The following is a 114,052-nucleotide window of genomic DNA, read 5'->3' on the forward strand; positions in this document are numbered from 1 at the left end:
CAGCCGGTACGAGTCGAGGGCGTAGGTCTTGCGGGCGACCTGGAGGCTGCAGAGGTACGCCCACGACGGGGGAGTGACCCCGGTCGCCGCGCACGCGCCCTTGATGACGCCCATGTCGAAGCCGGCGTTGTGGGCGACGAAGACGTCGATGCCGGCGAAGTCGGCGATGAGGTCGAACTGCTCGTGCCACTCGAAGGCGTCGACGACGTCGTCGGCCCGGATGCCGTGGATGCGGGTGTTCCACTCGAGGAACGTGTCGTGCCCCGCGGGCGGCTTGATCAGCCAGCCGACCTTGTCGACGACGACGCCGTCGCGGACCTTGACGAGGCCGACGGAGCAGGCGGAGGCGCTGCTCGAGTTCGCGGTCTCGAAGTCGATCGCGGTGAAGTCGATGGGCATCGCACCATGGTGTCACGGGCCTCGGACACTGCCGGGTCGACCCGCGCCTCCTGCGGTCGGGTGCACCCCGGAGGTGTGCCGGGCCGCGCGCCGGTACGATGGCTGACCGTGGCTCTCACTATCGCGATCGTCGGACTGCCCAACGTCGGCAAGTCCACCCTGTTCAACGCCCTGACCAAGAATCAGGTGCTGGCGGCGAACTACCCGTTCGCGACCATCGAGCCGAACGTGGGCATCGTCAACCTGCCCGACCCGCGCCTCGACGTGCTCGCCGGCCTGTTCGGTTCGGAGAAGACCCTGCCGGCGCCGGTGTCGTTCGTCGACATCGCCGGCATCGTCAAGGGCGCGAGCGAGGGCGAGGGGCTCGGCAACAAGTTCCTCGCGAACATCCGCGAGGCCGACGCCATCGCCGAGGTCGTCCGCGGCTTCGTCGACCCCGACGTGGTGCACGTCGACGGCAAGGTCGACCCCGAGGGCGACATGGGCACGATCAACACCGAGCTGATCCTCGCCGACCTCGAGACCGTCGAGAAGGCGCTCGTGCGCTACGAGAAGGAACTCCGCCTCAAGCGCGTCGAGCCGCTCACGCACGAGACGGCCGTGGCCGCCAAGGAGGCGCTGCAGCGCGGCGAGGCCCTCTCGGCCTCCGGCATCGACCTCGAGCCCATCCGTGAGCTCGGGCTGCTCACCGCCAAGCCCTTCATCTACGTCTTCAACGTCGACGAGTCGATCCTCACCGACGACGCCAAGAAGGCCGAGCTGTCGGCCCTCGTCGCCCCGGCCGAGGCGGTCTTCCTCGACGCGAAGATCGAGTCCGAGCTGATCGACCTCGACCCGGAGGACGCCGCCGAGCTGCTCTCGTCGACCGGCCAGGACGAGTCCGGCCTCGACCAGCTCGCCCGCATCGGCTTCGAGACCCTCGGCCTGCAGACCTACCTCACGGCAGGCCCGAAGGAGACCCGCGCCTGGACCATCGGCAGGGGCTGGAAGGCCCCCCAGGCCGCGGGCGTCATCCACACGGACTTCGAGAAGGGCTTCATCAAGGCCGAGGTCATCTCGTACGCCGACCTCGTCGAGACGGGCTCCATCGCGGAGGCGCGCTCGGCCGGCAAGGCCCGCATCGAGGGCAAGGAGTACGTCATGCAGGACGGCGACGTGGTGGAGTTCCGCTTCAACAACTAGTCGGTCCCGCTCGCCCTGGATCTACGCGGATCCGGCCCGACAGTTCGTCACAGATTCTTCAGCATCCCCAAAGACGTCGTCGACGAGCCCTTGGGCGGCCCGCCTGGTGCGGTCCTCCTCGCGCGGCCACAGGTGGGTGTACTCGTTCAGCTTGATCGACGGCGACGAGTGCGCGAGGGCCGTCTGAACCGTGGCGATCGAAAAGTTCGCAGCGATCAGCCCGGACGCGAAGTAGTGGCGCAGGTTGTGCAGGACGAGGCGTGCGCGCGACACCGCCGCGGTACGCGCCTGCGGTGATGCGGTTCCAGCAGCCGGCGGCGCCGGTGGTCACCCGGGAGGGTGACAACTTCTACATCCAGGCGCCGACCGATCCGGTCGCGGTGGCTCAGGCCGTCTCGCGACGACAGCAGGGAAGGGGTATCTGATGGAGCTCGAGCCCGACCAAGACGCGACCCGGTTGCTGTGATTCGAGCATGCCGACGGCTCCACGGCGCTGCTGCCTGCGCATCACGAAGAGCTGATCGCGGTGCTCACTGTTGCGCTCGGCGCTGCTCGAGACGACAAGACCGCGGTGTTGCTCCTCTTGGGAGTCAAGGCCGACGCCGATCTCGATGTGAACTACGGACGCATGGTCATCGTGCAAGGGGTCGAAAAGCTCTTCTAAATGCTGCTGCGCGCAGCGACGCCGTTCGAGGTCGTCCTCATCGGATCACGCCTGCCCGCACTCACTAATGTAGCGAGAGCGCCGCTAGCGCAGGACTCTCTCCCAGGCAGCCGCGACGGTCGCTCACTGCTGGCAGTCCGAGGCCGCGCCTAGCCATCAGAGCAGAGGCGGCCTCGGCAGCCATGCTCGTACCCGTCGGGTGCCGTGGGGGAAGCCGTCCGCGAGCCGGTCCGCGCCGCTCACGCCACCCAACTCTGGGAGACACAGTTGCTTCCCGCTACGGTCGAGCCATGTCCCCCATCGAGCCCCTGCCCGACCTGCCGACCACGGCCGGCGACGCTGTCCAGTGGGTCGGGCAAAACGGAGGGTTCCGCTTTACCCGCAGCGACCCCGATGTGTGGGTGGTCCACCGTCGAGGTGACCAGACCTGGGTCGGTCGGCTCGAGCGACACGGTGGCCTCTACGACTTTTCCACCACTGGCGGGAAGCCCGGCACGATCGCCATCAGCGCTATTGGCATGCATTTGACCGAGGTCGTAACTGACCTGCTCTGAGACGCTCACGACCGCGATCGCGTCGGCCGCCACCATGCAGGGCAGCGTCTCGTCGGCGATGAACAGGGCCACGACGTCACCGGCCTGATGCACGATGACGCGCACGACATCGTCGACGAGGTCGCCGTCGCCGTCGCCGTCGCGGTCCGGGACCGTGATCGTCTTCCCGATCATGTCGCCGGACAGCAGCCCGGCGTACGTCTCACGGCGGTCGGCCATCACGCACGCCCCGCTACGCTCAGGCCCATGATCAGTGAGCAAGGGGCGATCCTGATCGCCACGGTGTACCCGATCGGCCTGCTGCTGTTGCTCGTCGAGGGGGTAGAGGCTTTCGAAGCCTTCATCCACCTGTTCGGCCAGCGGCTGCGTTCGCTGGGCTTCTTCGTCTCAGTCGCCGAAATCACCGCGGTGACCATGTCAATCGCTTTCTGCGTGTACTCGGTGAGCTCTGGAACCGCGCTGGACGGCTTCCAGGCCGTCGTGGTCTCCGTGTCAGGAGGGCTGCTGATGTTCTTGTTCGCCCTGGCAGCTGGATCGTTGCTGGGCAGAGGTGGCATTTCGATTGACCGCTTGCGGTCCTCGAAGAAATCGGACGATGAATAGGTCGTGAGCATGCTGATTGAGCTCTCCTCGGGCACGCGGCACGAAGCTCGCGAATCGTGAGGCCGCGCGGTCGTCCCAACGTCTCTTGAGTATGCATCGCCTAGTCACCATGTGCGATCGTCTGGCCTGCTCTATCGTTTCTGCATGACTAAGCCGCGTGACCATCACGACCACGAAAGCCACGCGTACGGACGGGCCCACGCCATCCGCGATCGTGGCGAGACCCAGTGGCGGGTTTCGTTTGCCGGCGGTTACAAGGGCACCGTGCACGAGGTTGGGGGACTGTTCCATGCGACCTATCTCGGTCACGTCGGCGAGGCCGACCTCGGTGGCTACCCGTCACTCGACGACGCAATCGACGCGCTTATGGACGAGGACTAGTCCAGGGGCTCCGGGGCGCAGCGGCTGATGAGGTCGCGGATCTCGGGCTCGTGCTGCAGCATCCAGGCGACGGCGCTGTTCAAGGTCGCAAACTTCCGCAGCCAGGGCCTGCGGTTCTCTTGGTCCCTGCAGTACGCGTAGCAGTGGTAACTGGGCCCGTTGCGCGTGACCGTGAGATGACCCACCCGAGGGGCGGCCCTGGCTTGACTTGGACTACCCAGAACCCGTTCGCGCCCGGGGCCGGCGGGTGCGCGTGTGGGTGCGTCGGGGACGGCTTCCCCCGTGCTCGTCTGGCTGCGTCTCCTGGCTCGGAGACCTTCACGGGCGGACGCTACGGCCAGCGACCGACAACGGAATACGCGCCCTTGGCGAATCTAGTTGACCGTCTGCAATGGCTGCGGTCGTTGCGGGCCCTCGGGTGAACACTGGTGGTGGGGACGCAGCACGAGTTGCGATCGCGCCGCCTCGAGGCTGTAGCTGTGAAAACAGCAGGTTGGTCGGGCGCCCGAGTCTCTTCTCTGCCGAGGCCGCGGCGACGCTCGTAGTGACCCTCGCCTGAGACGCGTCGCGTTCTGCCGTCGCTGTAGGGTTAGCTGATCATGAGCAGGCAGGGGAAGCAGCGTGCGTTGCAGACGCGCAGGGCAGCCCGTAAGGACCCTCCGGCCGTTTCCCCGGCACAGGAACCGTGGCCCATCCCTGCTGAGGAGGACTGGGACCACTCGTCGGGCAGTTTCGCCTACCACGTGAGTGCAACGGTGCGGATCGTTGAGCGAATCGGTCGCCTGGACGGCCGTCTGGTCTTTTACGCGATCATGCTGGAGTGCGTGTCGGCTGGCGGCGAATGGACGAACGTCTGGCGCATCGATTGCAAGCATGACTCTGTTCACCGACACACGTTCGCCGACGGCATGAAGAGTCGCGAGGTCATCAGGCCGATTTCGGGCCAAGACGATGTAGAAAGTACCTATGAGGCGTCGCTCCAAGAGGTCGAAGAGCGATGGCCAGAGATCGAGAGAGGTTGGCGTGATGGACGTCCGTACCGAGCGTGAGCAGCGGGATCTATTTGCGGGAACGGTCCTCCGGGCCGTGGCACAGGGGGCGGGTCCTCTTCTGCGCGTCACGGCTGATGATGGAACGCGGCCGGTTGTCGTGGCGTTTGACCACGAGCTGGTGTCCGATGTTCTTAACCGGGTCAGCTGGTCGGGCGGGTACGCGAACCTGTTCGTGATCGCCGGCGAAGGAAAGATGATCCGCGCATCCGTCGTGCCTCCAAGTGCGTCTCTTGACGAGGGAGCGGCTGAGTCTCTGGGCCTTGGAGCCGTGCACGACGACTCGACGATCGGAATGCTCATGGCGAACGTCTCGACTGCTCGAGACGGCCTGACCGTCCAGGTGCGCCTACCTCGTAATGCAGCCGATCTGAGCAGCATCAGCGCTCCTGAGCCCGTCCCTGCTTGACGCGCAAGAAGCCCCGCTCCTCTCCTCGAGGGGCGGGGCTTCTTGCCGGTTGCGCTACTTGCCGAGGGACAGCATGGCCGGCTGCTCTCCGCCGGCGACCGCGCGGTAGAATCGAGACAGCGCCTCGATCGCAGAGGCGCTGTGCTTGCCGTCGACAAGCCGCTTCAGTGCAGTGAGAATGCTCAGTTTGGCGTCGAGCTTGGCCTGGTCCAATTCTTCTTTCGACGCCAGGAGGGCGCCCTTTGTTGTCGGTGGTGCAACGGCAGTGGGCTCCTCCGACAACGGTGCCCGCTGCTTCCGGTCACATCGGCGCCGAGGCAGACTCGGTGTGTGCCTATCGAGACCCCCGAAGACAAACCCGATGAGACGCCGGAGCGGCGCAAGCTCACTCAGGAGCAGAAGGCGTCTCTGTTTGAGACACCCGTGTGGGACCGCCTTCAGGACGCAATTACCGCCGGAGTCTTCAGCGGCGTGCTTGATCGATACCCGGGACCAGGTCGTGGCATTGTGCCCGAGCCTCCACCCCTGCCTGTCGTGGCGTACAACGATTCTCCTGACCGGACCGCCCGTGCTACGCAGGAACTGGCAGGGCGTGCAGCGGACACGAATGAGCTCACAAAGCAACTTGCGGCCGCCATGGTGGAGAGCCTGGCTCTGTCGAAGCAGGCCCGTGAGGACGGACGAGTGTCCGCAGAGTCGTCCCGGCGCTACGCCGTTCAGTCGTTGGTGATCGGCTACACGTCCGGAGTACTTGCGTTCGCGTCTGCCGTGATCGCCCTCATCGCATTCCTCCGCTAGACACCCGTCCCGTGCCTCATGGTGCAGGACGGGTGTTGTGGGCGACGATGGCGGCACGACGCGCCGTCAGTACCGTTCGCACGGTTCCAGTCGCGGTAGCGAGCTCTCAGCGCTCGAGCGAGAGATGAAGACTTGGCTGCGCCTCGGCCTTGTCCGCGGCGACAACCCGCCAGGCACGTTCCGACGCTGGCAGGACTTCTACGGCGACTGGTCCGAGTGGTCGCCGCGCGAGGAGGCCGACTTCGTACGCTGGTGCCTGATAGAGGACGGGACATCCTACGACGCCGCCGGCGCCGAGATGCGCGAGATGGTCGACGTCACGCCGCCGCCGGCCCGTCGGGATCCGGCTCCGTGGGTCGCGGCCTTCGCTTCCTCGGCTTCAGGGGCTGCTTCGGGCCCCGCTGCCATCGCTCCACGGCCTCGCGACGCGGATCCGGCGTTCCATTCATCCACGTGTCGACCAACGCTGGCCGGACTCTCCATGTTCCGTACTTCACGCGCTGCGTAGCGAACAACTCGCCGGTCTGACAGGCCTTCCGCACGGTGTCCTCGGGGAGGCCGACCCGGGCCGCTGCTTCGCGCGTGGAGAGCCAGGCCGAGTCCTCGGCGGGAGCCCGTGTCGCCGCGGCCGTCAGGGCGTTGAGTTAGAGCGCGACCTGCTCCTCGAGCTGGTGGGCAATCTCGTCGCGGATGTACGCCTCGAGGGCGGCGGCCAGGTCGGTGCTCGTCGTCATGCAACTACCGTGCCAACGTTCGTCAGCCGTTCGTCACGACACCCGTCTTATGGCACAGACGACCATCGACGGAGACGCGCGCTCGCCCCGGAATCTCGGGCCTACCGTCGGTCACCATCGACAAGACAACAGCCCCGCGGAGTTCCGCTTCAGCAACTAGGTGTGCCCGGCCCCGAGCTAGGCATATCCGACACGGTCGCTCGCGACATTTCTTCTATTTGAGGAAACTTAGTGGCGTATTCGTTCACGTCATAGGCAACGAGCCTGAGCACAACGACATTCGGAAGCACCCGCACGCAAAACTGCTGTATGCCGTGCTACGTTTGTAAATGAGGTAGATACTCCCCATCGACGGCCGAGTAGTCGGGCGCTAGTACGACCTAAGGTCTTGTGGGTAGTGAACGGCCTTGCTAATACCTTGATCAGCGGCAGTCTACGCGTAAATGTGTGGGTATTTCCGACGTCAGCACTTTGGGGGAGTAATGGTTAACATTCTAGAGCATGCCCACGGGCCGTTCTCATTCAGTCTCGCGAGAAGCGAGGAACATGGCAACCGGTACACAGTAGTGATTGGATCAAACGGCTCTGGGAAGAGCAGGCTGCTGAGAAGCTTGGCTGATAAAACATCGCGTAGTGCCGAGGGTCAGAACCTTGCTGAAGTAAAATGGCCCAGCAGAACTTTGGCGGTGTCGAATCTCGTCTCTGACGTCTTCAAGTTTTCAACTGAGGGTGAGGGGGCGTATCTTTATTTAGGGCTGCGGCAAAGCACTAACCTGCTGACAACTGGATCTCTTCGAGATGCGACGGTACAGGCCGTCTTCGGCTGTACAGCAGATAAGTGGCAAGCGGACGCGTTGACTAGAGCAACTGCTCTGATCGGTTTCTCCAGCTACTCGATCATTTCTGAAGGTGTAAGCGGGGAGCCGTCATCTCGCGAGGGTTTCCTCATGGATCTCAACCGATCACGACGCGATTTCGAACTACCCCGGGATATCCAAGAGCAGGTCTACGAATTCCTGTCGTCTGAGCGTGTACAACGAGATGCCGCGGACTACTCAAATATCTACGAAGTCTCTGCCGTTCGAAGCTTCACGCATTTCGCCACAAGTGTGGGTCTTGAGGTGGCCGATTTATTGCGCATGGCAAAACGTTATAAATTTGCCAGCTATAAGCTCAGCTTCAACCGTGGCGACCAGTCTATGGATTCGAGTGAACTCAGTACCGGACAGCTATTATTGTTTTCTATGGTGGCGAGAATTGTGTCATCAATCGCTCGAAATTCTTTGGTACTCATTGACGAACCAGAGACTGGTTTGCATCCCGAGTGGCAAGCAGCTTTTTTGCCTCTACTCAAGGACTGCTTGCCCGGCGAACTCGAGAGTCACATCATTCTCGCGACTCACTCGCCGCACATCGTTTCAGACGCTTCCGACGTCCTCTTGCCTGGCGACACTTGGGGTCAGTTCGTGAGCTTTAACGAACCCCACTTCGGACAGCCGATCGAAAGTCTCTTGTACCGAGTTTTCCATGCTCGCGTAGCGGGAAACTTGTTGGTCGAAGAGGACCTCACGATCATTCTCGAGTTCTTGGCAGGTTTAAAATCCCGTGAGCAGATGCGCGAGGTCGCAGATGCTGTTGAGAGACTTGAAAACGTTGCAGGCTTAGACACTCCCACTGTGATGGAAGCCATCCTGGCTGCAAAACATATGATTGAGACCGGACTGTGAGGTCATTATCCCGACCGCCGTCGTATCTTATATTGCCTCAGTCCGATAGAATATTCGTTCGTAAGTCGGTGCAACACTGGCGTGACTGGGATTCCAGTGCGGGTTCCTGCGTAGAATTCAGGGCTGCATTTCGTGCCTGGGCCATGCGGAACCAAGAATATCGATGTGCGTACTGTTGCTTGACCATCGATGACGGTCACAACCGCTACCCGACAATTGATCACTTCGTCCCGAAGAGTGGTGATCATGGAATTCCGGACTGGACCTTTGAGTCAGCAAATCTATTGGTAGCGTGTGCTTCTTGCAACATGGGCAGCAAAGGGCAAAGCAACACACTTTCGCGTCCGCACACCACCGACTATTCAAGAAACACTTTTACGGTTTTTCATCCCTACTTTGACGATCCTAGCCTTCACATTATTGGTGGCTATCCCGGTGGTACTGTTCGACCCTCACCCATTCGAGGTGTTTCCAGCGCGGGCCTCGAATACATTCGTCTATTCAATCTCTCGCATCCAAGTCTGCAACACGTATGGAAGAACGAATGCTATATCGCGCGTCGAGAGGCAAGACGAAAGCCTTTGCGCTCCATTTTTGGTCCTGCGCTAGGGCAGATGCTGCGCGAATTGGCGCGTGCGCGTAGGTTCTGAGCTCCCAGTTTTTAGTTGTGATCACGACGCGATCGCAGGGGGCTAGGAGCGAACCTGATCACAGTCGCTCGACGAGGGAGAAGATGAACAGGCAACAGGTCGTCGAAGGCAATCCAATACCTTCGGGATACTTAGCTGGGGCCCCGGCCGGACCCCGCACCGCCGTCGTCTTCGGCGGCGGCGGCATCACCGGCATCGCGTGGGAGCTGGGCGTGCTCGCCCGCCTGCTCGAGGTGGGCATACCGCTGGACGACGCCGACCTCGTCGTCGGCACCTCCGCGGGCTCGGTCGTCGGCACCACCCTGCGGCTCGGGGCGAGCGGCATCGCCGATGCGTACGCCGAGCAGCTCGTGCCCGCTGCGGCGACGCCCGAGGCCGCGCTCGACGGCGAGGACTTCATGCAGCGCATCGGCCAGGCGATCCAGGGCGCGACGAACGCTGAGGAGGCGCGGGCCCGCCTGGGCGCGCTCGCCCGGCAGGTGCCCGTCACAGGCGACGAACCCGAGCTCGTCACGGCCATGCGCGGGCGCTTCGGCGCGGACGCAGCCTGGCCCGAGGGGCAGCTCGCGATCTGCACCGTCGACGCGACCGACGGCGAGTTCCGGGTGCTGACCGCCGCCTCCGGCGTGCCCCTGCACGTCGCCGTCGCGGCCAGCTGCTCGGTCCCGCTCGTCTGGCCGACCGTCGAGGTCGACGGGCGGCCGACCATGGACGGCGGCATCCGCTCGGGCACCAACGCCGACGTGGCCGACGCCGCCGAGCGCGTGCTCGTGCTCTCGTGCGGGCCGGAGCTGGCGCAGTCGCCGCTCGGCCCGACCCTGCCCGGCGTCGTCTCGACCCGCATGGGCGCCGACCGACCCGTCTTCGTGATCGAGGCGGACGCCGAGAGCATCGCCTCCTTCGGTGCCAACTCGCTCTCGAGCGCGAACCGCGGCCCGGCTGCCGAGGCCGGCCGTCGTCAGGCCGAGGGCGTCGTCGAGGCCGTCCGTGCGTTCTGGGCCGGCACCGCCGCCTGAGCCGGCGGCACCCGGCCCTGCCCGAAACACCCCCGAGTGGACCCTGCACCCCGAAACGACGGGGTGCATGGTCCACTCCGGGGTTCTTCGGGCTGACTGGGAGACGCCTCCGAGCGGGCTGCTGCCGGGCTGGACCAGTGCCAGGCTGAGCTCGACCCCGCACCCGATCCGAGGAGGCCACGTGGCCAGCACGAAGAAGCTCCAGAAGGCCGCGACCGCGGCACTCGACTCCGCCCTCGACGCGGTCGTCGACGCGCGCAAGGGCGTCAAGGCGCTCGCCAAGGCCGACGGCGCCAAGAAGGCGAAGAAGGCGCGCGGCTCGGCCGAGGACGCCCTCGACACCGCGGCGAAGAAGATCAAGGACGCCGAGAAGGCGACGAAGAAAGCAGTGAAGAGCGCGACGAAGGAGGCGCCGGCCGCCTCCCCGGAGACGCCCGCCACCCCTGCCCCGAAGCCCACGAAGTCGCACGAGCAGGTCGAGGCCGAGGTCGCGCAGAAGTCCGTCGTCCCGACGACGAGCGCGCCGAAGGGCCCCGGCGCGGCCTACACGCCCCCGCTGCCGCACGCCGACGAGACCACGGTCACGGCGCACGACGGCTCGGAGGCGCACGTCGACCTGCACGCCCAGACTCTCGTCTCGCTGCGTCAACTCGCCACCGACAAGGGCGTCACCGGCGTCTCGCGCCTGACCAAGGCCCAGCTGATCGAGAGGCTCCAGGCCTGACCCCGGCCGACCGGGACCCGGCCCCGGTCGCCGGCGCTGAACCGGCGCGAACTGCCGTCGGGGCCTGCCCGGGCAGCCGTTCTCGCCGGTTCACTCGTGAAGGTGCGAGTCAGGCCGCGACGAACTCCTCGATGCCGGCGACGAGACGGTCGACGTCGGCCTGGTCCGTGTACGGCGCGAGGCCGATGCGGAGCCCGGTCGTGTCGTCGTCGAGGCCCATCGCCTGCCACGCCTCGATCGCGTAGAAGTGCCCGGCCGGCGCCAGGACGTCGCGCCCCGCGAGGTGTGCGGCGAGCTCGCGCATGGAGCGCCCCTCGATCGTCACGTAGAGAGTCGGCGTCCGTCGTGCCGCCCGCGAGCGCACCGTGAGGCCAGGCACCTGCGCGAGCCGCTCCTCCAGCGCGACGCGCAGCGCCGTCTCGTGCTGGTGCACGGCAGCGAAGGAGGCGACGAGGGCCTGCCTACGGCCGGTCGCGTCACCGGGCGCGATGCCGGCCAGGAAGTCGACGGCGGCCGTCGCCCCGGCGAGCTGCTCGTAGGGGAGCGTGCCGAACTCGAAGCGCTCGGGCACCACGTCGGTCGACGGCAGCAGCTTCGCCGGCCGGATGCCCTCGAGCAGCTCGGGGTCCGCGCCGAGCACGCCGCAGTGCGGGCCGGCGAACTTGTAGGGCGAGCAGACGACGAAGTCGGCTCCGAGCGCGGCCCTGTCGACGAGCTCGTGGGCGGCGAAGTGGACCGCGTCGACCCAGACCAGGGCGCCGACGGCGTCCGCCCGGTCGGCGATCGCCGCCACCGGCGGCTGGGTGCCGAGCAGGTTGGAGGCGGCGGTCACGGCGACGAGGCGCGTGCGTCTGGTGATCGCTGCGGCGACCGACTCGAGGTCTAGCTCGCCCGTTGTGGGGTCGAGCTCGATCCAGCGCACGGTCGCGCCGACGGCCTCGGCAGCCTGCACCCACGGCCGGATGTTGGCGTCGTGGTCGAGCCGTGAGACGACGACCTCGTCGCCGGGACCCCACGACGCGGACAGGTGCCGCGAGAAGTCGTAGGTGAGCTGGGTGGCGCTGCGTCCGTGCACGACGCCTGCCGCCGGCACGCCGAGGAAGTCGGCGTAGGCGGCACGGAAGGCCTGGACGGTCGCCTCGCTGTTGCGCTCGGACGCGGTGCTCGTCCCGCGGATCGACGTGGGGCCGGTCATCGCGGCGAGGATCGCCTCGCCGACGACGCGCGGCGTCTGGGTGCCGCCCGGTCCGTCGAAGTGGGCGATGCCCGACGAGAGGGACGGGTAGGCAGAACGGAGGGCGGCGACGTCGAGGGGCATGCACCCTGCTTACCAGGTGCCGGTGCCCTCGCCGCCCTCGTCGTCACCGCCCTCGTCGTCACCCCCGAGGAGAGGTGCCGCGCACCGGCGTCCGGTTCGACCGGAGGTCAGCTCGCGACGGACTCCTGCTCGCGCTTCGGCAGGACCCAGCCCGGACGGACGAAGTGGCAGGTATAGCCGTTGGGGAGCTTCTCCAGGTAGTCCTGGTGCTCCTCCTCCGCCTCCCAGAAGTCGCCGACGGCCTCGACCTCGGTGACGACCTTGCCCGGCCACAGGCCAGAGGCGTCGACGTCGGAGATGGTGTCGAGCGCGGTCGCTCGCTGCTCGTCGGACGTGAAGAAGATCGCCGATCGGTAGCTGTCGCCGATGTCGTTGCCCTGGCGGTCCTTCGTCGACGGGTCGTGGATCTGGAAGAAGAACTCGAGCAGCTCGCGGTAGCTGATCACCGAGGGGTCGAAGACGATCTCGACGGCCTCGGCGTGGCCGGCGTGGTTGCGGTAGGTGGCGTTCGGGGTGTGGCCCCCCGAGTAGCCGACGCGGCTCGAGACGATGCCGGGTCGACGACGGAGCAGCTGCTGCGCGCCCCAGAAGCAGCCGCCGGCGAGGACCGCTCGCTCGGTGGTGCCGGTGGAGGGGGAGGCGTCGGGTGCGATGTCGTTCATGCCGGGCAATCTACGCCCGACGTCCGACAGTGCCGTGTGGCCGGGCCGAGTGCTGGCTGTGCACGGCGTGCAGTCTGCGCCCCGGAGCTTGCGCCGCCGCCGCGCCCCGGGGAGGATCGGGACATGGAGTCCTTCATCATCGCCCTGATCGTCCTCGGATCCGTGGTGGTGATCGTCGGGATCGTCATCGCCCTCGTCACGCCGGTCCTGTCGAGCGTGCTCGAGCGTCGAGCCGCCGCGAAGGGACGCCCCGGCCCTGCTTCGGGCTACCGCACCGGCCGCTGAGCCCAGGCGTGCCGCGTCAGTCCGCCGTTCGAGTGGTGCCTCGGGAGCGCAGCCCTGCCGTGAAGCTCATCGACGCTCCGCGAGGCACCTGACCGGGGGTTCACGACGTCCCGGCCTGCCATCACGGTACGACGTCGACCCCGGGTTGGCGAATCACAAAAGCCCCGGTCACAGGGCCGAAAATAGGTAGATCGTCTAGCGTCGCGGCGTCATCGGGACTTTCGGCGCGACGCGCCCGGCCTGCTGCCTGTCCGTTTCGCGCAGTCGTGAGGCAGCCTCGCGGACGCGACCGGCACCTCCTGCGCCCCTCGTCCCTGGGATGATCGTCGGATGAGCCTCATCCGACTGCACGACGTGTCCGTCCGCTTCGAGAACGCCCCCGTGCTGCGCGAGGCGTTCTTCCGGCTCGAGCAGGGCGACCGGGTCGGCCTGATCGGCCGCAACGGCTCGGGCAAGTCGACCCTGCTCAAGCTCGTGCTCGAGCAGGTGCAGCCCGACACGGGCACCGTCACGGTCGAGCCCGGCACCCGCATCGGGTACTTCTCGCAGTTCAGCGAGCTCGACGGCACGTCCACCGTCACCGAGGTGCTGCAGGGCCTCTTCGAGGGTGTGCGTGCCATGGAGGCCGAGCTGGCCGAGATCGACTCCGCCATCGCGGTCGCGGCGGTCGACCCCGACCAGGGCGATGAGCTGACCCGGCTGATCGACCGTCAGGCCGAGCTCTTCGCCGAGATGGACCGCCAGGACGGCTGGGACTACCCGCGCCACATCGACACGGCCCTCACGACTCTCGGCTTCACCGACGAGCACCGCTCGCTGCCCATCGACGACCTGTCCGGCGGCTGGCGCAACCGGGCGGCGCTCGCGAAGATCCTGCTCGAGCAGCCCGACGTCCTCCTGCTCGACGAGCCCACGAACTTCCTCGACGTGGCCGGCGTCGAGTGGCTCGAGCAGTGGTTCCGCGATTTCCGCGGCGCTGCCGTCGTCGTCTCGCACGACCGGCAGTTCCTCGACGCGGTCGTCACGCGCATCGTCGAGGTCGAGGCGTTCCACCTGCACGAGTACCCCGGCGACTTCGGCGAGTACGTCGTGCAGAAGCAGTTCCGACTGAAGACCATCGAGCAGCAGTTCGCGCACGAGTCCGAGCTGCTCGCCTTCGAGTCCGAGGGCATCGCCGACCGGCGCGAGGCGGTCAAGGTCGCCAAGGCCGCGAAGGCAGGAGGCGCGGGCGGCCTCACGAAGGAGCTCGCGAAGATCAAGAAGCAGCGGGCCCCTCGCCCGGTCGACCAGATCATCACGGAGATCTACGGCGGGCTGCACGTCAAGGACGTGCTCTGCCGCGTCGAGGGGCTCGGCAAGTCGTACGGCGACCGCGTGCTCTTCGACGACGTCTCGTTCGAGCTCCGTCGCCGCGACCGGATGGTCGTCTCGGGCTCGAACGGCAGCGGAAAGAGCACGCTCCTCCGCGTCCTGGCGGGGGAGGAGCGGGCCGACCGGGGGCGCGTCGACTGGGCCGGCGGGGCGAGGGTCGTCTCGTACGACCAGGTGCTCGCCGACCTCGACGACCAGGACACGGTGACCCACGCGGTCAACGCCATGCCGGACAGCCTCGCCCTCACGGCGACGCGCAAGTCGGTCGGCCGGTTCCTCACCATGTTCCAGTTCTCCGAGGCCGACGTGAAGCAGCGCATCGGCGCGCTCAGCGGAGGCCAGCGGGCCCGGGTGGCGATGGCCCAGTGCCTGCTGTCGGGCGCCTCCGTCCTGCTGCTCGACGAGCCGACGAACCACCTCGACCTCGCGAGCACACAGGTGATGGAGCGAGCGCTCGTGCACTTCCCGGGCGCGGTCGTCGTGGTCAGCCACGACCGCTTCTTCAGCGAGAAGGTCGGCAACCGCCGGGTCGTCTTCGGGGCTGCGGGCGCGGCGGTCGGCGAGCTCGAGGTCGGCGCGGCCTGAGCCCCGCCCCCGGCTGTCCGCGCCCGCAGCCCCGGGGGTGTTGACTGGGGGAGCTGCGCCAGTCAGGTCTGTCGTGGAGACTCCCCTCCCGCGAGCACCGACACCCAGAAGCGAGGCCGTCATGGCCACCCCCGCACCGCACACCGCCGACACCCTCCCGACCCAGGCCCCGGACCCGCAGGAGGGGCCGGCCGACTCCCAGCCCGCCCTGCGGAACGCCCAGGTGGTCGGCACCGGCATGCCCCTCCTCGAGGAGCGGGCACCGACCGACGCCGCGAGCGAGATCCTGGCCCGGATGCGCCGGGTCCGCGACGCGGACATCGCGTTCGCGCTGCAGCTCCGTCAGCAGCTCGGCCTGAGCGGCAACGACCTGGCCGCGGTGACGCTCATCCAGCACTGCGAGGCGAAGGGCACGAACGCCCACGCCAAGGACATCGCCCACCAGCTGGGCGTCACGAGCGCGGCGGCCACGATCATCGTCGACCGGCTCGTCGCCCTCGGGCACGTCGCGCGCACCGACGACCCGGCCGACGGCCGGCAGCGCATCCTCAGCCTCACCCCGAGCACGTGCGCGCTGCTCGAGCGCGCCACCCAGGAGGCGGACCGAGCGTTGGCCGAGCTGGCCGCGACCCTCTCGACCAGGGAGCGGACGCGGCTGACGACGCTGCTCGACGCCGTCGCGGAGATCCTCGACGCCGGGCCCGCCGCCTCCTAGGGTCGGTCTTCGGGGGTCGGTCGCGACCTATCCGCTTTGCGAATTCCCTCGCACGATTAGCTTCGTGCATTAGGTAGAGCCACCGTCGGGGCATAGCTTCGGGGTACCGGATCTTCCCCTCCGGCGCCCTCCGCCGATACGCCGCCAACATCCTGGTGGTCCTTCGCGGGGCGCTGTGCACCCGGTTGACGCGAGGCCAGCTACGCCTCAGATCACGGCCGTGTCCCATGACGACGATCGATCCTGTCCGAACTGCCGCCCGCCCGCTCCTCCACGTCCGTGAGGTGCCCGCGCCGGCCACCCGCCCCCCGCTCGTACCCCGTGGCGCGAGCAGCTACACCACCGCCCCCGGCGCCGTGCCCGTGCGCATCGGCTCCTACCGGCGCGGCGCCCGTGCGTCCCGCCCCGCAGCCCCGGTCGTCGCGGCCGAGCTGACCTACGGCGACTTCTTCGCCACGCCCGGCGCCTAGCGCCGCGGCGTCGCCCTCCCGCGACGCCTCCTCCTCCGGCACCGCCCGGCAGTCGGCACCCCGACTCGCTCGACCTGTCCCACACCCGGGCACAGGTCGTCCCCACAGCTCCCTCACCCGAGAGGCACCACCGTGACCCAGACCCCGCTCACGTCCGTCCCCGCCGTCGACCACCTGTCCGTCGAGACCCAGGCCATCGACGTCATCTCGCTCATCTCCGCCCAGGACGCCGCGTGACCGCCGCCGAGCTGGCGGCGCTGCCGCCCGAGGCGCTCGTCGACCTCGTCCGTCGCGTGCTGCGCGAGCCCGCCACGCACTAGGACCCCGCTGCGCTCGTGTGGCGTCGAGACCCCCGAGAACCGCCGAGACCCTCCTGCGCGCAGGAGGGTCTCGGCGGTTCCGCAGGGTGTCGAGGCCGACGTCAGTCGGCGAAGAGCGCCCCGACGGGCTCGCGCTTCTCGGCCTGGAACGCGTCCTCGACGCGACCGAGCGCCCAGTAGGCGCTGAGCGACAGCGACGACCGGTCGACGCCCCAGGTGTCGTGCAGGACGACCCGCGCCTCCTTCATGGCCCCTCGCTCGCCGTGGGCGAAGACCCGCAGCGGCGACGTCGGCGGCTCGAGGCCGCGCAGGGCCGCCACCAGCACTCTGCCCGGACGAGCACCGTCGCGGTGCAGCCAGCGGAGCTCGACCCCCTCTGGCCGCGCGAGCTCGAGTTCGTCGTCGGGCCCCTCGACCTCGATCAGCGCCAGCCCACGGGCGTCGGCAGCCATCGACTCGAGCGCAGAGGCGATCGCCGGCACCGCCGAGTCGTCGCCGAGCAGCAGGTCGGGCACGGCGGGGTCGTCGGACGGCGACCAGAGCCCGCCCGGGCTCGACAGCTGCAGCAGGTCGCCGGGCCGTGCCGCGAGCGCCCACGGCCCCGCGACGCCCTCGTCGCCGTGCACGACGAAGTCGACGGCGATCGTCCGCGCGGCGGGGTCCACCGAGCGGATCGTGTACGTCCGTCGCACCGGCAGCTCGTCGGGCTCGAGGCGAGCACGGAGCTCGTCGAGGTCGAAGGGCGGCTGCAGCCCGAGTCCCGGGCGCGGGGGGAGCAGCAGCTTGACGTAGCGGTCGGTGGCCGTCAGCTGGTCGGCCCCGGCCTCGACGAACCCGTCGAACGCCTCGCCGCCGAGGTGCACCCGCACGAGGTGCGGCGAGAGGCGCTCGGTCCGCTCGACCACGAAGACGTGCTGGGCGCGCACCGGCCGGGCGGGCCGGACGCCAGGCGCGACGGGAGCGACAGGCGCGGCGGCGGCGGGTGCCGAGGAGGCGGCGGCGTCGGTCACGCGGGACTCCTCAGGTCAGCTCTGCGTCGCGGTCTCGAGCAGCGGCACGAGCTGGTCGAGGGCGTACTGGCGCGAGAGCGCGCTGCTCAGCGAGTAGGCGGCCGAGACGTCGCCGTCGATGACGAGGTCGTGGCCGGCCTGGACGGCGGGCAACGCCGTCCACTGCGGGTCGTCGGTGATCTCGGTCGTGTCGATGTAGATCGGGAACGCGACGATCACGTCCGCGTCGATCACGTCGAGCTGCTCGGACGAGATCGTCACCGAGAACCCGCCCGAGTTCGGCGTCAGTGCCGCGATCGCCGGGTTCTGCTCGAAGCCGAGCTCCTCGAGCAGGTCGACGCGCTCGCTGCCCTCGACGTAGGCGCCCCAGCCCTCGCTGGTCTTCGTGGCGGCGGTGACGGTCAGGCCGTCCCACTCGGGGTGCGCCTCGGCGATGGCCTCGACGGCCGCCTCGCCCTCGTCGGCCAGTCGGTCGCCCTCGTCCTCGAGGCCGAGGGCGGTCGACACTAGGTCGAGCTGGTCCTCGAAGTCGGTCAGGTAGTTGTCGCCGCCCTCGGGCACGCCCACGGTCGGCGCGATGCTCGAGAGGCGGTCGTACCGGTCCTGGTCGCCGGAGCCCTTGGTGTCGAGGATGAGGTCGGGCTCGAGGGCCGCGATCGCCTCGTAGGAGGGCTCGAGGGTGCCGATGATCTCGGGCGACTGGTCGTACAGGCCCTGGGCCCAGGGGCCGACGCCGTCGGCCTCGTCGCCGAAGGCCAGCCAGTCGGAGGCGCCGACCGGCTGCACGCCGAGGGCGAGCGCGGTCTCGGCGTCGCCCCAGCCGAGGGCGACGACGCGCTGCGGCTGCTCGTCGATCGTGACCTCGCCGAACTTGGTGTCGACGCTCACGGGGAACGTGCCGGCAGCGACGCTCGGGCCGCTGGTGGCCGAGTCGTCGGAGGCGCCGGCAGAGCAGCCGACGAGGGCGAGGGAGGAGGCGGCCAGGACGGCGACGAGGGTGACGGGGGAGCGCATGGGGGTGTCCTCGGGACTCGGGGGCAGGGAGCTGGCTCGCATCGAGGCGAGACCCAGGTGAGGTTAGCCTAAGCTCATCTGCATGGCGACCACCACCCCGCCCGGCGCCGTCCGGGCCCCGAGGGCCGCCGCCCGGACCCGCCGGAGGATCGCGGGGCTCGTCGTCGCGCTGGTCCTGCTCGCGGTCGCCCTCCTCCTCAGCCTCGCCGTCGGGGCCCGGCCCGTCGCGCTCGTCGACGTCGTCCAGGTCCTCCGCAGCCTGCTGCCCGGTGCCGGTGCCGGTGCCGGTGCCGCGGCGCCGGCAGGCGTCGAGCCCGCCGACGTCGCCGCCGTGCTCGACCTCCGACTGCCGCGCACCGCCGCCGCGCTCGTGGCCGGGGCCGGCCTCGGGGTCGCGGGTGCCGTCGTGCAGGCCGTCACCCGCAACCCCCTCGCCGACCCCGGCATCCTCGGCGTCACGGCGGGCAGCGCGTTCGCGGTGTCGATCGCCGTCGGCTTCGCCGGGGTCACGGCCGCGAGCGGCTGGATCTGGTTCTCGTTCGTCGGCGCGGCCCTCGCCGCGGTCACGGTCTCGCTGATCGGGGGAGCCGGCAGGTCCGGCGGCAGCCCCGCGCGGCTCACGCTGTCGGGCATCGCCCTGGGGGCCGTGCTGAGCGGGATCACCTCCTCCGTCGTCCTCGCCGACCCGCGCCGGTTCGACGCCGTCCGCGCCTGGGAGGTCGGCTCGCTGGCCGACCGCGGCTGGGGGCCCGTCGCGACCGTCGCCCCCTTCGTCGTGGTCGGCATCGTCCTCGCGCTGCTGGTCTCGCGTCCGCTCGACGCGGTGGCCCTCGGCGACGACCACGCCTCGTCCGTGGGCGTCTCGGTGCCCCTCGTGCGCGTGGCCGCCCTGGTCGTCGTGACCCTCCTGGCAGGAGGCGCGACGGCCGTGGTCGGGCCGATCGCGTTCCTGGGGCTGATGGTCGCGCACGCCGCCCGCGGCGTCGTCGGCGCCAGCCAGCCGTGGACGATCGGGCTCAGCGCCCTGCTGGGACCGGTGCTGCTGCTGCTGGCCGACGTGCTGGGGCGGGTCGTCGCGCCTCCGGGCGAGCTCGCCGCCGGTCTCGTCACCGCGGCGATCGGGGCGCCGGTGCTGATCGTCGTGGCCCGCCGCCTCCAGGGCGGCGCCCGGTGAGCGGCCTCGACCTCCGGCGCCGTCTCCGGCCCCGCGGACGCCGAGCCGTCGCCACCACTTCCCTCGCCGTCGCCGCCGTGGTGGTCGCGGTGCTCGCGCTCGGCCTCGGCGACTACCCGCTCAGCCCGCCCGAGGTGCTGCGAGCCCTGCTCGGAGGCGACGGCTTCGCCTCGACGATCGTGCTGCAGTGGCGGCTGCCCCGCGTGCTCGCCGCGCTGGTGTTCGGGGCCGCGCTGGGCGCCTCCGGGGCGGTGTTCCAGTCGCTGACGCGAAACCCCCTCGGCTCGCCCGACGTGATCGGCTTCTCGACCGGGGCGTACACGGGCGCGATCCTCGTGATCACGTCGGGCGCCGCCTCGGCGATCGGCACGGCGCTCGGCGCGCTGGCCGGCGGCCTCGCGACGGCGCTCGTCGTGTACCTGCTCGCCTGGCGCAAGGGCGTGCACGGGCTGCGGCTGATCATCGTCGGCATCGCCGTCACCGCCCTGCTGCACTCCGTGAACAGCTGGCTGCTGCTGCGGGCCCAGGCCGAGGTCGCCCTGTCCGCGTCGTTCTGGGGCGCCGGGTCGCTCGCCCTCGTCGGCTGGTCAGAGCTGCTGCCGGCCGGCGTGCTGATCGCGCTGCTGGCCGTGCTCGTCGCCGGCCTGGCACGGCCCCTCCGTCAGCTCGAGCTCGGCGACGACGCGGCCCGTGCCCACGGCCTCCGCGCCGAGGGCACGCGTCTCGCCCTCGTCGTGGTCGCCGTCGCGCTCACCGCGGTCGTCACGGCCAGCACGGGGCCGATCATCTTCGTCGCGCTCGCCGCTCCCCAGCTCGCCCGTCGGGTGGTGCGCTCGGCCGGGGTCCCCCTGCTCGGTGCCGCCCTGGTCGGGGGCCTGCTGCTGCTCGTCGCGGACGTCGTCGCCCAGCACGTCACCGCCACGCCCGTGCCCGTCGGCCTCGTCACGCTCGTGATCGGCGGCGCCTACCTGATCAGCCTGCTCGTCGCAGAATCCCGGAGGACCCGGTGACCGATCCCGTCACGCCCGACCCGCTCACGCCCGGCGCCGCCGCGGCCGGCGCCGCCACGCCGCGTCTCGCCGCTCGCGGCGCTCACCTCGCGTACGACCGCCGCACCGTCTCGCGGTCGATCGACGCCGAGGTCCGCGACGGCTCTTTCACCGTGATCGTCGGGCCGAACGCCTGTGGCAAGTCGACCCTCCTGCGGGCCTTCTCGCGCCTCCTCGCCCCTCGGTCCGGAGCCGTGCTGCTCGACGGGCGCGACCTCGCGGGGGTCCCCGCCAAGGAGGCAGCACGCACCGTGGGCCTGCTGCCCCAGTCGTCGACGGCCCCCGAGGGCATCACCGTGGCAGAGCTCGTGTCGCGGGGCCGGTACCCGCACCAGGGCATGTTCCGGCAGTGGTCGGACGCCGACCGCTCGGCCGTCGCCGCCGCGCTCGCCGAGACGGACCTCGTCGACCTGGCCGAGGTGCCGGTCGACGAGCTGTCGGGCGGTCAGCGACAGCGCGTGTGGGTGGCCATGGCGCTGGCGCAGCAGACGTCGGTGCTGTTGCTGGACGAGCCCACCACGTACCTCGACGTGGCCCACCAGTACGACCTGCTCGACCTCTTCGCCCGCCTGCACGAGCAGGGGACGACCGTCGTCGCCGTGCTGCACGACCTCGCCCAGGCCGCGCGCTACGCGACCGACCTGATCGTGATGCGCGACGGCGAGGTGGTCACGACGGGCGCGCCGGCCGACGTGCTCACGGCCGAGCTGGTCGAGAGCGTCTTCGACCTGCCGTGCCTCGTGGTGCCCGACCCCGTGACCGGGACGCCCCTCGTCGTGCCGCGCCGGCGGCGCTGAGGCGCGAGAAACCTCCGCGACAGCGACAAGGCGGCGCGGCGTCCTGCGTCGTCTTGTCGCTTCCGCGTCTCCTGGCGGTCGGGTGGTGCCGCCGGGCGGGTGCGCGGGAGCCGCGCGTACGCTCCGGGCATGACCGATCTGCAGGGAGCCGTCGTGCTCGTCGCCGGGGCGTCGGGCGGCCTCGGCTCCCGGATCGCCGCACAGCTGTCCGACCAGGGAGCCGTCGTCGTGCGCGCCGGCCGCGCCGGAGGCGCGTTGACCGGGCCCGACGCCTACGTCGCCGACCTCCGCGAGCCGGGCGGCGGAGCCTCGCTCGTCGCCGCGGCGCTCCAGGCCCACGGTCGACTCGACGGCATCGTGGTCGCGGCGGGCGTGGTCGGCTTCGGGCCCGCGGACGCCGTCAGCGACGAGGCGCTCGAGGAGCTGGTCCAGACGAACCTGCTGGCGCCCGTCCGGCTGCTCCGCGACGCGTCGGAGGCGCTCGCCGCGTCCGCCGCCGCGGGCCGCGAGCCGTTCGCCGTCACGATCAGCGGGGTCGTCGCCGAGTCGCCGACCGCGGGCATGGCCGCGTACTCCGCGGCCAAGGCGGGCCTCGCGGCCTGGGTGAGCGCCGCCTCCCGCGAGTTCAGGAGGCGCGGCGTCCGCCTCGTGGACGCGCGTCCCGGGCACACGGAGACCGGGCTCGCGACGCGCCCGATCACCGGCGAGGCGCCGAGCTTCCCGAACGGGCTCGACCCCGACGCCGTCGCGGCGCGGATCGTCCGGGCGATCGTCGACGGCGAGAAGGACCTGCCCAGCACCAGCTTCTGACCGCGGCGTCGGGGCTGGTCCGTCGGGGATCAGGCGAAGCCGGTGCCGAGCTCGCGCAGCAGGTCGGCCAGTTGGTCGCGCTGCTGACGCGTGAGCGACCCGAGCGGCGAGTGCTCGGCCTCGAGCAGGTCGAGCATGGCCTGGTCGACGAGCTCGACGCCCGTCTCCGTGATGCGGATCAGCGCGGCACGCCCGTCGCGCGGGTCGGCGCGCCGCTCGACGAGGCTCCGCTCGACGAGGCGGTCGAGCCGGTTCGTCATCGTGCCGCTCGTGACCATGGTGGCCGTGACGAGGTCCTTGGGGCTGAGCTCGAAGGGATCGCCCGCCCGGCGCAGGGTCGACAGCACGTCGAACTCCCAGATCTCGAGGCCGGAGCGCCGGAACGCCTCGGCGCGCACGCGGTCGAGCCGGCGGGAGATCCGGCGAAGTCGTGAGAAGACGTCGAGCGCTGCGAAGTCGATGTCGGGTCGCACGCGCGCCCAGGCGTCGATGATCAGGTCGACCTCGTCGTTGGTGTTCACGCAGCAGTCCTCTCGGGCAGGGGGCACGTCCGATCATGCCCCTCGAAGGTGCGGGTCGCCTCGACGCCGCCCCGCAGAGCCGGCGACGCCGTCCGGCCACGCCCGCCGGCCCGACCGCCGCAGCCCCCTCGTCCGGGGCACGTTTTACACACCCGTAACAAGTTGTATACAAGAGCGCGCCGTCGGGCCTGATTGCATTCAATCCACTCCCTCCCGCACCCCGAGCATCGGATCACACATGCCCTCGACCTCGCTCTCCCCGCGATCAGCCGCCCGGCGTCGCGCGCTCACGCTGCCGGCCGCAGCCCTCGGCATCGTCCTCGTCGCGACCGGGTGCCAGCAGGTCCAGACGGCCGACACCGCCGCCACGAGCAGCCGCGAGGACGTCTCGACCGCCCCGATCGGCGACAAGGCGATCGTCGAGGGCGGCGACCTCGTCATGGCGCTCTCGGCGGAGCCCGACCGGCTCGACCCCACCACCTCCTCGTCCCTCTACACGCGCTACGTGATGGAGACGATGTGCCAGAAGCTCTACGACATCGACGCTGACGGCGCCATCGTGCCGATGCTCGCGACCGAACTGCCCGACGTGAGCGAGGACGGGCTCACCGTCACGTTCCCGGTGCGCACCGACGCCGTGTTCGCCGACGGCACCCCGCTCGACGCGGAGGCGGTCGTCACCACCCTGCAGCGCGGCCTCGACAAGGACGACTCGTCGCGCCGCAGCGAGCTCGGCCCGATCACCGGCATCTCGGCGGTCGACGACGAGACCGTCGAGGTCACCTACTCCGAGCCGTTCGCCCCGCTGACCGCGGCCCTGGCCGACCGTGCGGGCATGGTCATGTCGCCCACGGCGCTCGCCTCGGCCGGCGACGCGTTCGGCGACGCCCCCGTCTGCGTCGGCCCGTACAAGTTCGTCGAGCGCGTGCCGCAGACCTCGATCACCGTCGAGCGCGACCCGCTCTACTACGACGCCGAGTCGGCCCACTTCGACACGATCACGTACCGCATCATCACCGACGCGAGCATCCGTGCGGCGAACCTCCAGTCGGGCGACGTGCAGGTCGCCGACTCGATGTCGACGCAGGACGTCGGCACGCTGAAGGAGGACGACTCGCTCACCGTGCTCGAGGTCGGCTCCCTCGGCTACCAGGGCCTCACGGTCAACATCGGCAACCAGGACGGCATCGGAACCGAGCCCGTGCAGCTCGACGGCCCGCTCGCGAGCAACGCCGCGGTGCGCCAGGCGCTGTCGATGTCGATCGACCGCGAGGCGCTCGTGAAGACCGTCTTCGGCGGCCTCTACGACCCGGCCTGCTCGCCGATCTCGCCGAGCAGCCCCTTCGCCACCGACGCGAGCGACGCCTGCCCCGACTACGACCCGGAGGCGGCGCTGCAGATGCTCGAGGACGAGGGCGTCGAGACGCCCCTCGCGATCGACATGCAGGTGAGCAACAACCCGGACACCGTGCGCTTCGCCCAGGCGCTGCAGGCCCAGGTCGCCGAGGGCGGCTTCGAGCTGACCATCACCCCCGTCGAGTACTCGACCCTGCTCGACGTGCAGACCGAGGGCGACTTCGAGGCGCTGCAGCTCGGCTGGTCGGGCCGCATCGACCCGAACGGCAACATGGTCAACTTCCTGTCGACCGGCGCCGGCAACAACTACAGCGGCTACGGCGACGACGAGGTGGACGAGCTGCTCAGCGACGCCGCCTCGACGACCGACGTCGACGAGCGGGCGGAGCTCTACGGCCAGGTCGTCGAGAAGGTGCAGGAGGACTCGCCGATCATCTACCTGTACCGCGTGCGCAGCCTCACCGCGCTGTCGAACGACATCGCCGGCGTCTCCACCTTCGCCGACGGCGTCGTGCGCCTCAGCACCGCCGCCTTCGTCGAGGCCGACTGAGCCATGGCGCGCTACCTCCTCACCCGCCTGTGGCAGTCGGCGGTGACGCTCGTGCTCGCCTCCGTCGTGGTCTTCGTCGGCGTCCGGCAGCTGCCGGGCGACCCTGCCCTCGCCCTGGCGGGTGAGGAGGCCAGCCCGCAGCAGGTCGCGGCCATCCGCGCCGACCTCGGGCTCGACGACCCGCTCGTCGTGCAGTACCTCCGCTTCGTCGCGGCGTTCCTCCGGGGCGACCTCGGCCAGTCCACCCGGACCGGCACCCCCGTCGCCGACCTCATCGGCGCGACCCTGCCGGTCACCCTGTGGCTGGCGCTCTACGCCATCGTCGTGGCCGTGCTCGTCGGCGTCGCCCTGGGCGTCGTCGCCGAGCGCTGGCGCGGCCGCTGGCCCGAGTGGATGGCCAACGCCGCCGCCCTCGTCGGCCTGAGCGTGCCGAACTTCTGGCTCGGCATCCTCGCCATCCTGTGGCTGGCCGTCGGGCTGGGGATCTTCCCTGCCTCCGGGTACGTCCCCGTCACCGAGGACCCGTGGCAGGCGCTCGTGCACCTGACCCTGCCGGCGCTCATCCTCGGCACCTCCCTCGCCGCCGTGATCATGCGGCAGACGCGGGCCTCGATGATCGAGACGATGACGACGGACTACGTCCGCACGGCCCGCGCCAAGGGCCTCGGGCGGGGCCGCGTGCTGCTCCGCTACGGGCTCCGCAACTCGATGATCGTCGTCGTGACGATCGTCGGCCTGCAGCTCGGAGGGCTGATCTCGGGCGCCGTCGTGACCGAGCGCATCTTCGCCCTGCCGGGCTTCGGCAAGCTCACCCTCGACGCGGTCTTCACCCGCGACTACCCGGTCGTCCAGGCCGTCGTGCTCGTCATCACGCTCGGCTACATCCTGATCAACCTCGTCGTCGACGTGCTCTACAGCGTCCTCAACCCGCGCATCCGAGTCGGAGGAGCCTCCTGATGACCGTCCTCGTGCCCCCCTCCCACGAGCTCGGCTCCGACCGGGGCCGCGTCTGGGGCCAGCTGCGCCGCAACAAGCTCGGCGTGACCGGCGGCGTGATGCTGCTCGTCGTCCTCGTCGCGGGGATCGCCGCCCCGCTCATCGCGCCGTACGGCCCGGCCGAGGTGCACTTCGACGCCCCGTTCCAGCTGCCCGGCACGATCGGGTACCTGCTCGGCACCGACGACCTCGGCCGCGACATCCTCTCGCGCACGGTCTACGGCATCCGCGTCTCGCTCGTCGTCGGCGTGCTCAGCGTCGTGCTGGCCGTCGTCGTCGGCACCCCGCTCGGGCTGATCGCCGGCTACTGGCGCTGGCTCGACGCGATCGTGTCGCGCCTGACCGACGTGATGCTCGCGTTCCCGTTCCTCATCATCGCCGTGGCGCTCGCCGCCATCAGCGGGCCGAGCCTCGGCAACGCGGTGGTCGCGCTCGGCATCGCGCAGATCCCCACCATGATCCGCGTGGTGCGCGGCGAGACGATGCGCATCCGCTCGACCGACTTCGTGCTGAGCGCCCGCACCATGGACGCGACCGGGCTGCGGGTGATCTTCGCCCACGTGCTGCCGAACTGCGTCTCGGCGATCATCGTCCAGGCGACGGTCATCATGCCGGTCGCGGTCATCGGGGAGGCGCTGCTGTCGTTCCTGGGGCTCGGCATCCAGCCGCCGACGGCCAGTCTGGGCATCATGCTCTCCGACGCGCAGCAGTATCTCTCGAACGCCCCGTTCGCCGCCGTCGTCCCGGGCCTCGCCATCGCCGTCATCTGCCTCGGCTTCAACCTCGTCGGCGACGCGCTCCGCGACGCCCTCGACCCGACCTCCCGCGAACGGACCTGATCCTCGTGACCTACACCGCACCTCCCGCGTTCACCACCCGGCCCGACCTGCGCGGCACCTTCGGCATGACCGCCTCGACGCACTGGCTCGCGACGGCCTCGGCCCAGTCGGTGCTCGAGCGCGGCGGCAACGCGTTCGACGCGGCGGTCGCCGGCGCGTTCGTGCTGCACGTCGTCGAGCCGCACCTCAACGGGCCGGGCGGCGACATGACGGCGGTGTTCGCGACGGCCGACGAGCCGGGCCGACCCGTCGTCCTGATGGGGCAGGGGCCGGCCCCCGCCGGCGCGACGGTCGAGCACTACCGCACCGAGGGACTCGACCTCGTCCCGGGATCGGGCGCCCTCGCCGCGGCCGTGCCCGGCGCGGTCGACGCGTGGCTGCTCCTGCTCCGCGACCACGGCACCTGGGAGCTCGCCGATGTGCTCGCCTACGCGATCGGCTACGCCCGGGACGGGCACCCGATCACCGCGCGGGTGACCGAGACGATCGGCGCGGTCGCCGGGCTGTTCGCCGAGCACTGGCCCACCTCGGCCGACCGGTGGCTCGTCGACGGCGCCCCGCCGGCCCCCGGCGAGATGGTCGTGAACGAGGCGTACGCACGGGTGCTCGACAGGCTCGTGGCCGCGGGGGGCGCGGACCGCCGTGCCCGTGTCGACGCCGCGCGCACCGAGTGGGCCGAGGGCCTCGTCGCGACCTCGATCGACGCCTTCGTGCGGACGCCGCACCGGCACTCGACGGGAGGCGACCACGCGGGCGTGATCCGCGCCTCCGACCTGGCGGCGTTCCGCGCCTCGACCGAGGAGGCGACGACCGTCGAGTTCCGCGGCCACGTCGTCGCGAAGACCGGCGCCTGGGGGCAGGGCCCGGCCCTGCTGCAGGTGCTGGCGATGCTCGATCCGCTGCCCGACGAGCTGCTCGACCCCTCGACCGTCGAGGGCGCGCACACGATCGTCGAGGCGCTGAAGCTCGCCATGGCCGACCGCGAGGCCTGGTACGGCGACGGCGACGTGCCCCTCGACCGCCTGCTGTCGGCGGAGTACGCCGCCGAGCGCCGCGCGCTGATCGGGTCGACCGCGTCGCACGAGCTGCGTCCGGGCGAGGCCGGGGGCGCAGGAGGCGCGGGCCGCCTCCCGACGCTCCGCACCGACGACGAGGTGGCCGGCCCCGGCGCCGGCGTGGGGGAGCCCACCGTCGGCTCGTTCTCCGCCGCCGTGCCGGTCGACGACGCCCGTCAGCCGGGTGCCGAGCCCGACGTCGCGCCGACCGGCGAGACCCGTGGCGACACCTGCCACATCGACGTGGTCGACCGCTGGGGCAACGTCGTCTCGGCGACGCCCTCGGGCGGCTGGCTGCAGTCGTCGCCGACGATCCCCGAGCTCGGCTTCTGCCTCGGCAGCCGCCTCCAGATGAGCTGGCTCGAGGAGGGCACCGCCTCGACGCTCGAGCCCGGTCGTCGCCCTCGCACCACCCTGACGCCGACGCTGGTGCTGCGCGACGGCCGGCCGCTGGTCGCCCTCGGCTCGCCCGGCGGGGACCAGCAGGACCAGTGGCAGCTCCTCTACCTGCTGCGCACGATCGTCGGCGGCTGGACCCCGCAGCAGGCGATCGACGCCCCGGCCCTGCACACGACGTCGTTCCCCGGCTCGTTCTGGCCGCGCACCTGGACTCCGGGCGGCGTCGTCGTCGAGGACCGCCTCGGCGACGAGCTCATCGCCGGCCTCGAGGCCCGTGGCCACGTCGTCACCCGCTCGGGAGACTGGTCGCTCGGCCGGCTGTCGAGCGTCACCCGAGACCCCGAGACCGGCGTGCTGGGCGCCGCCGCCAACCCCCGAGGAGCACAGGCCTATGCCGCAGGACGCTGAGACGCCGACCACGAACACGACGGCGACCGTGAGCGCCAGCACCAGCACCAGCACCAGCAGCTCGAGCCCGGCTGCCGCGCCCCTGCTCGCCGTCCGCGGCCTGCGGGTCGCGTTCGGCGACCGCGACGTCGTGCACGGGGTCGACCTCGACGTGGCGCGCGGCGAACGCGTCGCGATCGTCGGCCAGTCCGGCTCGGGCAAGTCGACGGTCGTCGCGGCCGTGCTGCAGCTGCTGCCCGGCGCCGGGCACGTCACGGGCGGCACGGTGCACCTGGGCGGCGACGAGCTGACGGGGGCCGGGGAGGCGCGGATGCGCTCGGTGCGCGGCGCCCGAATCGGCCTCGTACCGCAGGACCCGTCGACGAACCTCAACCCCTCGATGACCGTCGGGGCGCAGATCGCGGACGCCCTGCGCGCGGGCGGGGCGCGCGGCCGGGCCGCCGTCGGCCGACGCGTCGTCGAGCTGATGACCGAGGCCGGCATCCCCGAGGCCGACCGGCGGGCGGGTCAGTACCCGCACGAGTTCTCCGGCGGCATGCGCCAGCGCGTGCTGATCGCCGTGGCCCTCGCCCGCGACCCCGAGCTGCTCATCGCCGACGAGCCGACCAGCGCTCTCGACGTGACGGTGCAGCGGCAGATCCTCGACCACCTGCAGACGCTGGTCGACGCTCACGGCACGTCGCTGCTCTTCATCACGCACGACCTCGGCGTCGCGGCCGACCGGACCGACCGCATCGTCGTCATGCTCGACGGGCGCGTCGTCGAGCAGGGCACGCCGCGGCAGATCCTGCTCGACCCGCAGCACGAGTACACGAAGCGCCTGGTCGCCGCGGCGCCGACCGTGGCCGCCGCCGCGGCGCTGCGGGCCGAGGAGCCCGTCGGCGACGGGCAGCAGGGGGCCGAGGAGGTGCGGGCCGACCCGATCCTGGTCGTGACCGACCTCGTGAAGGAGTACCGCCTCCGAGGCCGTCGGGGCGAGACCGTGCGGGCGGTCGACGGCATCTCGTTCGAGGTCCCACGCGGCACGACCACCGCGGTCGTCGGCGAGTCGGGCTCGGGGAAGACGACGCTGTCCCGGATCGTGCTGGGGATCGAACCGGCCACGTCGGGCTCCGCCCTCATCGACGGCGAGGGCATCACCGCCAGCCGCGGCGCCGCCCGCCGCGCCCTGCGCCGCCGCGTGCAGCCGGTCTTCCAGGACCCGTACGGCTCGCTCGACCCCACCTACAGCGTCGAGCGGCTGATCGACGAGCCCCTGCGCATCTTCGGGGTCGGCGACCGCGCCGGCCGCCGTGCGCGGGTCGCGGAGCTGCTCGACCAGGTGGCGCTGCCGCGATCGGTCGCCCAGAGCAGGCCGAACGAGCTGTCGGGCGGTCAGCGCCAGCGGGTGGCCATCGCCAGGGCGCTCGCGCTCGAGCCCGAGCTGCTGATCTGCGACGAGGCCGTCTCGGCCCTCGACGTGCTCGTGCAGGAGCAGATCCTCGAGCTGCTCGCCGAGCTGCAGGGCCGCCTCGGGCTCAGCTACCTGTTCATCACGCACGACCTCGCCGTGGTGCGCCAGATCGCCCATAGTGTGGTGGTGATGCGACGCGGTCGCATCGTCGAGCGGGGCAGCGTCGACGACGTCTTCCTCGCCCCGACGGACGAGTACACCCACCACTTGCTAGGAGCGATCCCCGGTGCCAGCCTCGCTGTCTGAGCGACCTCGTCGGACGGGTCGCATCCCGTCCCGTCCTGTCGCCTCCTCCGGGTCACGACCGTGCTGAGCGTCGTCGACGCCGTCCGCGCGGACATCGTGCAGGGGGTGCTCCAGCCGGGCACGCGCATCACGGAGGCGGCGCTCGCCGAGCGCTACGGGGTCTCCCGGGTGCCGGTGCGCGAGGCGCTCCGCGGGCTCGAGGCGGAGGGGTTCGTCGAGTCCCGGCCGAACGTCGGGTCGCGGGTGGCCGAGATCCCGTTCGACGAGGCCGACGACCTCTTCGCGGTCCGGGAGGCGCTCGAGATCTCGACCGCTCGTCGCGCCGCGGGTCGGGCCAGGGCGCGGTTCGGCGGAGGGGGCGGCGAGGGCGGCGGAGCCGGAGCCACAGCCGGCGGCGCGGACGACGACTGGCACCGGGTGCGGCAGTCGCTCGAGCAGCTGCTCGACGAGGGCGACGCGGCAGTGGTCGCCGGCGACCTCGATCGCCTGGTCGACCTGAACGAGCGGTTCCACATCGGCATCGCCGAGCTGAGCCGCAGCAGGACGCTCGCGACGCTCCTGCGCCAGCTGTCGCGCAAGATCGAGTGGCTCTACGCCCTCGACGAGTTCTCGCGCGGCAAGCGCCTCTGGCCCGACCACCGGGTCATCCTGGCCGCCATCGACGCAGGCGACGCCGACCGGGCGGCCGAGCTGATGGGTCGGCACGTGCGCGAGTCCCGCGTCGGGTACCTCGGCCGGACGGCCCCCGCCGAGGTCGTCGAGCAGCTGCGCGCGGCGCCCGTGCCGACGGCGGGAGGCGCCGCGTGACCCGCCCCGTGACCCGACACCGGCTCGATGCGGGTCCCGGGACGACGAACGACGTGTACTCCCGCGACCACGCGCCCGTGCTGACCGTCGATCCGGGCGACGAGCTCGTCGTCGACTCGCTCGACGCGTCGGGGCATCTCGAGCGCCAGCGGACGCCCGGCGAGCTGCGGCCGCGCCTGTTCGCCGAGGCGCGCGGCCACGCGCTCACCGGTCCCGTCGCCGTCCGGGGCGCGCGCCCCGGCCAGATGCTCGGGGTGACGTTCGTCGACCTGCGGCCGGGGGAGTGGGGCTGGACGGTCGCGGGCGGCCGCGAGACCCCCGTCACCACCAGGCTCGGCCTGGCCGACGTCCCGCCCGCCTGGCTGCTCTGGGAGATCGACGCCGACGCCGGCGTCGCCACCGAGAGCCGGGGGCTCGCCGTGCCGACCGCGCCGTTCCTCGGGGTGACGGGCGTCGCACCCGCCGAGCCCGGCGAGCACTCCACCACGCCGCCGCGCACGACGGCGGGCGGCAACGTCGACTGCCGCGAGCTCGTGGCGGGGTCGACTCTGTGGCTGCCGGTGCAGGTCGACGGCGCTCTCCTCTACCTCGGCGACGGCCACGCGGCCCAGGGCGACGGCGAGGTCGGCGGCACGGCGATCGAGTGCCCGATGACGACGGAGGTGCGGATCGAGCTGGTCGACGAGCGCCCGCTCCCGAGCGTGCACGCCGAGACCCCCGCGGGGCGGATCACCTTCGGCTTCGACGCCGACCTCGACGTGGCGACGGGCGACGCCCTCGACGCGATGGTGACGTGGCTGGCGGCCCTGCTCGACGTCGACCGCGCGACCGCCCTCGCCTTCGCGAGCGCCGTCGTCGACCTGCGCGTGACGCAGGTGGCGAACCAGACGTGGGGCGTGCACGCCCTGCTGCCGACCGGCGCGCTCGGCCTCTGAGACCGGCCGGCGCGCTCGGCCTCTGAGACCGGCCGGCGCGCTCGGCCTCCGAGACCGGCCGCCGCCTCCTGCCGGGAGGGGCCGACCGCCTCCTACTGGTACGTCACGAGGTCGGGCACCGGCGAGACCTCGGTCATCGTCTGCTCGGGCGTGAGCATCGGCTCGTCCTCGTCGTAGAAGTTCTTCCAGCCCCAGGCGACCTCGGGAGCGCCGTCGTGCAGCGCCCGCCAGGTGGCCTGCTTGTCGGGCTGGGAGCCCTGGCCGTCGACGTGCACCAGCGTCGTGAGCTCGGGGCGGCTCAGGTCGATCGCGGCGCGGTCGCGCAGCATGCTCGACCGGAACTGGTGCAGCACGAACAACTTGGGCGGCAGCGAGTGTGCGTCGACGAGGTCGGCCAGCCAGGTCGAGACGGCGTTCACCTCGGAGGCGTCGACCCCGCCGATCTGCCGCAGCGGCACCTGGTCCGGTGCCAGACGCCACTCGGGGTCGAGCGCGAGGCCGACGTTCGGCTCGGTGAGCAGCGACTCGTACCGGCGAGCCTGCGTCAGGAAGTCGGTGCGCCCCGGCTGCAGGTCGAGCACGACGTACTGCCCGGCCGCGGCCGCGGCCTGGACGTACGGGCGCAGCCGCTCGGGGTCGAGCTCGTTCGAGTAGTCGCCGTCCGGGCCGGCGTCGCCTGCCGCCACCGTGGCGATGAGCTCGAGCATGGGCACGACGGGCCGGTCGGACGAGGCCTGGTAGCTCGCCGCAGTGTCGGCCGCGCGCTGCACCGTGGCCGGGACGTCCTGTTCGCCCAGCACTCCGAGCGCCGAGGTGCCGGGGGCCCCGTAGAGGGCGACGAACCGTCGGTCGGGGAAGATCCGCTGCCCGCCACCGGGCAGCTCGGTGCCCGAGCGCGCTGCGGTGACCGACCACTCGAGGTGTGGCCGATCGGCGAAGGCGGAGCCGACGACCAGGGTGCCGTCCGCCTCGGAGGCGCCCATCGCGCTCACGACGGAGGCGTCCTGCTGCAGGTCGGTCACGCCCTCCGGCAACGGCAGCACCTCGGCACCGGCGGCCCGGGCGGTCGCCACCGCCGCCGCGTCGTCGGTGCCCGAGACGACGACGAGCGTCGACGAGTCGGCCTCGGGGTCGCCCGACGGCTCCAGGTCGGCCGCCGGCACGACCTCCGCGTCGTCGACGTCGACGGGGACGGCGTCCTCCGACGTGCTCCCGCCCACCGTCGCCACGGTCGTCGCGCCGAGGCGGTCGACCTCGGCGGAGACGTCGACGCCCGCTGCGGCCAACAGCACGGGCACACCGATGCGCTCGCCCTGCTCAGCCGCCTCGGCGACGTCGTCCGGGTCGTCGGCCGGCGCGAGGACGACGACCGGCGAGCTGCGCCACAGCACGCGGCTGGTCTCGACGGCCCTCTCGGCGGCGGTGCCGGACGCGGCCGTGGTGACCGCCGCCTCCGGCGTGACCGCCGTGAGCTGGACCGTCTCACGATCGGGGGGCGACGTCGTGCACGCCGTGACGGTCAGCAGAGCAGCGGCGGCCAGCGCTGCTGCGGGCAGGAGACGGAGTCGGGAGGTCACCGATCCACGGTAGACGGAACCGCCGACGTGCTCAGCTCAGGACGTCCTTCGTCGTGAAGCGGCCGAGCGCGAGAGCGCCGAAGACGGCGATGTATCCCGCCTGGAGCAGGGCGTTGTCGGCGAAGTTGCTCCACGAGACCGGATCGCGCAACAGATCGGCGAAGCCGAGCCAGTAGTGGGTGAACAGCCACGGGTCCAGGAAGTCGAGCTGCGGCAGCGCGTCGACGATCTGGGCCACGGTCGAGAGGACGATGGTCGCCGCCATCGCGCCGACCGGCACGCTCGTGAGCGTCGAGGCGAACAGCCCGATCGCGCTCAGCCCCAGCAGCGAGATGGTGACGTAGAGGGCCATCAGCAGCATCCGGCCTGCGTAGTCGCCGAGTCCGATCGTCTGGCCCGAGAGCAACGTGACCGGCCCGACGGGGAAGAGGGCCGCTCCCGCGATCGCTCCGACGACGACCACCACGAGGGTGCCGACGAGGCAGAACAGGGCGGCCCCGGCGTACTTCACGAGCAGGAGGCGCACCCGGCCCACCGGGGTCACGAGCAGGTACCGCAGGGTGCCGAGGCTCGCCTCGCCCGCGACGGTGTCGCCCGCGACGACGCCCACGGTCAGCGGCAGGAAGAGCGGGATGGCGACGGTGAGGGCGGTGAGCGAGACGAACAGGCCGTTCTGCGTGATGTCCCCGAGGAAAGCGGGGCCGCGACCGCCCGAGCCCGCGTCGTCGGTCGTCACGCGGACCGCGACTGCGAGGAGGATCGGGATCAGGGCGAGCGCGGCCAGCAGGGCGATGGTCCGCACACGGCGGAACAGGACGACGACCTCGCTGCCGAGCAGCGCCAGGCCCGAGCCGCGTCGGTCTGGCGTCCCGGACGGGATCGGTTCAGCCGGCGACATCGAAGCCCTCTCCTGTCAGGTCGACGAAGCGGTCCTCGAGGCTCGCGCCCGACACCTCGAAGCCGCGGACCCGGACGTCGGCGGCCACGAGCGCCGAGACGATCGCCTCGGGGGCGAGGCCCTCGACCGCCAGGTCGGCCTCGACGTGCGCCCCCTCTGCCGGGGCAGAGCCGCCCGAGGGCGACTCGTCGGGCGCGAGCCCCAGCCGCACGAGGACGTCGCGGGCGAGCTCGGGATCAGGAGTGAGCAGCCGCACCCGGTGCGTGCCGAGCGCGCGGAGGTCGCCGAGGGTGCCCTGAGTGAGCAGCCGGCCTGCACTCATGACGCCGATGTGCGTGCACATCTGCTCGACCTCGGCCAGCAGGTGGCTCGACACCAGCACGGTCGTGCCGTCGTCGGCCAGCGAGCGGATCAGGCCCCGCACCTCCCTCGTGCCCTGCGGGTCGAGACCGTTGCTCGGCTCGTCCAGCACGAGCAGGTCGCGCGGCATCAGCAAGGCGTTCGCGATGCCGAGGCGCTGCTTCATGCCGAGGGAGTAGGCGTGGGCCTTCTTGTCGGCAGCGTGCCCCAGGCCGACACGGTCGAGGGCAGCCGCGACGCGGGCCTTCCGGGTGGTGCCCGGAGCGCGACGGTCGCCGGAGTCGAGGCGCATCAGGTTCGCCCGGCCGGAGAGGAACGGGTAGAACGCCGGCCCTTCGACCAGCGCGCCGACGCGGGGCAGCACGTCACGGGCCCGGTCGGGCATCGCGCCGCCGAGCACCCGGATCGAGCCGCTCGTCGCGCTCGTGAGGCCGAGCAGCATCCGGATCGTCGTCGTCTTGCCCGAGCCGTTCGGGCCCAGGAAGCCGTAGACGCTGCCGCGCGGCACGGCGAGGTCGAGCTCGGACACGGCCTGCTGACGTCCGAAGGTCTTGCCGAGGCCGGTGGTCTGGACGGCGAGGCCGTCGTCCGGCACCGGATCAGCCCCGTGGGTCACTGCGCCCGTCGCTCACTGGACCTGTCGCTCACTGCGCCGCGACGGCTGCCCGGAGGGCGTCCGCGTCGACGGCGCCCGCCCAGACACGACCGTCGTCGCCGACGAACACGGAGACGAGCGAAGTCTGCAGCACCTTGCCGCCGTCGACCGGCGTGAGCACCTGGTCGAACAGGGCCGAGCTGTCGTCGGACGCCTCCCCCGTGGGCGCGGACTCGTTCTCCGAGGAACCGTCCGAGGCGCCCGCCGCGGGGGCCACGCCCATGATCGTGCTCCAGCCGGAGCCGAGCACGGTCTTCGCCGGCGCCTGACCGCCGGCGTGGTGCGCCCGAGCGTCGTCGCCCGTGGGTGTGGGCACCTCGGTCACGTCAGCCTCTGCGGGCGGCGTGAAGGAGAAGACGTCGGAGGAGGGGGCCCTGAAGTCCACGGAGGTGAAGCCGATCGAGACGGCCGGGTCGGCCTGGCCCTTCGCGGCGACGACGACCTTGAGAGGGACGCCCGTCTCGGAGTCGACGGTCAGCGTCGCGCTGCCGACGAGAGTCGCGGAGTCGTCGGGCGTGAGGGCGACCTGGTAGGCGGTGCGGCCGGCGACCTTCACGTTGTCGGTCGCGGTGACGGTCGTGGAGGGCTCGACGGCGGAGAGCAGGGCCGAGGCGAGCTCGGCCGGGGTCTGGGGCACGGCGGTGCCGTCCGGCAGGGCGGTGGGGATCTCGGTGCCGCTCGCGTCGGGCAGCGTCAGGTGCGCCGCCTCCTTCGACTCGGAGTCCCAGGTCCAGACGCTGTCGCCGTCGCGCACGACGTCTCGCTCGGCCAAGTCGTCGATGACCTGCACGCGCTGCTTGTCCGTGCCGTCGACGAAGACCTTCGCGGTGTGGCTGCCGGTCAGCAGCTCGAGGGCGTCGCTCGTCGCGTCGCCGGCTCCGCCCTGGCCCTGGAAGCCCGACACGTCGGGCAGCCCGAGGTCGCTCGTCTGCTCGACCGTCCCCGAGAACGAGGCGCCGGAGCTCGACGCGGCGAGCTCGAGCACCTGCTGGGGGGTCTTCTCGGGGAGGACGACTTCGGCGTTCGCGGCCATCGAGGGCACGACGATGCCGGCGGCCACGACCGCGGCCGGGACGACCACGGCGGGGATCCAGCGAGCCGATCGGGATCGTGTCGACGGGGTGCGTGCTGCCTTGTCCATGGTGTCCTGTGCCTCTCGTGGCGGCTCGGGGCGGGTCGCGACTGGTCGGCAGCGTACGTGCCGAGCCTGGAGACCACTGGGAAGGAGGGGGGACGTCACTCGACGTCGAGCGACAGCCCTGCGGCTGCTCGGTGGCGTGGTGCACCTGCGCGACCGGCCGCGGCACCGGGCCGCCTCACGTGACACCCCGAAGTGGACGATGCACCCCGACACATCGGGGTGCATCGTCCACTCGAGGGTGCGGGGCGAGCGCCGCGGCTAGAGCTCGACGACCTCGAACTCGAGCAGGTCGGCACCGGAGGCGACCGGGCGGCGCGGCGCCTCGGCGCCCTCGCCGCGCTGGCCCGCCTGCGGGCCGTGGCCGGCCGGAGGGCCGGCGTGCGCGGCGGCCGCCCCGTTCGCCTGCCAGTCCTGGAAGGACTGCTCGTCGGCCCAGGTCGTCACGACGAAGTAGCGCGTGTCTCCCGACACCGGGCGGAGGAGCTGGAAGCCCTCGAAGCCGGGAGCGCCGTCGACGGAGTGCTTGCGGGCGGCGAAGCGGGACTCGAGCTCGGAGCCGGAGCCCTCGGGGACGTGGATGGCGTTGATCTTGACGACGGACACGGTGCGACTCGCTCTCGTTCGGCCCGGCGGGGTGCCCGGCGAGGGATGGCGGAAGGGGTTCGGTGCTAGGCGGTCTTCATGACGTTCGTGGTGAAGCCCTGCACGCGCTCGGCGAGGCCGGAGGCGCGGCGCTCGATCTGCTCGGGAGGGTTGAGGTGCGGAGGCGCGACCCTGATGAGCAGGGAGCACGCCAGGTCTTCGCAGATGTAGGTGCCGATCGTGTCGCCGTTGGCGCCGGCGTCGCCCGCCTTGGGCGCGCTGAAGAGGCGCACCTGCGTCGCGGGCTGGGGCGAGTGGCAGAGCGAGCACATGGCGGCGATGCCGGGCCGCAACGACGAGCCGGCGGAACGGACGACGAGCCCGACCGGCCGGTCGTCCATCCAGTGCACGATGTAGCCGCGCTGGTGCGCCTGCGGGTCGCGCCAGCCCAGGAACTCCCGGTCGTCCCAGAGCATCTCGTGCAGGCCGGGGATGGGGAGCCGGTCGAGGTCGCCCGGCAGGGCGTTCACGAACGACTCACGGATGTCGGTCTCGGTCAGCGGCTTCATGATCGAGGCGAGCCTACGCGTCGCCGCCGACAGCGCGTCGTGACCGTCTCGCCCCGGCGTGCGGCCCCTACGCTGGCCCCGTGGTCGACAGGACGGCGGGGCACGGGGAGCCAGGTCCCGACGAAGAGGTGGTGGTCGCGCGCCTGAGGGCGGCCGGCTGCGTCTTCGCGGAGGACGAGGCGCGCCTCCTGCTCGAGGCGGCGACCGGGTCGGACCTCGCGGCGCTCGTCGCCCGACGGGCGGACGGCGAGCCGCTCGAACAGGTGCTCGGCTGGGCGGCCTTCGACGGGCTCCGCCTCGTCGTCGAGCCGGGCGTCTTCGTGCCGCGACGCCGCACCCAGCTGCTCGTGCGGCTGGCCGACGCGGCGCTCGCCGGCGCCGGGCCCGACGACGCGGTGCCGGTCGTCGTCGAGCTGTGCTGCGGGGTGGGTGCGGTCGCGGCTGCGCTGCTCCGCCGGCGCCGCCGGCTCGACGTGGTCGCCGCCGACCTCGATCCCGTCGCCGTGCGCTGCGCCCGCCGCAACCTCGGCGAGCGGGCGACGGTCGTCGGGGGCGACCTCTTCGCCGAGCTCCCCGCACGGCTGCGCGGCCGGGTGGACGTCCTGGTCGCGAACGCGCCGTACGTGCCGACGGCCGCCATCGCGACGATGCCGCCCGAGGCCCGCCTCCACGAGTCCGTCCTCGCCCTCGACGGCGGGGCGGACGGCCTCGACCTGCACCGTCGGATCGCCGCAGGGGCGACGGAGTGGCTCTCGCCGACGGGCACCCTGCTGATCGAGACGAGCGAGCGCCAGGCCGGGGCCACGGCCGCCCTGTTCGCGGCGGTGGGCCTCGTCACGGCCGTCGAGCGCGCCGACGACCTCGACGCGACCGCCGTCAGCGCGACCCGACTGCGGCCTGACCTCCTGGTGCGGCGGGCCGAGTGGTCAGCAACTGTCCCGGGACCCGGCGGGAAGGACGACTCCTGACCACTCGACGGCCGGTCGATGCCCGGACGACGACGGGGGTCGGGCTGGCTGGTGCGGCGGGAGGGGAGGGCCTAGATGTCGACCGGCGAGACGAGGTCGACCACGGGCGACTCCGGCGTCCCCGAGATCTCGCAGGTGAAGGCGGCCTCGACCCGACCGTCGGCGAGGTGCCCGAAGCGCACCTCCGCGAGGGCGCCCGTGTCGGAGTCGCGCACGTCCGCCGCCTCGTAGGCCCAGACGTCGTCGAGCGACGGCAGGTCGGGGTACTCGGCCCGGACCGCGGCGACGCAGGCGTCCCAGGCGGGCGGCGCCTCGTGCGCCTCGGCCGTCGACGGCGCAGGGGGAGTCGTGGTGGGCAGCGGCGTCGCGGTCGCGTCGGGCCCCGTGGTCGTGACGACCGTCGGCGTGCCCGCGGCGCCCGGTTCGGAGTCGGTCCCGGCGCAGCCTGCCAGCAGGAGCGTCACGGCGAGGGCGGCGGTGACCAGCGAGGCGGTCTTGGTGGGCACGGAGCGCTCCAGTGTGACGGGACGGGCGACGGCGGGCGCCGGCGGAGGTCGAGGACGCAAGACTAACCGGAACACGGCGCAGGCCGACCGCACGGAGGCGCCGTGGAGGTCGACGGTGCAAGCTGGACGGATGACCGCTACAGAGAACCGCGAACCGACCGCCCTCGAGCAGGCCATCAGCAAGGGACAGGCAGGAGAGGGCGACATGAACGCCGTCCTCGCCGAGTTTGTCAACGCGCAGGTCGTCGTCGCCACGGCCGTCGACGCGCAGGACAGCCTGAACGACCTGCAGCCGGTGCTGTTCGACCGAGAGGGCACGCCCATGCTGGCTGCCTTCACCCACTCCGACATGATCGGCGAGCAGGTCAAGGGCGTCGCCGGGTTCCAGGCCACGATCCCCGCCGCCGAGCTCGTCCAGGCGATCCCCGCGCAGACCGGGCTGGTCGTCAACCCCGGCAACAGCGAGGGCTTCGAGATGCTCCCCGAGGGCGTCGCGCAGCTGGCGAACGACGTGCGAGAGCTCGTCGCGGCGCACCAGGCTGCCGGTTCGCCCGAGCCCGGCCAGCCTGAGCAGCCTGCCTCCTAGTCCGAGGCCCCCCAGGCCCCCAGGCACGGAGACACCCGGCCGCCCCGACCGTCCACGACGGCCGGGGCGTTCGTCGTCCCGTCCCGAAACACCGCTGTCACATGCCCGCTGTAGGGTGAGCGACACAACAGAACACCGGGCCACGAACACGTCGCGGGAGAGCCCCGGAGCGCACGCAGGTGCGCCGCCGGGCACCGAAGGAGCAAGCTCCCCGCCAATCTCTCAGGTACCGCGTACCGCGACGGACTGGCCACTCTGAAAAGCAGGAGGCACCTGCAGGAGGCGCGCGAGCGTCGCCGGCACAGCCTCCTCGCCCACGGTGAAAGTCGGCCCCCGTGGCCGGCGAAGCTCTCAGGCCCATGACAGAGGGGGTGCACGATCGCGGCTCTGCCGTGCCGTGCGCGTCCCCGTCGTGCAGGTGCTGCACGACGCCGATCCCGGCCGAGTCACCTGGTGCCGGGCCGTTCCCCCAGGAGTCCGCAGATGTCCGACGCATCCTCGAACCTGCCCGCCGCCCCCGGCCCCGCCCCCGGCCCCGACGACGCCGAGCTGCGCGACGGCGACGCCCCGGCGACCGGCGACCTGCCCCTCGCGGGCGACGGCACGGAGGGCGTCGCGACCGCCGACGGCGCACCCCTCGACCTCGTGGACGCGGTCGACGCCGAGACCGTCGCCGACGAGCAGGAGGAGCGTCTCAGCCCCCTGCACGACGTCCACGTGGCGGCCGGCGCCAGCTTCACCGACTTCGCCGGCTGGCAGATGCCGGTCCGCTACAGCTCCGACCTGGCCGAGCACCACGCGGTGCGCACGGCGGCCGGGCTGTTCGACCTCTCGCACATGGCCGAGATCGCCGTCGTCGGTCCCGACGCGGGGTCGTTCCTCGACGCGGCGCTCGCAGGGACGCTCTCGACGATCGCGGTGGGCCGGGCCAAGTACTCGCTGCTGCTCAGCCCCGAGGGCGGCATCGTCGACGACCTGGTCGTCTACCGCCTCGACGAGCACGACTACCTCGTCGTCGCCAACGCCTCGAACCGCGACGCCGCATTCGGCGCCCTGGCCAGCCGGGCGCACGGCTTCGACGTCACGGTCGACGACGAGAGCGACGACACCGCGCTCATCGCGATCCAGGGCCCCGAGGCCGAGGGCGTGCTCGACGAGCTCGTCACCGCCGACCGCCTGCAGCCCGACGCGCCCCTGTCGACCCTGCGCTACTACCGCGTGCTCCAGGGCACGTTCGACGACGCCCCCGTGCTGATCGCCCGCACCGGCTACACGGGAGAAGACGGCTTCGAGCTCTACCTCGCCCCCGAGCTCGCCCCCGAGCTGTGGGGCGCCCTGGCCGAGGCCGGCGGCCCGCGCGGCCTCGTCCCTGCCGGGCTCGCCAGCCGCGACACGCTGCGCCTCGAGGCGGGCATGCCGCTCTACGGGCACGAGCTCGGCCTCGACGTGCGACCTGCGCAGGCCGGCCTCGGCCGCGTCGTCGACACCTCGAAGGAATTCGTGGGGAGGGCGGGCGTCGATCCCGCCCCCGAGGCGCGCGTGCTCGTCGGCCTGGCCCTCGAGGGTCGCCGCGCCGCCCGCGCCGGCTACCCGGTCGTGACCGACGACGGCACGGTGGTGGGCGAGGTGACGAGCGGCGCCCTCTCGCCGACCCTCGGGCACCCCGTCGCCATGGCGTTCGTCGACCCCGACGTCGTCGACCGCGGCCCCGCTCTGGCCGTCGACGTCCGCGGCACCGCGATCCCCGCGTCGGTCGTGTCGCTGCCCTTCTACAAGCGCTCCTGACCTGCCCCCGCACGACCGCCTCCTCGGCTCTCCTCTCAGCTCCCCTCCAGTCCCCGCCTCCTCGGCGCCCCTGCCTCCTCGAAAGGACCGGCCATGACCGATCTCACCGCCCTGCAGTACACCTCCGAGCACGAGTGGCTGCTCATCGACGGCGACACCGCGACCGTCGGCATCACCGACTACGCCGCCGAGAAGCTCGGCGACGTCGTCTACGTCGACCTGCCCGCCGAGGGCAGCGAGGTCGAGACCGGCAAGGTCGTCGGCGAGATCGAGTCGACCAAGTCGGTCGGCGAGCTCTACGCCCCCGCCCTCGGCACGGTGCTCGAGGCCAACCAGGCCGTCGTCGACAGCCCCGACCTCGTCAACAGCGACCCGTTCGGCGAGGGCTGGCTGATCAAGATCACCCTCGCGAGCACCGACGGCCTGTCCCTCCTCTCCCGCGACGAGTACGTCGCCCTCACCGCCGAATGAGCGACGCGCAGGGGTCCGTCTTCGGCGACTGGTCAGACCGGGCCGCCACCGGCTTCGTCGACCGCCACGTCGGCACGACCGCCGCCGACCAGGCGGCCATGCTCGAGCTGCTCGGCCACGACAGCGTCGAGTCGCTCGTCCGTGCCGCCGTGCCTGGCAACATCCACGCGGCGCCCGTCAACGCCTCGGTGCTGCCGGCGCCGATCGGCGAGAAGGAGGCGCTGGCCGAGCTCCGCGCGCTCGCCGACCGCGGCCGCCCCTCGCGCAGCATGATCGGGCTCGGCTACTACGACACCGTCACCCCTGCCGTGATCCAGCGCAACGTGCTCGAGAACCCCAGCTGGTACACGGCCTACACGCCGTACCAGCCCGAGATCTCGCAGGGCCGTCTCGAGGCGCTGATCAACTTCCAGACCATGGTCTCCGAGCTGACCGGGCTCACGACCGCCAACGCGTCGATGCTCGACGAGGGCACCGCGGTCGTCGAGGGCATGCTGCTCGCCCGCCGTGCGTCGAAGGCGCGCACCGACGTGTTCGTCGTCGACTCCGACGCCCTGCCGCAGACGAAGGCGCTGCTCGCCGGGCGCGCCGAGGCCGTCGGCATCGAGCTGGTCGAGCTCGAGCTCTCGAGCGTCGACCCGGCCGAGATCCCCGACGCCTTCGGCGTCTTCGTGCAGTACCCCGGTGCGTCCGGCTGCGTCTGGGACCCGGAGGCGGTCGTCGCCGCCGTCCACGCCGCCGGCGGCCTCGCGGTCGTCGCCGCCGACCTGCTCGCGATGACGCTGCTCCGCCCGCCCGGCGAGTTCGGGGCGGACGTCGCCGTCGGCACGAGCCAGCGCTTCGGCGTGCCGATGGGCTTCGGCGGGCCGCACGCCGGCTACATGGCCGTCCGCACCGGGCTGGAGCGCCAGCTGCCCGGCCGTCTCGTCGGCGTCTCGCAGGACGTCGAGGGCCACCCGGCCTACCGCCTCAGCCTGCAGACCCGCGAGCAGCACATCCGCCGTGAGAAGGCGACGTCGAACATCTGCACCGCGCAGGTGCTGCTCGCCGTGATGGCCTCGATGTACGCCGTCTACCACGGCCCGTGGGGCCTGCGGCACATCGCGTCGCGGGTGCACGCGCACGCGTCCGATCTCGCCGCCGCCGTGCGTGCCAGCGACCTCGAGCTCGAGAGCGACGTCTTCTTCGACACGCTGCAGGTCTTCGTGCCCGGCCGGGCCGACGAGATCGTCGCCGCCGCCCACGCTCGCGGCTACCTGCTCTGGGCCGTGGACTCCGACTGCGTCCGCCTGTCGCTCGACGAGACGACGACGCGCGACGACCTCGAGGTCGTCGCCGACGTCCTCGGGGTGGCCCTGCCCACGGCGTCGCCCGGAGGCGGCGGCGAGGCGCGTGACGAGCGCGACGAGGTGCTGCCCGCGGGCCTCCGCCGCACCTCCGACTTCCTGACGCACCCGGTCTTCCGCACGCACCGCAGCGAGACCAGCATGATGCGCTACCTCAAGCACCTCGCCGACAAGGACTACGCGCTCGACCGCGGCATGATCCCGCTCGGCAGCTGCACGATGAAGCTCAACGCCGCGACCGAGATGGCGGCGGTGACGTGGCCCGAGTTCGCGGCCGTGCACCCGTTCGCGCCGGCCTCCGACGTCGAGGGCTACCTCGAGATGATCGGCCAGCTCGAGGGCTGGCTGGCCGAGGTCACCGGCTACGACACCGTCTCCCTGCAGCCGAACGCCGGCAGCCAGGGCGAGCTCGCCGGCCTGCTCGCGATCCGCGGCTTCCACCTCGCCGCCGGCGACACGGCGCGCACCGTGTGCCTCATCCCGCAGAGCGCGCACGGCACCAACGCGGCCAGCGCCGTGCTCGCAGGGCTCCGCGTCGTCGTCGTGGCGTGCAATGAGCAGGGCGACGTCGACCTCGGCGACCTGCGCGCCAAGGTCGAGCAGCACCGTGCCGAGCTCGCGGCGCTGATGATCACGTACCCGTCGACGCACGGCGTCTACGAGCACGACATCCGTGAGGTCACCGATGCGGTGCACGCGGCCGGCGGCCAGGTGTACGTCGACGGGGCGAACCTCAACGCGCTGCTCGGGTTCGCCCGGTTCGGCGACTTCGGCGGCGACGTCTCGCACCTGAACCTGCACAAGACGTTCTGCATCCCGCACGGAGGCGGCGGTCCCGGCGTCGGGCCCGTGGCGGCCAAGGCCCACCTCGCCCCGTACCTGCCGGGCCACCCGCTCGCGCAGCAGGCCGACCGCCGCACGGGTGCCGAGCCCGCCGCGGCCGGGGAGCGGCTCGCCCACGCCGGCGTGCCCGTGTCGAGCGCGCCCTACGGGTCGCCGAGCATCCTGCCGATCAGCTGGGCCTACGTCCGCATGATGGGCACCGAGGGGCTCGCCGCAGCGACCGGCGCCGCGGTGCTCTCGGCGAACTACGTGGCGGCGCGTCTGCGCGACCACTTCCCGGTGCTGTACGCGGGGGAGGACGGGCTCGTCGCGCACGAGTGCATCCTCGACCTGCGACCGCTCCGCGACGCCACCGGCGTCACGGTCGACGACGTGGCCAAGCGCCTCATCGACTACGGGTTCCACTCGCCGACGATGTCGTTCCCCGTCGCGGGCACGCTGATGGTCGAGCCGACCGAGAGCGAGGACCTCGCCGAGATCGACCGCTTCGTCGACGCGATGATCGCCATCGCCGGCGAGGCGGCAGACGTGGCGTCGGGCCGGTTCACCGCCGAGTCGAGCCCCCTGCGGGGCGCGCCCCACACGGCCGAGTCGGTCATCTCGGGGGAGTGGACGCGCGAGTACAGCCGCGACGAGGCCGTGTACCCGGTCCGCACGCTCGTGCGCGGCAAGTACTGGCCTCCGGTGCGCCGCATCGACCAGGCGTGGGGCGACCGGAACCTGTTCTGCGCGTGCCCGCCCGTCGAGGCCTTCGCCTGAGCGGGCCTGCTCCGCACGTCGAGCCGTGATGCGGGGAGCCGTCCGGTCGCTGATCCCGTCGGCGACCGGACGGCTCCCTCCTGGTCCCCGCAGGTGTCGGCCCCTGAGCGGCGCGGACGGCGCCGGCGTGACGGGGGTCGTCCCGGATGACGCCCGGGGGACGGTCGAGGAGGTCCGTGTGGAGTTGTCGAGTCCGTGTGGCGCTCGAGTCCATGACACGCTCCCCCCGAACGGGTGTCAAGGGGCGCCGGCAGCGGTCGAGGCAAGTCGGCGCAGATCGGCGTCGGCGTGGCCGGGGGCGGCCACGCCTCTCGTCCCGCCTGCCGCCTCCTCCGGTCAGCCGGGCAGGCCGAAGGCGGCAGGGAACGTCGCCGCCGCCCACGGGTAGCCGACGAACACGGCCGCGTCCATCAGGAGGTGGGCGACGACGAGCGGCAGCACCCGGCCGGTCCGCGTGTAGAGCCAGCCGAAGACGAGTCCCATCACGACGTTGCCGACGAAGGCGCCGAAGCCCTGGTAGAGGTGGTAGCTGCCGCGGAGCAGGGCGGCCGCGACGATGATCGGCCAGGTGCGCCAGCCGAGGTCCCGGAGTCGGGCGAAGAGGTAGGCGACGACGATGACCTCCTCGGTCACTCCGGCCCGCAGGGCCGACAGGAGCAGCACGGGCACGGTCCACCACTCGGCGGCGAGGTCGGTGGGCACCACGGTCACGGTCAGGTCGAGCGCCTTGCCGACGAGGTAGAGCCCGATCCCCGGGATGCCGATGGCGAGGGCCAGGCCGGCTCCGCCGAGCACGTCGCGGCCGGCGCGGGAGAAGTCGACGCCGAGGCGGCCGAGGTGCGGGCGGGCCTCGCTCCACAGTAGGTAGGCCACGAGCGCCACGGGGACGAGGTCGACGGCGATGCCCACCAGCTGGTAGATCAGGTCGAAGACCGGCCGGTCGCTGAGGGACGAGTTCAGCGTCGCGGTCTGTTGCGACAAGGACTCGGCGCGGGTCAGCCGGTTGGCGATCGACAGGACCGAGTAGACGGCCGAGGCGCCGAGCGAGAGGCCGAGCACGATCGCGACCTCGACCCGGAGGCGCGACCGCCCCGGCTGCCCCGGCCCGGCCACGAGGGGGCCGGCACCGCCGTCCCGTGGCGTCGGCCCTGGCGATGCGGGTAGCGTGTCGTCTCTGTCGCTCACGCGCCGATCGTACGGGACGCCCCCGCCGGCTGCGGATGATACCCGGCAGGTGTCTGATTTCTCGCAGCGGATCCTTGCGCTTCTGGCGGCTGCCGCGCAACGGATCGCCCGTGTACGCAAAGATCCGGCGAGTTGGTTTCCGTCGTGTAACCGTTGCGCCAGGGGTTTGGAGATGGCTGAGCCCGGTGCTTAGGGTGACTGCATCCAACGCGGCGAGGCTCATGGGGGCCCCGCTGCGTCCTTTCCCGCATCAGGAGGAACATTGAAGAAGACGCGCATGGGCCTCGGGGCCATCGCCGTCGTGGGGACGGCAGCACTCGTCCTCACGGGTTGCGCCAGCGGTGGGGACTCGGGCGACAGCGGCTCGGGCGACTCCAGCGCCATCATCACCACCAACGGCAACGAGCCTCAGAACCCGCTCGTCCCCTCGAACACCACCGAGGTCGGCGGCGGCAAGATCATCGACTCCGTGTTCGCGGGCCTCGTCTCGTACAACGCCGACGGCGAGTCCGAGATGGACGCCGCCGAGTCGATCGAGTCCGACGACAACCAGCTCTGGACCATCACGCTGAAGGACGGCCAGACCTTCACCGACGGCACCCCGGTCACGTCCGAGTCGTTCACGAAGGCCTGGAACTGGGCCGCTCAGGTCTCGAACGCGCAGAGCGCCTCGTACTTCTTCGACAACATCGCCGGCTACGACGCCGAAGCCGACAGCGACCTCCAGCTCGAGGTCGTCAGCGACACCGAGTTCACGGCCGAGCTGTCCGCGCCCGCCGCCGACTGGCCCCTCCGTCTCGGCTACTCGGCCTTCTCGCCGCTGCCCGAGTCGTTCTACGACGACGTCGACGCGTTCGGCGAGAACCCCGTCGGCAACGGCCCGTACAAGCTCGAGAGCGAAGGCGCCTGGACCCACAACCAGGACATCAAGCTCGTCACGAACCCCGACTACGACGGCCCGCGCAAGCCCGTCAACGGCGGTCTGACGATCACGTTCTACACCACGCAGGACGCGGCCTACGCCGACGCGCTGTCGGGCAACCTCGACATCCTCGACGCCGTTCCCGACGCGCAGTTCGCGTCGTACCAGAGCGACTTCCCGGACCGCTTCGCCAACCAGCCCGCGGCGATCTTCCAGTCGTTCACCATCCCGCAGTACCTCGAGCACTTCGACGGCACGACGGAGGAGGGCAAGCTGCGCCGCCAGGCCATCTCGCTCTCGATCAACCGTGACGACATCACCGACGTCATCTTCCAGGGCACCCGTACGCCGGCGAAGGACTTCACGTCGCCGGTCATCGACGGCTACTCGGACGACCTCGAGGGCTCTGACGTGCTCTCGTACGACGCGGACAAGGCCAAGGAGCTGTGGGCCGAGGCCGACGCCATCTCGCCCTACGGCGACACGACGTTCACCCTCGCCTACAACGCCGACGGCGGCCACCAGAACTGGGTCGACGCCGCGACGAACAGCATCTCCGACACCCTGGGCATCAAGGCCGAGGGTCAGTCCTACCCGACCTTCGCCGAGCTGCTCGACGACGAGGACAACGACGCCATGACCGGCGCCTTCCGTTCCGGATGGCAGGCCGACTACCCGTCGCTGTACAACTTCCTCTCGCCGCTGTACCAGACCGGTGCCGGCTCGAACTACGGCCGCTACACCAGCACCGAGTTCGACGGCCTGCTCGCCGAGGGCTCCGCCGCCTCGTCGGCGGACGACGCGACCGCCGACTTCCAGAAGGCACAGGAGGTCCTGTTCCAGGACCTGCCCGTCGTCCCGCTGTGGTACTCGAACGTCACGGGCGTCTGGGCCGACACGGTCAGCAACGTGGAGTTCGGCTGGAACTCGGTGCCCCTCTTCTACGAGGTCACCAAGAACTAGTCGCACCGAGAGCGGCGTAGCCTCTCTCCTCGTCCCCGGGGGGTCCGGGCAGGTCATCCTGTCCCGGGCCCCCCGAAGGGCGTCCACCTCTTCCTCCACACGATTGCGACATCCATGCACGCGCAGAAATCCGAGGCGGCCTGATGCTCTGGTACACCGGCCGGCGCCTCCTCCAGCTGATCCCCGTCTTCTTCGGGGCGACGTTCCTCATCTACTTCATGGTCTTCGCCCTGCCGGGCGACCCCGTCGCGGCGCTCTTCGGCGAGAAGCAGCCGAGCCCGGCGGTCATCGAGGCCATCCGCGCCCAGTACAACCTCGACAAGCCGTTCATCGTGCAGTACCTGCTCTACGTGGGCGGACTCTTCACGGGTGACCTCGGCACCACGTTCTCCGGTCGGCCCGTCATCGACGAGCTGGTCCGTGCCTTCCCGATCACGTTCCGCCTCGCGATGCTCGCCCTCTTGTTCGAGTCCGTCCTCGGCATCCTGGTCGGCCTCGTCGCCGGCCTCCGCAAGGGCAAGATCTTCGACAACAGCGCGCTGGTCGTGTCGCTGCTCCTCATCTCGGTGCCCACGTTCGTCATCGGCTTCGTGCTGCAGTACGTGTTCGGCATCCAGCTCGGCCTGTTCCGGACGACTGTGAGCTCGCAGGCACCCTGGAACGAGCTCGTCCTGCCCGCGATCGTGCTGGCGTCGGTGTCGTTCGCCTACATCGTGAGGCTCACCCGCGCCTCCGTGTCCGAGAACATGAGCGCCGACTTCGTCCGCACGGCGACGGCCAAGGGCCTGACCCGACGACGCGTCGTCGGCGTGCACATCCTGCGCAACTCGCTCGTCCCGGTCGTCACCTACCTGGGCGTCGACATCGGCTCGCTCATGGTCGGCGCGATCGTCACGGAGGGCATCTTCAACATCCAGGGAGTGGGAGGCACCGTCTACCGTGCCATCACCCTCGGCGAGGGCCCCACCGTCGTCTCGTTCGTGGCCGTGATGGTCATCATCTTCATGCTGGCCAACCTGCTCGTCGACCTGCTCTACGCCGTTCTCGACCCGAGGATCCGCTATGCCAAGTAACCCGACCCCCGGTCTCTCGCCCGACCACTACGTCGCCCCCCTCGAGGAGACCCCGCTCAAGGCGGTCGACGCCGTCGACGAGTCCGAGAAGCCCCGTTCGAGCTGGAACGACGCGTGGGACGCGATGAAGACGCGCCCGCTGTTCTGGATCTCCGCGGTGCTGATCCTGCTCGTCATCGTCGTCGCGGTCTTCCCGCAGCTGTTCACGTCGACGTCGCCGACCAGCGGCGCCGACCTGCAGTCGAGCAACGACGGCCCCGAGGCCGGGCACCCGATGGGGTTCACCCTGCAGGGCCTCGACGTGTACGCCCGCGTCATCTACGGCACGCGCGCGTCCCTCACCGTGGGGCTGCTGGCGACCGTCATCGTGACGATCGTCGGCATCGTGATCGGCTCGCTCGCCGGGTACTACGGCGGCTGGCTCGACGCGATCGTCTCGCGCATCGGCGACATCTTCTTCGCCATCCCCACCGTGCTCGGCGCGATCGTGCTCATGTCGGTGCTGCCCTCGCGCACGCCGCTGACCGTCGCTCTCGTGCTCTCGCTCTTCGCCTGGCCGCAGATCGCGCGCATCATGCGCGGCTCGGTGCTCGGCGCGAAGAGCAGCGACTACGTGATGGCCTCCACGGCTCTCGGCGTGTCACGATTCCGCATCCTCGTGCGCCACGTCGTGCCGAACGCGATCACCCCGGTGATCGTCGTCGCGACCGTGTCGCTCGGCACGTTCATCGTGGCGGAGGCCACGCTGTCGTTCCTCGGCATCGGCCTGCCCCGTGGCGTCATGTCCTGGGGCAACGACATCAACGCCGCCCGGTCGTCCCTGCGCGTCGCCCCCATGCCGCTGATCTGGCCGGCCGCCGCGCTGAGCCTGACCGTGTTGTCGTTCCTGATGATGGGCGACGTCGTGCGCGACGCCCTCGACCCGAAGGCGAGGGCCCGTCGATGAGCGACACCTCCACCCGACCCGCCGAGGCGACCACCGCCTCCGGCGCGACGCCCCTGCTCGAGATCAAGGGCCTGAAGATCGGGTTCCGCACCCAGTCGGGCTACGTCGACGCCGTCCGCGGCGTGGACTTCACGATGATGCCGGGCGAGCGCCTCGCCATCGTGGGCGAGTCCGGCTCGGGCAAGTCGACCACCGCGACCTCGATCATCGACCTCCTGCCCGGCACGGGAGAGGTCACGGGCGGTCAGATCCTCTTCGAGGGCAAGGACCTCACGAAGGCCTCCGCCGCCGAGATGCAGGCGATCCGCGGTCGCGACATCGGCTACGTCCCGCAGGACCCGATGTCGAACCTCAACCCCGTGTGGAGCATCGGCTTCCAGGTCGAGGAGGCGATCCGTGCGAACGGCGTCGCCACCGGCAAGCAGGCGGTCCGGCAGAGAGCGATCGAGGTGCTGCAGGAGGCGGGGCTCGGCGACGCCGACCAGCGCCTCAAACAGTTCCCCCACCAGTTCTCGGGCGGCATGCGCCAGCGCGTGCTGATCGGGATCGGCCTCTCGTCGCACCCCAAGCTGCTCATCGCCGACGAGCCGACCTCGGCCCTCGACGTGACCGTGCAGCGGCGCATCCTCGACCACCTCGAGACGCTGACGCGCGACTACGGCACCTCGGTGCTCTTCATCACGCACGACCTCGGCCTCGCGGCCGAGCGCGCCGAGAAGCTCGTGGTCATGTACAAGGGCCGCGTGGTCGAGTCCGGTCCCTCGAAGGAGATCCTGGCCAACCCCCAGCACCCCTACACGAAGCGCCTGGTCGCGGCGGCCCCCAGCCTCGCCAGCCGTCGGATCCAGTCGACGATCGAGCCCACGCACAGCCACGCGGGCGAGGTCAGCGACGAGGGCGCCGACGACGCCGACCTGATCGCCCGTGCCCGTCAGCGCGAGGAGCTCGGCCGCACGAACGCCGAGTTCATCAAGGTCGAGAACCTCTCGAAGGTCTACGCGATCCGCCAGGGCGGCTTCAAGACCACCGAGCTGCGGGCCGTCGACGACGTCTCGTTCTCGATCCCGCGCGGCACGACGACGGCTCTCGTCGGCGAGTCGGGCTCGGGCAAGTCGACCGTGGCCAAGCTGGTGCTGCAGCTCGAGGGCATCACCTCGGGCACCGTGAAGATCGACGGCCAGAGCGTCGGGGCGCTGAAGGGCTCGGAGCTCTTCGGGTTCCGTCGGCGCGTGCAGCCGGTCTTCCAGGACCCGTACGGCTCGCTCGACCCGATGTACAGCGTCGGGAACACGATCGCCGAGCCGCTCGTCACGCACGGCATCGGCGACCACAAGAGCCGCCAGGCCCGGGTGCACGAGCTGCTGAACCAGGTCTCGCTGCCGGTCTCGATGATCAACCGCTACCCGGGCGAGCTCTCGGGCGGACAGCGTCAGCGCATCGCGGTGGCGAGGGCGCTCGCGCTCAAGCCCGACGTGATCGTGCTCGACGAGGCCGTCTCGGCCCTCGACGTGCTCGTGCAGGGGCAGGTGCTCGACCTGCTCACCGACCTGCAGACCGAGCTGGGCCTGACGTACCTCTTCATCACGCACGACCTCGCGGTCGTCCGGCTCATCGCCGACAACGTCTGCGTCATGCAGAAGGGCCGGATCGTCGAGTCGGGCACCACCGACGAGATCTTCGCGAACCCGTCGCAGCAGTACACCCGCGAGCTGCTCGAGGCCATCCCGGGCGCGCAGTTCGAGTTCGGCCGCTGAGCGGCCGACACCCGGCAGCGAGCCCGTGAAGGGGCCCTCCGACCGTGCCGAGAGCACGGGGGAGGGCCCCTTTACCACGTGCCGTAGACTGTTCCCGCCGGGCCCCGTCCCGACCACCTCCCCCTGACTCTTCTCGTAAGGAATACATCCATGGCGACTGCCATCCGCAGCGACCTGCGCAACGTGGCGATCGTGGCCCACGTCGACCACGGCAAGACGACCCTCGTCGACGCCATGCTCAAGCAGACGAACTCGTTCGACGCGCACTTCGACACCGAAGACCGCATGATGGACTCGAACGAGCTCGAGCGCGAGAAGGGCATCACGATCCTCGCGAAGAACACCGCGGTGCTCTACAACGGTGCCCACGCGACCGACGGCCCGATCACCATCAACGTGATCGACACCCCCGGCCACGCCGACTTCGGCGGCGAGGTCGAGCGCGGCCTGTCCATGGTCGACGGCGTCGTCCTGCTGGTCGACGCGTCCGAGGGCCCCCTGCCCCAGACGCGCTTCGTGCTCCGCAAGGCCCTCGCGGCCAAGCTCCCCGTCATCCTGCTGGTCAACAAGACCGACCGTCCCGACGCGCGCATCGACGAGGTCGTCGCCGAGAGCCAGGACCTGCTCCTCGGCCTCGCCAGCGACCTGAGCGAAGAGGTCGACGACCTCGACCTCGACGCCATCCTCAACGTGCCCGTCGTCTACGCGTCCGGTCGCAACGGCGCCGCGTCCGTCAACAAGCCCGCCGACGGCTCGCTGCCCGACAACGACGACCTCGAGCCGCTGTTCGACGCGATCCTCACGCACGTGCCCGCGCCGACCTACGACGACGAGCACCCGCTGCAGGCGCACGTCACCAACCTCGACGCCTCGCCGTTCCTCGGTCGTCTCGCGCTCCTCCGCGTGTTCCACGGCACCCTGAAGAAGGGCCAGACCGTCGCCTGGGTCAAGGCCGACGGCACGGTCGCGAACGCCCGCATCACCGAGCTGCTCATCACGAAGGCCCTCAGCCGCTACCCGGCCGAGAGCGCGGGCCCCGGCGACATCGTCGCGGTCGCCGGCTTCGACACCATCACCATCGGCGAGACCCTCTCCGACCCCGACGACGTGCGGCCGCTGCCGACCATCACGGTCGACGACCCCGCCATCTCGATGACGATCGGCACCAACACGTCGCCCATCATCGGCAAGGTCAAGGGGCACAAGCTGACCGCCCGCATGGTCAAGGACCGCCTCGACCGTGAGCTGATCGGAAACGTCTCGCTCAAGGTCGTCGACATCGGACGCCCCGACGCGTGGGAGGTCCAGGGTCGCGGCGAGCTCGCGCTGGCCATCCTCGTCGAGCAGATGCGTCGCGAGGGCTTCGAGCTCACCGTCGGCAAGCCCCAGGTCGTCACCCGTCGTGACGAGAACGGCAAGCTCCAGGAGCCGTTCGAGCACATGACGATCGACGTGCCCGACGAGTGGCTCGGCGCCATCACGCAGCTGATGGCTGCCCGCAAGGGCCGCATGGAGAACATGGCGAACCACGGCTCGGGCTGGGTCCGCATGGAGTTCATCGTCCCCTCGCGCGGCCTGATCGGCTTCCGCACGCAGTTCCTCACGGACACGCGCGGCACCGGCATCGCCAACGGCATCAGCCACGGCTACGGCCCGTGGGCCGGCGAGATCTCGACCCGCACCAACGGCTCGATCATCGCCGACCGCTCCGGCGTCGTCACGCCCTTCGCGATCATCAACCTGCAGGAGCGCATGACGTTCTTCGTGCAGCCGACCGAAGAGGTCTACGAGGGCATGGTCGTGGGCGAGAACTCGCGCGCCGACGACATGGACGTCAACATCACCAAGGAGAAGAAGCTGACCAACATGCGTCAGTCGACCGCCGACAACTTCGAGTCGATGACGCCCTCCAAGGTGCTCTCGCTCGAGGAGGCGCTCGAGTTCGCCGGTGACGACGAGTGCGTCGAGGTCACCCCCGATGCGATCCGCATCCGCAAGGTCGAGCTCGACGCCAGCGCTCGCCAGCGCAGCACGGCTCGCCTGAAGAAGCAGAACGCGTAGCCAGCACCCGCTCTGGCCGACCCGGCCAGGTCACGAAGGAGGCGCCCCGCACCAGTGCGGGGCGCCTCCTTCGCTGTCCGCCCTGCAACCCGAGCACCCACCCGGCATCGCCCTGTCCGCGGAATCCGTCGAGGGCGGGTCATCGTCGCCGAGGGCGGGTAGCCGGCGACCCGCCCTCGGCACAGCTGACCCGCCCTCGACGTGAATTGGGTGGCTGCAGGCGGCGCACGTTCCACGGTGCCGCACAGCGGCGGGCGCTACGGTCGTCGCCGTGACCACGCTGACCCGCACCCCCCGCACCCGTCTCGTCCGCTCCGCCTCGGCCCTGCTGCTGGCCGGCGGGGTCGTCGTCGGCCTCACCGCCTGCGGCGAGGGCTCGATGGTCGACAACATCGTGGGCAGCGCCGTCGACCAGGGCGTCGAGAGCGTGCGCGGCACCGTCGAGGACGCGGTGGGCGACGTGCTCGGCGGCGCGAGCGTGTCGACCGACGGCACCCTGCCCGACTCGTTCCCCGCCGACGTGCCCCTGCTCGACGGCACGGTCCGCGGCGGGGGAGCGGGTCCCGACGGCACCGGCTGGGTCGCTCAGTTGACGGTCGGCAGCCTCGACGACTTCGCCACGGCCCAGACCCAGCTCGAGGGCGCCGGCTACACGGCGAGCGGCGTGAACGTCGACGGCGACACGGCGCTGGGCACGTTCACCGGCGCGACCCACCGCGTGGTGCTCACGCTCACGACGCAGTCGTCGGACGGCGCCGTCGTCGCGACCTACGTCGTCACGCCGGTCTAGGCAGGCCAGCAGGCAGGCAGGCAGGCAGGCAGGTCGGCCGGCACCCGCCGGTCACGTCCTGGCCGAGGGAGGCGCGGCTCAGCCCAGCAGGGTCTCGCCGACCCAGCCGCCCTGGCTCGCCCCCGGCGGCACGGCGAAGAGACCCGAGCCGACGTGCTTCAGGTACTCGTTCATCCTGTCGTCGCGCGCGAGCGCAGTCTGGATCGGCACGAACTGCCGGCGTGGGTCGCGCTGGAACGCGATGAAGAAGAGCCCGGCGTCGAGCCGTCCGAGCGAGTCGTTGCCGTCGACGAAGTTGTAGCCGCGGCGCAGCAGGGTCGCCCCGCCGTTCTGGTCCGGGTGGGCGAGCGCCACGTGCGAGTCGACGGCGATGGCCGGGCCGGAGCCGTCTGCCGCCGCGGCGGCGAAGTCGGGCGCCGTGAACTCGGATCCGCCAGAGAGCGGAGCGCCCTCGCCCTTGTCGCGGCCGACGACCGTCTGCTGCTCGGCGAGCGAGGCGTGGTCCCAGGTCTCGATGGTCATGCGGATCTTGCGCGCGACGAGGTAGGAGCCGCCTTCCATCCAGTCGGCGCCGTCGCTGCCGGCGGCCCACACGCCCTGCTCGACGGCGGCGCCGTCCTCGGCGCGCAGGTTCGCCGTGCCGTCCTTGAACCCGAACAGGTTGCGCGGCGTCGACTGGCCCCGGGTCGTCGACGAGGTCCGGCCGAAGCCGAGCTGCGACCAGCGGAGCGACGCCCGGCCGAAGGCGATGCGCGAGAGGTTCCGCACGGCGTGCACCGCGACCTGGGGGTCGTCGCTGCAGGCCTGGACGCAGAGGTCACCGCCGGTCAGCGCCTCCTCGAGCTGGTCGCCGGAGAAGTGCGGCAGGTCGACGAGCGCGGCGGGCCGCTGCGAGGCGATGCCGTACCTGTCGGTGCCGGTCGCGTCGGTGAAGAGGGTCGGCCCGAAGCCGATCGTGATCGTGAGCCCGGCGGCGGGCAGCCCCGTCGCCTCCCCGGTGTCGTCGGGCGGCGCGAGGGGCGAGCCCCCGGTCGCCCCCGCCTCGCTGACGTCGAGGCCCTGCGTGAGGCGGGCCGCGGCGGCGCTCCAGTCCTGCAGCAGCTCGACGAGGTCTCGCCGCGTAGTGCCGGCGGCCATGTCGAACGAGGCGAAGTGCAGCCTGTCCTGCGCGGCGGTGGTGATGCCCGACTGGTGACGGCCGGCGAACGGGTAGCGAGCCGCGGCGCCGGAGGTGCCCTGCGCGTGGGCGTGCAGGGCCCGGTCGCTGCCGACCCCGACCCCGACGCCCAGGGCGCCCGCGCCGACGCCGGTGCCGATCAGGCCCAGCAGCCCTCGGCGGGACAGCCCGCGCGCGGGGGCGTCCCGACCGGCGGTCTCGCCGCCCGCAGCCTGTTCGCCCGTCGCGCCCCGCGCCTCCTCGTCCGTCATCGTCCGCCCTCGCGCACCCGTCAACCGACCAGGGTCGAGGTGAGCTCGCTGAGGGGCTCGCTCAGGGCGTTGACGGCGTCGCTCAGCTTCTTCTTGTCGGCGTCGGTCAGCTCCGTGTACGAGGGGTAGCTGGTCTCGAGGCTGCCGTAGGACGAGAGCAGGTCCTCGAGCGCTGCGAGGCGGGTGTCGATGCGGTCGACGAGCTCGGGGTCCTTGTCGGCGACGATGTCGCGCACGCCCTCGTACGCGACGCGGGCGCCCTCGAGGTTGCCCTGGAAGTCCCAGAGGTCGGTGTGCGACCAGATCTCCTCCTCGCCGGTGATCTTGCCGGTGGCGACCTCGTCCATCAGGCCGACGGCGCCGTTGCTGATCGTGTCGATGCTGATCGAGAACTCGCTCGCCGTGACGGCCGACTGGAGCTCGGCCGTGTCCGACGTGAGCAGGTCGGCGAAGCGGGTGCGCTCGTCCGGGGTGAGGGGCGTGTAGGCCTCGCCGCCGTTCTCGTCGGCGGTCGGCTGCCAGAGGTCCTTCTCGATCCGGTGCCAGCCGGTCCACTCGGTGCCGGGCTCGACGTCCGCCTCGCGGAAGTCGATCTTCGGGTCGAGGTCGCCGAACGACTCGGCGACGGGCTCGATGCGTTCGTAGTGGGCGCGGGCCGTCGGGTAGAGGCTGCGTGCCAGGTCGTCGTCGCCGGTCGTGTACGCGTCGAGGAACGCCTGGGTCGCGGGGACGAGCTGGCCGACCTGGTCCTTCACGTACCCGAGGTACGCGGCGGCGGCGGCGTCGACCTGCTCCTTCTCGGTCCCCACGGGGGTGACGTCGGCGCCCGAGTCGGTCACCGTGAACGGGGCGCGGACGCCCTCGCCGACGAGGCCGGGGATGCACGCCGTGACGTAGTCGCCGGGCTGCACCGCGACGGTCATCGAGGCGCTGGTGCCCGGCCCGATGTTCTCCTTCTCGCTGATGATGCGCAGGCCGTCGGAGGCGAGCAGCTCGAACTCGGTGTTGTCGTCGCCCGTGTTCGTCACGGTGAACGTGACGGGGCCGCTCGGCGCCGTCGTGGCCGAGAGCGAGCACGCGTCGGCGTTCCCGTCGACCGTGACGACGGTCGCGCCGGCCGTGGCCGCGCCGCCGGGGGAGTTCGCGACGCAGCCGGTCAGCGCGAGCGCCACGAGGGCCGCTCCGGAGACGAGGGCGAGGGGTCGAGGGGTCATCGGGGTGCTCCTGCGGTCGTGCGGGTGGTGGGACGGTCGGTGGGGGAGCCGCCGGCGGCGGCAGCCCCGGCGGAGGCGGCGGTCGCCTCCGCAGGACGGGTCGAGCGGCTGCGGGTGGCGCGCGCGAAGAGCGGGACGACGACGGCGACGTAGGCGAGCCAGACGCCCGCCTGCAGCCAGCTCGGCGTCGGGGTGAAGTTGACGAGGCCCTGCAGCAGGGTGCCCCACCAGCTCGTCGGGGGCACGGCGGCGCTGACGTCGAAGGCGAGGGAGGTGCGGCCCGGCAGCACGCCCGCCTCCTGCAGGTCTCCCACTCCGTAGGCGAGCACCCCGGCCGCGACGAGCACGAGCAGGTACCCCGTGACGGTGAAGAAGCGGCGGAGGTCGAGCCGGACGACCCCGCGGTAGATCGCGACCTCGATCGCGACGGCCGTGAGGATGCCCAGCAGGGCGCCGACGACCGGCGCCTCGCCGCCTCCGGTCGACTGCACGGTCGCCCAGACGAAGAGCGCGGTCTCGATCCCCTCGCGCCCGACGGACAGGAAGGCGAGCGCGACGACCGCCCACGCGCCCCCGGCGATCGCGCGGTCGAGGCTCGACTCGAGCTCGCCGCGCATGCTGCGCGCCGTGCGGGCCATCCAGAACACCATCCAGGTGACGAACCCGACGGCGACGACCGAGAGGCCGCCGCCGATGATCTCCTGGGCCTGGAAGGTGAGGCCGTACGCGCCGAAGGTGAGCACGGCGCCGAGACCGAGCGAGAGCACGACGGCGGCGGCGACGCCGAGCCAGAGGCGGGGGAGGACGTCCCGTCGGCCGAGCTTGACGACGGCGGCGATGAGGATGCCTACGACGAGGGCGGCCTCGAGGCCCTCGCGGAGTCCGATGAGGTAGTTGGCGAGCACGGGCGACGGCTTTCGAGAGAGGGGGCGTGCGGCGGTGGGGTGACCGCGACCGGTCCGGGTAGTTTGGTTAGGCTAACCTCACCAGCTTCCCGGGCCGGACCGACCATAGTGCGGCGCGGCATATCCTGTCCAGTGATGACGTACTTCGGCTCCGCCTCCGATGCCCGCCAGGGCGACGCCCGCCCTGGTCAGCCCTCCGCCCTGCGGGCCGAGCGGGTCCTCTTCGTGCACGCGCACCCCGACGACGAGACGATCGCGACGGGCGGCACGATCGCCGCGCTGGTCGACGCCGGCGCCGAGGTGACGATCGTCACCTGCACCCGCGGCGAGCTCGGCGAGGTCATGCCCGACGACCTGGCCCGGCTCCGCGGCGACGAGGCCGCCCTCGCCGCCCACCGCGAGGGAGAGATCGCCGAGGCGATGCGCGATCTCGGCGTCCGCGACCACCGGTTCCTCGGCGACCCCGAGGCGCGCACCCACGGGCTGCCGGCGCGGGTCTACCGCGACAGCGGCATGGTCTGGCGCTCTGACGGCGTTGCTGGCCCGACCCCCGACCTGCACGGCGCCGCCTTCTGCGCCGCCGAGTTCGGCGAGATCGTGTCCGACCTCCAGGCCGTGGTCGAGTCGGTGCGGCCGACGGCGATCGTCAGCTACGACGAGGACGGCGGCTACCACCACCCCGACCACGTCCGGGCCAACCGGGCGGCCGTCCGCGTCGCGCGCCTGGCCGAGGTGCCCTTCTTCGCCGTCGTCGCCGGCGCCGAGGAGGCGACGGGGGCCGAGGCAGAGGCGCTCGCCGCCGACGACTCCGTCCGCACGGTGGACGTCCGCGCGTCGACCGCCCGCCGGCTCGCGGCGCTCCGCCGGTACCGCACCCAGGTCGAGGTCGTCGACCTGCCCCGGGGCGCGGCGGGCATCCGCTTCCCCCACGGCGCCGTCACGCCCGTGGGCACGAGCGAGTCGTTCCGCTTCGTGCCGGAGCCCGACTCCCGCGCGGCGGGGCCCGCCGGCGCCTCCGAGTTCGCCGACATGACCACCGGCGGCCGCGTGGCGACCACGGTGCTCGCCCTCGCCGCGGGAGCCGTCTTCGGGGCCCTCGGCACGGTCGCCCACCAGGGCACGGTCACCGTCGCCGGTGCGCCGATCTGGTCCGGGCTCGTCCTGTCGCTGGTGATGGCCGCGGCGCTGCTGGCCGGCATGCGGCTCCTCTTCGGCTCCCGGGTCGTCGCCGTCGCCGTCGCGCTCGGCCTGCTCGGCGCCGCGGCCCTGCTGTCCCAGCCGGGAGCAGGCGGCTCGGCGCTGGTGCCGGCGAACGGCCCCGGCTACGCGTGGACCTTCGGGCCCCTGCTGATCGCGATGGTCGTGATCGCCTGGCCGAGCCTGCCCCAGCGGGGCACCGGGCACGACGGCGGGTCGACCGCATCCGAGTCCGCCTCCGCGCCGACCGCCTCCTCCGCCGGCACCCAGCCGACGGCGCGATAGGCTGGACCCTCTGCCCGAGGTGAAGGGAACCCCCCGAACGTGACGTATGTGATCGCACTGCCCTGTGTGGATGTCAAAGACCGTGCCTGCATCGACGAGTGCCCCGTCGACTGCATCTACGAGGGCGAACGCTCGCTCTACATCCACCCCGACGAATGCGTCGACTGCGGCGCCTGCGAGCCCGTGTGCCCCGTCGAGGCGATCTACTACGAGGACGACCTGCCCGACAAGTGGGCCGACTACTACAAGGCCAACGTCGAGTTCTTCGACGAGATCGGCTCGCCCGGCGGCGCCGCGAAGGTCGGGGTCATCGCCAAGGACCACCCCGTCATCTCGGCCCTGCCCCCGCAGGGCGCGCAGGCCTAGGCCCCGGCCGATCGTGGCGCTGTCGCTGCCCGACTTCCCCTGGGACTCGCTCGCCGCGGCGGCCGCCGTCGCCCGTCGGCACGAGGGCGGCATCGTCGACCTCTCGGTCGGCTCGCCCGTCGACCCGACCCCCGCGGTCGTGAGGGAGGCGCTGGTCGCCGCCACCGACGCCCACGCCTACCCGCAAGTGGCCGGCACCCCCGCCCTCCGCGCGGCCATCGTCGAGTGGTACGAGCGCAGGAGGGGCGTGTCCGGCCTCGAGGACGCGAACGTCCTGCCCACCATCGGCTCCAAGGAGCTCATCGCGGGCATGGCGCTCTGGCTCGGCCTCGGCCCCGGCGACACCGTCGTCCACCCCGTCGCGGCCTACCCCACCTACGCCCTCGGCGCGGCGCTCGTCGGCGCCGACGTGCTGGCCAGCGACGACCCTGCCGAGTGGCCCGAGTCGACCCGCCTGATCTGGGTGAACAGCCCCGGCAACCCCGACGGCGCGGTCCTCGACCACGAGCACCTGCGCGCGGTCGTGGCGCGCGGTCGCGAGCTCGGCGCCGTGGTGGCGGGCGACGAGTGCTACGCCGAGCTCGGCTGGGAGGGCGAGTGGGCCGACCGCCCGGCGCCCTGCATCCTCGACCCCCGGGTCGTCGGCGACGACCTGCGCGGCGTCGTCAGCGTCTACTCCCTCAGCAAGCAGTCGAACCTCGCCGGCTACCGGGCCGGGTTCGTGGCAGGGTGCGACCACGTGATCGGCCAGCTGCTCGCCGTGCGCAAGCACGCGGGCCTCATGCCGCCCGCGCCCGTGCAGGAGGCCATGCGGGTCGCCCTCGGCGACGAGGCGCACGTGCGTGAGCAGAAGGCGCGCTACCGGGCCCGTCGAGCGGCCCTGGCTCCTGCCCTCGAGGCCGCGGGCTTCCGCATCGACCACAGCGAGGCCGGGCTCTACCTCTGGGCCACCCGCGACGAGGACTGCCGGACGAGCGTGGACTGGTTCGCCGAGCGCGGCGTGCTCGTCGCGCCCGGCAGCTTCTACGGCGTCGACGGCGGCCGCCACGTGCGCGTCGCCCTCACGACGACCGACGAGCGGATCGCCGCGGCCGTGGAGCGCCTCAGGAGCTGACCGCTAGGGTGACAGGGTGACTGATCCTGCCAACGACGCCCAGAAGGCCACGCTGCAGTTCCCGGGGGGGAGCGCCGAGTTCCCGATCGTGCCGAGCACACAGGGTGCCTCGTCGATCGACATCTCGAGCTTCACCAAGCAGACGGGCTACACGACCCTCGACACGGGGTTCGTGAACACGTCCGCGACCCGCTCGAAGATCACCTACATCGACGGTGACGAGGGCATCCTCCGCTACCGCGGGTACCCGATCGAGCAGGTCGCCGAGAACTCGACCTACCTCGAGACGGCATGGCTGCTCATCTACGGCGAGCTGCCGACCGCCGACGAGCTGGCCGACTTCGACGCCCGCATCCGCCGCCACACCCTGCTGCACGAAGACCTGCGTCGCTTCTTCGACGCGCTGCCGCACAGCGCGCACCCGATGTCGGTGCTCTCGAGCGCCGTCGGCGCCCTCGGCACGTTCTACGAGGGCTCGATGAGCGTCAGCGATCCCGCGCAGGTCGAGCTGCAGACCATCCGCCTGCTCGCGAAGCTGCCGGTCATCGCCGCCTACGCTCACAAGAAGAGCCTCGGCCAGGCGTTCTTGTACCCCGACAACTCGCTCAGCTTCGTCGACAACTTCCTCAAGCTGAACTTCGGCACGATGGCCGAGCCGTACGAGGTGAACCCCGTCCTCTCGAAGGCGCTGGAGCGCCTCCTGATCCTGCACGAGGACCACGAGCAGAACGCGTCGACGTCGACGGTCCGCCTCGTCGGGTCGACGCAGGCGAACATGTTCTCGTCGATCTCGGCCGGCATCAGCGCGCTCTACGGCCCGCTGCACGGCGGCGCGAACGAGGCCGTCCTCACGATGCTCGCCGAGATCCGCGACAGCGGCCAGGGCGTCGAGCGCTTCGTCGAGCGGGTCAAGAACAAAGAAGACGGCGTCAAGCTGATGGGCTTCGGCCACCGGGTCTACAAGAACTTCGACCCCCGCGCCCGGCTCGTGAAAGAGAGCGCGACCGAGGTGCTCGCCGCCCTCGGCGTGAAGGACGACCTGCTCGACATCGCCATGGAGCTCGAGGACATCGCCCTCGCCGACGACTACTTCGTCGAGCGCAAGCTCTACCCCAACGTCGACTTCTACACCGGCGTGATCTACAAGGCGATGGGCTTCCCGCCGCGCATGTTCACGGTGCTCTTCGCCATCGGCCGCCTGCCCGGCTGGATCGCCCACTGGCGTGAGATGAACCAAGATCCCGCGACCAAGATCGGCCGCCCCCAGCAGCTCTACCTGGGCGAGACCCAGCGCGACTGGCCGCAGCGCTAGCCGGCGCCTGCCTCGGCCGCGGCCACACGCCTCGTCCGCAAGACGTAGGCGAAAAGGGACAAAGCACCGCCGGGCCCGGCGGTGCTCTGTCCCTTTTCGCGTGTTCCTGCGGCTACGCGTGCAGCTGCGAGTTCAGCGTGATGCCGTGGCCCTTGCGCGGCAGGACCTCGACCGCGCCCGTGACCGAGTTGCGGCGGAACAGCAGCCCCGGGCGGCCCGAGAGCTCGACGGCCTTGACCGTCTGCTGCTTGCCGTCGTTCGTCGGCGTGCCGCCCACGACGACGACCTTGGTGCCCGCCGTGACGTAGAGGCCGGCCTCGACGACGGTGTCGTCGCCGATCGCGATGCCGATGCCGGCGTTGGCGCCGAGCAGCGCGCGCTCGCCGATGGTGATGCGCTGGGTGCCGCCTCCCGACAGGGTCCCCATGATGGAGGCGCCGCCTCCGATGTCCGACCCGTCGCCGACGACGACGCCCTGCGAGATGCGGCCCTCGACCATCGAGGCGCCGAGCGTGCCCGCGTTGAAGTTGACGAACCCCTCGTGCATCACCGTGGTGCCGGGGGAGAGGTGAGCGCCGAGTCGCACTCGCGAGGCGTCCGCGATGCGCACGCGGTCGGGCGTCACGTAGTCGAGCATCCGCGGGAACTTGTCGATGCCCGTCGTCGCGATGCCCGCGCGCTGCAGCGACGGGCGGAGGCGGGTGAAGTCGTCGGGGTGGACCGGGCCGGCGTTGGTCCAGACGACGATGGGCAGGTGCCCGAAGACGCCGTCGAGGTCGATGGTGTTCGGCGCGACGAGCAGGTGGCTGAGCAGGTGCAGGCGGAGGTAGGCGTCGGGGGTGGACGCCGGAGGCGCGCCCAGCTCGATCTCCACGGTCACGGGGACGAGGTCGACGCCCCGGCGCTCGTCGGGCCCCGCGGCGTCCGCGATCTCGGCCGGGACGAGGGCGGGGTCGCGGTCGGCCGGCAGCCGGCCGAGCGTCGGGGCGGGGAACCAGGTGTCGAGCGTGCTGCCGTCGCTGGCGACGGTGGCGAGCCCGTACCCGTGGGCGTGGGTGGCGGCGGGGGAGTCCGTGGTCATGCCCTCGATCGTAGGGCGGCGGGGAGGCGCCGCCCGGCGACCTGCCGGGCACCGGCCCTACACTCGGGTCCATGCCGCCCTTCGACCTGAGCGTGTCCGCCGTCGACGTCACCCGCCAGCTCTGCGACGTCGAGTCCGTCTCCGGGAACGAGCAGGCGGTGGCCGACGCCCTCTGGCAGACGCTCGAGGGCCACGACCACCTCACGCTCTTCCGCGACGGCGACGCGATCGTCGCCCGGACCGAGCTCGGCCGTGCCAGCCGCGTGGTGATCGCCGGCCATGTCGACACCGTGCCGCTGAACGACAACCTGCCGACGCGCTACGAGACCGACGACGACGGGGTCGAGTACCTGTGGGGCCGCGGCACCGTCGACATGAAGGCCGGCAGCGCCGTCCACCTCCGCCTCGCGGTCGAGCTGACCGAGCCCGTGGTCGACGTCACGTGGGTCTGGTACGACCACGAAGAGGTGTCCGACGCCCTCAACGGGCTGGGGCGGCTCGCACGGCTGCACCCGCACCTCCTCGAGGCCGACTTCGCCATCCTCGGCGAGCCCACCCGCAGCGAGGTCGAGGGCGGCTGCAACGGCAACCTGCGGGCGGAGATCCGCACCTTCGGCGCCCGGTCGCACAGCGCGCGCTCGTGGATCGGGTCGAACGCGATCCACGCGGCGGCGCCGATCCTCGACGTGCTCGCCGCCTACGAGGCCCGCGAGGTCGAGGTCGACGGGCTCGTCTACCGCGAGGGCCTGAACGCCGTCGGCATCACGGGCGGCGTGGCCGGGAACGTCATCCCCGACGAGTGCATGGTGCACGTCAACTACCGCTTCGCGCCGAGCCGCAGCGCCGACGAGGCCGTCGAACACGTGCGCGAGCTCTTCGCCGGCTTCGACGTGACGATCGTCGACCTGGCTCCGGGCGCCCGTCCCGGCCTCGACGCCCCGCTGGCCCGGCAGTTCCTCGAGGCCGTCGGCGGGGAGGCGAAGCCCAAGTACGGCTGGACCGACGTCGCCCGGTTCTCCGCCCTCGGCGTGCCCGCGGTCAACTACGGCCCGGGCGACCCGCTGCTGGCCCACCACGACGACGAGCGCGTGCCGGTGCAGCAGATCCTCGACAACGAGCGCGGACTGCGTGCGTGGCTGACGGCCTGACCACGCGGCCGTCCACGGCGTCGTCGGCACGTCCGGCGTCGACCCGTCCGGCATCGTCGACCCGCCCGGCGGCGCGACGCTCCGAGGCGCGACGCTGGCTGACCGTCCGCTGGCGGCTGCTGCCGTGGTGGGCACGTGTGCTCGGCGTCTTCGTCGTCTCACGCATCGTCAGCACGGCCCTGCTCGTCAGCTTCGCGCAGCGCCAGGGCGCCAACGCCTGGACCCTCGCGAGCCCGGACTACGCGAGCTTCGCCAGCATCTGGGACGGCCACTGGTACAACATCATCGCGGTGGTCGGGTACCCGTCGTCGCTGCCGCTCACCGAGACGGGCCACGTCGCCGAGAACGCCTGGGCGTTCATGCCCGCCTACCCCGTCCTCGTGCGCGGTCTCATGGAGCTGACCGGCGCCTCCTTCGCGACCTTGGCCGTGGTCGTGTCGACCGTCTTCGCGGGCGGCACGGCCCTCCTGTTCTCCAGGCTCCTCCGCCGCGTGCTGCCCGAGGGCACAGCGCTCTTCGGCGTGGTGCTGTTCTGCGCCTCGCCGCTCTCGCCGTTGCTGCAGGTCGCCTACGCCGAGTCGATGTTCCTCTTCCTGCTGTGCGCGGCGCTGTTGCTGCTGCTGCAGCGACGCTACGTGGCGATGCTGCCGGTGGTGCTCGTCATGTCGTTCACGCGGCCGGGCGCCCTGCCGCTGGCGCTCGCCCTCGGCCTGCACACGATCTGGCGCTGGTGGCGCCGGCACGACGACCCGTTCCCTGGCCGCGAGATGCTCGCCGCGGGAGCGGCCACGGTGGCGACGGCGGTCTTCGGGGTCGGCTGGCTGCTCGTGGCCGGCCTCGTCACCGGGCGGCTCGACGCCTACACCGAGACCGAGCTGGCCTGGCGCTCCGCGTACATCGGCCACGGCCCCCTGGTGCCGTTCACCCCCTGGATCGCGGGTGCGAACTGGTGGTTCCCGGGTGGTCTGGGGGTGGCTCTGCTGGTGATCTCGCTGGCGGGCCTCGGGGTGCTCCTGCTCGGGCCGTGGGGGCGGCGCCTCGGCGTCGACCTGCGGCTCTGGAGCCTCGCCTACGCCCTCTACCTGCTCGCCGTGTTCTTCCCCCAGTCGAGCACCTGGCGCTTGCTGATGCCGTTGTTCCCGCTGCTCGGCGTGCTCGCGCTGCCGAGGTCGAGGGCGTGGCGCGTCGGGCTCGTCCTGCTCTTCGTCGCGGGTCAGTGGCTCTGGATCGACTGGTGCTGGTGGGTGGACGGGTACGACTGGACGCCCCCGTGAGCCGGGTGACGCCTCCCCTTGTTTAGGTCTCAGCGTGTGGATCACGGATAATGGAGGCTGAATCTTCGCGAAAGGGGACTATCTGATGGCAGCCATGAAGCCGAGGACCGGCGACGGGCCTATGGAGGCCGTGAAGGAGGGCCGTCTCATCATCGTGCGTGTTCCGCTCGAAGGTGGCGGCCGCCTCGTGGTGTCGGTCAACGACGACGAAGCACGAGAGCTCCACGACGCGCTGGCGAACGTCGTCGGCGACTAGGCACGACCTCCCGCATCACCCTCGACGCCCCGTCGACCGTCCGGTCGGCGGGGCGTCGGCGTGCCCGGAGCGCAGGAGGCGCGGGTCGGCCCGCGACGACCGCTCGCGTCAGCGCTTGACGAGCTGGAGCAGCCCGTCGCCGGCCGTCGACAGCGAGCTGATCACGGCGGGCGAGGTGGACACCTCGGTCAGCAGGGTGCGGAAGCCGGTCGTCGTCGCGTCGCGTCGGGCCGGGTTCGCGACCGCGCCGTGCCACAGGGCGTGCGCGACGAGCACGAGCCCGCCGGGACGTGCCATGCGGAGCCCGTGCTCGACGTACTCGATGACGGAGCCGGGGTCCGCGTCGACGAAGACGACGTCGTAGCTGTTCTCGTTCATGCGGGGCAGCACGTCGGCGGCGCGGCCGGTGATGAGGCGCACCCGGGCGGCGGGCACCCCGCCGCGCAGGTAGGCGTCACGAGCGGCCTGCTGGTGCTCGACCTCGCGGTCGATGGAGGTGAGGGTCGCGTCGGGCGCACCGGCGAGCAGCCAGAGGCCGCTGACGCCGACCCCGGTGCCGATCTCGATGATGCTGCGGGCCCGCGACGAGGCGGTGGCGACGGCCAGCTGCGCGCCGACGGCGGGGGAGACGGCCTCGACCCCGACCTCGAGCGAGTGCTGCCGAGCCTCGGCCAGCGGTCCGCTCTCCGTCACGAGTTCTTCCGCGAACTTCCAGCTCGATTCGATCTGCGACACACTCACTCCTCGGTGCCCAAGCCTAGGGGCTGGCTGTCGGGGGCAGACGTTAGTCTGCATGCGTGTCCCTGTTCGGTCTGACGTTCGACAAGCTGCTGGTGATCGGCGTGCTCGCCGTGTTCCTGCTCGGGCCTGAGCGCCTGCCCGGCTACGCCTCGAAGCTGGCCCAGCTCGTCCGCAGCCTGCGCGACATGGCGAACGGCGCGAAGGCCCGCATGCGCGACGAGATGGGGCCCGAGTTCGACGAGGTCGAGTGGCAGAAGCTCGACCCCCGACAGTACGACCCCCGACGCATCATCCGCGACGCCCTGCTCGACGCCCCCGAGGCCGCGACGAAGCCGGTGTCCGGGGCGATGGCCCCGGCGACGGCGGCGGCGGTCTCCGTCGGGCTGCCCGGCGGTGGTCCGCGGCCGGCGCCCGAGCCGCTCGCGGTCGGCGAGGTCCCCCCGTGGGACGCAGAGGCGACATAGCGACGTCACACGCCGCCGTGCAGCGCGGCGACCCGTGAGGCCTCGGCGCGCAGGGCGTCGACGACACGGCGCACCGAGGGGCGTTCCGCTCGGTCGCGACGCATCAGCACCGAGACGTAGCGGACGGCACGGATGCTCTCGAGAGGAAGCAGGACCATGTCGTCCCGCGCCTCCTTCGCGGTGAACCTCGGCAGCACGGCGATGCCGAGGCCGGCCCCCACGAGCGACTCGGTGACCTTCGTGTCGCTGAAGCGCTGCGCGACGCGCACGGGGCTGCCCGTGACGCGCTCGATCTCGCGGTAGACCCACTCGAACGGGAAGTCGGTGGGCACCCCGATCCACGTCTCGCCCTCGAGGTCGCCCGGCGAGAGCGACGCACGGCCCGCGAGGCGGTGGTCGGCGGGCAGCGCCACGTCGAGGGGCTCGGTCAGCAGCGGTACCGTCACGAGGCCCCGCCCGCGCCAGGCGCGCCCGTCGGGGGAGTGCGCGACGACGACGTCGTGGTCGGCGGCGAGGTCCGCGAACTCGAGGATCGACGGGTCGTGGTCGGTGGCGACCACCGTGAGGCCCGGGGTCTCGGCGATGGTGCGCAGCAGCCCGGGCAACAGCATCTGCCCACCGGTGGGGAACGTGGCGAGGGTCACCTCGCCCTGCGGCGTCGCCACGAAGTCGGCCCAGACCGCCTGCGCGCGCTCGAGTGCGACGGCGACGTCGGTGGCGGTCTGGGCGAGGACACGGCCGGAGCCGGTGAGGACGACGCCCCTGCCCACCCGCTCGGTCAGGGCCACCCCGGCCTCCCGTTCGAGCACCTTCAGCTGTTGCGACACGGCCGACGGGGTGCGGTGCGTCGCCTTGGCGACGGCGGCGATGCTGCCCCGCTCGGCGAGTTCGCGGAGCAGTTCGAGCCTCTTGACGTCCATGTAGTGATTCTACGGTGTCACGGTAGAAAGGCATGGTTGTGCTTAGCTTTGTCCGGGCGCATGATTGACCTTGTCATCAGAGGGACCCCATGCCCTCTCTGCTCGGTCGACCTGGTCCCGAGCATCCGCAACGAGGCTGACCGACCGCCTGCCAGACCTGTCGTCGTGCCTCCGCACGAACCGGTCGCCGGAGGCGGTCGATCGTCCTGCCCACACCGCGCGACAGCGCAGACAAAGAGAAGAAAATGTTCATCGGAATCATCGTCCTGGCCGTCGCAGCGAGCATCGGCATCGTCGGGTCCGTCGTCTCGGTCGCCCGTGACGGCTACCGCGCCATCCCGACCCGCACCTTCACCCGCTGGTCCTAGTCGGCTCGTCGCCGCCTCCCCGCGTCGTCGGTCCGTGCTGGAACCGCTGACGCGCAGGCGGGCGAGTCACGTCTCCTCCTGAGCGTGGCCGTCCGCGAGAGGCGAGCGAACGAGACACACGAGAGGCCCCCGTGCACCTGCACGGGGGCCTCTCGTGCGTCCGTCACGCGCGCGCCGGGTGCTAGCTGACGCTGAGGCCGAGACGCCGGCCGACGAGGCTGCGCGGGCGCACCGCGAGGGTGCTCGCGAGCGCGTCGATGACCCGGGCCGCCGGGTCGTCCGGCGCCGCGACCACGACCGGCGCGCCCAGGTCGCCGCCCTCGCGCAGGCCGAGGCTGAGCGGCACGCTGGCGAGCAGCGGCACCTCGGCCTCCTGCCCCGCCGAGAGGCGGCGCGCGGTCTCTGCGCCGCCGCCCGTGCCGAACAGCTCGAGCACGGTGCCGTCGGGCTGGGCGAGCCCGGCCATGTTCTCGACCACGCCCAGGAGGCGCTGGCCGGTCTGGCGGGCCACGACTCCGCTGCGCTCGGCGACGTCGGCCGCCGCGGGCTGCGGCGTCGTGACGACCAGCACCTCGGCGTGGGGCAGCAGCTGCCCGACCGAGATGGCGACGTCGCCGGTGCCCGGCGGGAGGTCGAGCAGCAGCACGTCGAGGTCGCCGAAGAACACGTCGGTGAGGAACTGCTGGATGGTGCGGTGCAGCATCGGGCCGCGCCAGGCGACTGCGACGGACGAGTCGTCGACGAACATGCCGATCGAGATGACCTTCACGCCGTGGGCCACGGGCGGCAGGATCATGTCGTCGACCTGCGTGGGCTTGACCGCCGCGCCGTCGGGGCCGACCAGGCCGAGCAGGCCCGGGATGCTGAAGCCGTAGACGTCGGCGTCGACGATGCCGACCGAGAGGCCGCGGGCCGCGAGCGAGACGGCGAGGTTGGCGGTCACGGTCGACTTGCCCACGCCTCCCTTGCCGCTGGTGACCGCGATGACGCGGGTGAGCGAGTCGGGCCCGAACTGCTGCACGCGCGCGCCTCGGCCGGCCCGCAGCTTCTCGGTGAGGGCGTGCCGCTCCTCCTTCGTCATGACGGTCACGTCGACGGTCACGTCCGTGACGCCGTCGACCGAGGCCGTCGCGGCGCGGACGTCGCGCTCGATGGTGTCGGCCGCGGGGCAGCCGACGATGGTCAGCTTGACCGCGACCGTCGCCGCGCCCGCTGCGTCGACCGACACCTCGCCGATCATGTCGAGCTCGGTGACCGGCCGACGGATCTCGGGGTCGAGCACCGAGCCGAGCGCGGTCCGCACGCGGTCGGCGGCGGTGCCTGCGGCGGTGCCGGTGCCGGTGCGGCTGCCGCCGTCAGCCACGGGGCGCGTCGTCCGTCGTCGTCGCCGACTCGTCCTCGCGGCGGTCGATCTCGTCGAGCAGGCTGCGCAGCTCGGCACGGATGAAGTCCTTGCTGGCCATGTCGCGGATCGCGATCCGCAGCGCCACGACCTCGCGGGCGAGGTACTCGGTGTCGGCGAGGTTCCGCTCGGCGCGCTGGCGGTCCTGCTCGAACTGGACCCGGTCGCGGTCGTCCTGGCGGTTCTGCGCGAGGAGGATCAGGGGCGCCGCGTACGAGGCCTGGAGCGACAGGATCAGCGTCAGCGCCGTGAAGCCGATCGCGGCGCTGTCGAAGCGGATGCTCTCGGGCGCCGTGGTGTTGTAGACCATCCAGAGCACGCAGAACCCGGTGAGCGCGAGCAGGAACTGCGGCGTGCCCATCGCCCGGGCGATCGCCTCGGTGGCACGGCCGAAGCGGTCACGTCCGACGCGGCGCCGTCCCGGCAGCACCCGGGTGCGCAGGCCCTTCGGCGAGTCGAGGCGGACCGTGCTGCGGTTATCGCGTGCCACCGGTGGTCCTCCTCGTGGTCGTCGTCGGGGTCGTGGTCAGGGGGGCGCGGCGGGCACGTGCCCGCGACCGGCTGAGCGGTCTGTCCTGGTCGTTGCTGCGCCAGTCGTCGGGCAGCACGTGGTCGAGGACGTCGTCGATGGTCACCACCCCGACGAGGCGGTGGGAGGCGTCGACGACGGGCACGCTCACGAGGTTGTACGTCGCCATGACGCGCGTCACCTCGAGGGCGGTCGCGTCGACGCGGACCGGCTCGAGCTGCTGGTCGAGCAGCGTGCCCAGCCTCTCGTTGGGCGGGTAGCGGAGCATCCGCTGGAAGTGCACCATGCCGAGGAACCGCCCGGTGGGCGGCTCGTACGGCGGCAGCGTCACGCAGACCGCGGCTCCGAGCGCGGGCGCCAGCTCGTGGCGTCGGATCAGGGCGAGGCCCTCGGCCACCGTCGCGTCGGCCGAGACGATCACCGGCTCGGTCGTCATCAGGCCGCCGGCGGTGTCGGCGTCGTAGCTGAGCAACATGCGGACGTCGTCCGCCTCTTCGGGCTCCATCAACTGGAGGAGCTGCTCCTTGCGCTCGTCGCCCAGCTGGGACATGAGGTCGGCGGCGTCGTCGGGCTGCATCTGGTCGAGCACGCCTGCGGCGCGCTGGTCGTCGAGCTGGGAGAAGATCTCGACCTGCTCGTCCTCCGGCAGCTCTTCGAGAACGTCGGCGAGACGGTCGTCGGACAGCTCCGAGGCGACCTCGAGGCGGCGCTCGGGGGTCAGGTCGAGCAGGGTGTTGGCGAGGTCGGCGGGCACGAGGTCGGAGTAGGCGGCGATGAGGTGCTCGGCGCTCTGGGCCTCGCCCGTCTCGTTCTCCTCTGTCACCTCGTCCCACGTGGCGAACGCGGTGGGGCCCTTGCCGAAGGGCGACGGCGTGGTCTTCGGGCGCCGCAGGAACAGCTGCCCGATCTCCCAGTCGCCCTCGCTGACCTCGTCGATCGCCACGTCCTCGACGACGGCGCGGCCGCCGTCGCGGCGCAGCGAGACCCGGCGGCCGAGCATCTCGGCGATGACGCGGGTCTCGCCGCCGCGCTGCTCGAATCGACGCAGCGTGATGGTGCCGCTCGTGATGATCTGCCCCGAGCCGATGCTCGTGACGCGGCCGATGCTGACGAAGACGCGACGCTTGCCGGGCACCTCGACGATCAGGCCGACCACCCGAGGCGGGTCGTCCCGGCGGTAGACGACGAGGACGTCCCTGACCTTGCCCACCTTGTCGCCGGCGGGGTCGAAGACGGAGCACCCGGCGAGACGGGCGACGAAGACTCTGGTGGCGCTCACGCCTCCAAGTTAGTCGCTCAGCCCGACCGCGCCGCGTGCTGCCGCCCCTGCCGACGTGTTTCACTGCTCTCATGACGAACCCGAGCCCGTGGGGCCGCCGAGCGCCGAGCATCCCGACCCTTCCCCGAGGCGACGTCCTCGGGACGTACGCCAGCTACCCCGAGGCGCAGGCCGTGGTCGAGCGCCTGTCGCACGCCGAGTTCCCCATCAAGCAGCTCGCGATCATCGGCAACGAGCTCACCACGGTCGAGCGCGTCACGGGGCGGCTGACGTACGGTCGCGCGGCGCTCGCCGGCGCGGTCACGGGGCTCTGGATCGGCGTCTTCTTCGGGGCCGTCATGCTCCTCTTCTCGCCCGACACCGCCTCCGTCACGACCATCCTGGCGGCGTCGCTGATCGGCGCCGGCTTCGGCATGCTCTACGGCCTCGCCAGCTTCGCGATCAGCCGCCGTCGTCGCGACTTCACCTCGACCCACCAGGTGCTCGCCCGCAGCTACCAGATCGTCGTCGACCCGGAGCTGACGCACCGCGCTCAGCAGATCCTGGCGGGACCGCAGACCGGGCGCTGAGGCGCCGCCGGGCCTCCGGAGACCTGCCCGGCCCGTCCAGGCGTCGGTGCTCAGCGCGCAGCCGGGGGACCCTCGACGATCTCGGCCACCGGCCACCGGCCACCGGCCACCGGCCTCCGGCCACCGGCCTCCGGCCACCGGCCTCGGCGGCGCCCTCGCGTCGAGGGCGCACTCGCCGTGGCCAGCAGCACGACGAGCGCCGTCCCGGTCGTGGTGGTCGTGCTCAGCCGCCCCATGGGGCGAGCGCAGGAGGTGCTCGACCTGTCGTGTGGGATCGTTGCCGACCCGTGACCCCGCTGTCCCGCAGCGGGCGAGGTCGCTCGGCGTCGACCGACCTGGCCCGTGGCCGCCCGTCGGCGGTGGCGGCCCCCGGTAAACTGGCGCGACCGTCCCCGACCCCGAGAGAGCGCCATGGCCCCGAGATGGACGCGGTTCGTCCGCGGCTGGCTGACCGCCGGCTTCTCCGTCGTGGTCGCCGCCTTCTCGCACGTCGCGGGCGGCGGAGCCGAGCCCGGCACGCTCGGGGTGGTGCTCGCGCTCGCCTTCTCGGTGCCCCTCTGCATCGCGCTGACCGGTCGTCGCGCCTCGCTGCCCCGGCTCGCCGTCTCGGTCGCCGCCAGCCAGCTCGCGTTCCACCTCCTGTTCTCGCTGGGCGCCGCAGCCGGAACCGGCGCCTCGTCCGTGGGCGGGCACCACGCGCCCCTGGTCGTCACGGCCGGCGCGTCCGAGGTGCTCGCCGCGCACGGCGGGCACCACATGGCGATGGGCGGAGGGCTCATGTGGGCCGCGCACGCGGCGGCCGCGCTCGTCACCGCGGTCGGGCTGCGCTGGGGTGCCCACTGCCTCGAGCGCCTGGCCGTCGTGGCCGCTCACGGTCTCGCCCGCGTGCGTCGCGGGCTCTCAGGGGCCGTGCCGCCCGTGAGCACGGGCCCGCGCCTCCGTCCCGTCCTCGCCCTGCCCGGTCGGCGTGCGCCGCCCCTCCGGGCGATCGGCGCCAGGCCCCTCCGCGGTCCGCCCCTGCCCGTCTGATCACCGCCTCGGCGTCACGCCCCGACGCCGGTGCCCGCCTCGTCGTCCGCTCGACGACGGGGTCCCAGACCAGACGACACCGGCCGCCGCCGTGCGGCCAGACAGGACCACCCCCATGACCACCACCCGCCCCTCCTCGCGTCCGGCCGTCGCCGCACGCGCCGCCGCCGCCCTCGGCGCCGCGGCCCTGCTCACGCTCGCCGCGCCCCTCGCGGCGTCGGCCCACGTCCGCGTGAACCCTGCACAGGTCGACGCGGGCTCGTACGCCACCCTCACCTTCAAGGTGCCGACCGAGTCGGCCACGGCCGGGACCGTCGGCCTCACCGTCGACCTGCCGACCGACACTCCCTTCACGTCGGTCACCTACCAGCCGCTGCCCGGCTGGACGACGGTCGTCACCACGAGCACCCTGCCCGAGCCCGTCGAGCTGGACGGCGCGACCGTGACGGAGGCGCCCACGGAGGTCACCTGGACGGCCGACCCCGGCACGCAGGTCGGCCCGGGGGAGTTCCAGCAGTTCGTCATCTCCGCCGGCGCGGTGCCCGAGACCGGGTCGATCACGCTGCCCGCCCACCAGACCTACTCGGACGGCTCGGTCGTCGACTGGGCGGACGAGACTCCCGCCTCGGGCGAGGAGCCGGAGTTCCCGGCCCCGGTGCTGTACGTCGAGGACGCCCCGCCCGCCGACGAGCACGGCGGCCAGGACATGTCGGGTGGTGCCGACGGCGCGGCCGTCGCGGCAGGCGACGACTCGTCGTCCGGCGACACCGACACCGGCTCCGCCTCGGACTCGGTCGCCGTCGGCCTCGGCATCGGCGGGCTCGCCCTCGGTGCCGTGGCTCTGGTCGTGAGCGTCGTCGCGCTGACCCGTCGGCCCCGCGCCGCGGGCGCGGCACGGCCCGGCGCGGACGCGACGGGGTCGCGCCGGTGATCCCCGCCTCCTCGACCGCGACCGGTCGCGCGCCCGCCGGTCGGCGACCGTCCCGTGTCGCTCTCGTCGCGGGCGTCGTGGGCGTCGGGGCGGCGGGCCTGCTCGCGCTCGCACCGGTCTCGTCCGCCTCGGCGCACGACTACGTCGTGAGCAGCGCGCCCGCCGAGGGCAGCACGCAGTCCGCCGAGCTGACCGAGGCGTCGATCACCTTCAACGACGTGATCCTCGACCTGTCGGGCACCGGCTCGTCGAACGTGCTCGAGGTGACCGACGCCTCCGGCCGGCACTTCGAGGACGGCTGCTCGGCCACCAGCGGGGCGACCCTCAGCACAGGGGTCGCGCTCGGCGCGGCGGGCGACTACACGATGACGTACCAGGCCGTCTCGGCCGACGGGCACACCGTGTCGGCGTCGCTGCCCTTCACGTGGACTCCGCCGGCCGGGGCCGCCGTCGCCGAGGGAGCCGCCAGCCGGCCCGCCTGCGACACCTCGGACGAGGGCGCCGGCGGGGACGGTGCGGGGCAGCCCACGGCCTCGGAGGAGCCGGGAGGCGCGGACTCGACGAGCGCCGCGGCCCCGTCGGCCTCGGCCGACCCGACCGACGGCGCCACCGGCGAGGCCCTCGCCCAGACCGCCGACGCGGACGAGTCGAACCTCGGCCTCGTCGTGGGCATCGGCATCGGCATCGTCGTGCTGGCGCTCGTGGCCGTGGTCGTCGTGCTCGTGACGAGCAGGCGGCGCGGCGACGACCTGGCCGGTCCCGCCGGCGACGTGGACGCCGCGGACGTCGAGGAAGCCGCGGACCGCGGGGACGCCCGGGACTCCGGGCCGGGCGCGGGACGCGACTGATCCCTGGTGCTCGGCACGCGCCTCCTGCGAGGCCGTGGGCCGGCGCACGAGAGCCCCGATCCCCGAGAGGGACCGGGGCTCTTCCCCGTGCACGCCGTGCGGACTACGGGCGGGCGATCCAGGCCTCGACGTCCGCGACCGTGCGCGGGATGCCGACCGAGAGGTTCTCGGCCCCGTCGGCCGTCACCAGGATGTCGTCCTCGATCCGGACGCCGACGCCGCGGAACTCCTCGGGCACGGTGAGGTCGTCGGGCTGGAAGTACAGCCCGGGCTCGATGGTGAACACCATGCCGGGCTCGAGGACGCCGTCGAGGTAGAGGTCGCGGCGCGCCGCGGCGCAGTCGTGCACGTCCATGCCGAGGTGGTGGCTCGTGCCGTGAACCATGTAGCGGCGGTGGTACTGGTGGTCGGGCTCGAGGCTCTCCGCGGCGCTGACGGGCAGGAAGCCCCACTCGGCGGTGCGCTCGGCGATGACCTGCATCGCGGCGGCGTGGATCTCACGGAACGCGATGCCGGGGCGCACGATGGCGAACGCGGCGTCGGCGGCCTCGAGCACGGCCTCGTAGACGAGCCGCTGCACGTCGCTGAAGCGCCCCGACACCGGCAGTGTCCGGGTGATGTCGGCGGTGTAGAGGCTGTCGAGCTCGATGCCGGCGTCGATCAGGATCAGGTCGCCGTCGGCGACCGGTCCGTCGTTGCGGGTCCAGTGCAGCACGCAGGCGTGGTCGCCGGAGGCCGCGATGGTGTCGTAGCCCACGGTGTTCCCGTCGGCCCGGGCGCGACGGTTGAACGTGCCCTCGACGAGGCGCTCGCCACGCGGGTGGGCGACGATGTCGTCGAGGTCGGCGATGACGTCCGAGAAGCCGCGGCCGGTGACGGCGACCGCCTGTCGCATCTGGGCCACCTCCCACGCGTCCTTGACGAGGCGCAGCTCGCTCGCGTCGCGGGCCAGGACGTCGACGGCTGCGGCGGACGTCGGGTCGTCGTCGGTCGCGTCCGCGCCCGTCGCGTCCGCGCCCGTCTCGTCCGCGCCCGTCTCGTCCAGGCCGGCGGCGTCGACCGCGGCCGCGACGACGGCGTCGACGCGCGCGGTCAGCTCGGGGTCGGCCTCGCGCAGCACGAGGGTGGCACCGGTCGACGAGGCGACGACCGCGTCGAGCTCGGCGAGCTCACGGGTGGCGAGGTCGAGATCGGCGCCGACCTGCGCGAGCGAGGGACGAGGTCCCGTCCAGAACTCCCCGATCTCGGGGTCGGCGTAGAACTCGTCCGACTCGCGTCCGGCGCTGGCTCGGAAGTACAGGGTGGCCTCGTGTCCGTCGCCGACGGGCTCCAGGACGAGCACCGAGCCGGGCACGGTGGCCGAGCCCCAGCCGGTGAGGTGCGCGAACGCCGAGTGCGCCCGGAACGGGTAATCGCAGTCGTTCGAGCGGACCTTGGCGCGTCCGGCCGGGACGACGAGCCGCTCGCCCTGGTGCAGCTCCGACAGGCGGGCCCGACGCACCGCGGCGAAGGCGGCCTCTTCTCGCGCCGCCGGCATCACCTCGTCGCGATCGGCCCACTGGGACGAGATGTAGTCCTTGAACGAGTCCGAGCGGGGGGTGGTCGACCGGTTCGTGGTGGCACGGGGTGCCTTCTGTGCGTCCATGCCGCCATTGTCCCGCGAAGTCGCGGGCCGTCCAACCCGGTGCGGCGTCAGGCGCCCGTCACGGTGAGCTGCGCGACGACGGGGCGGTGGTCGCTGCCGGCCTCGTCCAGGTCGGTGACGACCCTGTAGCCGGTCGGCATCCACGAGCGCGTCGCGAGGACGTGGTCGATGGGGGTGCCGAGCAGCGGCGGCAGGTCGGTGGGCCAGGTGCCCAGGCCCGCGTTGGCCGTGGTCACCCCGAGGTCGCGGCAGCGGCCGAGCGCGCCTCCCGCGGTGCCCAGGCCGGCCATGTGGTCGAGGGTCGCGTTGAAGTCGCCCGCCATGATGACGTTGCCGTCCGCGCAGGCCTCGGCGAGGTAGCCGAGGCCCTCGCTCCACGCGTGCATCTGCGAGGTGGTCGGCGCGACGGGGTGGGCTGCGACGATGGTCGGCCCCGTTCCCGAGACCGGTGTCGCCACCACGGAGGGCATGAAGGGCGTCGTCTCGACGGCCGAGCCGTCGTCGGCCACCGCGACGGCGTACTCGCCGAGGCCGCTCGCGATCAGGAGGGAGGTCGGCTCCGACCCGCCCACGGTCGGGTACTCGACCGTCTTCACGGACATGGGGAGGCCGGCGGCGCCCATCGCCTCGGCGACGGCCGTCGCGACCTCGGCGCTCGTCTCGGGCAGGCTGACGATCTCCGCGCCCTCCTCGACGGCCAACGTGGCGATCACGTCAGCGCCCGGCGCGCCGCCCTCGGTGTTCCAGACGACCACCGTCAGGTCGGTCGGCAGCGCCTCGACGAAGTCGTCCCGACCGAGGCCCCTGGCCGCGGCCACGCCGATCGACACGGCGCCGAAGACGAGCAGCAGCACCCCGAGGGAGGCGGCGATCGACCGGAGGGGACGGGCGGCGATCCCGACGACGAACAGGACCACGGCCAGCCCGCCGGCGACGGCGGCCGCCGCCCCGCGGAACGAGACGAGCTGAGCTGTGGGCCACGTCCGCTGCAGGTCGAGCTGCTGCGGCCAGAGCGCGACGAACAGGGCGGCGGCGACCGCGAGGACGATGACGAAGGCGACGAGACGACGGATCATGGCGGGACCGAGCATAGGCGACCGCCCGTCCTGTGCACGGAGGACGCCCGGGCGGGCCGGAGCGACGTCGGCCTACGATGGGCGGATGCCCCATCGTCCGATCGACCTGCACACCCACAGCAGCGTCTCGGACGGCACGGAGACGCCTGCCGAGCTGGTCGCGGCCGCCGCGTCCGCAGGCCTCGCGGTCGTGGCGCTCACCGACCACGACTCCACGGCCGGCTGGTCGGAGGCCACGAGGGCCGTCGTGGGCACCGGCCTGACGCTCGTGCCCGGCATGGAGATGAGCACGAGGCTCGGCATGAACAGCGTGCACATGTTGGCCTACCTGTTCGATCCGGAGGACGCCGACCTCGTCGCCGAGACCGCCCGCCTCCGCGACAGCCGCCTGCACCGCGCCGAGCGCATCGTCGAGCGGATCGGGGCCGACTACGACGTGACGTGGGGCGACGTCCTGGCTCAGTCCACGCCGGGCGCGACCCTGGGGCGTCCGCACATCGCGGACGCTCTCGTCGCCAAGGGCCTCGCACCCGACCGCAGCGCGGCGTTCGCCGGCATCCTGCACTGGCGCTCGGGTTACTACGAGCCGCACGAGGCGCCCAGCCCTGTCGACGCCATCACGCTGATCCGCGCGGCCGGCGGCGTGCCGGTCATCGCCCACCCGGCGACGCGCGGCCGGGACACGAACATCTCGGCACGCTCGTTCGAGCAGCTCGTGGAGGCGGGCCTCATGGGCGTCGAGGTGCGGCACCGCGAGAACACGGAGGCGGGAGCCGAGCGGCTGCGCGAGCTCGCGCTCCGGCACGACCTCATCACGACCGGGTCGAGCGACTACCACGGCACGGGCAAGCCCAACCGCCTGGGCGAGAACGGCACGGATCCCGAGCAGCTGGCGCGCATCGTGGAGGCTGCCACCGGCTGGCGGCCCGTCGAGGGCTGACCCGGATCGTCGAGGGCGGGTCATCCGGGTCGAGGGCGGGTCCGCAGCGACCCGCCCTCGACCCGGAACACCCGCCCTCGAGCGGGTCGCACCACGAAGAAGAGGCCCGGCACCGTGACGGTGCGGGGCCTCTTCGCGGATCAGGGACCGGGGCTACGACGCGGGCGCGTCGCCGGCCGGACGTCGACGACGCGTACGGCTGCGGCGGCGAGGGGCCTCGCCGTCGCCCGCGGGCGCCGCTGCCGGGGTCTCGGCCGGAGCCTGGTCGCGGCGGGGAGCCTGCTCGCGCCGCGACGACTGCTCGCCGCCACGACGACCGGAGTCGCCGTCGCCGCCACGACGGCCCGAGTCGCCCTCGGCGCTGCGGGACCGGCTGCGCGAGCCGGGGTTGCGCTCCCGGGCCGTGGCGGCGCCGCCCTCGACAGCGGCCTTGGGGGCCGACTTGAGGCGGCCCTTCGTGCCGACGGGGATGTCGAGGTCCTCGAAGAGGTGCGGGCTCGACGAGTACGTCTCGACGGGCTCGGGCTGGCCCATGTCGAGGGCACGGTTGATCAGGGCCCACTTGTGCAGGTCGTCCCAGTCGACGAACGTCACGGCGATGCCGGTCTTGCCCGCGCGGCCGGTGCGGCCGGCGCGGTGCAGGTACGTGTCGTGGTCGTCGGGGACGGTGTGGTTGATCACGTGCGTGACGTCGTTGACGTCGATGCCGCGTGCGGCGACGTCGGTGGCGATCAGGATGTCCTTCTTGCCGGCCTTGAACGCGGCCATGGCGCGCTCGCGCTGCTCCTGGTTGAGGTCGCCGTGCACGGCGGCGGCGTTGAAGCCGCGGTCGTTGAGCTCCTCGACCAGCTTCGCAGCGGCCCGCTTGGTGCGGGTGAAGACCACGGTCTTGCCGCGGCCCTCGGACTGGAGGATGCGCGCGATGACCTCGTCCTTGTCGAGCGAGTGCGCCCGGTAGACGACGTGCTTGATGTTCGCCTGCGTCAGGCCCTCGTCGGGGTCGGTCGCCCGGATGTGGATCGGCTTCGTCATGAAGCGGCGGGCCAGGGCCACGATCGGGCCGGGCATCGTCGCCGAGAAGAGCATGGTGTGCCGGGTGGCGGGCACCTGCTGGAAGATCTTCTCGATGTCGCTGAGGAACCCGAGGTCGAGCATCTTATCGGCCTCGTCCAGGACCACTTCTTGCACGCCCTTGAGGTCGAGGAGGCGCTGGCCGGCCAGGTCGAGGAGGCGCCCGGGGGTGCCCACCACGATCTGGGCGCCGGCCTTGAGCTGCTCGACCTGGCCCTCGTAGGCCTTGCCGCCGTAGATGCTGACGACCTTCGTGTCGCGGTTGGACGTCGCGACCTCGAGGTCCTCGGCGACCTGGACGCACAGCTCGCGCGTGGGAACGACGACGAGCACCTTGACGCCGGGCTCGGGGGAGAGGCCGATGCGCTGGACGATGGGGAGGCCGAAGCCGAGGGTCTTGCCGGTGCCCGTCTTGGCCTGGCCGATGATGTCCTGGCCCGAGAGCGCGAGCGGGATGGTCTGGGTCTGGATGGGGAACGGTTCGAGGATCCCCTTCGCAGCCAGTGCGTCGACCATGTCCTGGTCGATCTGAAGATCGGTGAAAGTCACGTAGTTGCCCTGTCTCATGTGTAGGCGGATCGCGGACAGTTTAGCCCGTCGTGCGGCCGCGACCCTCGGACCCCGTAAGCTTGCGGCGTGGTGTCATGGAAGGGCCGGAGGTCTCAGCGCGGCGTCCCGTCCATCCAGTGGCCGCGGCCCGCCTCGAAGGTCGTGCCCGTGAACCGGGTCGAGCTCGGCGACTTCACCCCCGACCTCGACGTCTACCTGGGCCAGGCCGCCTACCTCGAGCTGTCGCTCTTCGAGGCACTCGGCCGTGCCGCCGTCTCCGCGCCGCACGTGCGCGCGCAGCGGACGACCGCTCGCGTCGCGGGCAGCACCCTCGATCGGCACCGCGGCCTCCTCGCCGAGATCGAGCGCACAGGAGGCGACCCGACGCTCTCCATGGACCCTCACCGCGAGGCGGTCGACGAGTTCCGTCGTCGTACCCAGGGCGCCGACTGGCACGAGGCGATCCTCGCCTCCTACGTCGCAGCCGGACTCCTGAACGACGTGTTCGTCCGGCTCGCGGCGGGCCTGTCGGCCGACCACCGCGACCGCATCGTGCGAGTGCTCGAGGCAGGCGACGACGAGTCGGCGATCGTGGCCGAGCTCTCGGCAGCCATCGAGGACGACCCGCAGCTCGCGTCGCGCCTCGCCCTGTGGGGCCGTCGCCTCGTCGGCGACACTCTGCTCGTGGCCAGGGCGGCGATCTCGGCGTCGCACGAGTCGGCCGACGACGAGCGCCTCGAGCCGGTGTTCACCGAGCTCGTCGCCGCGCACACGCGGCGCATGGACGCCCTGGGCCTGACGGCCTGACGGCCTGACGGCCTGACGGCCTGACCGCCTGACGGCCTGCCTGGGCTTGACGGCCTGACGGCCTGCGACCGACCGCGGGTCGTGGCACGGCGATCGTCACCCGGCGGCCCGAGTGCTCAGCCTGCGTCAGCCTCGCGAGAGGCGGGCCAGCAGTTCGCCGTCACGGCGCCTCCTCGAGGTCGCCGCCACGCGGCAGACCACGACCGCCGCGACGGCCGAGAGCACCAGGGAGACGACCCAGATCCACCCGCCGTCGGCCCTCAGGCCGAGGAGGAGGAGGACCTCCCACACGACGGCCGCGACGGACGCGGCTGCCCCGGGGGCCAGGAGCACACCGCGAGTGTCGTGGGCCGGCAGCGCGAAGTGGGCGACGAAGCCCAGCAGGGCGCCGCCGAGCACGACGAACAGGAGCTCCATGTCAGCTGACGAAGCCCACGCGGCGGTTCTCGTCGGAGCCCACCTCGACGTACGCGAGGGAGGCGGTGGGCACGAGGTAGGTCTTGCCCTTCGACCCGGCGAGGGTCACGTACGTCTTGCTGCCGTCGAGGGCGTCGGCGACGATGGCCTCGACCTCGGCCGCGGTCTGCGACGTCTCGAAGCTGATCTCACGGGGGCTGTTGGTGATGCCGATGCGAATGTCCACGTCGTCACGATATCCGACGCGGCCGGGATGGGCCTCGCGCGTTCACCGAGAGCGCAAGGGCCCGCGCCGGACGGCTCCGCGCCCCCGCTCGGTGTCGGCGGCAGCCGCTACCGTCGAGCACATGGTGACGACCTCCTTCCGCCCCGTCGCGGGCACCGCCACGCGGTCAGCGGTCGAGCTCGACGAGTCGCAGCGGGCGGTGCTCGACCTGCCGGACGGCGTCTCCGCCTCCGTGATCGGGGCGCCGGGCACGGGCAAGACGACGGCGCTGGTCGAGTTCGTGGCCGACAGGCTCGAGACGCGCGGCTGGGCGCCCGGCTCGGTGACGGCGCTGACGTCGTCGCGCTCGACCGCCACGCGCCTCCGCGACGTCCTGGCCGCGCGGCTCGACGTGCCCACCCCCGGCCCGCTCGCGCGCACCGTCTCGTCGCTGGCCTTCGACGTGGTCGGCCACGCCGCGCGCCTGGCCGGGGCCGAGCCGCCGGCCCTCCTGACCGGCGGCGACCACGACTCGATCGTCCGGTCGCTCCTCGAGGGGCACGAGGCGGACGGTGCCGGCCCTCGGTGGCCCGACGTCCTCGGCCCTCGCGTCCGAGCGCTCAAGGGGTTCCGCACCGAGCTGCGCGAGGTGATGATGCGGGCCACCGAGCAGGGGCTGTCGACCGACGACCTCCGACGGCTGTCCGCGGTGCGTGACCGTCCCGAGTGGTCCGCCGTCGCCGATCTCGTCGACGAGCACCACGCCGTCGTCGACGCCATGCCGGGTCGCCGGCTCGACTCGGCTGAGCTCGCCGACTGGGCGGTGGCGGCTCTCGACCGCGGCGAGACGGCACCGGTCGTCGACGGCCTGCGCACGGTGCTCGTCGACGACGCCCAGGAGGCCACGCAGTCCACCGTCGCCCTGCTGCGCGCACTGGCGAGGCGAGGGGTCGCCGTCGTCGCCCTCGGCGACCCCGACCTGGCCACGAGCGCGTTCCGCGGCGGCAGCCCCGACGTGCTCGGCAGGTTCGGCCAGCGGCTCGACCTGCCCGACGCACGGACGCTGTGGCTGTCGACCGCGCACCGGCACGACCCGCCGCTCCGCGACCTGGTGCAGCGCGTCACCGCGCGCATCGGCACGGCCGGCGCCGGGCGCCAGCACGCGGCCGGGCCCGGTCGGCCCGGGGCCGGAGTGCCGAGCGCTGCGGGCACGCCTGGCCCTCGTCCGGACGCGCAGTCCGGCGACGGCGTCCCCCCGGTGCTCTCCGTGCAGGCCGACAGCCCGGCCCACGAGCTCTCGACCGTCGCCCGCGTGCTGCGCGAGCACCATCTCGTCTCGGGCGTCCCGTGGTCGAGCATGATGGTCGTCGTGCGCAGCGGCGGCCAGGTGCCCGGCGTCGCCCGGGGCCTCCAGCTCGCCGACGTGCCCACGCGCACCTCGATCGCGGGCCGGGCGGTGCGCGACGAGCACGGGGCGCGTCACCTCCTCCTGGCAGCCTCGGTCGCCGTCGGGCGCGACGATCTCACGGCCGACCTGGCGGGCGAGCTCCTGCTGGGCCCGCTCGCGGGCTTCGACACGTTGTCGCTGCGCCGTCTGCGGCTCGCGCTGCGGGCGGACGAGCTCGCCGGCGGGGGCACGCGCTCAGCCGACGCGCTGCTCGTCGAGGCGCTCGCCGGGCCGGGACGCTTCGCCACGATCGACTCGAGGCCAGCGGCCAGGGCGGGCCGGTTCGCCGCCAGCCTGGACGCGGCCCGGCGCGAGGCGGCGGCCGGTGCGAGCATCGAGGAGGTCCTCTGGGGGCTGTGGGACCGCAGCGGCCTCGCCCGAGAGTGGAGCACCCGCGCTGCGGGCCGGGGAATCGTGGCCGCCGAGGCCGACCGGCACCTCGACGGCGTCGTGGCTCTCTTCACGACGGCGAAGCGCTTCGTCGAGCGCACCCCCGAGGCGCCGGCGGTCGGGTTCCTCGACGCCCTGCTCGGCGCCGAGGTCCCGGAGGACACCCTCTCGCCGCAGGCATCCGCCGAGTCGGTCCTCGTCTGCACCCCGTCCGCCGCCGTGGGCCTCGAGGTCGACGTCGTGGTCGCAGCCCGCCTCCAGGACGGCGTGTGGCCGAACCTGCGGGTGCGCGGCGCGCTGCTCGGCCCTGACGACCTCGTCGAGGCGGCGCAGGCGGGCGAGGGCGCCGACGAAGGGCCGACACCGATCGACGCACGGTCCGCCGTGCTCAGCGACGAGCTGCGCATGTTCGCGCTCACGGTCTCTCGTGCGCGTCGTCAGGTCGTGCTCTCGTGCACGTCCGACGACGACGAGGGGCCGTCGCTCTTCTTCCGGCTGCTGCCGGGCGACGCGCCGTCCCCGCCCGGGGGCCACCCGCTCTCTCTCCGCGGGCTCGTGGGGCACCTGCGGCACGTCGTGGTCGAGTCGACCCACCAGGGCCGCGTGGAGTCCGCGACGGCGGGCCTCGCCCGCCTCGCCGCGGCCGGCGTCGCCGGCGCCCACCCGGGCGAGTGGTACGGCCTCGCCGAGCCGAGCACGTCGGCGCCGCTGGTCGACCTCGCCGAGCCCGAGGCCCACGTCGCGGTCTCGCCGTCCCAGCTGGGCTCGTTCGAGGAGTGCCCCCTGCACTGGTTCGTCGACCGGTTCGGCGGCTCCGCGCCCAACGCCTCGATGGGCCTCGGCACGGTCCTGCACTCCGTCATGGAGCACGCGGTCGACACCGACGTCGATTCGCTGTGGGAGGCGGTGGAGGAGCGCTGGGACGAGCTCGCCTTCGAGTCCCCGTGGATCGCCGACGCCGAGAAGAGGCGAGCCCGGCAGATGACCGAGAGCCTCGCGTCCTACCTGCGCGACTTCGCGCAGTCGGGCGGCGAGCTGATCGGCGCGGAGTCGACGTTCACCCTCGACACCGGTCCCGCTCGCCTCCGCGGCTCGATCGACCGGGTCGAGCGCACCCGCGACGGCGCCGCCGTCATCGTCGACCTCAAGACCGGGCGGGCCGCCCCGACCTCGTCGGCGGCCATCGCGGCTCACCCGCAGCTCGGCAGCTACCAGCTCGCGTTGGCCGACGGCGCGATCGAGGCCGTGCCAGAGGGCACGCCGCCGGGCGGGGCGAAGCTCGTCGTGGTGTCGTCCGGCGTGCGGGGCAAGCTGTACCGAGAGCCGGCCCAGGCTGCCTTCGACGCCGAGATGCTGCAGGCGTTCCGTGACCGCGTCGAGACGGCGGCCGAGGGCATGGCCGGGCGTGTGTTCGTGGCGCGCCTCGACGAGCACTGCGAGGGCCGGTCGGGCGGCTCCTGCCGCATCCACGTCGTGGGCGAGGTCAGCTCGTGAGCCTGTCGGCCGTCGACGTCGCGCGTCGCCTCGGCCTCCCTGAGCCCACGCTCGAGCAGCAGGCCGTCATCGAGGCGCCGCTCGTGCCCGCACTCGTGGTCGCGGGCGCAGGCAGCGGGAAGACCGAGACCATGGCCAACCGGGTCGTGTGGCTGCTCGCCAACGGCCACGTCGAGGTGTCGCAGGTGCTCGGCCTGACCTTCACCCGCAAGGCGGCCGGCGAGCTGGGCGAGCGCATCGAGAGGCGCATCCGGCAACTCGGCGAGGCGGGGCTGCTGGGCGACGACCCCGACCCGTTCGACGTCCCGACAGTGTCGACCTACAACGCGTTCGCCAACGGGGTCTTCCGAGACGACGCGCTCCGGGTCGGCCGTGAGCCCGAGTCGCAGGTCCTCGGCGAGGCCTCGGCATGGCAGCTGGCCCGCTCGCTGGTCGTGGCGAGCCGCGACGACCGTCTCGCCGGGCTGGGACGCAGCGTCGACTCCCTGACGGAGGCGGTGCTCCGGCTCAGCCACGCCCTCAGCGAGAACGTGGCCGGCGGTGACGACGTGCTCCGCCTCAGCGACCGCTTCCTCGACCTCGCCGGCCTTCCCTCGGCCAAGGGGTCGGCCTACAAGTCGGTCACCGACGCGGTGGCCGCGGTGTCGGCGCTCCCGCCGCTCGTCGCGCTCGCCGAGCAGTTCGCCGACGAGAAGGCACGCCGGGGCCTCGTCGAGTACTCCGACCAGGTGGCGCTCGCCCTCGACGTGTGCGAGACCGCCCCCGACGTCGTCGACGCGATGCGAGCGCGATTCCGCGTCGTGCTCCTCGACGAGTACCAGGACACGAGCGTCGTGCAGACGCGTCTGCTGTCGCGTCTGTTCGCCACCACCGGGGTGATGGCGGTCGGCGATCCGCACCAGTCCATCTACGGGTTCCGAGGTGCCTCCGCGGCGAACCTCGGCAGGTTCCCCCTCGACTTCGGGGCCGACCCCGACGCCGTCTACAGCCTCTCCACGAGCTGGCGCAACTCGCGGGGCGTCCTCGACGCGGCCAACGTCGTGGTGGCCGAGCTGGCGGCGGCGTCCGAGGTGCCGGTGGGCACGCTGCGGGCTCGGCCCACCGCCCCCGACGGCCGGGTGGAGACCCTCTTCGAGCAGACCCTGCCCGACGAGGCCGACCAGGTCGCGGCCTGGTTCGCCCGCGAGCTGGCCGAGCCGATCGTGGCCGACGGCGTTCCCTCCCCGCGCACGGCGGCGCTGCTCTTCCGGTCGAAGAAGACCATGCCCGCCTTCGTCGAGGCGCTCGCCGCCCGGGGAGTGCCCTACCGCGTGCTCGGCGTCGGCGGGCTGCTGCAGCGGCCCGAGGTCGTCGACCTGGTGTCCTGCCTCCGGGTGCTCCACGACCCGTCGGCCGGGTCGGAGCTCATCCGGCTCATGACAGGGGCGCGCTGGCGGATCGGCCTGCACGACGTCGCCGCGCTCCGGTCCGTCGCCTCGTGGCTGTTCGCGCACGACCACGCACAGCAGGTCCTGGCCGACGAGGTCGCCCAGGGCTTCCGCGCGTCCGTCGCGGTGGGCGAGCACGGCTCGGTGGTCGACGCCCTCGACTTCGTCACCACGGCGCCCGACGGCCACGGACAACTGCGCGGGCTGAGCGACGAGGGCCTGGCCCGGATGCGGCGGCTGGGGTCGCAGCTGGCGTTCCTCCGCGGGCGCACGGGCCTCGACCTCGTCGACCTCGTGACGCTCGTGCAGCAGGAGATGCTGCTCGACGTCGAGGTCGCCGCGGCCACCGGCGAGGGTCACGGCGGCGCCTGGCTGCAGGCCTTCGAGGACGAGCTGTCGGGCTACGTGGCCGCCGACGAGAACGCCGCCCTGGGCGGTTTCCTCTCCTGGCTCGCCGCCGCCGAGCGGCGCGACGACATGGGGCCGAGATCGGACGACGGCGAGCCGGGCACCGTCCAGCTGCTGACGGTGCACGGCTCGAAGGGCCTCGAGTGGGACCTGGTCGCGGTGCCGCGCCTCGTGGACGGCGAGCTGCCCGGCACGTCGCGAGAGGGCGTCGGCTGGCTCGGGTTCGGCGAGCTGCCGTACGAGTTCCGGGGCGACGCCGCCGAGCTCCCCGACCTCGCCTGGCGGTCCGTCGACGACCAGAAGGAGTTCGACGAGCGCCTCGCGACCTTCAAGGACGACCTGCGTCGACGGCACCTCTCCGAGGAGAGGCGCCTCGCCTACGTCGCCTTCACCCGAGCCAAGGACGCCCTCCTGCTGAGCGGGTCGTTCTGGTCGTCGACGGTCAAGCCCCGGCTGCCGAGCAGGTACCTGGTCGAGCTGGTGGAGGCGGGCATCGTCCCTGCCGAGGCTGTGCCTGACGGGCCCGACGACGAGTCCGACCCGCTCGCCCAGTCGTCGCGGGAGCTCGTCTGGCCCGTCGACCCGCTGGGGCCGAGGCGCGCCCGGGTCGAGCGTGCCGCGGTGCGGGTCGAGCGGACCCTGAGGGCGCGGGAGAAAGCTGCGCCGGGCTCCGACCCCGGCTCCGACCCTGGCCCCGGCACCGACCCCGTCGAGGTGGACGATGCACAGGACGTGTCCGTCGGCGGCGCGGCCGCGCGCCGGCGCGCGGACGTGGGCCCCTGGGCCGACGACATCGACCTCTTGCTGCTCGAGCGGGAGGCCGTGCATCGGCACGCCGGCAGCATCGACCTGCCGCAGCGCATCCCGGCGTCGCGCTTCAAGGACTACGTCAGCGACCCCTCGGGCGTCGCGGCGGCCCTCCGTCGCCCGCTGCCCGAGCGTCCGTACCGGGCGACGCGCCTCGGCACCCTGTTCCACGAGTGGGTCGAGCAGCGCTACCGACCGACCGGCCGCGCCGAGCTGCTCGATGCCTGGGGCACCGAGCTCGACCTCGACGACGACGAGCAGCGCGGCGGGAACGGACTCGTCGACCCCGACGACGCGCGTCGGCTCGTCGAGCTCCAGGCCACCTTCGAGCGGTCTCCCTGGGCCCGGCTCGAGCCGGTCGACGTCGAGCTCGAGATCCACCTGCCGCTCGGCCGACGGACCGTGATCTGCAAGATCGACGCGGTCTTCGAACGCGAGGGCCGCCTGCAGGTGGTCGACTGGAAGACGGGACGCGCCCCCGCCGACGCCGCCGACCTCGAGCTGCGCCAGCTCCAGCTCGCGCTCTACCGAGAGGCGTACTCCGCGTTCCGCGGCGTCCCGGCGGACGACATCGACGCCGCCTTCTACTTCGTGGCCGACGACGTCGTGATCGAGCCCCGGCACATCGCGAGCCGAGCCGAGCTCGTGGCCCTCTGGGACGAGGTGGAGGCAGGCAGCTAGCGCCGGGCGTCAGCCGTGTCGGCGCTCGGTGGTCGAGAGGAGCTCCTCGACGCCGTCGAGGTCGAGCGCGGCCGTCGAGTCCGACGAGATCGACACCCCGTCCGGCGACTGCAGCCGGTCGACGAGGGCCGCCATCATGCCGACGGCGTCGTCGACGACGGCGGTGTTCTTCGTGGCGGTGCCGTGCAGCAGCCACTTCGCCGTGTCGAGCTCGCGGTAGAGCGTGGCGCGGCGGCGGAGCTGATGGTCGCTCGTGCCGCGAGCCTCGTTGTAGGCCGCGAAGGCGGCGTCGACGGCCTCGGGGCCGGCGCCGAGCAACCAGGCGAGGTCGCGGGCAGGGTCGCCGACCTGGAGGTCCTGCCAGCCCAGGACGCCCGTGAGGGCGCCGTCGACCACGAGGAACGACGCAGCCTCGAGCGAGCCGTTGACGACGGTGGGCTGGAACTGCCAGAGCACGTGGTCCTGGATCGCCGCCTCCCACCGTTCGAGCAGCGCTGCGGGCAGCAGCCGTGTCGAGGCGGCGCGGTCGACGAGCGAGGCCGTCGAGCGCATCGCCTCGAACGGCGTGTGGCTCGTCAGGCCGGCGTCGGTGACGAAGCTGGTCGGCAGGGCGTGGATGGCGGCCACGCCTCGGCCGAGGGCCGTGGGCAGGCCGGAGCCGCCGGTCACCTGGGCCGTGCGGAGGTGCGTGCCCGCGATGAAGTCGTAGACGATCCCGCGGGTCCGGCCGACGGGGGCCTGGCCGCGGTACGACGGGACGGCGAAGGGCAGGCGTCCGCGGACACCGGCGCTCAGGGCCCGGAGGGCGACGAGGTCGGCGGACTGCTGTGCCTCGGCACGCTGCGACCGGGGGACGCGCACGATCAGCTCGTCGCCGGCCCCCGTCGTGAGCAGCGCGGAGTCGACGTCGCCCGACGCGGAGCCGTGCGGGGAGGTCGTGCGCACGTCGAGCTCGGCGACGGCGGCCGTGGCCAACGCGGCTAGAGTGAGGTGAGATCTGGCCATGCCCTCAGGGTAGGCCGCAGTGTCCGGCGCTCCGCCGTTCGCCACGCTGTCAACTCGCGATGATTGGTCGTCCGATGTCCTCGCCGCTCACGTCCCGGCTGCCCCTCTCCCGACACCGGGTCGACCGCGACTACCTGACGAGGGAACGGCCCGATGCCATCCCCGAGCTGCTCGCCGAGGAGGGCACCCGGGTGCTCCCGGTGTGGGGGACCCGCCTGCTGATGGCCGGGGACGACCGCCTCGCGCTCCTGCCCCCGAGCGAGGTGCCCGAGGCCGGTGGGTACCTCTACCTGGGGCGCTCGCTCGACCCCGACGCGACCGAGCCGGTGGGCACGCCCCTGGTCGCCGCCCTGCTCGACGACGAGGCCTCCGCCCGCCTGTCGCAGGCCGACGACGACTGGGGCAGCGTCCGGATGTTCGGCACGCGCCTGAGCGACCGGGACGCCGGCCTGGCCGTCGAGGCCGTCGCCCTCGCGAACTGGCACGACTCGCACAGGTTCTCGCCCCGCACCGGGCGGCCGCTCGTCCGCGACAAGGCCGGGTGGGTCGGCCGTGACGCCGACGACGGCCACGAGGTGTTCCCGCGGACCGACCCGGCGATCATCGTGGGCGTCACGGACGCCGACGACCGCCTCCTGCTCGGCTCGAACGCGCTCTGGGAGTCCAACCGCTGGTCGCTGCTGGCCGGCTTCGTCGAGCCGGGCGAGTCGCTCGAGCACGCCGTGCAGCGCGAGATCTTCGAGGAGAGCGGCGTCAAGGTCGTCGACCCCCGGTACGTCGGTTCTCAGCCGTGGCCCTTCCCCGCCAGCCTCATGCTCGGCTTCACGGCGCGCGTCGACGTCGACGACCCGGGCACCCTCGAGCCCGACGGCGCCGAGATCCTCGATCTCCGCTGGTTCAGCCGCGACGAGCTCGCCGCCTCGCTCGGCGACGTCCTGCTGCCCGGCCGCACCTCCATCGCTCGGGCCATCATCGAGGACTGGTTCGGCGCCGAGCTCGACCAGTGAGCGACGCCGCGTCGCTCATCGCCGGTCTCGACGAGCAGCAGCGCGAGGCTGCGAGGCGCCTGCTCGGCCCGGTCTGCCTGCTGGCCGGGGCCGGCACGGGCAAGACCCGGGCGATCACCCACCGGATCGCCTACGGCGTCGCCACGGGCGTCTACGCTCCCGGGCGCGTGATGGCCCTGACGTTCACGTCACGTGCCGCTGCCGAGCTGCGGGGGCGCCTCCGTCAGCTCGGCGCGGGCGGCGTCTCCGCCCGCACCTTCCACGCCTCCGCCCTGTCCCAGCTCTCGTACTTCTGGCCCCAGACCATGGGCGGGCAGATGCCCCGGCTGATCGACAGCAAGGGCAAGTTGCTCGCCCACGCGGCCGAGCGGGTCGGGCTGAAGCTGGACACGGCGTCGCTGCGCGACACGGCAGGCGAGATCGAGTGGCGCAAGGTGTCCCGCCTGACGGTCGAGCAGTACGCGGTGAAGGCGCACTCGCGCACCCTGCCCCAGTCGCTGACCGTCGAGAAGGCCGTCGACCTGCACCGCGCCTACGAGGACGTCAAGGACGAGCGTCGGCAGCTCGACTTCGAGGACGTCCTCCTGGCCACCGTGGGGATGATGCAGCTCGAGCCCCGCGTCGCGCAGCAGGTGCGCGAGCAGTACCGGTTCTTCGTCGTCGACGAGTACCAGGACGTCTCGCCCCTGCAGCAAGAACTGCTCGAGCTCTGGCTCGGGGACCGCAACGACCTGTGCGTCGTCGGCGACGCGAGCCAGACGATCTACACGTTCGCCGGGGCCTCGGCCGACTACCTGCTGGGGTTCGGCTCGCGCTGGGACGACGCCACCGTGGTGCGGCTCGAGCAGAACTACCGGTCGTCGCGCCAGATCGTCGACACGGCCAACCAGCTGATGCGCGGCCGGCCCGGCGCGCTGCACCTGCACCCGGCGGTCGAGTCGGCGGGGCCCGTTCCGCCCGTGGTCCAGTACCCGACCGACATGGCCGAGGCCCGTGGAGTCGCCCAGACCATCGCCGACGAGATCGCCGGCGGCCTCGCCCCGGAGGACATCGCGGTGCTCTACCGAGTAAACGTGCAGGCTGCGGCGCTCGAGCGCGCCCTGGCCGACGTCGGCGTCTCGACCCGGATCCACGGGGCCACCCGGTTCTTCGACCTCCGGGAGGTCAAGGAGGCGGTGATGATGCTCAAGGGAGCCTCGGTCAGCATCATCGGCGAGCCCCTCTTCAAGACGGTGAGCGACGTGCTGCGCTCCCTCGGCTGGACGCAGGAGGCGCCGGAGCAGCGGGGCGCCCTCCGCGACCGCTGGGAGTCGCTGAACGCCCTGATGGGCCTCGCCGAGGCCTCGCCGGAGGGGACGACCCTGAAGCAGTTCGTCGAGGAGCTGCTGGCGAGGCAGGCCGGGCAGCACGAGCCGACGATGGCCGCGGTCACCCTCGCCACGCTGCACTCGGCCAAGGGCCTCGAGTGGCGGAGCGTCTACCTGGTCGGGCTCAGCGAGGGCCTCGTGCCGATCAGCTACGCGCAGGGCCTGGAGGCGATCGACGAGGAGCGGCGCCTGCTCTACGTCGGCATCACGCGGGCTCGGGAGCGACTCCGCCTCTCGTGGGCCCCGAGCGGGCAGGGCCGGGGCGGCGAGCGCCGACCGAGCCGGTTCCTGGAGGAGCTCCGCACCCGCAGTCGGGATGGGGCCGCACGACCGACGAGCTGACCTCGTAGGTGTCGAGGTCGATGCGGACCACCTCGCCGGGGCCGGCGCCGGGGCCGTCGTCGAGGCCGCGTTTCGTCATCGCGAGGACGCGGCGGACCGTCCGCAAAGCGGCCTCGCGGAGGACGAGCAGCGGCGGCGACGCGACCGGCAGGGCCACCAGCTGACCTGCGATGGCAGGCCACGCACGGTCGAGGTCGCCGTCGTGGAGGTGCAGGCACCGGGCACAGGCCGTGGCCCCGGGGACGACGACCGGTCCGACACGGACCGAGCGGTCGCCGACGCGCACGAGGACGTGCGGCACGTCGCGGCGCAGCCACTCGGCGACGACGACGGGATCGGGGACGAGGCCGCCGACGACGACCCCGACGTGCGGTCCGGCCCCGTCGCCCCGGCCCCGTGCTGCGGCGGCCGACTCGCCGTCCTCCCTCAGCACGCCGACGGAGCAGGACTCGAGGAGGCGACCCACCTCGTCGACGAGGGCGCCGCGCCCCGCGAGACGCGCCACAGGGCGACGCCCGGGCTCGGACGGCAGCTCGGAGTCGCCGAGCAGGACGGGTCCCAGCCGTCGCACCAGGTCTGCGGCCTCGGCCCTGTCGCACCCGACCTGCACGACCACCGCCGAGATGCCCCCGGCTCCCACGCCGGACGAGACCGCGGCGAGGAACTCGGCCTGCCCGGCCGTGACGTGGTCGACGACGGCGTGGACGTGCTCGACCCCGATCTGGAGGGACGACGGGTCACGCCAGACGACGGGAGCACGGGCGGGGAGACGGAGGGGCGAGAGGCGGGGCACCTGACGAGAGTGGACCACCTCCGGTGCTCCGGCGGAGTTGTCCACAAGCTCCGGGAGGCGGACCGCGTCGTCAGGGAGCGGGGGAGGAGCCGGGCTCGTCGGCGGAGCCGTCCTCAGCCTCGCGGGGCCGGTCGTCGCTCGTGTCGTTCAGGAGGTCCTCGATGGCCTGGTCGACGTCGTCGAAGGCCGGCTCGCCCGAGGTGAGCCGCGCGATCAGCGCCTGCGGATCGTCGACGTCCGCGCTCGAGGGCACGATGTCGGGGTGCGACCACAGGGCGTCGCGCTGCTCGGCCCCCACCGCCTCCGACACGGCCGACCACATCGCCGCCGCCTCACGGAGCCGACGGGGACGCAGCTCGAGCCCGACGAGCGTGGAGAAGGCGGACTCGGCCGGCCCGCCCGCCGCGCGGCGGCGCCGTACGGTCTCCGCGATCGCGGCGGAGCGGGGGAGGCGCGCGGTGGCCTGGGCCGTGACGACGTCGACCCAGCCCTCGATCAGGGCGAGGGTCGTCTCGAGTCGCCCGAGCGCGGCGAGCTGCTCGTCGGTCTTCGGCGGGATCAGGGCGCCGCTGGCGAGTGCGTCGCGCAGCTCGCCGGGGTCGGAGGGGTCGAAGTCGACCGCCAGCTCCTCGAGCCGTGCGGTGTCGATGCGTATGCCCTGGGCGAACTCCCGGATGGAGGAGATGAGGTGGAGCCGCAGCCACCGGGCGTGCCGGAAGAGCCTGGCGTGAGCCAGTTCGCGGACGGCGAGGTAGAGCTGCACCTGGTCGGTCTCGATGTCGAGGCCCTCGCCGAAGGCGGCGACGTTCTGGGGCACGAGCGCCGCCTGCTGGTCGTCGAGGAGGGGGATGCCGACGTCGCCGCCGGACACGACCTCGGTCGAGAGCTGGCCCACGACCTGGCCGAGCTGCATCGCGAACAGCGTGCCGCCGACGCTCCGCATCACCTGGCTGGCACCCGCGAGCAGCTGCTGCATCTCTTCGGGGGCCTGCTCGCGGAGCACGTTCGTGAGGGAGTCGGCGATGGACTCGGCGACCGGCTCGGCGAGCTGCGTCCACACCGGCATCGAGAGCCGTGCCCACTCGGATCGCGTGAGGAGGCGCGGAGCCACCGTCAGCTCCGAGACGAACGTGACGTCGTCGAGCCAGAGGGCTGCGACGTGGAACGCCTGCTCGAGGGCCCGCTGGTCGGCCGGGCTGGTCGCGACGGCTGACTGCGTGCCCACGGAGGCGGCCTGCTCGGTGGCGACCGACCAGTCGATCCCGTCGCCGCTGCGGGCCACGGCGGACTGCAGCTGGCTCATCAGCTGGGCGACGAAGGCCGGGTCGTTCGGCAGCCCCGCCGCGCCCGCGAGCTGGGAGGGATCGATCTCGGAGTCGCCGGACAGGAACTGGCGGAGCATGTCGCGGAACTCGTCCTCAGGCTCGCGCTGCGGATCATCGGTCATGGTGGCTACGCTAGCTCGTGGCCGCAGGAACAGCCTGGATCCCGGCCGATGCCCCAGGGTCCTTCGCTGCGCCCGTGGCGAACAGCGAGAGGAACACCCGTGGCCTTGTTCACGCCCCCGACCCGTGCCGCCTCGGGCGGCCGTCGCGCCGCCCGTCTCGGGTGGCCCCTCCTGGGCGTCGCGCTCGTCTCCGGCCTCGCGCTCACGTTCATCCCGTCGCCCTACCTGATCGAGCAGCCCGGCCCCGTCTTCGACACCCTCGGGTCGGCCGAGTACGAGGGCGAGGACGCCCCCCTGATCACCGTCGACGGGGCCGAGACCTACCCCACGGCAGGCTCCCTCGACCTGCTCACGGTGAGCGTCCAGGGCAACGAGTCGGTCCGCCCGAGCTGGATCGAGGTCGTCGGCTCGTGGTTCTCGCCGAGCCGGGCCGTCGTCCCCGTCGAGGCCATCTACCCCTCCGGCGTCTCGAACGAGCAGGTCGACGAGCAGAACGCCGTCGACATGCAGAACTCCCAGAAGTCCGCGATCGCTGCAGCCCTCGTGCACGAGGGGTACGAGGTCCCCAGCACGGTGACGGTCAGCCAGGTCTCGACCGGCGGGCCGTCCGAGGGCGTGCTCCAGGAGGGGGACGTGCTCGTCAGCGTCAACGGAGAGGACCTGACGACGAACGGCGACGTCGACGCGCTCCGCTCGATCGTGGCCGACAACGGGGCGACGTCCCCGGCGGAGGTGGTGGTCGAGAGATCGGGCGAGCGCGAGACCGAGCAGATCACCCCTCAGGAGGTGCAGGGCACCTCCCTGCTGGGGGTCGGGGTGAGCGTCGACTACACGTTCCCCTTCGACGTCACGCTCCGCCTCGACAAGGTGGGCGGCCCGAGCGCCGGCATGATGTTCGCCCTCGGCATCATCGACAAGACGACCCCCGGCGAGCTGAACGGCGGGCAGCGGGTCGCGGGCACGGGCACCATCACCGCCTCGGGGACGGTCGGCCCGATCGGCGGCATCCGGCAGAAGCTCTACGGTGCTCTGGATGCGGGCGCGACCGTGTTCCTCGCTCCGAGCTCGAACTGCGACGAGGTCGTCGGGCACGTGCCCGACGGGCTCGACGTCTACTCGGTGGCGACCCTCGACGACGCGGTCACGGCGCTCGAGACCGTGGCCGACGGAGGAGACACCGGGGCCCTGCCCACCTGCTCGGCGCAGTAGGACGAGGAGGCGCGTCCAGCTCCCTCATGGACGCGTCGAGGACGATGGGCGGGCTCGCAGGCAGCGCGGGAGCGGCCCCCGTAGGATGGCCGTCCACGTCCCCTGATCCAGGAGCAGCCACTTGACGTCACCCGCATCGTCGCGACCCGCACGACGCTCGCCCCGATTGCCCGTCCTGGTGACGGTGGCGGTCCTCGCCGCCCTGGTCATCGCCTTCTTCATCTTCTCGTCGCTCCTGACCGACTACCTCTGGTACGACCAGCTGGGCTTCGCCAACGTGCTGACGACCCAGTGGCTGGCCGGGGCGGCGATGTTCTTCGTCGGCTTCGTGGCCATGGCCGTGCCGGTCTGGGTGAGCATCGAGGTCGCGTTCCGGTTCCGGCCGGTCTACGCCAAGCTCAACTCGCAGCTCGACCGCTACCAGCAGGTCATCGAGCCGCTGCGCCGCGTCGTCGTGATCGGGGTCCCCGTGGTCCTGGGGCTGTTCGCCGGCATCGCGACCTCGACCAACTGGCAGACCACCCTCCAGTGGCTCAACCGGACGCCCTTCGGGCAGACCGACCCGCAGTTCGGGCTGGACGTGGGGTTCTACGTCTTCGAGCTGCCCTTCTACCAGGGTGTCGTCGGCTTCGCGTCGGCGGTCGTGCTGATCAGCGGCATCGCCGCGGTCGCGACGAGCTACCTGTACGGCGCCCTGCGCTTCTCGGGCCGAGACGTCCGCATCTCGCGCGTCGCGCGCATCCAGCTGGCCGTCACCGCCGCCGTCTACCTGCTCCTCCAGGGCATCAGCCTCTGGCTCGACCAGTACGCGACGCTGTCGGACGGCACGAACAAGCTCATCACCGGCGCCACGTACACGGACGTCGCCGCGGGCATCCCCGGCAAGCAGATCCTGGCGCTCGCCGCCGCGGTCGTGGCCGTGCTGTTCGTCGTGACGGCGATCATCGGTCGCTGGCGTCTGTCGGTCATCGGCACCGCCGCGCTCATCATCATCAGCATCATCGTCGGCGGCATCTACCCCTGGATCGTCCAGCGCTTCCAGGTCGAGCCGAGCGAGCGCACGGTCGAGTCGACGTACATCGACCGGAACATCCAGGCCACCCGGGACGCCTACGGCGTCGCGGACGTCGAGGAGCAGCCGTACGACGCCGTCTCCGACGCCGGCGCGGGCGCCCTCGCGGGCGACGCGGTCACGACCGCGAACATCCGCATCATCGACCCGGCCCTCGTCACGGACGCCTTCGCGCAGCTGCAGCAGTACCGCCAGTACTACAGTTTCCCCGAGCAGCTCTCGGTCGATCGCTACACGATCGACGGCGCCACCCAGGACACGGTGATCGCCGTGCGCGAGCTGAACACCGACCAGCTCGGCAGCTCGGCCACGCCCTACAACACGACGTTCGTCTACACGCACGGCTACGGCGTGGTCGCCGCCTACGGGAACCAGCGGTCGGCGGACGGCCAGCCCGTGTTCCTCGAGTCCGGCATCCCCGTCACCGGCGCCCTCGGCGACTCGGACGAGTACGAGCCGCGCATCTACTTCGGCCAGGAATCGCCGGCCTACTCGATCGTCGGGGGCGACGGCGGCGACGACGTCGAGCTCGACTACCCGTCGGGCAGCAACGACAACGGGACGAACCAGACGACGACCTTCAGCGGCGACGGCGGGCCCAAGCTCGACAGCGCGTTCAAGAAGCTCATCTACGCCATCAAGTTCCAGTCCGAGCAGGTGTTCCTGTCGGACGCTGTCAACGACAACTCACAGATCCTCTACGACCGCGACCCCGCGCAGCGCGTCCAGAAGGTGGCGCCGTACCTGACCATCGACAGCGCTCCCTACCCTGCCGTCGTCGACGGCAAGGTGAAGTGGATCGTCGACGCCTACACGACGACGCGCGAGTACCCGTACTCGAACCCGCAGGCCCTGTCCGACGCGATCGCCGACACCTACACCGAGCGACCGGTCTACGCGTCGAACGAGATCAACTACATCCGCAACTCGGTGAAGGCCACGGTCGATGCCTACGACGGTTCGGTCGACCTCTTCGCGTGGGACACGGAGGACCCGGTTCTGAAGACGTGGGAGAAGATCTTCCCGTCGACGGTGAGCCCGCTCAGCGACATGAGCGTCGAGCTCATGCAGCACGTCCGCTACCCGCAGGACATGTTCAAGGTGCAGCGCGCCATCCTCGGCACGTACCACGTCACCGACGCCGACTCGTTCTACTCGAGCGACGACGCGTGGGTCACGCCCAACGAGCCCACGAGCAACGCGGCGAGCCCGCCGCTGCAGCCGCCGTACTACCTGACGCTGCAGCTGCCCGACCAGGATCCGGCGTTCTCCATCTACTCGACCTACATCCCGCAGCAGTCGGGCGAGAACGCGAGGAACGTGCTGACCGGATACCTCGCGGCCAACGCGGACGCCGGTTCGACACCGGGGGAGATCTCGGACGACTACGGGAAGCTCTCGCTGTTGACCCTGCCGAAGACCGACACCGTCCCTGGTCCCGGTCAGGTGCAGAACAACTTCAACACCGACACGGCCGTCGCCAACCAGCTGGCGCTCCTCACCCGTGGCGACACGAGCGTGGTGCGGGGCAACCTGCTGACGCTCCCCGTCGGGGGCGGTCTGCTCTACGTCCAGCCCATCTACGTGAAGTCCAACTCCGAGACGTCGTACCCGGTGCTGCAGAAGGTGCTGGTCTCGTTCGGCGAGAAGATCGCCTTCGAGGACACCCTCAACGGCGCGCTCGACTCGCTGTTCGGCGGGAACTCGGGAGCCGTGGCCGGTGACGACGGGGTCCCCGAGACGGACGACGGCACGTCGACCGACACGGGCGGGGACACCGGCGGAGACACGGGCACCGACACGGGGGCGACCGACCCGGGCACGGCTTCTCCGGCTCCCGACGCCGGCACGGGCACCGGCAACTCGGCGCTCGACTCGGCCCTGGCCGACGCTCAGTCGGCCCTGGACGACCGCGCCGCGGCGTACGCCTCGAACGACCTGGTGGCGGCGGCCGAGGCCGACCAGCGCCTCCAGACAGCTCTCGAGGACGCAGTGGCAGCCAGCGGCCAGTGAGGTCCTGCCACGACGGCGACGGCCGCTCCTCGACTCGTCGAGGAGCGGCCGTCGCCGTCTCCGCCGTCGCCCGGGTGTGCGCGGGGGTCGGACCGCGCTCCGCTCGGCCTCGATTTGTCCGGTGCCACTTCCCGTGATAAGTTTCTTCTCGTGCCGCGGGGTGGAGCAGTTCGGTAGCTCGCTGGGCTCATAACCCAGAGGTCGTAGGTTCAAATCCTGCCCCCGCAACCATCGCAGCACACACGATAGAAGCCCTGATCATCTGATCAGGGCTTCTGTCGTTCTCAGTCTCGACAGCTCGTGTGCCAGGGTGTCCCTGTGCCAGACCTCGTCGTCGTCATCGCGCCCGACTCGTTCAAGGGGAGCGCGGGCGCAGCCGCCGTGGCCTCCGCCGTCGCCGGGGGCTGGCGATCCGCCCGGCCTGACGACCGCATCGTCGAGCTGCCGCTCGCGGACGGGGGAGAAGGCACCCTCGACGCCCTCGAGTCCGCCCTGTCGGCCTGCACCCGGCACGAGGTCGAGGTCCCGGGTCCCGACGGGCGGCCCGTCACGGCCTCCTGGCTGGTGCTCCCGGACGGCACGGCCGTGGCCGAGCTCGCCTCGTCCAGCGGCCTGGGGCTCATGTCGGCACCCGCTCCGTACGACGCCCACACCCGCGGCCTCGGTCGGGTCCTCGTCGCCGCCCTCGACGCAGGGGCACGTCGCCTCGTCGTCGGGCTGGGCGGCAGTGCCTCGACCGACGGAGGCGCCGGGCTCCTCACCGAGCTGGGCGCGCGGTTCCTCGACTCGCTGGGCGAGCCGGTCGTCGACGGCTCGCACGGGCTGAGCGCCACGGCGCGGGTCGACCTCTCCGGCCTGCGACCGCTCCCCGTGGGCGGGGTGGAGATCTGGTCGGACGTCACGGCGCCGCTGCTCGGGCACGACGGCACAGCCGCCGTGTTCGGTCCGCAGAAGGGAGCCACCCCCGATGACGTGCTCGCCCTGGAACGAGCGCTGGAGGGCTTCGCCGCGCTGGTGGACGTCGACCCGACGACCCCCGGTGCCGGCGCGGCGGGCGGAACGGGGTTCGGGCTGCTCGTCTGGGGCGCGTCCGTCGTCGCCGGGGCCGAGGCCGTCGCCGAGGCCGCGGGGCTCGACCGCCTCGTCGCGGCAGCCGACCTCGTCGTCACCGGGGAGGGCAGGTTCGACGCGCAGACGGCGGGCGGGAAGCTCGTCTCGTGGGTCGCCTCCTCGGCACGGGAGCACGGCGTGCCGGTGGCCCTCGTGGCCGGCCAGGTCACGACCAGCACGATCGGCTTCGTCGACGTCGTCGACGTCTCCGTGCTGGCCGGGGGCGCGGCCGCCTCGATGGCCGACCCGCAGCGCTGGCTCGGGGCGGCGGGATCGGACCTGGCCGAGCGGGCCGGCCTGCGTGCCGGAGCGGGCGACCCCCACGGCGCCGGAGGCGCGGGCGGCTGAGCCGGGGGAGGCGACGGACCCGTCGTCAGATCCGAAGGGCCGCCAGCTGACGAGCGGCCTGCTCGAGGACCTCGGTCCGCTTGCAGAACGCGAACCGGATGCGCGACGCGTGCTCGGCCGCCGCCTCCTCGTGGCAGAAGGCGCTCACCGGGACGCCGACGACGCCGGCGAGCTCGGGGAGGCGGCGGCAGAGGTCGGCAGCGTCGGAGAAGCCGAGCGGCGCGGCGTCGGCGACGACGAAGTACCCGCCCCGGGAGGGGGCGACGGTGAACCCGGCGGCGACGAGTCCCTCGGTCAGCACCTCGGCCCTGCGCTGCAGCCCGGACGCGAGGTCGGCGAACCACTGGTCGGGCAGGCCCAGCCCCACGGCGATCGCGGGCTGGAAGACCGAGCCGTTGACGAACGTGAGGTACTGCTTGACCGTCATCACCTTCGAGACGAGGTGCTCGGGACCGGTCAGCCAGCCGATCTTCCAGCCCGTCGTGCTGAACGTCTTGCCGCCGCTCGAGATGCTCAGGGTCCGGTCGGCGGCGCCCGGCAGGGTCGAGAGCGGCACGTGGACGGCGCCGTCGAAGAGGAGGTGCTCGTAGACCTCGTCGGTGACGACGACAGCGTCGTGACGGCGTGCCAGCTCGACCACCAGCTGCCTGGTCGCGACGTCGAGCACCGTGCCCGTGGGGTTGTGCGGGTCGTTCAGGACGACGAGGGCGGTGCGGTCGGAGAACGCCGCTCGGAGCTCGTCGTGGTCCACGGCGAACTCGGTCCCGTGCATCGGGACGGTGCGGTGGACGCCGCCTGCAAGGCCGATCACGGCCCCGTAGGCGTCGTAGAACGGCTCGAGGGTGACGACCTCGTCTCCCTCGTCGACCAGGGCGAGGATCGTCGCGGCCAGGGCCTCGGTCGCGCCGGCCGTGACGAGCACCTCCCGTTCCGGGTCGAGGTCGATGCCGTAGAACCGGCGCTGGTGCTCGGCGACGGCCTCGAGCAGCTCAGGCCTGCCGCGACCGGGCGGGTACTGGTTCAGGCCCCCGTCGAGGGCGGCGTGGGCCGCCTCGAGCACGGCCGCCGGGCCGTCCTCGTCGGGGAACCCCTGGCCGAGGTTGATCGCCCCGGTGCGCGCGGCCAGGGCAGACATCTCGGCGAAGACGGTGGGTGCGGCGCGGCCGGCGTCGTCGAGCAACATCGCGCCGCGCGCGGCGCGCTCCCAGGGGGCAGGTGCAGTCATGGTGCTGACACGGTACCCGCACGTCCGACCGCGTCGGCGGAGCCGGGGTGCCCCACATCGGCAGACGCATAAGCTGACCGCAGCCCGCTCCCAGGCGGGTCTTATGCACTGCACAGCTTGCGCGACCAGGCTGGCGGAGCTTGGAAGGAGCACACCCCCATGAACGAGACCCCCCGAGGCGCGGAAGACCACAGCGGTCGCGACCACGACCACGACGCCGACGCGACGAACGAGGCGCCGACGACCGGGGGCCCCGCCGAGGAGGCGCGGGCCGGGCGACCTGACACCGCGGGCCGTCCCGAGACGGCCGAGACCGCTCCGCTCGGGCAGGAGCCCCCGGTGACGTTCGGCGCCCCGCCCCTGCCGGGCAGCACCCCGGGCTCCCTGGCCGACGAGGCCGCCGCCCGTGCCGGCTCGGCCGACGGGCGCCCTGCCGCCCCCCAGCAGCCCGGTTCGTACCAGCAGCCTGGTTCGTACCAGCAGGCTGCGTCGTATCAGCAGCCTGGTTCGTACCAGCAGGCTGCGTCGTATCAGCAGCCTGCGTCGTATCAGCAGCCCGGTTCGTACCAGCAGCCTGCGTCGTATCAGCAGCCCGGTTCGTATCAGCAGCCTGCGTCGTATCAGCAGCCTGCGTCGTACCAGCAGCCTGGCTCGCACCAGCAGCCGTCGCCCTCCCCGCAGCCGCCCCAGTACGCCCAGGCCTCGCCTCAGCAGCAGACGGACGCGTTCGGGCGGCCGACCGCAGGCGGTGCTCCCCAGGGCGCGGCCTCCTGGGCCCCGCCGACCTCGACCACCACGAAGCGCCGTGGGGGCAGGGGCGTCCTCGCCGCCGCCCTCGCGGTCGGCCTGATCGCCGGCGGCGCGCTCGGCGGCGTCGTCGGGGGAGTCGTCGCGGACGGTCGGGGCGGCACGACCGCGTCGAGCGGCCCGTCCCGTGAGCTCACCGTCAACGACTACGCCGACGCCACGGCCATCACCGCGGTCGCGGCGAAGGCCACCCCCTCCGTCGTCACCATCAACGTCGCCAGTGGATCGTCGGGCGGCACGGGGTCGGGCGTGATCGTGTCCGACGACGGCTACATCGTCACCAACACGCACGTCGTCACCCTCGACGGGGCCAGCGCCTCCGGCACGGTGACCGTCACGCTCAGCGACGGCAACATCCTGCCCGCCGAGGTCGTGGGGCTCGACCCGACGGTCGACCTCGCCGTCCTCAAGGTCGACGCCACGGGCCTGAAGCCCATCACCTTCGCGGACTCGTCGAAGCTCAACGTGGGCGACACGGCCGTGGCGATCGGTGCGCCCCTGGGCCTCTCGAACACCGTCACCGACGGGATCGTGTCGACCCTGAACCGCAGCATCACCGTGCAGTCCTCGGCGGCGCCGAGCGACGGCAGCGACCAGGGCGACCAGGGCGACAACAACGGCCAGGGGCCGTTCTCGTTCAACAACGGCGACGGCGGCACCCAGAACCAGGCGAGCAGCGTGATCTCGCTCCCGGTCATCCAGACCGACGCGTCGATCAACCCGGGCAACTCGGGCGGCGCGCTGCTCGACTCCCAGGGCGACCTGATCGGCCTGAACGTGGCGATCGCCAGCTCGGGCTCGTCCTCGGGCAGCATCGGCGTGGGCTTCTCGATCCCCTCCGCCCTCGTGCAGCGGGTCTCGAAGGAGATCATCGCGGACGGCAGCGCCACCCACGGCCTGCTGGGCGCGAGCGTCGACGACGCGGCGACGGCACAGGGCGCGGACCGGGTCGGCGCGTTGATCGTCGAGATCAGCCAGGGAGGCGCGGCGCAGGCGGCCGGGCTGCGGGCCGGCGACGTGGTGACCGAGTTCAACGGCATCGCGGTCACGAGCCGCACGGACCTCACGGCGCAGGTCCGCTTCCTGGCCGGGGGCGCCACCGCCGAGCTGACGTACGTGCGAGACGGCGCGGAGGCGACCGCCGAGGTGACGCTGGACACGCTGACGAGCTGACCTCGGGGACGAGAGCGCTCCTCCTCAGGGCGGGCCGGTGCAGCTGCTGCCCCGGCCCGCCCTGCGTCCGCGATAGGCTCGGCGGGATCTCCGCGGGGCTCCGGCCTCGTCCGTCAGCGCGTCAGCGCCGCATCCCGAGGCCCCTCCATGACCTTCCCCGACAGCCCGGCGCCCGGCGTGTCCTACGTCATGCCCGTGCTCAACGAAGAGCGAGAGATCCGCGCTGCCGTCGAGAGCCTCATCGACCAGGACTACGAGGGTCCGTTCGAGGTCCTCCTGGCCCTCGGGCCGAGCGTCGACCGCACCAACGAGGTCGTCGCGGCGATGTCGGCGGCCGACCCCCGCATCCGCAGCCTGCCGAACCCGGTCGGCTCCACTCCGGCCGGGCTCAACGTCGCCATCCGCGCCAGCGTGCACCCGATCACCGTGCGCGTCGACGCCCACTCCGTCCTGCCGCGCGACTACACGCGTCTGGCCGTCGGGGCGCTGCGTCGCAGCGGCGCCGACAACGTCGGCGGCATCATGCTGGCCGAGGGGCGCACGCCCTTCGAGAAGGCCGTCGCCCGGGCGTACGGCAGCCGGGTCGGGCTGGGCGGCACACCGCACCACGTCGGAGGCGCGGAGGGGCCGACCGAGACCGCCTACCTCGGCGTGTTCCTGCGCCACCGCCTCCTCGAGGTCGGCCTGTTCGACGAAGGGGTCAAGCGCGGCCAGGACTGGGAGCTCAACCGACGGCTCCGCGCCACCGGGGGGATCGTCTGGTTCACCCCCGACCTCGTCGTCACCTATCGGCCGCGTCCCAGCCTCCGCAAGCTCGCCCGGCAGTTCGTCGCCACGGGGCTCTGGCGGGGCGAACTCGCGCGCCGTTTCCCCAAGGCCAACACCCTGCGCTACCTCGTGCCCCCGGCCATGGTGGTCGGCGTCGCCCTCGGCGTGCTCGCCGGGCTGGTGGGCCTCGTCGGTGCGCTGACGGGGACGGCGGCGGCATGGGCGCTGCTGGGGCTCGTCGTGCCCGGCCTCTACGTCGTCTTCGTCGTGCTGGCCGCCGTCCTCGTGGCCCGTGGTGACGGTCTCCGCACGCGGCTGTGGTTTCTCGTAGTCTTGCCTTCCATCCACTTCGGCTGGGGGCTCGGCTTCGTGGCGGGGTTCCTCGACCTGACGGGGAACATCACCGCGCACACGGGAAGATAGCCTCACGCCATGACCGCGCTGCCCACGCGTCCCACGTCCATCGCCGAGCTGCGACGGGTGGCCCAGCCGCCCGAGGTCCGCAGTCGCGCCAACGCCGAGCACTGGACCGCCTCGCTCTACCTGCGCGACGTCTCGCCCTACCTCACGTGGTGGCTGCTCAAGACGAGCGTCACCGCGAACGGCGTCACCGGGCTCATGATCCTCACGGGCTGGGCCACCGCCGCGGCGCTGCTCGTGCCCGGCATCGGCGGCGCGATGCTCGCCCTCGTCCTCGGCCAGCTGCAGATGCTGGTCGACTGCTGCGACGGCGAGGTCGCCCGGTGGCGGGGGACGAGCTCGCCGGCCGGGGTGTTCCTCGACAAGGTCGGGCACTACTCGACCGAGGCCCTCATCCCCGTGGCGCTCGGGGTCCGGGCGGCCGGCTGGCCGTTCGACGTGCCCGCCGACTGGCTCTGGACGACGCTCGGCACGGCGCTGGCGCTCGTCATCGTCCTGAACAAGGCCCTCAACGACATGGTGCACGTGGCCAGGGCCAACGCCGGCCTGACCCGCCTCGAGGACAAGCGCGGCGGCGCGACCGTCCCCAGCGGGCGCCTCCTGTCGCGACTCCGCTCCGCCGCCCGTTTCGTCCCGTTCCACCGCCTCTACCACTCCGTCGAGCTGACCATGCTCGCCGTCGTGGCCGCCCTCGTCGGGCTGGTCGTGGGTGAGCCCCTCGCGGACCGGGTGCTCGTGTCCGTGCTGCTGCCGCTGTCCGTGGTCGCCCTCGTGGGCCACTTCGTCGCGATCATGGCGTCGAAGAGGGTCCGCTCCTGACCGCGTCGGCGCCCGGGGCTGCGCCCGTGTCGGTGCCCCGGGTCGGGGTCGTCAGCCTGACCCAGGGACGCCGGCCCGACGACCTGCGGCGCGGCCTCGAGACCGTGCTCGCGCAGGTCGGCGTCGAGGTGGACGTCGTGTGCGTCGGCAACGGCGGGGGCCCTGGCCCCGTGCCGGAGGGCGTGTCGGTCCTGGCCCTCCCCGAGAACGTCGGCATCCCCGCGGGGCGCAACCGCGGGGCCGAGCAGGTCTCGGGCGAGTGGGTGTTCTTCCTCGACGACGACGCCAGCGTCCCGTCCCCGACGTTCCTGGCCGACGCGATCGGCGTGATGCAGCGCGAGGGCGACGTGGGGCTCGTGCAGCCCCGCGTCGTCGACGCGTCGGGGGCGACGTCTCCGCGACGGTGGATCCCGCGGCTGCGCAAGGGCGACCCTGCCGAGTCGAGCGACGTCTTCTCGGTCTGGGAGGGCGCCACCGTGATGCCCCGTCGGGTCTTCGACACGTGCGGAGGCTGGGGCGAGCCCTATTTCTACGCCCACGAGGGCATCGAGCTCGCCTGGCGCGTCTGGGCCCAGGGGCTCCGGGTGCGGTACGAGGGCGGCCTCGTGGCCCACCACCCCGCGATCGACCCCGCGCGTCACGCCGAGTACCACCGGCTCAACGCCCGCAACCGGGTGTGGCTCGCGAAGCGGAACCTGCCCTGGCCGCTCGTCCCCGTCTACGTCGGCAGCTGGACCGCCGTCCAGGTGCTCCGCTGGGCGTCGACGCCCGCGCGGCTCCGCGCCTGGCTCGGCGGCTGGGCCGAGGGCTGGCGCACGTCTCCCGGTGGGCGTCGGTCCATCGGTTGGGTAACGGTCCTGCGCATGTCCAGGGCCGGCCGCCCCCCGGTGATCTAGCCTGGGACTGCTCGGTGCGCGACGGTCGTCGGGCACATCCGCACCACAGGAGGACCCTCCGTGCCCTTGAAACGGGATCTCTCGCTCGCCCGCGGACTGGCCGCGCGTGCCTGGAAGTCACGCCGTCAGCGGCGACGGCTCGAACGGCTCGGCGACGGCGCGCGACGACCGGCGGCCGGGACGATCCGGGTCGCCGTGTACTTCGCGGACACGGCGGTCAACATGTACCAGATCCGCCAGTGGTACGCGCCGCTCGCCCATCTCGCCGAGTCCGTCCCGGTCGCGATCGTCGCGCGCTCGCCCGGTGCGATGCTCGCCCTGCTGCAGGAATCGCCCGTCCCCGTCGTCTACGCACGCCAGGTCGTGGACCTCGAGCAGTTCGTCGAGTCACAGCCCCTCGCCATGACCCTGTACGTGAACCAGAACGCCAAGAACTTCCAGATGATGCGCTACGGGCGCATGTGGCACGTCTTCGTCAACCACGGCGAGAGCGACAAGATGTACATGACCACGAACCAGTTCAAGGCGTACGACTACGCCTTCATCGCCGGCGACGCTGCTCGGGCGCGCCTCGATGCCGCGCTCTGGGACTACGACCTCGACCGCCGAGCCCTGCACATCGGTCGACCACAGGCCGACCACGCGGCGGGGGCGCCTCCCTTCGAGCCGGACGACCGCATCGTCGTCCTCTACGCCCCGACGTGGGAGGGCGATCGCCCGGCGGCCACCTACGGGTCCATCGCGACGCACGGTCTCCGTCTGGCAGAGGCGCTGTTGGCGTCGGGGAGGCATCGGCTCGTCTATCGTCCGCACCCTCGGAGCGGCGTGGTCGATCGTGACTACCGTCGCGCGCACGAGGCCGTCGTCGCGGCGATCGAGGCCGCGAACGCGGCGACGCCCGGGGCCGGGCACATCTACGACACGAGCCCGCAGCTCGGCTGGCAGCTCACGACGGCGGACGTCGCCGTCACGGACGTCTCGGCGATGGTCTACGACCGCCTCGCCACGGGCAGGCCCCTCGTCGTGACGAGGCCGGCGTCCGCCGAGGCGGACGTCGACGAGCGAGGCTACCTGGGGGCCGCCGAGTGGCTCGAGGCCGGGGAGGCCGGCGACGTCGTCGACGTGGTGGACCGTGTCCGTGACGACCCGGAGGCCCGTCGGCGCCTCGAGCACTGGGTCCGCCGGTACTTCGGCGACACGACTCCCGGCGCCGCGACGGAGCGCTTCGAGGCGGCGGTACGGCAGCTCGTCCTTCGACGGGACGACTACGCTCGGCGCGCCGACGCCGCAGGCGCCGAACCTGCTGACGAGCCTCCCTCGCCCTAGGTGCAGCGACAGGAACAGGGCATGCAGCGCTCCTGGTCGTGGCATCTGAGCATCTGGCATCTGGACTCGCATCGCTGGGGGGCGTATCCATGAGGCATGCCCGATCCTTCGTCTCCTGCCGCCCTGCTCTTCGGTGAGCGTGTCCGGGGCGAGCGCCAGCGCCTCGGCCTCAGCCAGGACGAGGTCGCCCACCTCGCGGGGATGAACGTGTCGAACTACGGCAAGATCGAGCGCGGCGTCGGCAATCCCGTCCTGCACACGATCGTGCGCCTCGCAGCGGTGCTCGGCGTCGACCCGGCCGTTCTGGTCGGCGGCATGTCGGGCGACCACCTGCCGCCGGTGCTCGAGGCGTTCTCGGCTGCGGACTACGTCGCGGAACGCCGGGCCCGAGCCGTCAGAAGCTGAACCGCCAGAGGTACTCCTCACGGGACGGCCGGAACCACCGGACGACGGCGATCGAGCTCGACACGAGCTCCGGGCCGATGACGCTCAGGGCCATCGACTGGCCGGGCCCGAGCGTGGCGCTGCAGACGGGCACCAGCAGCCCGGAGCCGAGCAGGGTGACGCGCAGGGACGACACGGTCTCGTGGCCGACGTTGACGAGACGGACGATCCGTGGCCCGCGCGTGCGGTCGAGCCGGAAGGGGACGTTGTACGCAGTGGGTGCTGTCACGGTCATGCCGTGACGATAGGTCCGACCCCCGACCCTTCCCCTCCCGCCCTGTGGACAGCCCCCGGCACGGAGAAGACCACTGCCCGCGACCGACCTGCCCCTCGGTGCTGACCGCAGGGCGACGGGGAGCGTCAGGTCCCGAGCTCGACCGGGAACGAGGCGGGAGCCGGGCCGAAGGCCTCCCTGGCGCTCGTGACGACCTTGCGCCCCAACAGGTGGTTGCCGGTGCCCCCGACGACCGCGCCGATGCCGAACGGAACGGCCCGGCCGAGCACCGTCGCCGTCTGCGACGCGGCGAAGCGACGCACGAACTGCTTCCGGACCGTGTCGGTGAGCCCGCTGAGGGCCGTCTTCGGGAGCTTCTGCGTGACCAGCTCGCCCCAGAACGCACTGCGGGCAGGGGCCGTGCCCAGCGCCTCCCCGGCGAACTGCCGCACCAGGGTCGCACCGGGCGCTCCCATCATCATCGACATGACGAGTGCCCGGGCGCGTTCGGGATCGGTGACGGCGATGCCGTGCACCTCGGTCACCGACTGGGCGAACAGGGCGCTCGCCTCGAGGAACCCGGCGGTCTCGACCCCGGAGAGGGCGAGGGAGACTCCCCAGCCGACGCCGGGGATGACCGCACTCGCCCCGACGGCGGCCCCTCCGGACGTGACGGCTGTCAGGTACTCGCGTTCGAGGATGCGGATGAGCTTGGCAGGGTCGGCCTTGCGGTGGCGGCGCCTGAGAGCGGCGACGTGCTTGACGACCACGGGCCGCTGCACGGCGAGGAGGCGGTCGAGACGACGCAGCCACGCCGAGTCGACGACCTGGGCGTCCTGAGGTGCGGCCCGGTACGGCTCGGGGCTGCCGGTTCCGGGATCGATGCGGACGACATCGTCCTCGGCGGGACGGGGCGAGGAATGACGATCGGGCATCACCGGATGCTACGCCGTGGGCCGGGGAGGATGATCGGAGGAGTACCGGGCGAGGGCCTCGTCCAGGGGGCCGTCGAAGACGAGCTCGCCCCTGTCGAGGTAGAGCCCCCTGGCGCAGAAGCGCTTCAGGTCTCGTTCGTTGTGCGAGACGAGGAACAGCGTGCGACCGTCGGCCAGCATCTGCTCGATCCGTCCGTAGCACTTCTCGCGGAACGCCTTGTCGCCCACCGCGAGGACCTCGTCGACGAGGATGACGGGCTCCTCGAGCCGGGAGATGACGGCGAACGCGATCCGGACCTTCATGCCGCTCGAGAGGTGCTTGTAGGGGGTGTCGACGAACGCCGCGATCTCGGCGAAGTCGATGATCTCGTCGAAGCGCTCGTCGATCTCGTCCCGGCGCATGCCGTGCAGGCCGGCGGTCAGGTAGACGTTCTCCCGCACGGTGAGGTCCGCGACGAAGCCGCCCGTGATCTCGATGAGGGGGGCGACGCCTCCCGACACCGAGACCGACCCCGTGTCGGGGAGGATGACCTCGGCCACCAGCTTGAGCAACGTCGACTTGCCCTGCCCGTTGCGCCCCACCACGCCGATCGCCTCGCCTGCGCGGACGTCGAAGGACACGTCGCGGAGGGCCCAGAACTCACCGGGGCGGGACCGCCGGCTCGAGTCGGAGAAGAGGTCCTTGAACGACCGCCGCCCGCGGCGGTTGCGACGGAACCGGATGCCCACGCCCTCGACGCGGATCACGGGCTGGCCGTCGGTCACGGGAGTCATCAGATCTCCTTCAGCACGGCGCGCTCGCTGGCGCGGAAGACCCCGAGGCCGACGGCCAGGAGGAGCAGGCACATGCCCCCGCCGACCACGACCTCGAGCAGGTCGAGCTGATCGGGGAAGAACGCGGACCTGTACAGGCCGAAGATGCCGCTGAGCGGGTTGAAGGCGGCCAGGACGTGCAGGCTCTCGGGCAGGTCGCTCGTGCCGTAGATGATCGGGGACGCGTAGAAGAGGAACCGGAGGGCCAGCTTGGTCGCGCGCTCGAGGTCGCGGAAGAAGACGACGAGCGGAGCGACGATCAGCCCCACGCCGGCGACGAGCACGGTCTGCATGACCATGGCGAGGGGCAGGAACACCACCTGCCAGTGCAGCTCGGCCCGGCCGAGGATCGCGAACAGGGCGAGCACCGGCAGGCTCAGGGCGAACTCGATCCCCTTGGAGCCGACCAGGCGGAAGACCCAGATGGTCCGGGGGATCTTGGTCGACCGCACGAGCTTCGCCTCGCGGATGAACGCCCTGGTGCTGTCGGAGACCGCTCCGTTGAACCACATCCACGGAAGGAGGCCGCTGAGCAGGAAGACGATGTAAGGATCTTCTCCGACGGAACGGCGGAAGACCACCTGGAACACGAAGAAGTAGATCCCCGCCATGACCAGGGGATCGAGGATCGACCAGACGTAGCCCAGGGCCGACGTCGAGTACCGCACCTTGAGGTCACGGCTGGTGAGGAGCCAGAGCGTCTGGCGGTAGCGGGCGGCCCCGGTTCGCCGGGGGCGATCGGCCAGGGCTGTGCTCACAGATGTCCTCGGTGTCGGGGGACATCCCCGTCAGCGGGGCGGAGCCAGGTCACACGAAGAGGTTCGCGCGCTCCAGGTCCTCTGCGAAGTCGACCTCGACGGCGTAGAGGTCGGAGATGTCCACGGGCTCAAAGAGTAGCCCGTTCTGCTCGATGGCCAGTTCGATGCCGCGCTCGAAGTAGTCCTGTGCGTCGACCTTGGCGAGCTGGCGCATCAGCACGGCCTTGTCGGCCTTGGCGACGAAGTTGATGCCGACGGCCTCGCCGAGGCCGCCCACGACCTGCTTCGACAGCTGCGCGATGTAGCCCTCGGCGGTGGTCGTGTACTTGACCTCTTCGTCCGACACCTTGGAGGTGTTGACGGCGACGAACGACTGCTGGTCTCGGACCTGACGAGCGGCACGGCGGAGCGCCTCGGGGTCGAAGACGACGTCGCCGTTCATCCAGAGGACGCCGCCCGACGTGCTCGCGCGGAGCGCGCGCAGCAGGCTCTTGGAGGTGTTGGTCTGGTCGTACTGCTCGTTGTAGACGAAGGAGGCGGTGGGGAAGGCCTCGACGATGTGCTCGAACTTGTAGCCGACGACGACGGTGATGCGGGCGTCGGGCCCGAAGGCCGATCGGATGTTGTCGAACTGCTGCTGCATGATGGTGCGGCCGTCGCTCAGCTCGGTGAGGGCCTTGGGGAGCGAACGACCGAGGCGGCTGCCGAGGCCGGCGGCCAGGATCACGATCTGGGGGGCGGTGCTGTCTGTCTTGCTCACGTCTGTCTCCTCGTGGGGCTGACTGTCTGCCTGTCGTTCCGCGCCGGCCGGTGGTGAGGGCCGTCACGGTGCGCCGCCTCGACGTCGGATCGATGATCCGTGGGGGCGGGCCCCGCGTCTGGACAGGTGTCGAGTCGTGCTTCTGGCTCGTGCCCCGGGAGGTGCGGTCGGGCGCCGTCTCTGGCGCCCCTCCGTCTGGTGTTCGGGCGGCGTTCACCCTCGGGACTCGATGTGGACACGTCGTCGTGCTCGACCAGACTACAGTGACCGGTCGCTCGGCGGCAGGTCCGACCGAGGTCGTGTCCCTTTCGTGATGCGCGGCGGGACGGGCGTGCCGGACCCGCACGCTTGGTACGGTGGTGCGATGGCTTCCGCGCACGACGACCAGGAGGGTGCAGAGCACCCCGACGAGGCGACGCGCAGCGGCGGGGACACGCTCCACGGGGGGGATCAGATGGACGACGAGGCGACGCCTACGGACGCACCGGAGGGGGTGGCGGCGGTCGACGAGACCGGCCAGGACGAGTCGGGGCGGCGAGAGAAGCCCGGACGAGAGCGGACCCCGTCGCGAGGAGGCGGCTCGTCCGCGCCGCGGAGCCCCAGGACCACGTCGGCCGGACGCAAGCCCGCCTCGACCCGCACGGCTGCCGACCGGTCGGCAGCCGCCAAGAAGGCCGCGGCCACGCGCGCCGCCAACGCTCGTGCCCGGGCCGCGGCCGCCGCGGCGGCCGCCGCGGAGGAGGCCGCCGCCGCCGAGGCCGCCGCCCAGCAGGCGGCCCTCGCCGAGGAGGCCGTGGCCGAGCTCGAGACCGAGCCTGCCGAGGCGGAGCAGCCCGACGCGGAGCAGCCCGACGCGGAGCAGGTCGTCGACGATCCGGCGGTCGACGAGGCGGTGCCCGCAGGGGCCTCGTCCGACGAGGCCGTGTCCGGCGACGTCGCGCCCGAGGACGTCGCCCCCGCGACCTCCGAGGAGTCCACGGCGGACGATGCCGCCGAGGCCGAGGCCGACGGCGACCACGAGGCCGCGGATGCCGTCCTGGACGACGTGACGAGCCCCGACGACGCGGCCGCACCTTCTCCGGACGCCGCCGAGCGACCCGTCGTCCTCTCGATCAAGGGGATCGTGAAGAGGTACGGCACCACGGTCGCCGTCGAGGGCGTGGACCTCGACGTCCGCGCAGGGTCGTTCTACGGGATCGTCGGCCCCAACGGCGCGGGCAAGACGACGACGCTGTCGATCGTCACCGGACTCCTGCGGCCGGACGCGGGCAGCGTCTCGGTGCTCGGCTCCGACGTCTGGGACGACCCCGCCGCGGCCAAGCGCGCCCTCGGGGTGCTACCCGACCGCCTCCGGCTGTTCGACCGGCTCACGGGCGCCCAGCTCCTCTACTACTCCGCCACTCTCCGGGGGCTGGACGGCGTGACGGCTCGCAAGCGCTCGGCCGACCTCGCGGCGGCGTTCGGCCTGCAGGACGCCCTCGGTCGCCTCGTCGCCGACTACTCGGTGGGCATGACGAAGAAGATCGCCCTCGCGGCGGCCGTCATCCACTCGCCCCGCGTGCTGGTGCTCGACGAGCCGTTCGAGTCGGTCGACCCGGTGTCGGCGGCGACGGTGACGGAGGTTCTCCAGCGCTACGTCGCCGGCGGCGGCACGGTGTTGCTCTCGAGCCACAGCATGGACCTCGTCGAGCGCATCTGCGACAGCGTCGCGGTGATCGTCGACGGGCACGTCCTCGCGAGCGGCACGGTCGACGAGGTCAGGGCGGGGCGCTCGCTCGAGCAGACGTTCGTCGAGCTGGCCGGCGGCCGAGCCGTCACGGAGGGCATGGAATGGTTGCAGAGCTTCTCCGACTGAGGCTCCAGACGATCGCGAACACGGTGCGGCACGAGCCGCGCCGGCTGTTCGTCACGGTCGTGTCGGTCCTCCTCGTCCTCGGCGCCTCCTTCGCCGTCTCCGCCCTCGCGGGCTCGCTGCGCGACGACCCGTTGGCTGACGTCCGTGCGCTCGTGGTGGGCGCCGGTGCGCTCGTCGTCATCGCCTACGCCGTGCTGCCGTTCTCTCGGGTCCGGCCGCCGTGGAGCGATCCGCGCCGGCTGGCCGTCCTCGGCGTGCCCGAGGGGACGGCGGCCGTCGGCCTCGCTCTCGGCGGCGCCCTGGGACTGCCCGTGCTCGCGCTCGTCG

At 72.1% G+C, this 114,052-nt stretch carries 105 protein-coding genes, 1 tRNA gene, 1 pseudogene and 1 riboswitch (2 of these 108 only partly in view); of the genes and pseudogenes, 66 read left to right on the forward strand and 41 right to left on the reverse strand.

What is annotated here, in order from left to right:
• Positions 1-399: the 5' portion of an exonuclease domain-containing protein gene (locus ES689_RS10645; RefSeq protein ID WP_146904055.1), read on the reverse strand. 234 nt of this gene lie to the left of the window's left edge; 399 of the gene's 633 nt are visible here — the first part of the coding sequence; the start codon lies at positions 397-399; the stop codon falls past the left edge of the window.
• A gap of 108 nt (positions 400-507) precedes the next feature.
• On the opposite strand from ES689_RS10645, the gene ychF reads away from it, so the two are divergent.
• Positions 508-1,581, forward strand: a complete 1,074-nt coding sequence (gene ychF, locus ES689_RS10650; RefSeq protein ID WP_146904058.1) for a redox-regulated ATPase YchF — start codon at positions 508-510, stop codon at positions 1,579-1,581.
• Positions 1,582-1,602: 21 nt separating this feature from the next.
• Here the strand turns inward: ychF and ES689_RS10655 are convergent, their stop codons facing one another.
• Both ES689_RS10655 and ES689_RS10660 read right to left on the reverse strand, forming a co-directional pair.
• The gene (locus ES689_RS10655) at positions 1,603-1,854 is read right to left on the reverse strand and encodes a tyrosine-type recombinase/integrase (protein ID WP_146904061.1); all 252 of its coding nucleotides are present in this window, start codon (positions 1,852-1,854) and stop codon (positions 1,603-1,605) included.
• Positions 1,855-2,484: 630 nt separating this feature from the next.
• Positions 2,485-3,021: a hypothetical protein gene (locus ES689_RS10660; RefSeq protein ID WP_146904064.1), complete on the reverse strand. Its 537-nt coding sequence runs from the start codon at positions 3,019-3,021 to the stop codon at positions 2,485-2,487.
• Positions 3,022-3,045: 24 nt separating this feature from the next.
• Between ES689_RS10660 and ES689_RS10665 the strand changes: the two genes are divergently transcribed.
• From ES689_RS10665 to ES689_RS10675, 3 genes are all read left to right on the forward strand, one after another.
• Positions 3,046-3,402: a hypothetical protein gene (locus ES689_RS10665; RefSeq protein WP_146904066.1), complete on the forward strand. Its 357-nt coding sequence runs from the start codon at positions 3,046-3,048 to the stop codon at positions 3,400-3,402.
• A 144-nt stretch (positions 3,403-3,546) separates the two neighbouring features.
• On the forward strand, positions 3,547-3,783 hold the full coding sequence (locus tag ES689_RS10670; RefSeq protein ID WP_146904069.1) for a hypothetical protein: 237 nt from the start codon (positions 3,547-3,549) through the stop codon (positions 3,781-3,783).
• A gap of 1,026 nt (positions 3,784-4,809) precedes the next feature.
• Positions 4,810-5,241: a hypothetical protein gene (locus ES689_RS10675; RefSeq protein WP_146904072.1), complete on the forward strand. Its 432-nt coding sequence runs from the start codon at positions 4,810-4,812 to the stop codon at positions 5,239-5,241.
• Between the two features lie 54 nt (positions 5,242-5,295).
• On the opposite strand, the gene ES689_RS15635 is transcribed toward ES689_RS10675, so the two are convergent.
• The gene (locus ES689_RS15635; protein WP_191330370.1) at positions 5,296-5,454 is read right to left on the reverse strand and encodes a hypothetical protein; all 159 of its coding nucleotides are present in this window, start codon (positions 5,452-5,454) and stop codon (positions 5,296-5,298) included.
• A 117-nt stretch (positions 5,455-5,571) separates the two neighbouring features.
• On the opposite strand from ES689_RS15635, the gene ES689_RS10680 reads away from it, so the two are divergent.
• Positions 5,572-6,039, forward strand: coding sequence for a hypothetical protein (locus tag ES689_RS10680; protein ID WP_146904075.1), 468 nt, complete (start codon positions 5,572-5,574; stop codon positions 6,037-6,039).
• Positions 6,040-6,356: 317 nt separating this feature from the next.
• Here ES689_RS10680 and ES689_RS16130 read toward each other — a convergent pair whose 3' ends face one another.
• Positions 6,357-6,674, reverse strand: a complete 318-nt coding sequence (locus tag ES689_RS16130) for a helix-turn-helix domain-containing protein (protein WP_146904882.1) — start codon at positions 6,672-6,674, stop codon at positions 6,357-6,359.
• 710 nt (positions 6,675-7,384) lie between these two features.
• On the opposite strand from ES689_RS16130, the gene ES689_RS10690 reads away from it, so the two are divergent.
• The 4 genes from ES689_RS10690 to ES689_RS10705 all read left to right on the forward strand — a co-directional run bounded on the left by ES689_RS10690 (position 7,385) and on the right by ES689_RS10705 (position 10,890).
• Complete coding sequence (locus ES689_RS10690; RefSeq protein ID WP_191330373.1) at positions 7,385-8,500, forward strand: AAA family ATPase; 1,116 nt, start codon at positions 7,385-7,387, stop codon at positions 8,498-8,500.
• Positions 8,501-8,679: 179 nt separating this feature from the next.
• Positions 8,680-9,150, forward strand: coding sequence for a hypothetical protein (locus ES689_RS10695; protein WP_146904081.1), 471 nt, complete (start codon positions 8,680-8,682; stop codon positions 9,148-9,150).
• 83 nt (positions 9,151-9,233) lie between these two features.
• A complete protein-coding gene (locus ES689_RS10700) occupies positions 9,234-10,166 on the forward strand; it encodes a patatin-like phospholipase family protein (protein WP_146904084.1) in 933 nt (310 codons plus the stop codon).
• A 181-nt stretch (positions 10,167-10,347) separates the two neighbouring features.
• Complete coding sequence (locus ES689_RS10705) at positions 10,348-10,890, forward strand: Rho termination factor N-terminal domain-containing protein (RefSeq protein WP_146904087.1); 543 nt, start codon at positions 10,348-10,350, stop codon at positions 10,888-10,890.
• A 109-nt stretch (positions 10,891-10,999) separates the two neighbouring features.
• On the opposite strand, the gene ES689_RS10710 is transcribed toward ES689_RS10705, so the two are convergent.
• Positions 11,000-12,208, reverse strand: a complete 1,209-nt coding sequence (locus ES689_RS10710; protein ID WP_146904090.1) for a cysteine desulfurase-like protein — start codon at positions 12,206-12,208, stop codon at positions 11,000-11,002.
• Positions 12,209-12,315: 107 nt separating this feature from the next.
• Complete coding sequence (msrA, locus tag ES689_RS10715; protein ID WP_146904093.1) at positions 12,316-12,870, reverse strand: peptide-methionine (S)-S-oxide reductase MsrA; 555 nt, start codon at positions 12,868-12,870, stop codon at positions 12,316-12,318.
• 123 nt (positions 12,871-12,993) lie between these two features.
• On the opposite strand from msrA, the gene ES689_RS15640 reads away from it, so the two are divergent.
• The 4 genes from ES689_RS15640 (at position 12,994) to ES689_RS10730 (ending at position 16,296) form a co-directional block, all read left to right on the forward strand.
• Positions 12,994-13,155, forward strand: coding sequence for a hypothetical protein (locus ES689_RS15640; RefSeq protein ID WP_191330375.1), 162 nt, complete (start codon positions 12,994-12,996; stop codon positions 13,153-13,155).
• 330 nt (positions 13,156-13,485) lie between these two features.
• A complete protein-coding gene (locus ES689_RS10720; protein WP_146904096.1) occupies positions 13,486-15,111 on the forward strand; it encodes an ABC-F family ATP-binding cassette domain-containing protein in 1,626 nt (541 codons plus the stop codon).
• A gap of 121 nt (positions 15,112-15,232) precedes the next feature.
• Positions 15,233-15,826, forward strand: coding sequence for a MarR family winged helix-turn-helix transcriptional regulator (locus ES689_RS10725; RefSeq protein ID WP_146904099.1), 594 nt, complete (start codon positions 15,233-15,235; stop codon positions 15,824-15,826).
• Between the two features lie 227 nt (positions 15,827-16,053).
• On the forward strand, positions 16,054-16,296 hold the full coding sequence (locus ES689_RS10730; RefSeq protein ID WP_146904102.1) for a hypothetical protein: 243 nt from the start codon (positions 16,054-16,056) through the stop codon (positions 16,294-16,296).
• 421 nt (positions 16,297-16,717) lie between these two features.
• Here ES689_RS10730 and ES689_RS10735 read toward each other — a convergent pair whose 3' ends face one another.
• Positions 16,718-17,626: a siderophore-interacting protein gene (locus ES689_RS10735; RefSeq protein WP_146904104.1), complete on the reverse strand. Its 909-nt coding sequence runs from the start codon at positions 17,624-17,626 to the stop codon at positions 16,718-16,720.
• A 15-nt stretch (positions 17,627-17,641) separates the two neighbouring features.
• Positions 17,642-18,640: an iron-siderophore ABC transporter substrate-binding protein gene (locus ES689_RS10740; RefSeq protein ID WP_146904107.1), complete on the reverse strand. Its 999-nt coding sequence runs from the start codon at positions 18,638-18,640 to the stop codon at positions 17,642-17,644.
• Positions 18,641-18,722: 82 nt separating this feature from the next.
• Here ES689_RS10740 and ES689_RS15900 point away from each other — a divergent pair, with 82 nt between their 5' ends.
• From ES689_RS15900 to ES689_RS10760, 4 genes are all read left to right on the forward strand, one after another.
• Positions 18,723-19,814, forward strand: a complete 1,092-nt coding sequence (locus ES689_RS15900) for an iron ABC transporter permease (RefSeq protein WP_146904110.1) — start codon at positions 18,723-18,725, stop codon at positions 19,812-19,814.
• Positions 19,811-20,824: an iron chelate uptake ABC transporter family permease subunit gene (locus tag ES689_RS10750; RefSeq protein WP_146904113.1), complete on the forward strand. Its 1,014-nt coding sequence runs from the start codon at positions 19,811-19,813 to the stop codon at positions 20,822-20,824. Before ES689_RS15900 ends, ES689_RS10750 begins: the two co-directional genes overlap by 4 nt.
• Positions 20,821-21,660, forward strand: a complete 840-nt coding sequence (locus ES689_RS10755; protein WP_146904116.1) for an ABC transporter ATP-binding protein — start codon at positions 20,821-20,823, stop codon at positions 21,658-21,660. Before ES689_RS10750 ends, ES689_RS10755 begins: the two co-directional genes overlap by 4 nt.
• A gap of 129 nt (positions 21,661-21,789) precedes the next feature.
• Positions 21,790-22,470, forward strand: coding sequence for an SDR family oxidoreductase (locus ES689_RS10760; RefSeq protein ID WP_146904119.1), 681 nt, complete (start codon positions 21,790-21,792; stop codon positions 22,468-22,470).
• A 29-nt stretch (positions 22,471-22,499) separates the two neighbouring features.
• On the opposite strand, the gene ES689_RS10765 is transcribed toward ES689_RS10760, so the two are convergent.
• On the reverse strand, positions 22,500-22,991 hold the full coding sequence (locus tag ES689_RS10765) for a MarR family winged helix-turn-helix transcriptional regulator (RefSeq protein WP_146904122.1): 492 nt from the start codon (positions 22,989-22,991) through the stop codon (positions 22,500-22,502).
• A gap of 238 nt (positions 22,992-23,229) precedes the next feature.
• Between ES689_RS10765 and ES689_RS10770 the strand changes: the two genes are divergently transcribed.
• The 7 genes from ES689_RS10770 to ES689_RS10800 are packed head-to-tail and all read left to right on the forward strand — an operon-like array spanning position 23,230 to position 32,035.
• Positions 23,230-24,897, forward strand: coding sequence for an ABC transporter substrate-binding protein (locus ES689_RS10770; RefSeq protein WP_146904125.1), 1,668 nt, complete (start codon positions 23,230-23,232; stop codon positions 24,895-24,897).
• A gap of 3 nt (positions 24,898-24,900) precedes the next feature.
• Positions 24,901-25,854, forward strand: coding sequence for an ABC transporter permease (locus tag ES689_RS10775; protein WP_146904128.1), 954 nt, complete (start codon positions 24,901-24,903; stop codon positions 25,852-25,854).
• Positions 25,854-26,732 carry an ABC transporter permease gene (locus ES689_RS10780; RefSeq protein ID WP_146904131.1) on the forward strand — a complete coding sequence of 293 codons (879 nt, stop codon included), beginning with the start codon at positions 25,854-25,856 and terminating at the stop codon, positions 26,730-26,732. Before ES689_RS10775 ends, ES689_RS10780 begins: the two co-directional genes overlap by 1 nt.
• Positions 26,733-26,737: 5 nt before the next feature.
• Positions 26,738-28,594, forward strand: a complete 1,857-nt coding sequence (locus ES689_RS10785) for a gamma-glutamyltransferase family protein (RefSeq protein WP_146904134.1) — start codon at positions 26,738-26,740, stop codon at positions 28,592-28,594.
• Complete coding sequence (locus tag ES689_RS10790) at positions 28,578-30,293, forward strand: ABC transporter ATP-binding protein (protein ID WP_146904137.1); 1,716 nt, start codon at positions 28,578-28,580, stop codon at positions 30,291-30,293. Before ES689_RS10785 ends, ES689_RS10790 begins: the two co-directional genes overlap by 17 nt.
• A 60-nt stretch (positions 30,294-30,353) precedes the next feature.
• Positions 30,354-31,100 carry a GntR family transcriptional regulator gene (locus ES689_RS10795; RefSeq protein ID WP_191330379.1) on the forward strand — a complete coding sequence of 249 codons (747 nt, stop codon included), beginning with the start codon at positions 30,354-30,356 and terminating at the stop codon, positions 31,098-31,100.
• Complete coding sequence (locus ES689_RS10800) at positions 31,097-32,035, forward strand: acetamidase/formamidase family protein (protein WP_223269537.1); 939 nt, start codon at positions 31,097-31,099, stop codon at positions 32,033-32,035. Before ES689_RS10795 ends, ES689_RS10800 begins: the two co-directional genes overlap by 4 nt.
• 92 nt (positions 32,036-32,127) lie before the next feature.
• On the opposite strand, the gene ES689_RS10805 is transcribed toward ES689_RS10800, so the two are convergent.
• The 6 genes from ES689_RS10805 to ES689_RS10830 form a co-directional block, all read right to left on the reverse strand.
• Positions 32,128-33,612, reverse strand: coding sequence for a hypothetical protein (locus tag ES689_RS10805; RefSeq protein WP_146904139.1), 1,485 nt, complete (start codon positions 33,610-33,612; stop codon positions 32,128-32,130).
• 31 nt (positions 33,613-33,643) lie between these two features.
• Complete coding sequence (locus ES689_RS10810; protein ID WP_146904142.1) at positions 33,644-34,510, reverse strand: ABC transporter permease; 867 nt, start codon at positions 34,508-34,510, stop codon at positions 33,644-33,646.
• Complete coding sequence (locus tag ES689_RS10815) at positions 34,497-35,465, reverse strand: ABC transporter ATP-binding protein (RefSeq protein ID WP_223269538.1); 969 nt, start codon at positions 35,463-35,465, stop codon at positions 34,497-34,499. Before ES689_RS10815 ends, ES689_RS10810 begins: the two co-directional genes overlap by 14 nt.
• Positions 35,466-35,514: 49 nt before the next feature.
• Complete coding sequence (locus tag ES689_RS10820; protein WP_146904148.1) at positions 35,515-36,666, reverse strand: sigma-E factor regulatory protein RseB domain-containing protein; 1,152 nt, start codon at positions 36,664-36,666, stop codon at positions 35,515-35,517.
• A 258-nt stretch (positions 36,667-36,924) separates the two neighbouring features.
• On the reverse strand, positions 36,925-37,269 hold the full coding sequence (locus ES689_RS10825) for an antibiotic biosynthesis monooxygenase (RefSeq protein ID WP_146904151.1): 345 nt from the start codon (positions 37,267-37,269) through the stop codon (positions 36,925-36,927).
• 65 nt (positions 37,270-37,334) lie between these two features.
• Positions 37,335-37,817, reverse strand: coding sequence for an FBP domain-containing protein (locus ES689_RS10830; RefSeq protein WP_146904154.1), 483 nt, complete (start codon positions 37,815-37,817; stop codon positions 37,335-37,337).
• An 80-nt stretch (positions 37,818-37,897) separates the two neighbouring features.
• Between ES689_RS10830 and ES689_RS10835 the strand changes: the two genes are divergently transcribed.
• Positions 37,898-38,785 carry a putative protein N(5)-glutamine methyltransferase gene (locus ES689_RS10835; protein WP_191330381.1) on the forward strand — a complete coding sequence of 296 codons (888 nt, stop codon included), beginning with the start codon at positions 37,898-37,900 and terminating at the stop codon, positions 38,783-38,785.
• 71 nt (positions 38,786-38,856) lie between these two features.
• Here the strand turns inward: ES689_RS10835 and ES689_RS10840 are convergent, their stop codons facing one another.
• Positions 38,857-39,291 carry a hypothetical protein gene (locus tag ES689_RS10840; RefSeq protein ID WP_146904157.1) on the reverse strand — a complete coding sequence of 145 codons (435 nt, stop codon included), beginning with the start codon at positions 39,289-39,291 and terminating at the stop codon, positions 38,857-38,859.
• 130 nt (positions 39,292-39,421) lie between these two features.
• Between ES689_RS10840 and ES689_RS10845 the strand changes: the two genes are divergently transcribed.
• The 4 genes from ES689_RS10845 (at position 39,422) to gcvP (ending at position 45,081) form a co-directional block, all read left to right on the forward strand.
• Positions 39,422-39,877, forward strand: coding sequence for an SseB family protein (locus ES689_RS10845; RefSeq protein ID WP_146904160.1), 456 nt, complete (start codon positions 39,422-39,424; stop codon positions 39,875-39,877).
• A gap of 144 nt (positions 39,878-40,021) precedes the next feature.
• A riboswitch (glycine riboswitch) is annotated at positions 40,022-40,126 on the forward strand.
• Positions 40,127-40,360: 234 nt separating this feature from the next.
• Positions 40,361-41,662 carry a glycine cleavage system aminomethyltransferase GcvT gene (gene gcvT, locus ES689_RS10850; RefSeq protein WP_191330383.1) on the forward strand — a complete coding sequence of 434 codons (1,302 nt, stop codon included), beginning with the start codon at positions 40,361-40,363 and terminating at the stop codon, positions 41,660-41,662.
• A gap of 93 nt (positions 41,663-41,755) precedes the next feature.
• The gene (gene gcvH / locus ES689_RS10855) at positions 41,756-42,133 is read left to right on the forward strand and encodes a glycine cleavage system protein GcvH (RefSeq protein ID WP_146904163.1); all 378 of its coding nucleotides are present in this window, start codon (positions 41,756-41,758) and stop codon (positions 42,131-42,133) included.
• Positions 42,130-45,081 carry an aminomethyl-transferring glycine dehydrogenase gene (gene gcvP, locus ES689_RS10860; protein WP_146904166.1) on the forward strand — a complete coding sequence of 984 codons (2,952 nt, stop codon included), beginning with the start codon at positions 42,130-42,132 and terminating at the stop codon, positions 45,079-45,081. The genes gcvH and gcvP overlap by 4 nt, the downstream gene beginning before the upstream one ends.
• Positions 45,082-45,417: 336 nt before the next feature.
• On the opposite strand, the gene ES689_RS10865 is transcribed toward gcvP, so the two are convergent.
• Positions 45,418-46,194 carry a CPBP family intramembrane glutamic endopeptidase gene (locus tag ES689_RS10865; protein ID WP_146904897.1) on the reverse strand — a complete coding sequence of 259 codons (777 nt, stop codon included), beginning with the start codon at positions 46,192-46,194 and terminating at the stop codon, positions 45,418-45,420.
• A gap of 334 nt (positions 46,195-46,528) precedes the next feature.
• Between ES689_RS10865 and ES689_RS10870 the strand changes: the two genes are divergently transcribed.
• The 6 genes from ES689_RS10870 (at position 46,529) to ES689_RS10895 (ending at position 54,775) form a co-directional block, all read left to right on the forward strand.
• A complete protein-coding gene (locus ES689_RS10870) occupies positions 46,529-48,151 on the forward strand; it encodes an ABC transporter substrate-binding protein (protein WP_146904169.1) in 1,623 nt (540 codons plus the stop codon).
• A 143-nt stretch (positions 48,152-48,294) separates the two neighbouring features.
• Positions 48,295-49,224 (forward strand): ABC transporter permease, encoded by a 930-nt coding sequence (locus ES689_RS10875; RefSeq protein WP_146904172.1) that lies wholly within the window; start codon positions 48,295-48,297, stop codon positions 49,222-49,224.
• Positions 49,214-50,170, forward strand: a complete 957-nt coding sequence (locus ES689_RS10880) for an ABC transporter permease (RefSeq protein WP_146904174.1) — start codon at positions 49,214-49,216, stop codon at positions 50,168-50,170. The genes ES689_RS10875 and ES689_RS10880 overlap by 11 nt, the downstream gene beginning before the upstream one ends.
• Entirely contained in the window at positions 50,167-51,924 is a 1,758-nt protein-coding gene (locus ES689_RS10885; RefSeq protein WP_146904177.1) for an ABC transporter ATP-binding protein, read from the forward strand. The genes ES689_RS10880 and ES689_RS10885 overlap by 4 nt, the downstream gene beginning before the upstream one ends.
• 150 nt (positions 51,925-52,074) lie before the next feature.
• Positions 52,075-53,985, forward strand: a complete 1,911-nt coding sequence (gene typA, locus ES689_RS10890; RefSeq protein ID WP_123548121.1) for a translational GTPase TypA — start codon at positions 52,075-52,077, stop codon at positions 53,983-53,985.
• A gap of 271 nt (positions 53,986-54,256) precedes the next feature.
• The gene (locus ES689_RS10895) at positions 54,257-54,775 is read left to right on the forward strand and encodes a hypothetical protein (RefSeq protein WP_146904180.1); all 519 of its coding nucleotides are present in this window, start codon (positions 54,257-54,259) and stop codon (positions 54,773-54,775) included.
• Between the two features lie 78 nt (positions 54,776-54,853).
• Here the strand turns inward: ES689_RS10895 and efeB are convergent, their stop codons facing one another.
• Genes efeB through efeU form a run of 3 tightly spaced genes read right to left on the reverse strand, consistent with a single transcriptional unit; the run spans position 54,854 to position 58,322 of the window.
• Entirely contained in the window at positions 54,854-56,203 is a 1,350-nt protein-coding gene (gene efeB, locus ES689_RS10900) for an iron uptake transporter deferrochelatase/peroxidase subunit (protein ID WP_146904183.1), read from the reverse strand.
• Positions 56,204-56,223: 20 nt separating this feature from the next.
• Entirely contained in the window at positions 56,224-57,417 is a 1,194-nt protein-coding gene (gene efeO / locus ES689_RS10905) for an iron uptake system protein EfeO (RefSeq protein WP_146904186.1), read from the reverse strand.
• On the reverse strand, positions 57,414-58,322 hold the full coding sequence (efeU, locus tag ES689_RS10910; RefSeq protein ID WP_146904189.1) for an iron uptake transporter permease EfeU: 909 nt from the start codon (positions 58,320-58,322) through the stop codon (positions 57,414-57,416). The genes efeO and efeU overlap by 4 nt, the downstream gene beginning before the upstream one ends.
• Positions 58,323-58,457: 135 nt before the next feature.
• Between efeU and ES689_RS10915 the strand changes: the two genes are divergently transcribed.
• Genes ES689_RS10915 through ES689_RS10930 form a run of 4 tightly spaced genes read left to right on the forward strand, consistent with a single transcriptional unit; the run spans position 58,458 to position 62,596 of the window.
• Positions 58,458-59,804, forward strand: coding sequence for a PIG-L family deacetylase (locus ES689_RS10915; protein WP_146904192.1), 1,347 nt, complete (start codon positions 58,458-58,460; stop codon positions 59,802-59,804).
• Between the two features lie 39 nt (positions 59,805-59,843).
• Positions 59,844-60,170, forward strand: coding sequence for a ferredoxin (gene fdxA, locus ES689_RS10920; RefSeq protein ID WP_146904195.1), 327 nt, complete (start codon positions 59,844-59,846; stop codon positions 60,168-60,170).
• 13 nt (positions 60,171-60,183) lie between these two features.
• Positions 60,184-61,284 (forward strand): succinyldiaminopimelate transaminase, encoded by a 1,101-nt coding sequence (gene dapC, locus ES689_RS10925; protein ID WP_146904199.1) that lies wholly within the window; start codon positions 60,184-60,186, stop codon positions 61,282-61,284.
• Between the two features lie 16 nt (positions 61,285-61,300).
• Complete coding sequence (locus ES689_RS10930) at positions 61,301-62,596, forward strand: citrate synthase (RefSeq protein WP_146904200.1); 1,296 nt, start codon at positions 61,301-61,303, stop codon at positions 62,594-62,596.
• A gap of 112 nt (positions 62,597-62,708) precedes the next feature.
• Here ES689_RS10930 and dapD read toward each other — a convergent pair whose 3' ends face one another.
• The gene (gene dapD, locus ES689_RS10935) at positions 62,709-63,677 is read right to left on the reverse strand and encodes a 2,3,4,5-tetrahydropyridine-2,6-dicarboxylate N-succinyltransferase (RefSeq protein ID WP_146904203.1); all 969 of its coding nucleotides are present in this window, start codon (positions 63,675-63,677) and stop codon (positions 62,709-62,711) included.
• A gap of 71 nt (positions 63,678-63,748) precedes the next feature.
• Between dapD and dapE the strand changes: the two genes are divergently transcribed.
• The 3 genes from dapE to ES689_RS10950 all read left to right on the forward strand — a co-directional run bounded on the left by dapE (position 63,749) and on the right by ES689_RS10950 (position 66,355).
• Positions 63,749-64,825 (forward strand): succinyl-diaminopimelate desuccinylase, encoded by a 1,077-nt coding sequence (gene dapE, locus ES689_RS10940; RefSeq protein WP_146904207.1) that lies wholly within the window; start codon positions 63,749-63,751, stop codon positions 64,823-64,825.
• A complete protein-coding gene (locus ES689_RS10945) occupies positions 64,810-66,099 on the forward strand; it encodes a hypothetical protein (protein WP_223269539.1) in 1,290 nt (429 codons plus the stop codon). Before dapE ends, ES689_RS10945 begins: the two co-directional genes overlap by 16 nt.
• 85 nt (positions 66,100-66,184) lie before the next feature.
• Positions 66,185-66,355 carry a DUF3117 domain-containing protein gene (locus ES689_RS10950; protein ID WP_123548132.1) on the forward strand — a complete coding sequence of 57 codons (171 nt, stop codon included), beginning with the start codon at positions 66,185-66,187 and terminating at the stop codon, positions 66,353-66,355.
• Positions 66,356-66,463: 108 nt separating this feature from the next.
• Here the strand turns inward: ES689_RS10950 and ES689_RS10955 are convergent, their stop codons facing one another.
• Complete coding sequence (locus ES689_RS10955) at positions 66,464-67,090, reverse strand: O-methyltransferase (RefSeq protein WP_146904210.1); 627 nt, start codon at positions 67,088-67,090, stop codon at positions 66,464-66,466.
• A gap of 68 nt (positions 67,091-67,158) precedes the next feature.
• Here ES689_RS10955 and ES689_RS10960 point away from each other — a divergent pair, with 68 nt between their 5' ends.
• Positions 67,159-67,560, forward strand: coding sequence for a Sec-independent protein translocase TatB (locus ES689_RS10960; RefSeq protein ID WP_123548342.1), 402 nt, complete (start codon positions 67,159-67,161; stop codon positions 67,558-67,560).
• A gap of 5 nt (positions 67,561-67,565) precedes the next feature.
• Here ES689_RS10960 and ES689_RS10965 read toward each other — a convergent pair whose 3' ends face one another.
• Positions 67,566-68,480: a LysR family transcriptional regulator gene (locus ES689_RS10965; RefSeq protein WP_146904213.1), complete on the reverse strand. Its 915-nt coding sequence runs from the start codon at positions 68,478-68,480 to the stop codon at positions 67,566-67,568.
• A gap of 245 nt (positions 68,481-68,725) precedes the next feature.
• On the opposite strand from ES689_RS10965, the gene ES689_RS16005 reads away from it, so the two are divergent.
• Entirely contained in the window at positions 68,726-68,848 is a 123-nt protein-coding gene (locus tag ES689_RS16005; RefSeq protein WP_255515952.1) for a hypothetical protein, read from the forward strand.
• 181 nt (positions 68,849-69,029) lie between these two features.
• Here the strand turns inward: ES689_RS16005 and ES689_RS10970 are convergent, their stop codons facing one another.
• The 3 genes from ES689_RS10970 to ES689_RS10980 are packed head-to-tail and all read right to left on the reverse strand — an operon-like array spanning position 69,030 to position 72,058.
• Positions 69,030-70,211 carry a P-loop NTPase gene (locus ES689_RS10970; protein WP_223269540.1) on the reverse strand — a complete coding sequence of 394 codons (1,182 nt, stop codon included), beginning with the start codon at positions 70,209-70,211 and terminating at the stop codon, positions 69,030-69,032.
• Entirely contained in the window at positions 70,204-70,740 is a 537-nt protein-coding gene (locus ES689_RS10975) for a DUF1003 domain-containing protein (protein ID WP_146904216.1), read from the reverse strand. The genes ES689_RS10970 and ES689_RS10975 overlap by 8 nt, the downstream gene beginning before the upstream one ends.
• Positions 70,727-72,058: a magnesium transporter MgtE N-terminal domain-containing protein gene (locus ES689_RS10980; RefSeq protein ID WP_146904219.1), complete on the reverse strand. Its 1,332-nt coding sequence runs from the start codon at positions 72,056-72,058 to the stop codon at positions 70,727-70,729. Before ES689_RS10980 ends, ES689_RS10975 begins: the two co-directional genes overlap by 14 nt.
• 71 nt (positions 72,059-72,129) lie before the next feature.
• Between ES689_RS10980 and ES689_RS10985 the strand changes: the two genes are divergently transcribed.
• The 4 genes from ES689_RS10985 (at position 72,130) to ES689_RS11000 (ending at position 75,435) form a co-directional block, all read left to right on the forward strand.
• Entirely contained in the window at positions 72,130-72,627 is a 498-nt protein-coding gene (locus ES689_RS10985; protein WP_146904222.1) for a general stress protein, read from the forward strand.
• 411 nt (positions 72,628-73,038) lie between these two features.
• Entirely contained in the window at positions 73,039-73,656 is a 618-nt protein-coding gene (locus ES689_RS10990) for a hypothetical protein (RefSeq protein ID WP_146904226.1), read from the forward strand.
• Between the two features lie 115 nt (positions 73,657-73,771).
• Positions 73,772-74,587 carry a YcnI family protein gene (locus ES689_RS10995; protein ID WP_146904229.1) on the forward strand — a complete coding sequence of 272 codons (816 nt, stop codon included), beginning with the start codon at positions 73,772-73,774 and terminating at the stop codon, positions 74,585-74,587.
• The gene (locus ES689_RS11000; RefSeq protein WP_223269541.1) at positions 74,584-75,435 is read left to right on the forward strand and encodes a copper resistance CopC family protein; all 852 of its coding nucleotides are present in this window, start codon (positions 74,584-74,586) and stop codon (positions 75,433-75,435) included. The genes ES689_RS10995 and ES689_RS11000 overlap by 4 nt, the downstream gene beginning before the upstream one ends.
• A gap of 103 nt (positions 75,436-75,538) precedes the next feature.
• Here ES689_RS11000 and ES689_RS11005 read toward each other — a convergent pair whose 3' ends face one another.
• A complete protein-coding gene (locus ES689_RS11005) occupies positions 75,539-77,080 on the reverse strand; it encodes an aminopeptidase P family protein (RefSeq protein ID WP_146904232.1) in 1,542 nt (513 codons plus the stop codon).
• Between the two features lie 47 nt (positions 77,081-77,127).
• Entirely contained in the window at positions 77,128-78,156 is a 1,029-nt protein-coding gene (locus ES689_RS11010; RefSeq protein ID WP_191330385.1) for an endonuclease/exonuclease/phosphatase family protein, read from the reverse strand.
• Positions 78,157-78,241: 85 nt separating this feature from the next.
• Between ES689_RS11010 and ES689_RS11015 the strand changes: the two genes are divergently transcribed.
• The gene (locus ES689_RS11015; protein WP_146904238.1) at positions 78,242-79,096 is read left to right on the forward strand and encodes a PHP domain-containing protein; all 855 of its coding nucleotides are present in this window, start codon (positions 78,242-78,244) and stop codon (positions 79,094-79,096) included.
• A gap of 153 nt (positions 79,097-79,249) precedes the next feature.
• On the opposite strand, the gene ES689_RS11020 is transcribed toward ES689_RS11015, so the two are convergent.
• Positions 79,250-80,716, reverse strand: a complete 1,467-nt coding sequence (locus tag ES689_RS11020; protein WP_146904242.1) for a DEAD/DEAH box helicase — start codon at positions 80,714-80,716, stop codon at positions 79,250-79,252.
• Positions 80,717-80,803: 87 nt separating this feature from the next.
• Between ES689_RS11020 and ES689_RS11025 the strand changes: the two genes are divergently transcribed.
• Positions 80,804-81,523 carry a ferritin-like fold-containing protein gene (locus tag ES689_RS11025; RefSeq protein WP_223269542.1) on the forward strand — a complete coding sequence of 240 codons (720 nt, stop codon included), beginning with the start codon at positions 80,804-80,806 and terminating at the stop codon, positions 81,521-81,523.
• 126 nt (positions 81,524-81,649) lie between these two features.
• Here the strand turns inward: ES689_RS11025 and ES689_RS11030 are convergent, their stop codons facing one another.
• Positions 81,650-81,940: a hypothetical protein gene (locus ES689_RS11030; protein ID WP_146904245.1), complete on the reverse strand. Its 291-nt coding sequence runs from the start codon at positions 81,938-81,940 to the stop codon at positions 81,650-81,652.
• 1 nt (position 81,941) lies between these two features.
• Positions 81,942-82,166: a DUF3107 domain-containing protein gene (locus tag ES689_RS11035; protein ID WP_123548145.1), complete on the reverse strand. Its 225-nt coding sequence runs from the start codon at positions 82,164-82,166 to the stop codon at positions 81,942-81,944.
• A 121-nt stretch (positions 82,167-82,287) separates the two neighbouring features.
• Between ES689_RS11035 and ES689_RS11040 the strand changes: the two genes are divergently transcribed.
• Both ES689_RS11040 and ES689_RS11045 read left to right on the forward strand, forming a co-directional pair.
• On the forward strand, positions 82,288-85,476 hold the full coding sequence (locus ES689_RS11040; RefSeq protein ID WP_146904248.1) for an ATP-dependent DNA helicase: 3,189 nt from the start codon (positions 82,288-82,290) through the stop codon (positions 85,474-85,476).
• On the forward strand, positions 85,473-88,799 hold the full coding sequence (locus tag ES689_RS11045; protein WP_223269543.1) for an ATP-dependent DNA helicase: 3,327 nt from the start codon (positions 85,473-85,475) through the stop codon (positions 88,797-88,799). Before ES689_RS11040 ends, ES689_RS11045 begins: the two co-directional genes overlap by 4 nt.
• Before the next feature lie 9 nt (positions 88,800-88,808).
• Here the strand turns inward: ES689_RS11045 and ES689_RS11050 are convergent, their stop codons facing one another.
• Positions 88,809-89,804 (reverse strand): phosphotransferase, encoded by a 996-nt coding sequence (locus ES689_RS11050; protein WP_146904254.1) that lies wholly within the window; start codon positions 89,802-89,804, stop codon positions 88,809-88,811.
• Positions 89,805-89,878: 74 nt separating this feature from the next.
• Here ES689_RS11050 and nudC point away from each other — a divergent pair, with 74 nt between their 5' ends.
• Both nudC and ES689_RS11060 read left to right on the forward strand, forming a co-directional pair.
• Positions 89,879-90,811 (forward strand): NAD(+) diphosphatase, encoded by a 933-nt coding sequence (nudC, locus tag ES689_RS11055; protein WP_146904257.1) that lies wholly within the window; start codon positions 89,879-89,881, stop codon positions 90,809-90,811.
• Complete coding sequence (locus tag ES689_RS11060) at positions 90,808-92,520, forward strand: ATP-dependent helicase (RefSeq protein WP_146904260.1); 1,713 nt, start codon at positions 90,808-90,810, stop codon at positions 92,518-92,520. The genes nudC and ES689_RS11060 overlap by 4 nt, the downstream gene beginning before the upstream one ends.
• Positions 92,521-92,524: 4 nt before the next feature.
• Here ES689_RS11060 and ES689_RS16135 read toward each other — a convergent pair.
• Positions 92,525-93,358: pseudogene (locus ES689_RS16135) on the reverse strand (hypothetical protein); the annotation flags it as partial.
• 25 nt (positions 93,359-93,383) lie between these two features.
• Positions 93,384-94,760, reverse strand: coding sequence for a zinc-dependent metalloprotease (locus ES689_RS11070; protein WP_146904267.1), 1,377 nt, complete (start codon positions 94,758-94,760; stop codon positions 93,384-93,386).
• Positions 94,761-94,859: 99 nt separating this feature from the next.
• On the opposite strand from ES689_RS11070, the gene ES689_RS11075 reads away from it, so the two are divergent.
• The 4 genes from ES689_RS11075 to ES689_RS11090 all read left to right on the forward strand — a co-directional run bounded on the left by ES689_RS11075 (position 94,860) and on the right by ES689_RS11090 (position 100,512).
• Entirely contained in the window at positions 94,860-95,969 is a 1,110-nt protein-coding gene (locus tag ES689_RS11075) for a PDZ domain-containing protein (protein ID WP_223269544.1), read from the forward strand.
• Between the two features lie 121 nt (positions 95,970-96,090).
• Positions 96,091-99,054, forward strand: coding sequence for a UPF0182 family protein (locus ES689_RS11080; RefSeq protein WP_146904273.1), 2,964 nt, complete (start codon positions 96,091-96,093; stop codon positions 99,052-99,054).
• Between the two features lie 154 nt (positions 99,055-99,208).
• A tRNA-Met gene (locus ES689_RS11085) sits at positions 99,209-99,285 on the forward strand.
• Between the two features lie 87 nt (positions 99,286-99,372).
• The gene (locus tag ES689_RS11090; RefSeq protein ID WP_146904276.1) at positions 99,373-100,512 is read left to right on the forward strand and encodes a glycerate kinase; all 1,140 of its coding nucleotides are present in this window, start codon (positions 99,373-99,375) and stop codon (positions 100,510-100,512) included.
• 25 nt (positions 100,513-100,537) lie between these two features.
• On the opposite strand, the gene ES689_RS11095 is transcribed toward ES689_RS11090, so the two are convergent.
• Positions 100,538-101,737: an aminotransferase class I/II-fold pyridoxal phosphate-dependent enzyme gene (locus tag ES689_RS11095; RefSeq protein WP_146904279.1), complete on the reverse strand. Its 1,200-nt coding sequence runs from the start codon at positions 101,735-101,737 to the stop codon at positions 100,538-100,540.
• A 159-nt stretch (positions 101,738-101,896) separates the two neighbouring features.
• Between ES689_RS11095 and ES689_RS11100 the strand changes: the two genes are divergently transcribed.
• The 6 genes from ES689_RS11100 to ES689_RS11125 all read left to right on the forward strand — a co-directional run bounded on the left by ES689_RS11100 (position 101,897) and on the right by ES689_RS11125 (position 108,351).
• Positions 101,897-103,717: a S1C family serine protease gene (locus tag ES689_RS11100; protein WP_146904282.1), complete on the forward strand. Its 1,821-nt coding sequence runs from the start codon at positions 101,897-101,899 to the stop codon at positions 103,715-103,717.
• A gap of 147 nt (positions 103,718-103,864) precedes the next feature.
• Complete coding sequence (locus tag ES689_RS11105; RefSeq protein WP_146904284.1) at positions 103,865-104,908, forward strand: glycosyltransferase family 2 protein; 1,044 nt, start codon at positions 103,865-103,867, stop codon at positions 104,906-104,908.
• Positions 104,909-104,917: 9 nt separating this feature from the next.
• Complete coding sequence (locus tag ES689_RS11110) at positions 104,918-105,724, forward strand: CDP-alcohol phosphatidyltransferase family protein (RefSeq protein ID WP_146904289.1); 807 nt, start codon at positions 104,918-104,920, stop codon at positions 105,722-105,724.
• A gap of 26 nt (positions 105,725-105,750) precedes the next feature.
• The gene (locus tag ES689_RS11115) at positions 105,751-106,620 is read left to right on the forward strand and encodes a glycosyltransferase family 2 protein (protein ID WP_146904292.1); all 870 of its coding nucleotides are present in this window, start codon (positions 105,751-105,753) and stop codon (positions 106,618-106,620) included.
• A 60-nt stretch (positions 106,621-106,680) separates the two neighbouring features.
• A complete protein-coding gene (locus ES689_RS11120; RefSeq protein WP_223269545.1) occupies positions 106,681-107,946 on the forward strand; it encodes a CDP-glycerol glycerophosphotransferase family protein in 1,266 nt (421 codons plus the stop codon).
• A gap of 96 nt (positions 107,947-108,042) precedes the next feature.
• Positions 108,043-108,351: a helix-turn-helix domain-containing protein gene (locus tag ES689_RS11125; RefSeq protein ID WP_123548159.1), complete on the forward strand. Its 309-nt coding sequence runs from the start codon at positions 108,043-108,045 to the stop codon at positions 108,349-108,351.
• Here ES689_RS11125 and ES689_RS11130 read toward each other — a convergent pair.
• The 5 genes from ES689_RS11130 to ES689_RS11150 form a co-directional block, all read right to left on the reverse strand.
• Positions 108,341-108,625: a hypothetical protein gene (locus ES689_RS11130; protein ID WP_146904295.1), complete on the reverse strand. Its 285-nt coding sequence runs from the start codon at positions 108,623-108,625 to the stop codon at positions 108,341-108,343. The two genes, ES689_RS11125 and ES689_RS11130, sit on opposite strands and share 11 nt — an antisense overlap.
• A 125-nt stretch (positions 108,626-108,750) precedes the next feature.
• Positions 108,751-109,539, reverse strand: coding sequence for a hypothetical protein (locus tag ES689_RS11135; RefSeq protein WP_223269546.1), 789 nt, complete (start codon positions 109,537-109,539; stop codon positions 108,751-108,753).
• A gap of 9 nt (positions 109,540-109,548) precedes the next feature.
• A complete protein-coding gene (locus tag ES689_RS11140; RefSeq protein WP_146904298.1) occupies positions 109,549-110,313 on the reverse strand; it encodes an ABC transporter ATP-binding protein in 765 nt (254 codons plus the stop codon).
• Complete coding sequence (locus tag ES689_RS11145) at positions 110,313-111,110, reverse strand: ABC transporter permease (protein ID WP_146904301.1); 798 nt, start codon at positions 111,108-111,110, stop codon at positions 110,313-110,315. The genes ES689_RS11140 and ES689_RS11145 overlap by 1 nt, the downstream gene beginning before the upstream one ends.
• A gap of 49 nt (positions 111,111-111,159) precedes the next feature.
• On the reverse strand, positions 111,160-111,870 hold the full coding sequence (locus ES689_RS11150; RefSeq protein ID WP_223269547.1) for an NTP transferase domain-containing protein: 711 nt from the start codon (positions 111,868-111,870) through the stop codon (positions 111,160-111,162).
• 364 nt (positions 111,871-112,234) lie between these two features.
• On the opposite strand from ES689_RS11150, the gene ES689_RS11155 reads away from it, so the two are divergent.
• Entirely contained in the window at positions 112,235-113,725 is a 1,491-nt protein-coding gene (locus tag ES689_RS11155; protein WP_223269548.1) for an ABC transporter ATP-binding protein, read from the forward strand.
• Positions 113,701-114,052: the 5' portion of an ABC transporter permease gene (locus ES689_RS11160; protein WP_146904303.1), read on the forward strand. It continues 1,214 nt past the right edge of the window; only the first 352 of its 1,566 coding nucleotides appear in the window; its start codon is at positions 113,701-113,703; its stop codon lies off the right edge, out of view. Before ES689_RS11155 ends, ES689_RS11160 begins: the two co-directional genes overlap by 25 nt.

Source organism: Frigoribacterium sp. ACAM 257 (genome assembly GCF_007954365.1).
GTDB lineage: Bacteria > Actinomycetota > Actinomycetes > Actinomycetales > Microbacteriaceae > Frigoribacterium.

Coding starts and splice junctions, on each gene's coding strand:
- ES689_RS11130 (WP_146904295.1), bottom strand. CDS start 108,625: ATGACCGTGACAGCACCCACTGCGTACAACGTCCCCTTCCGGCTCGAC.
- ES689_RS11125 (WP_123548159.1), top strand. CDS start 108,043: ATGCCCGATCCTTCGTCTCCTGCCGCCCTGCTCTTCGGTGAGCGTGTC.
- ES689_RS10820 (WP_146904148.1), bottom strand. CDS start 36,666: ATGGACAAGGCAGCACGCACCCCGTCGACACGATCCCGATCGGCTCGC.
- ES689_RS10700 (WP_146904084.1), top strand. CDS start 9,234: ATGAACAGGCAACAGGTCGTCGAAGGCAATCCAATACCTTCGGGATAC.
- ES689_RS11050 (WP_146904254.1), bottom strand. CDS start 89,804: ATGGCCAGATCTCACCTCACTCTAGCCGCGTTGGCCACGGCCGCCGTC.
- ES689_RS10760 (WP_146904119.1), top strand. CDS start 21,790: ATGACCGATCTGCAGGGAGCCGTCGTGCTCGTCGCCGGGGCGTCGGGC.
- ES689_RS10810 (WP_146904142.1), bottom strand. CDS start 34,510: ATGTCGCCGGCTGAACCGATCCCGTCCGGGACGCCAGACCGACGCGGC.
- ES689_RS10725 (WP_146904099.1), top strand. CDS start 15,233: ATGGCCACCCCCGCACCGCACACCGCCGACACCCTCCCGACCCAGGCC.
- ES689_RS10790 (WP_146904137.1), top strand. CDS start 28,578: ATGCCGCAGGACGCTGAGACGCCGACCACGAACACGACGGCGACCGTG.
- ES689_RS16005 (WP_255515952.1), top strand. CDS start 68,726: ATGTTCATCGGAATCATCGTCCTGGCCGTCGCAGCGAGCATCGGCATC.
- ES689_RS11040 (WP_146904248.1), top strand. CDS start 82,288: ATGGTGACGACCTCCTTCCGCCCCGTCGCGGGCACCGCCACGCGGTCA.
- ES689_RS11100 (WP_146904282.1), top strand. CDS start 101,897: ATGAACGAGACCCCCCGAGGCGCGGAAGACCACAGCGGTCGCGACCAC.
- ES689_RS10675 (WP_146904072.1), top strand. CDS start 4,810: ATGGACGTCCGTACCGAGCGTGAGCAGCGGGATCTATTTGCGGGAACG.
- ES689_RS10875 (WP_146904172.1), top strand. CDS start 48,295: ATGCTCTGGTACACCGGCCGGCGCCTCCTCCAGCTGATCCCCGTCTTC.
- ES689_RS10880 (WP_146904174.1), top strand. CDS start 49,214: ATGCCAAGTAACCCGACCCCCGGTCTCTCGCCCGACCACTACGTCGCC.
- ES689_RS11135 (WP_223269546.1), bottom strand. CDS start 109,539: ATGCCCGATCGTCATTCCTCGCCCCGTCCCGCCGAGGACGATGTCGTC.
- ES689_RS10670 (WP_146904069.1), top strand. CDS start 3,547: ATGACTAAGCCGCGTGACCATCACGACCACGAAAGCCACGCGTACGGA.
- ES689_RS10885 (WP_146904177.1), top strand. CDS start 50,167: ATGAGCGACACCTCCACCCGACCCGCCGAGGCGACCACCGCCTCCGGC.
- ES689_RS11155 (WP_223269548.1), top strand. CDS start 112,235: ATGGCTTCCGCGCACGACGACCAGGAGGGTGCAGAGCACCCCGACGAG.
- ES689_RS10990 (WP_146904226.1), top strand. CDS start 73,039: ATGGCCCCGAGATGGACGCGGTTCGTCCGCGGCTGGCTGACCGCCGGC.
- ES689_RS10720 (WP_146904096.1), top strand. CDS start 13,486: ATGAGCCTCATCCGACTGCACGACGTGTCCGTCCGCTTCGAGAACGCC.
- ES689_RS11110 (WP_146904289.1), top strand. CDS start 104,918: ATGACCGCGCTGCCCACGCGTCCCACGTCCATCGCCGAGCTGCGACGG.
- dapD (WP_146904203.1), bottom strand. CDS start 63,677: ATGACCACGGACTCCCCCGCCGCCACCCACGCCCACGGGTACGGGCTC.
- ES689_RS11070 (WP_146904267.1), bottom strand. CDS start 94,760: ATGACCGATGATCCGCAGCGCGAGCCTGAGGACGAGTTCCGCGACATG.
- efeB (WP_146904183.1), bottom strand. CDS start 56,203: ATGACGGACGAGGAGGCGCGGGGCGCGACGGGCGAACAGGCTGCGGGC.
- ES689_RS10985 (WP_146904222.1), top strand. CDS start 72,130: ATGACGAACCCGAGCCCGTGGGGCCGCCGAGCGCCGAGCATCCCGACC.
- ES689_RS10995 (WP_146904229.1), top strand. CDS start 73,772: ATGACCACCACCCGCCCCTCCTCGCGTCCGGCCGTCGCCGCACGCGCC.
- ES689_RS10665 (WP_146904066.1), top strand. CDS start 3,046: ATGATCAGTGAGCAAGGGGCGATCCTGATCGCCACGGTGTACCCGATC.
- ES689_RS11005 (WP_146904232.1), bottom strand. CDS start 77,080: ATGGACGCACAGAAGGCACCCCGTGCCACCACGAACCGGTCGACCACC.
- ES689_RS10740 (WP_146904107.1), bottom strand. CDS start 18,640: ATGCGCTCCCCCGTCACCCTCGTCGCCGTCCTGGCCGCCTCCTCCCTC.
- ES689_RS15900 (WP_146904110.1), top strand. CDS start 18,723: ATGGCGACCACCACCCCGCCCGGCGCCGTCCGGGCCCCGAGGGCCGCC.
- ES689_RS11010 (WP_191330385.1), bottom strand. CDS start 78,156: ATGATCCGTCGTCTCGTCGCCTTCGTCATCGTCCTCGCGGTCGCCGCC.
- efeO (WP_146904186.1), bottom strand. CDS start 57,417: ATGACCCCTCGACCCCTCGCCCTCGTCTCCGGAGCGGCCCTCGTGGCG.
- nudC (WP_146904257.1), top strand. CDS start 89,879: ATGTCCTCGCCGCTCACGTCCCGGCTGCCCCTCTCCCGACACCGGGTC.
- ES689_RS10770 (WP_146904125.1), top strand. CDS start 23,230: ATGCCCTCGACCTCGCTCTCCCCGCGATCAGCCGCCCGGCGTCGCGCG.
- ES689_RS10950 (WP_123548132.1), top strand. CDS start 66,185: ATGGCAGCCATGAAGCCGAGGACCGGCGACGGGCCTATGGAGGCCGTG.
- typA (WP_123548121.1), top strand. CDS start 52,075: ATGGCGACTGCCATCCGCAGCGACCTGCGCAACGTGGCGATCGTGGCC.
- ES689_RS10780 (WP_146904131.1), top strand. CDS start 25,854: ATGACCGTCCTCGTGCCCCCCTCCCACGAGCTCGGCTCCGACCGGGGC.
- gcvT (WP_191330383.1), top strand. CDS start 40,361: ATGTCCGACGCATCCTCGAACCTGCCCGCCGCCCCCGGCCCCGCCCCC.
- dapE (WP_146904207.1), top strand. CDS start 63,749: ATGCCGCCCTTCGACCTGAGCGTGTCCGCCGTCGACGTCACCCGCCAG.
- ES689_RS11015 (WP_146904238.1), top strand. CDS start 78,242: ATGCCCCATCGTCCGATCGACCTGCACACCCACAGCAGCGTCTCGGAC.
- ES689_RS15640 (WP_191330375.1), top strand. CDS start 12,994: ATGGAGTCCTTCATCATCGCCCTGATCGTCCTCGGATCCGTGGTGGTG.
- ES689_RS11105 (WP_146904284.1), top strand. CDS start 103,865: ATGACCTTCCCCGACAGCCCGGCGCCCGGCGTGTCCTACGTCATGCCC.
- ES689_RS10830 (WP_146904154.1), bottom strand. CDS start 37,817: ATGAAGCCGCTGACCGAGACCGACATCCGTGAGTCGTTCGTGAACGCC.
- ES689_RS10845 (WP_146904160.1), top strand. CDS start 39,422: ATGACCGCTACAGAGAACCGCGAACCGACCGCCCTCGAGCAGGCCATC.
- msrA (WP_146904093.1), bottom strand. CDS start 12,870: ATGAACGACATCGCACCCGACGCCTCCCCCTCCACCGGCACCACCGAG.
- ES689_RS10965 (WP_146904213.1), bottom strand. CDS start 68,480: ATGGACGTCAAGAGGCTCGAACTGCTCCGCGAACTCGCCGAGCGGGGC.
- gcvH (WP_146904163.1), top strand. CDS start 41,756: ATGACCGATCTCACCGCCCTGCAGTACACCTCCGAGCACGAGTGGCTG.
- ES689_RS10775 (WP_146904128.1), top strand. CDS start 24,901: ATGGCGCGCTACCTCCTCACCCGCCTGTGGCAGTCGGCGGTGACGCTC.
- ES689_RS11095 (WP_146904279.1), bottom strand. CDS start 101,737: ATGACTGCACCTGCCCCCTGGGAGCGCGCCGCGCGCGGCGCGATGTTG.
- ES689_RS11030 (WP_146904245.1), bottom strand. CDS start 81,940: ATGGAGCTCCTGTTCGTCGTGCTCGGCGGCGCCCTGCTGGGCTTCGTC.
- gcvP (WP_146904166.1), top strand. CDS start 42,130: ATGAGCGACGCGCAGGGGTCCGTCTTCGGCGACTGGTCAGACCGGGCC.
- ES689_RS10730 (WP_146904102.1), top strand. CDS start 16,054: ATGACGACGATCGATCCTGTCCGAACTGCCGCCCGCCCGCTCCTCCAC.
- ES689_RS10710 (WP_146904090.1), bottom strand. CDS start 12,208: ATGCCCCTCGACGTCGCCGCCCTCCGTTCTGCCTACCCGTCCCTCTCG.
- ES689_RS10915 (WP_146904192.1), top strand. CDS start 58,458: ATGACGTACTTCGGCTCCGCCTCCGATGCCCGCCAGGGCGACGCCCGC.
- ES689_RS11140 (WP_146904298.1), bottom strand. CDS start 110,313: ATGACTCCCGTGACCGACGGCCAGCCCGTGATCCGCGTCGAGGGCGTG.